At 49.8% G+C, this 109,204-nt stretch carries 145 protein-coding genes, 3 tRNA genes and 3 pseudogenes (2 of these 151 running past the window's edge); 78 read left to right on the top strand and 73 right to left on the bottom strand.

All coding sequences use genetic code 11. From position 1 onward, the window contains the following. Window positions 1-806, bottom strand: the 5' portion of a protein-coding gene (locus tag NGAR_RS11605; RefSeq protein ID WP_015019934.1) for a DNA-methyltransferase. The gene continues 256 nt to the left of window position 1, outside the view; the window shows 806 of its 1,062 coding nt (coding positions 1-806); the start codon lies at window positions 804-806; the stop codon falls past the left edge of the window. 46 nt (window positions 807-852) lie between these two features. Beyond that, window positions 853-1,020 (bottom strand): hypothetical protein, encoded by a 168-nt coding sequence (locus NGAR_RS18505; protein ID WP_015019933.1) that lies wholly within the window; start codon window positions 1,018-1,020, stop codon window positions 853-855. Window positions 1,021-1,141: 121 nt separating this feature from the next. Here NGAR_RS18505 and NGAR_RS11600 point away from each other — a divergent pair. Next, window positions 1,142-1,216 (top strand) — tRNA-Val (locus NGAR_RS11600). A gap of 7 nt (window positions 1,217-1,223) precedes the next feature. Here the strand turns inward: NGAR_RS11600 and NGAR_RS11595 are convergent. The 3 genes from NGAR_RS11595 to NGAR_RS11590 form a co-directional block, all read right to left on the bottom strand. Further along, a complete protein-coding gene (locus NGAR_RS11595) occupies window positions 1,224-1,577 on the bottom strand; it encodes a hypothetical protein (protein ID WP_015019932.1) in 354 nt (117 codons plus the stop codon). Between the two features lie 43 nt (window positions 1,578-1,620). Next, window positions 1,621-1,791 (bottom strand): hypothetical protein, encoded by a 171-nt coding sequence (locus NGAR_RS17685; protein WP_187147486.1) that lies wholly within the window; start codon window positions 1,789-1,791, stop codon window positions 1,621-1,623. Between the two features lie 71 nt (window positions 1,792-1,862). Further along, complete coding sequence (locus NGAR_RS11590) at window positions 1,863-2,534, bottom strand: PH domain-containing protein (protein WP_015019930.1); 672 nt, start codon at window positions 2,532-2,534, stop codon at window positions 1,863-1,865. Window positions 2,535-2,945: 411 nt separating this feature from the next. Here NGAR_RS11590 and NGAR_RS11585 point away from each other — a divergent pair, with 411 nt between their 5' ends. The 3 genes and pseudogenes from NGAR_RS11585 to NGAR_RS19390 all read left to right on the top strand — a co-directional run. Next, the gene (locus tag NGAR_RS11585) at window positions 2,946-3,479 is read left to right on the top strand and encodes a hypothetical protein (protein ID WP_015019929.1); all 534 of its coding nucleotides are present in this window, start codon (window positions 2,946-2,948) and stop codon (window positions 3,477-3,479) included. A 100-nt stretch (window positions 3,480-3,579) separates the two neighbouring features. Next, on the top strand, window positions 3,580-4,191 hold the full coding sequence (locus NGAR_RS11580; protein WP_187147485.1) for a DUF47 domain-containing protein: 612 nt from the start codon (window positions 3,580-3,582) through the stop codon (window positions 4,189-4,191). A 65-nt stretch (window positions 4,192-4,256) separates the two neighbouring features. Further along, a pseudogene (locus NGAR_RS19390) lies at window positions 4,257-4,869 on the top strand (anion permease); the annotation flags it as partial. Between the two features lie 9 nt (window positions 4,870-4,878). On the opposite strand, the gene NGAR_RS11570 reads toward NGAR_RS19390, so the two are convergent. Further along, on the bottom strand, window positions 4,879-5,082 hold the full coding sequence (locus NGAR_RS11570) for a hypothetical protein (protein ID WP_015019926.1): 204 nt from the start codon (window positions 5,080-5,082) through the stop codon (window positions 4,879-4,881). A gap of 283 nt (window positions 5,083-5,365) precedes the next feature. Here NGAR_RS11570 and NGAR_RS11565 point away from each other — a divergent pair, with 283 nt between their 5' ends. Continuing rightward, window positions 5,366-6,175, top strand: a complete 810-nt coding sequence (locus tag NGAR_RS11565) for a methyltransferase domain-containing protein (protein ID WP_148681372.1) — start codon at window positions 5,366-5,368, stop codon at window positions 6,173-6,175. Window positions 6,176-6,279: 104 nt separating this feature from the next. Then, a complete protein-coding gene (locus NGAR_RS11560; protein ID WP_015019924.1) occupies window positions 6,280-7,155 on the top strand; it encodes an alpha/beta hydrolase in 876 nt (291 codons plus the stop codon). Between the two features lie 7 nt (window positions 7,156-7,162). Here the strand turns inward: NGAR_RS11560 and NGAR_RS11555 are convergent, their stop codons facing one another. Then, entirely contained in the window at window positions 7,163-7,984 is an 822-nt protein-coding gene (locus tag NGAR_RS11555; protein WP_015019923.1) for a hypothetical protein, read from the bottom strand. A 464-nt stretch (window positions 7,985-8,448) separates the two neighbouring features. On the opposite strand from NGAR_RS11555, the gene NGAR_RS11550 reads away from it, so the two are divergent. Continuing rightward, the gene (locus NGAR_RS11550; protein WP_015019922.1) at window positions 8,449-9,435 is read left to right on the top strand and encodes a UbiA prenyltransferase family protein; all 987 of its coding nucleotides are present in this window, start codon (window positions 8,449-8,451) and stop codon (window positions 9,433-9,435) included. Between the two features lie 115 nt (window positions 9,436-9,550). Then, entirely contained in the window at window positions 9,551-9,952 is a 402-nt protein-coding gene (locus NGAR_RS18490) for a hypothetical protein (protein WP_228369168.1), read from the top strand. 103 nt (window positions 9,953-10,055) lie between these two features. Here NGAR_RS18490 and NGAR_RS19385 read toward each other — a convergent pair. The 4 genes and pseudogenes from NGAR_RS19385 to NGAR_RS11530 all read right to left on the bottom strand — a co-directional run. Beyond that, window positions 10,056-10,379, bottom strand: a pseudogene (locus tag NGAR_RS19385) (zinc ribbon domain-containing protein); the annotation flags it as partial. Further along, the gene (locus tag NGAR_RS17680) at window positions 10,285-10,986 is read right to left on the bottom strand and encodes a hypothetical protein (RefSeq protein ID WP_228369167.1); all 702 of its coding nucleotides are present in this window, start codon (window positions 10,984-10,986) and stop codon (window positions 10,285-10,287) included. The pseudogene NGAR_RS19385 and the gene NGAR_RS17680, both read right to left, overlap by 95 nt. A gap of 209 nt (window positions 10,987-11,195) precedes the next feature. Then, window positions 11,196-12,980: a hypothetical protein gene (locus tag NGAR_RS11535; RefSeq protein ID WP_015019920.1), complete on the bottom strand. Its 1,785-nt coding sequence runs from the start codon at window positions 12,978-12,980 to the stop codon at window positions 11,196-11,198. Window positions 12,981-12,992: 12 nt separating this feature from the next. Next, a complete protein-coding gene (locus tag NGAR_RS11530; RefSeq protein ID WP_148681369.1) occupies window positions 12,993-13,439 on the bottom strand; it encodes a hypothetical protein in 447 nt (148 codons plus the stop codon). Window positions 13,440-13,653: 214 nt separating this feature from the next. Here NGAR_RS11530 and NGAR_RS11525 point away from each other — a divergent pair, with 214 nt between their 5' ends. After that, entirely contained in the window at window positions 13,654-14,094 is a 441-nt protein-coding gene (locus NGAR_RS11525) for a hypothetical protein (RefSeq protein ID WP_015019918.1), read from the top strand. Here NGAR_RS11525 and NGAR_RS11520 read toward each other — a convergent pair whose 3' ends face one another. The 3 genes from NGAR_RS11520 to cofE all read right to left on the bottom strand — a co-directional run bounded on the left by NGAR_RS11520 (window position 14,095) and on the right by cofE (window position 16,024). After that, window positions 14,095-14,622, bottom strand: coding sequence for a hypothetical protein (locus NGAR_RS11520; protein ID WP_015019917.1), 528 nt, complete (start codon window positions 14,620-14,622; stop codon window positions 14,095-14,097). A gap of 35 nt (window positions 14,623-14,657) precedes the next feature. Further along, window positions 14,658-15,209 carry a hypothetical protein gene (locus NGAR_RS11515; RefSeq protein ID WP_015019916.1) on the bottom strand — a complete coding sequence of 184 codons (552 nt, stop codon included), beginning with the start codon at window positions 15,207-15,209 and terminating at the stop codon, window positions 14,658-14,660. Window positions 15,210-15,277: 68 nt separating this feature from the next. Then, window positions 15,278-16,024 (bottom strand): coenzyme F420-0:L-glutamate ligase, encoded by a 747-nt coding sequence (cofE, locus tag NGAR_RS11510; RefSeq protein ID WP_015019915.1) that lies wholly within the window; start codon window positions 16,022-16,024, stop codon window positions 15,278-15,280. A gap of 103 nt (window positions 16,025-16,127) precedes the next feature. On the opposite strand from cofE, the gene NGAR_RS11505 reads away from it, so the two are divergent. After that, entirely contained in the window at window positions 16,128-17,408 is a 1,281-nt protein-coding gene (locus NGAR_RS11505; protein WP_015019914.1) for a 3-isopropylmalate dehydratase large subunit, read from the top strand. Further along, entirely contained in the window at window positions 17,405-17,908 is a 504-nt protein-coding gene (locus tag NGAR_RS11500) for a 3-isopropylmalate dehydratase small subunit (RefSeq protein ID WP_015019913.1), read from the top strand. The genes NGAR_RS11505 and NGAR_RS11500 overlap by 4 nt, the downstream gene beginning before the upstream one ends. Here the strand turns inward: NGAR_RS11500 and NGAR_RS11495 are convergent. Continuing rightward, window positions 17,905-18,201 (bottom strand): ChaB family protein, encoded by a 297-nt coding sequence (locus tag NGAR_RS11495; protein ID WP_015019912.1) that lies wholly within the window; start codon window positions 18,199-18,201, stop codon window positions 17,905-17,907. The two genes, NGAR_RS11500 and NGAR_RS11495, sit on opposite strands and share 4 nt — an antisense overlap. Window positions 18,202-18,249: 48 nt before the next feature. Here NGAR_RS11495 and NGAR_RS11490 point away from each other — a divergent pair, with 48 nt between their 5' ends. Continuing rightward, entirely contained in the window at window positions 18,250-18,468 is a 219-nt protein-coding gene (locus NGAR_RS11490) for a hypothetical protein (RefSeq protein ID WP_015019911.1), read from the top strand. Here the strand turns inward: NGAR_RS11490 and NGAR_RS11485 are convergent. Together NGAR_RS11485 and NGAR_RS11480 are read right to left on the bottom strand one after the other, a co-directional pair. Beyond that, on the bottom strand, window positions 18,465-19,049 hold the full coding sequence (locus NGAR_RS11485) for a YkgJ family cysteine cluster protein (RefSeq protein WP_015019910.1): 585 nt from the start codon (window positions 19,047-19,049) through the stop codon (window positions 18,465-18,467). The two genes, NGAR_RS11490 and NGAR_RS11485, sit on opposite strands and share 4 nt — an antisense overlap. Continuing rightward, window positions 19,046-19,519 (bottom strand): hypothetical protein, encoded by a 474-nt coding sequence (locus NGAR_RS11480; RefSeq protein ID WP_015019909.1) that lies wholly within the window; start codon window positions 19,517-19,519, stop codon window positions 19,046-19,048. The genes NGAR_RS11485 and NGAR_RS11480 overlap by 4 nt, the downstream gene beginning before the upstream one ends. A 164-nt stretch (window positions 19,520-19,683) precedes the next feature. Between NGAR_RS11480 and NGAR_RS11475 the strand changes: the two genes are divergently transcribed. Together NGAR_RS11475 and NGAR_RS11470 are read left to right on the top strand one after the other, a co-directional pair. Next, on the top strand, window positions 19,684-20,397 hold the full coding sequence (locus NGAR_RS11475; RefSeq protein WP_187147484.1) for an SIMPL domain-containing protein: 714 nt from the start codon (window positions 19,684-19,686) through the stop codon (window positions 20,395-20,397). Between the two features lie 86 nt (window positions 20,398-20,483). Then, a complete protein-coding gene (locus NGAR_RS11470; protein WP_187147483.1) occupies window positions 20,484-20,768 on the top strand; it encodes a winged helix-turn-helix domain-containing protein in 285 nt (94 codons plus the stop codon). A 5-nt stretch (window positions 20,769-20,773) separates the two neighbouring features. On the opposite strand, the gene NGAR_RS17675 is transcribed toward NGAR_RS11470, so the two are convergent. From NGAR_RS17675 to NGAR_RS11460, 3 genes are all read right to left on the bottom strand, one after another. Continuing rightward, on the bottom strand, window positions 20,774-20,944 hold the full coding sequence (locus NGAR_RS17675) for a hypothetical protein (protein WP_015019906.1): 171 nt from the start codon (window positions 20,942-20,944) through the stop codon (window positions 20,774-20,776). Between the two features lie 66 nt (window positions 20,945-21,010). Further along, the gene (locus tag NGAR_RS11465; protein ID WP_015019905.1) at window positions 21,011-21,328 is read right to left on the bottom strand and encodes an HNH endonuclease; all 318 of its coding nucleotides are present in this window, start codon (window positions 21,326-21,328) and stop codon (window positions 21,011-21,013) included. A 48-nt stretch (window positions 21,329-21,376) separates the two neighbouring features. Then, window positions 21,377-21,880, bottom strand: a complete 504-nt coding sequence (locus NGAR_RS11460) for a hypothetical protein (RefSeq protein WP_015019904.1) — start codon at window positions 21,878-21,880, stop codon at window positions 21,377-21,379. Between the two features lie 1,061 nt (window positions 21,881-22,941). Between NGAR_RS11460 and NGAR_RS11455 the strand changes: the two genes are divergently transcribed. The 7 genes from NGAR_RS11455 (at window position 22,942) to leuS (ending at window position 30,486) form a co-directional block, all read left to right on the top strand. Then, window positions 22,942-23,415 carry an Lrp/AsnC family transcriptional regulator gene (locus tag NGAR_RS11455; protein WP_148681368.1) on the top strand — a complete coding sequence of 158 codons (474 nt, stop codon included), beginning with the start codon at window positions 22,942-22,944 and terminating at the stop codon, window positions 23,413-23,415. 48 nt (window positions 23,416-23,463) lie between these two features. After that, entirely contained in the window at window positions 23,464-23,655 is a 192-nt protein-coding gene (locus tag NGAR_RS11450) for a SecE/sec61-gamma family protein translocase subunit (protein ID WP_228369166.1), read from the top strand. A gap of 18 nt (window positions 23,656-23,673) precedes the next feature. Then, on the top strand, window positions 23,674-23,826 hold the full coding sequence (locus tag NGAR_RS18485) for a hypothetical protein (protein WP_228369165.1): 153 nt from the start codon (window positions 23,674-23,676) through the stop codon (window positions 23,824-23,826). A 69-nt stretch (window positions 23,827-23,895) separates the two neighbouring features. After that, the gene (locus NGAR_RS11445) at window positions 23,896-24,375 is read left to right on the top strand and encodes a hypothetical protein (protein WP_015019902.1); all 480 of its coding nucleotides are present in this window, start codon (window positions 23,896-23,898) and stop codon (window positions 24,373-24,375) included. 35 nt (window positions 24,376-24,410) lie between these two features. Then, window positions 24,411-24,758, top strand: coding sequence for a thioredoxin (trxA, locus tag NGAR_RS11440; RefSeq protein ID WP_148681367.1), 348 nt, complete (start codon window positions 24,411-24,413; stop codon window positions 24,756-24,758). 83 nt (window positions 24,759-24,841) lie between these two features. Beyond that, window positions 24,842-27,565 (top strand): alanine--tRNA ligase, encoded by a 2,724-nt coding sequence (gene alaS, locus NGAR_RS11435; RefSeq protein WP_015019900.1) that lies wholly within the window; start codon window positions 24,842-24,844, stop codon window positions 27,563-27,565. A 5-nt stretch (window positions 27,566-27,570) separates the two neighbouring features. Beyond that, complete coding sequence (gene leuS / locus NGAR_RS11430) at window positions 27,571-30,486, top strand: leucine--tRNA ligase (protein WP_015019899.1); 2,916 nt, start codon at window positions 27,571-27,573, stop codon at window positions 30,484-30,486. A gap of 10 nt (window positions 30,487-30,496) precedes the next feature. Here the strand turns inward: leuS and NGAR_RS17670 are convergent, their stop codons facing one another. The 3 genes from NGAR_RS17670 to NGAR_RS11425 are packed head-to-tail and all read right to left on the bottom strand — an operon-like array spanning window position 30,497 to window position 31,099. After that, a complete protein-coding gene (locus tag NGAR_RS17670; RefSeq protein ID WP_187147482.1) occupies window positions 30,497-30,658 on the bottom strand; it encodes a hypothetical protein in 162 nt (53 codons plus the stop codon). 38 nt (window positions 30,659-30,696) lie between these two features. After that, the gene (locus tag NGAR_RS17665) at window positions 30,697-30,861 is read right to left on the bottom strand and encodes a hypothetical protein (protein WP_015019898.1); all 165 of its coding nucleotides are present in this window, start codon (window positions 30,859-30,861) and stop codon (window positions 30,697-30,699) included. 25 nt (window positions 30,862-30,886) lie between these two features. Then, window positions 30,887-31,099 (bottom strand): hypothetical protein, encoded by a 213-nt coding sequence (locus NGAR_RS11425; protein ID WP_148681366.1) that lies wholly within the window; start codon window positions 31,097-31,099, stop codon window positions 30,887-30,889. 71 nt (window positions 31,100-31,170) lie between these two features. Here NGAR_RS11425 and NGAR_RS11420 point away from each other — a divergent pair, with 71 nt between their 5' ends. Genes NGAR_RS11420 through argF form a run of 4 tightly spaced genes read left to right on the top strand, consistent with a single transcriptional unit; the run spans window position 31,171 to window position 35,119 of the window. Then, window positions 31,171-32,193 (top strand): NAD(P)/FAD-dependent oxidoreductase, encoded by a 1,023-nt coding sequence (locus tag NGAR_RS11420; RefSeq protein WP_015019897.1) that lies wholly within the window; start codon window positions 31,171-31,173, stop codon window positions 32,191-32,193. 35 nt (window positions 32,194-32,228) lie between these two features. Further along, complete coding sequence (gene pfdA, locus NGAR_RS11415) at window positions 32,229-32,696, top strand: prefoldin subunit alpha (RefSeq protein ID WP_148681365.1); 468 nt, start codon at window positions 32,229-32,231, stop codon at window positions 32,694-32,696. A 19-nt stretch (window positions 32,697-32,715) separates the two neighbouring features. Then, window positions 32,716-34,188, top strand: a complete 1,473-nt coding sequence (gene ftsY / locus NGAR_RS11410) for a signal recognition particle-docking protein FtsY (RefSeq protein ID WP_015019895.1) — start codon at window positions 32,716-32,718, stop codon at window positions 34,186-34,188. Further along, complete coding sequence (gene argF / locus NGAR_RS11405; RefSeq protein WP_148681364.1) at window positions 34,160-35,119, top strand: ornithine carbamoyltransferase; 960 nt, start codon at window positions 34,160-34,162, stop codon at window positions 35,117-35,119. Before ftsY ends, argF begins: the two co-directional genes overlap by 29 nt. On the opposite strand, the gene NGAR_RS11400 is transcribed toward argF, so the two are convergent. Further along, window positions 35,116-35,790, bottom strand: a complete 675-nt coding sequence (locus NGAR_RS11400) for a DedA family protein (protein ID WP_015019893.1) — start codon at window positions 35,788-35,790, stop codon at window positions 35,116-35,118. The two genes, argF and NGAR_RS11400, sit on opposite strands and share 4 nt — an antisense overlap. A 113-nt stretch (window positions 35,791-35,903) precedes the next feature. Between NGAR_RS11400 and NGAR_RS11395 the strand changes: the two genes are divergently transcribed. From NGAR_RS11395 to NGAR_RS11385, 3 genes are read left to right on the top strand one after another with little or no spacing between them, the layout of a single operon-like run. Beyond that, a complete protein-coding gene (locus NGAR_RS11395; protein ID WP_148681362.1) occupies window positions 35,904-36,113 on the top strand; it encodes a hypothetical protein in 210 nt (69 codons plus the stop codon). A 1-nt stretch (window position 36,114) separates the two neighbouring features. Further along, window positions 36,115-37,242, top strand: coding sequence for a DUF763 domain-containing protein (locus tag NGAR_RS11390; protein ID WP_187147481.1), 1,128 nt, complete (start codon window positions 36,115-36,117; stop codon window positions 37,240-37,242). Between the two features lie 34 nt (window positions 37,243-37,276). Next, the gene (locus tag NGAR_RS11385; protein ID WP_015019891.1) at window positions 37,277-37,585 is read left to right on the top strand and encodes a Rieske (2Fe-2S) protein; all 309 of its coding nucleotides are present in this window, start codon (window positions 37,277-37,279) and stop codon (window positions 37,583-37,585) included. Between the two features lie 1,118 nt (window positions 37,586-38,703). Here NGAR_RS11385 and NGAR_RS11380 read toward each other — a convergent pair. Together NGAR_RS11380 and NGAR_RS11375 are read right to left on the bottom strand one after the other, a co-directional pair. Next, window positions 38,704-39,936, bottom strand: a complete 1,233-nt coding sequence (locus NGAR_RS11380) for a cation:proton antiporter (RefSeq protein ID WP_015019889.1) — start codon at window positions 39,934-39,936, stop codon at window positions 38,704-38,706. Between the two features lie 12 nt (window positions 39,937-39,948). Next, window positions 39,949-40,260: an MTH1187 family thiamine-binding protein gene (locus NGAR_RS11375; RefSeq protein ID WP_015019888.1), complete on the bottom strand. Its 312-nt coding sequence runs from the start codon at window positions 40,258-40,260 to the stop codon at window positions 39,949-39,951. 96 nt (window positions 40,261-40,356) lie between these two features. On the opposite strand from NGAR_RS11375, the gene NGAR_RS11370 reads away from it, so the two are divergent. The 5 genes from NGAR_RS11370 to pckA all read left to right on the top strand — a co-directional run bounded on the left by NGAR_RS11370 (window position 40,357) and on the right by pckA (window position 43,765). Further along, window positions 40,357-41,124 (top strand): methyltransferase domain-containing protein, encoded by a 768-nt coding sequence (locus NGAR_RS11370; RefSeq protein WP_015019887.1) that lies wholly within the window; start codon window positions 40,357-40,359, stop codon window positions 41,122-41,124. Window positions 41,125-41,150: 26 nt separating this feature from the next. Beyond that, window positions 41,151-41,510 (top strand): hypothetical protein, encoded by a 360-nt coding sequence (locus NGAR_RS11365; RefSeq protein ID WP_015019886.1) that lies wholly within the window; start codon window positions 41,151-41,153, stop codon window positions 41,508-41,510. A gap of 14 nt (window positions 41,511-41,524) precedes the next feature. Continuing rightward, a complete protein-coding gene (locus NGAR_RS11360; RefSeq protein WP_148681360.1) occupies window positions 41,525-41,824 on the top strand; it encodes a hypothetical protein in 300 nt (99 codons plus the stop codon). A gap of 116 nt (window positions 41,825-41,940) precedes the next feature. Continuing rightward, on the top strand, window positions 41,941-42,069 hold the full coding sequence (locus tag NGAR_RS18840) for a hypothetical protein (RefSeq protein WP_266190244.1): 129 nt from the start codon (window positions 41,941-41,943) through the stop codon (window positions 42,067-42,069). Window positions 42,070-42,157: 88 nt separating this feature from the next. Next, complete coding sequence (gene pckA, locus NGAR_RS11355) at window positions 42,158-43,765, top strand: phosphoenolpyruvate carboxykinase (ATP) (protein ID WP_015019883.1); 1,608 nt, start codon at window positions 42,158-42,160, stop codon at window positions 43,763-43,765. Window positions 43,766-44,042: 277 nt separating this feature from the next. On the opposite strand, the gene NGAR_RS11350 is transcribed toward pckA, so the two are convergent. Beyond that, window positions 44,043-44,333, bottom strand: a complete 291-nt coding sequence (locus NGAR_RS11350) for a hypothetical protein (protein WP_148681359.1) — start codon at window positions 44,331-44,333, stop codon at window positions 44,043-44,045. A 708-nt stretch (window positions 44,334-45,041) separates the two neighbouring features. Continuing rightward, complete coding sequence (locus NGAR_RS11345; RefSeq protein WP_015019881.1) at window positions 45,042-45,719, bottom strand: hypothetical protein; 678 nt, start codon at window positions 45,717-45,719, stop codon at window positions 45,042-45,044. A gap of 1,057 nt (window positions 45,720-46,776) precedes the next feature. Between NGAR_RS11345 and NGAR_RS11340 the strand changes: the two genes are divergently transcribed. Both NGAR_RS11340 and NGAR_RS11335 read left to right on the top strand, forming a co-directional pair. Beyond that, a complete protein-coding gene (locus tag NGAR_RS11340) occupies window positions 46,777-47,106 on the top strand; it encodes a hypothetical protein (protein ID WP_148681358.1) in 330 nt (109 codons plus the stop codon). A gap of 219 nt (window positions 47,107-47,325) precedes the next feature. Beyond that, window positions 47,326-47,559 carry a hypothetical protein gene (locus NGAR_RS11335; protein WP_015019877.1) on the top strand — a complete coding sequence of 78 codons (234 nt, stop codon included), beginning with the start codon at window positions 47,326-47,328 and terminating at the stop codon, window positions 47,557-47,559. Here the strand turns inward: NGAR_RS11335 and NGAR_RS11330 are convergent. From NGAR_RS11330 to NGAR_RS11320, 3 genes are all read right to left on the bottom strand, one after another. Beyond that, on the bottom strand, window positions 47,522-49,213 hold the full coding sequence (locus tag NGAR_RS11330) for a hypothetical protein (protein WP_015019876.1): 1,692 nt from the start codon (window positions 49,211-49,213) through the stop codon (window positions 47,522-47,524). The two genes, NGAR_RS11335 and NGAR_RS11330, sit on opposite strands and share 38 nt — an antisense overlap. Window positions 49,214-49,379: 166 nt before the next feature. Continuing rightward, window positions 49,380-49,501: transfer RNA gene (locus NGAR_RS11325), tRNA-Gln, on the bottom strand. 35 nt (window positions 49,502-49,536) lie between these two features. Beyond that, a complete protein-coding gene (locus NGAR_RS11320; RefSeq protein ID WP_228369164.1) occupies window positions 49,537-49,905 on the bottom strand; it encodes a hypothetical protein in 369 nt (122 codons plus the stop codon). 41 nt (window positions 49,906-49,946) lie between these two features. On the opposite strand from NGAR_RS11320, the gene NGAR_RS11315 reads away from it, so the two are divergent. Next, window positions 49,947-50,681 (top strand): YkgJ family cysteine cluster protein, encoded by a 735-nt coding sequence (locus NGAR_RS11315; RefSeq protein WP_015019874.1) that lies wholly within the window; start codon window positions 49,947-49,949, stop codon window positions 50,679-50,681. 154 nt (window positions 50,682-50,835) lie between these two features. Here NGAR_RS11315 and NGAR_RS11310 read toward each other — a convergent pair whose 3' ends face one another. Both NGAR_RS11310 and NGAR_RS11305 read right to left on the bottom strand, forming a co-directional pair. After that, window positions 50,836-51,462 (bottom strand): superoxide dismutase, encoded by a 627-nt coding sequence (locus tag NGAR_RS11310; RefSeq protein ID WP_015019873.1) that lies wholly within the window; start codon window positions 51,460-51,462, stop codon window positions 50,836-50,838. A 54-nt stretch (window positions 51,463-51,516) separates the two neighbouring features. Next, window positions 51,517-52,386 (bottom strand): hypothetical protein, encoded by an 870-nt coding sequence (locus NGAR_RS11305; protein WP_187147480.1) that lies wholly within the window; start codon window positions 52,384-52,386, stop codon window positions 51,517-51,519. A 94-nt stretch (window positions 52,387-52,480) separates the two neighbouring features. Between NGAR_RS11305 and NGAR_RS11300 the strand changes: the two genes are divergently transcribed. Both NGAR_RS11300 and NGAR_RS11295 read left to right on the top strand, forming a co-directional pair. After that, window positions 52,481-53,941: a hypothetical protein gene (locus NGAR_RS11300; RefSeq protein ID WP_148681357.1), complete on the top strand. Its 1,461-nt coding sequence runs from the start codon at window positions 52,481-52,483 to the stop codon at window positions 53,939-53,941. Then, window positions 53,938-54,327, top strand: coding sequence for a hypothetical protein (locus NGAR_RS11295; protein WP_148681356.1), 390 nt, complete (start codon window positions 53,938-53,940; stop codon window positions 54,325-54,327). Before NGAR_RS11300 ends, NGAR_RS11295 begins: the two co-directional genes overlap by 4 nt. 137 nt (window positions 54,328-54,464) lie before the next feature. Here the strand turns inward: NGAR_RS11295 and NGAR_RS11290 are convergent, their stop codons facing one another. Continuing rightward, window positions 54,465-54,854 carry a hypothetical protein gene (locus NGAR_RS11290; RefSeq protein WP_015019869.1) on the bottom strand — a complete coding sequence of 130 codons (390 nt, stop codon included), beginning with the start codon at window positions 54,852-54,854 and terminating at the stop codon, window positions 54,465-54,467. Window positions 54,855-55,152: 298 nt separating this feature from the next. Between NGAR_RS11290 and NGAR_RS11285 the strand changes: the two genes are divergently transcribed. Continuing rightward, window positions 55,153-56,562, top strand: coding sequence for a hydroxymethylglutaryl-CoA synthase family protein (locus NGAR_RS11285; RefSeq protein WP_015019868.1), 1,410 nt, complete (start codon window positions 55,153-55,155; stop codon window positions 56,560-56,562). A gap of 236 nt (window positions 56,563-56,798) precedes the next feature. On the opposite strand, the gene ilvA is transcribed toward NGAR_RS11285, so the two are convergent. The 3 genes from ilvA to NGAR_RS11270 form a co-directional block, all read right to left on the bottom strand. Then, window positions 56,799-58,055: a threonine ammonia-lyase gene (gene ilvA, locus NGAR_RS11280; protein ID WP_015019866.1), complete on the bottom strand. Its 1,257-nt coding sequence runs from the start codon at window positions 58,053-58,055 to the stop codon at window positions 56,799-56,801. 135 nt (window positions 58,056-58,190) lie between these two features. Continuing rightward, the gene (locus NGAR_RS11275) at window positions 58,191-58,454 is read right to left on the bottom strand and encodes a DUF2024 family protein (protein WP_015019865.1); all 264 of its coding nucleotides are present in this window, start codon (window positions 58,452-58,454) and stop codon (window positions 58,191-58,193) included. A 65-nt stretch (window positions 58,455-58,519) separates the two neighbouring features. Beyond that, window positions 58,520-59,599: a multicopper oxidase domain-containing protein gene (locus tag NGAR_RS11270; protein ID WP_015019864.1), complete on the bottom strand. Its 1,080-nt coding sequence runs from the start codon at window positions 59,597-59,599 to the stop codon at window positions 58,520-58,522. Between the two features lie 129 nt (window positions 59,600-59,728). On the opposite strand from NGAR_RS11270, the gene NGAR_RS11265 reads away from it, so the two are divergent. Then, the gene (locus NGAR_RS11265) at window positions 59,729-61,234 is read left to right on the top strand and encodes a thioredoxin-like domain-containing protein (protein ID WP_015019863.1); all 1,506 of its coding nucleotides are present in this window, start codon (window positions 59,729-59,731) and stop codon (window positions 61,232-61,234) included. On the opposite strand, the gene NGAR_RS11260 is transcribed toward NGAR_RS11265, so the two are convergent. Beyond that, on the bottom strand, window positions 61,224-61,571 hold the full coding sequence (locus NGAR_RS11260; protein WP_148681354.1) for a hypothetical protein: 348 nt from the start codon (window positions 61,569-61,571) through the stop codon (window positions 61,224-61,226). The genes NGAR_RS11265 and NGAR_RS11260 overlap by 11 nt on opposite strands. Window positions 61,572-61,623: 52 nt before the next feature. Then, the gene (locus tag NGAR_RS11255) at window positions 61,624-61,806 is read right to left on the bottom strand and encodes a hypothetical protein (RefSeq protein WP_148681353.1); all 183 of its coding nucleotides are present in this window, start codon (window positions 61,804-61,806) and stop codon (window positions 61,624-61,626) included. 123 nt (window positions 61,807-61,929) lie between these two features. On the opposite strand from NGAR_RS11255, the gene NGAR_RS11250 reads away from it, so the two are divergent. After that, window positions 61,930-62,514 carry a nitroreductase family protein gene (locus NGAR_RS11250; protein WP_407637204.1) on the top strand — a complete coding sequence of 195 codons (585 nt, stop codon included), beginning with the start codon at window positions 61,930-61,932 and terminating at the stop codon, window positions 62,512-62,514. On the opposite strand, the gene NGAR_RS11245 is transcribed toward NGAR_RS11250, so the two are convergent. Next, window positions 62,511-63,260 carry a DUF432 domain-containing protein gene (locus NGAR_RS11245; RefSeq protein WP_015019860.1) on the bottom strand — a complete coding sequence of 250 codons (750 nt, stop codon included), beginning with the start codon at window positions 63,258-63,260 and terminating at the stop codon, window positions 62,511-62,513. The genes NGAR_RS11250 and NGAR_RS11245 overlap by 4 nt on opposite strands. A 74-nt stretch (window positions 63,261-63,334) precedes the next feature. Between NGAR_RS11245 and NGAR_RS11240 the strand changes: the two genes are divergently transcribed. After that, window positions 63,335-64,279 (top strand): mechanosensitive ion channel family protein, encoded by a 945-nt coding sequence (locus NGAR_RS11240; protein WP_187147479.1) that lies wholly within the window; start codon window positions 63,335-63,337, stop codon window positions 64,277-64,279. 38 nt (window positions 64,280-64,317) lie between these two features. On the opposite strand, the gene NGAR_RS17655 is transcribed toward NGAR_RS11240, so the two are convergent. Continuing rightward, window positions 64,318-64,479, bottom strand: a complete 162-nt coding sequence (locus NGAR_RS17655) for a hypothetical protein (protein WP_187147478.1) — start codon at window positions 64,477-64,479, stop codon at window positions 64,318-64,320. Window positions 64,480-64,526: 47 nt separating this feature from the next. Beyond that, window positions 64,527-64,985 (bottom strand): hypothetical protein, encoded by a 459-nt coding sequence (locus tag NGAR_RS11235; protein WP_015019858.1) that lies wholly within the window; start codon window positions 64,983-64,985, stop codon window positions 64,527-64,529. Between the two features lie 89 nt (window positions 64,986-65,074). Here NGAR_RS11235 and NGAR_RS11230 point away from each other — a divergent pair, with 89 nt between their 5' ends. Continuing rightward, on the top strand, window positions 65,075-66,259 hold the full coding sequence (locus NGAR_RS11230) for an MFS transporter (protein ID WP_015019857.1): 1,185 nt from the start codon (window positions 65,075-65,077) through the stop codon (window positions 66,257-66,259). Here the strand turns inward: NGAR_RS11230 and NGAR_RS11225 are convergent. Next, window positions 66,246-67,121: a hypothetical protein gene (locus NGAR_RS11225; protein ID WP_015019856.1), complete on the bottom strand. Its 876-nt coding sequence runs from the start codon at window positions 67,119-67,121 to the stop codon at window positions 66,246-66,248. The genes NGAR_RS11230 and NGAR_RS11225 overlap by 14 nt on opposite strands. A gap of 61 nt (window positions 67,122-67,182) precedes the next feature. On the opposite strand from NGAR_RS11225, the gene NGAR_RS11220 reads away from it, so the two are divergent. After that, complete coding sequence (locus NGAR_RS11220) at window positions 67,183-68,001, top strand: adenylate/guanylate cyclase domain-containing protein (RefSeq protein ID WP_015019855.1); 819 nt, start codon at window positions 67,183-67,185, stop codon at window positions 67,999-68,001. On the opposite strand, the gene NGAR_RS11215 is transcribed toward NGAR_RS11220, so the two are convergent. From NGAR_RS11215 to NGAR_RS11195, 5 genes are all read right to left on the bottom strand, one after another. Then, the gene (locus NGAR_RS11215; RefSeq protein WP_015019854.1) at window positions 67,998-68,270 is read right to left on the bottom strand and encodes a winged helix-turn-helix domain-containing protein; all 273 of its coding nucleotides are present in this window, start codon (window positions 68,268-68,270) and stop codon (window positions 67,998-68,000) included. The two genes, NGAR_RS11220 and NGAR_RS11215, sit on opposite strands and share 4 nt — an antisense overlap. 78 nt (window positions 68,271-68,348) lie before the next feature. After that, window positions 68,349-68,798, bottom strand: coding sequence for a 30S ribosomal protein S9 (gene rpsI / locus NGAR_RS11210; protein WP_148681836.1), 450 nt, complete (start codon window positions 68,796-68,798; stop codon window positions 68,349-68,351). Continuing rightward, window positions 68,798-69,268, bottom strand: coding sequence for a 50S ribosomal protein L13 (locus tag NGAR_RS11205; RefSeq protein ID WP_148681351.1), 471 nt, complete (start codon window positions 69,266-69,268; stop codon window positions 68,798-68,800). Before NGAR_RS11205 ends, rpsI begins: the two co-directional genes overlap by 1 nt. Further along, on the bottom strand, window positions 69,261-69,614 hold the full coding sequence (locus NGAR_RS11200; RefSeq protein ID WP_015019851.1) for a 50S ribosomal protein L18e: 354 nt from the start codon (window positions 69,612-69,614) through the stop codon (window positions 69,261-69,263). Before NGAR_RS11200 ends, NGAR_RS11205 begins: the two co-directional genes overlap by 8 nt. A 45-nt stretch (window positions 69,615-69,659) precedes the next feature. After that, window positions 69,660-70,316, bottom strand: a complete 657-nt coding sequence (locus NGAR_RS11195; protein WP_187147476.1) for a DNA-directed RNA polymerase subunit D — start codon at window positions 70,314-70,316, stop codon at window positions 69,660-69,662. Between the two features lie 111 nt (window positions 70,317-70,427). On the opposite strand from NGAR_RS11195, the gene NGAR_RS11190 reads away from it, so the two are divergent. The 9 genes and pseudogenes from NGAR_RS11190 (at window position 70,428) to NGAR_RS11150 (ending at window position 76,076) form a co-directional block, all read left to right on the top strand. Beyond that, entirely contained in the window at window positions 70,428-71,114 is a 687-nt protein-coding gene (locus NGAR_RS11190) for a ribosome assembly factor SBDS (protein WP_015019848.1), read from the top strand. A gap of 138 nt (window positions 71,115-71,252) precedes the next feature. Further along, window positions 71,253-71,918 (top strand): annotated as a pseudogene (gene rrp4, locus NGAR_RS11185) (exosome complex RNA-binding protein Rrp4); the annotation flags it as partial. 134 nt (window positions 71,919-72,052) lie between these two features. Continuing rightward, a complete protein-coding gene (rrp41, locus tag NGAR_RS11180; RefSeq protein ID WP_015019846.1) occupies window positions 72,053-72,796 on the top strand; it encodes an exosome complex exonuclease Rrp41 in 744 nt (247 codons plus the stop codon). Continuing rightward, window positions 72,796-73,620: an exosome complex protein Rrp42 gene (gene rrp42, locus NGAR_RS11175; protein ID WP_015019845.1), complete on the top strand. Its 825-nt coding sequence runs from the start codon at window positions 72,796-72,798 to the stop codon at window positions 73,618-73,620. The genes rrp41 and rrp42 overlap by 1 nt, the downstream gene beginning before the upstream one ends. Next, window positions 73,613-73,843, top strand: coding sequence for an eL43 family ribosomal protein (locus NGAR_RS11170; protein ID WP_015019844.1), 231 nt, complete (start codon window positions 73,613-73,615; stop codon window positions 73,841-73,843). The genes rrp42 and NGAR_RS11170 overlap by 8 nt, the downstream gene beginning before the upstream one ends. Next, entirely contained in the window at window positions 73,824-74,081 is a 258-nt protein-coding gene (locus tag NGAR_RS11165) for a KEOPS complex subunit Pcc1 (RefSeq protein ID WP_015019843.1), read from the top strand. The genes NGAR_RS11170 and NGAR_RS11165 overlap by 20 nt, the downstream gene beginning before the upstream one ends. 87 nt (window positions 74,082-74,168) lie before the next feature. After that, complete coding sequence (locus tag NGAR_RS11160) at window positions 74,169-74,768, top strand: hypothetical protein (protein ID WP_015019842.1); 600 nt, start codon at window positions 74,169-74,171, stop codon at window positions 74,766-74,768. A gap of 136 nt (window positions 74,769-74,904) precedes the next feature. Then, on the top strand, window positions 74,905-75,309 hold the full coding sequence (locus NGAR_RS11155; RefSeq protein WP_015019841.1) for a prefoldin subunit beta: 405 nt from the start codon (window positions 74,905-74,907) through the stop codon (window positions 75,307-75,309). Between the two features lie 32 nt (window positions 75,310-75,341). Further along, window positions 75,342-76,076, top strand: coding sequence for an ERCC4 domain-containing protein (locus NGAR_RS11150; RefSeq protein ID WP_015019840.1), 735 nt, complete (start codon window positions 75,342-75,344; stop codon window positions 76,074-76,076). Here the strand turns inward: NGAR_RS11150 and NGAR_RS11145 are convergent. From NGAR_RS11145 to NGAR_RS11130, 4 genes are all read right to left on the bottom strand, one after another. Next, window positions 76,073-76,582, bottom strand: coding sequence for an NOB1 family endonuclease (locus tag NGAR_RS11145; protein WP_015019839.1), 510 nt, complete (start codon window positions 76,580-76,582; stop codon window positions 76,073-76,075). The two genes, NGAR_RS11150 and NGAR_RS11145, sit on opposite strands and share 4 nt — an antisense overlap. Next, on the bottom strand, window positions 76,557-77,390 hold the full coding sequence (locus NGAR_RS11140; protein WP_015019838.1) for an NAD(+)/NADH kinase: 834 nt from the start codon (window positions 77,388-77,390) through the stop codon (window positions 76,557-76,559). The genes NGAR_RS11145 and NGAR_RS11140 overlap by 26 nt, the downstream gene beginning before the upstream one ends. A 66-nt stretch (window positions 77,391-77,456) precedes the next feature. After that, a complete protein-coding gene (locus NGAR_RS11135; RefSeq protein WP_148681347.1) occupies window positions 77,457-77,738 on the bottom strand; it encodes a thioredoxin domain-containing protein in 282 nt (93 codons plus the stop codon). A 28-nt stretch (window positions 77,739-77,766) separates the two neighbouring features. Continuing rightward, window positions 77,767-78,186, bottom strand: coding sequence for a hypothetical protein (locus NGAR_RS11130; protein ID WP_015019836.1), 420 nt, complete (start codon window positions 78,184-78,186; stop codon window positions 77,767-77,769). Window positions 78,187-78,322: 136 nt separating this feature from the next. On the opposite strand from NGAR_RS11130, the gene dps reads away from it, so the two are divergent. Together dps and NGAR_RS11120 are read left to right on the top strand one after the other, a co-directional pair. Further along, window positions 78,323-78,919: a DNA protection during starvation protein gene (gene dps / locus NGAR_RS11125; RefSeq protein ID WP_148681346.1), complete on the top strand. Its 597-nt coding sequence runs from the start codon at window positions 78,323-78,325 to the stop codon at window positions 78,917-78,919. Between the two features lie 44 nt (window positions 78,920-78,963). Beyond that, window positions 78,964-79,326 (top strand): Rieske (2Fe-2S) protein, encoded by a 363-nt coding sequence (locus tag NGAR_RS11120; protein WP_015019834.1) that lies wholly within the window; start codon window positions 78,964-78,966, stop codon window positions 79,324-79,326. A 5-nt stretch (window positions 79,327-79,331) separates the two neighbouring features. Here NGAR_RS11120 and NGAR_RS11115 read toward each other — a convergent pair whose 3' ends face one another. Further along, window positions 79,332-79,532, bottom strand: a complete 201-nt coding sequence (locus tag NGAR_RS11115) for a hypothetical protein (protein ID WP_148681345.1) — start codon at window positions 79,530-79,532, stop codon at window positions 79,332-79,334. A gap of 92 nt (window positions 79,533-79,624) precedes the next feature. Continuing rightward, window positions 79,625-79,915 (bottom strand): hypothetical protein, encoded by a 291-nt coding sequence (locus tag NGAR_RS11110; protein WP_015019832.1) that lies wholly within the window; start codon window positions 79,913-79,915, stop codon window positions 79,625-79,627. Between the two features lie 273 nt (window positions 79,916-80,188). On the opposite strand from NGAR_RS11110, the gene NGAR_RS11105 reads away from it, so the two are divergent. The 7 genes from NGAR_RS11105 to NGAR_RS11075 all read left to right on the top strand — a co-directional run bounded on the left by NGAR_RS11105 (window position 80,189) and on the right by NGAR_RS11075 (window position 83,441). Further along, window positions 80,189-80,464, top strand: a complete 276-nt coding sequence (locus NGAR_RS11105; protein ID WP_015019831.1) for a hypothetical protein — start codon at window positions 80,189-80,191, stop codon at window positions 80,462-80,464. Next, window positions 80,465-80,668: a hypothetical protein gene (locus NGAR_RS11100; RefSeq protein ID WP_015019830.1), complete on the top strand. Its 204-nt coding sequence runs from the start codon at window positions 80,465-80,467 to the stop codon at window positions 80,666-80,668. An 88-nt stretch (window positions 80,669-80,756) separates the two neighbouring features. Further along, window positions 80,757-81,056, top strand: a complete 300-nt coding sequence (locus NGAR_RS11095; RefSeq protein WP_015019829.1) for a hypothetical protein — start codon at window positions 80,757-80,759, stop codon at window positions 81,054-81,056. A gap of 133 nt (window positions 81,057-81,189) precedes the next feature. Next, on the top strand, window positions 81,190-82,044 hold the full coding sequence (locus tag NGAR_RS11090; protein ID WP_015019828.1) for a sulfurtransferase: 855 nt from the start codon (window positions 81,190-81,192) through the stop codon (window positions 82,042-82,044). 50 nt (window positions 82,045-82,094) lie between these two features. After that, on the top strand, window positions 82,095-82,382 hold the full coding sequence (locus NGAR_RS11085; RefSeq protein ID WP_015019827.1) for a hypothetical protein: 288 nt from the start codon (window positions 82,095-82,097) through the stop codon (window positions 82,380-82,382). Window positions 82,383-82,690: 308 nt separating this feature from the next. Beyond that, window positions 82,691-82,981: a DUF308 domain-containing protein gene (locus NGAR_RS11080; protein ID WP_148681342.1), complete on the top strand. Its 291-nt coding sequence runs from the start codon at window positions 82,691-82,693 to the stop codon at window positions 82,979-82,981. A 262-nt stretch (window positions 82,982-83,243) separates the two neighbouring features. Beyond that, entirely contained in the window at window positions 83,244-83,441 is a 198-nt protein-coding gene (locus tag NGAR_RS11075; protein ID WP_015019824.1) for a hypothetical protein, read from the top strand. Between the two features lie 108 nt (window positions 83,442-83,549). Here the strand turns inward: NGAR_RS11075 and NGAR_RS11070 are convergent, their stop codons facing one another. Both NGAR_RS11070 and NGAR_RS17650 read right to left on the bottom strand, forming a co-directional pair. After that, entirely contained in the window at window positions 83,550-83,861 is a 312-nt protein-coding gene (locus NGAR_RS11070; protein ID WP_148681341.1) for a hypothetical protein, read from the bottom strand. A gap of 54 nt (window positions 83,862-83,915) precedes the next feature. Continuing rightward, window positions 83,916-84,080 carry a hypothetical protein gene (locus NGAR_RS17650; protein WP_228369161.1) on the bottom strand — a complete coding sequence of 55 codons (165 nt, stop codon included), beginning with the start codon at window positions 84,078-84,080 and terminating at the stop codon, window positions 83,916-83,918. Window positions 84,081-84,211: 131 nt separating this feature from the next. Between NGAR_RS17650 and NGAR_RS19380 the strand changes: the two genes are divergently transcribed. From NGAR_RS19380 to NGAR_RS11045, 5 genes are all read left to right on the top strand, one after another. Further along, complete coding sequence (locus tag NGAR_RS19380; RefSeq protein ID WP_407637177.1) at window positions 84,212-84,316, top strand: hypothetical protein; 105 nt, start codon at window positions 84,212-84,214, stop codon at window positions 84,314-84,316. Between the two features lie 1,004 nt (window positions 84,317-85,320). Further along, window positions 85,321-85,461 carry a C2H2-type zinc finger protein gene (locus NGAR_RS19375; RefSeq protein WP_015019821.1) on the top strand — a complete coding sequence of 47 codons (141 nt, stop codon included), beginning with the start codon at window positions 85,321-85,323 and terminating at the stop codon, window positions 85,459-85,461. Between the two features lie 147 nt (window positions 85,462-85,608). Beyond that, window positions 85,609-86,631 (top strand): 4Fe-4S dicluster domain-containing protein, encoded by a 1,023-nt coding sequence (locus NGAR_RS11055; protein WP_015019820.1) that lies wholly within the window; start codon window positions 85,609-85,611, stop codon window positions 86,629-86,631. 48 nt (window positions 86,632-86,679) lie between these two features. Next, entirely contained in the window at window positions 86,680-87,156 is a 477-nt protein-coding gene (locus NGAR_RS11050; protein ID WP_015019819.1) for a phosphopantetheine adenylyltransferase, read from the top strand. 44 nt (window positions 87,157-87,200) lie between these two features. Next, a complete protein-coding gene (locus NGAR_RS11045) occupies window positions 87,201-87,545 on the top strand; it encodes a hypothetical protein (protein ID WP_015019818.1) in 345 nt (114 codons plus the stop codon). Here the strand turns inward: NGAR_RS11045 and NGAR_RS11040 are convergent. Both NGAR_RS11040 and NGAR_RS11035 read right to left on the bottom strand, forming a co-directional pair. Then, a complete protein-coding gene (locus NGAR_RS11040) occupies window positions 87,542-87,829 on the bottom strand; it encodes a hypothetical protein (RefSeq protein ID WP_015019817.1) in 288 nt (95 codons plus the stop codon). The genes NGAR_RS11045 and NGAR_RS11040 overlap by 4 nt on opposite strands. After that, window positions 87,826-88,986 (bottom strand): tryptophan--tRNA ligase, encoded by a 1,161-nt coding sequence (locus NGAR_RS11035; RefSeq protein WP_148681340.1) that lies wholly within the window; start codon window positions 88,984-88,986, stop codon window positions 87,826-87,828. Before NGAR_RS11035 ends, NGAR_RS11040 begins: the two co-directional genes overlap by 4 nt. A 65-nt stretch (window positions 88,987-89,051) precedes the next feature. Here NGAR_RS11035 and pheS point away from each other — a divergent pair, with 65 nt between their 5' ends. Both pheS and pheT read left to right on the top strand, forming a co-directional pair. Next, window positions 89,052-90,536: a phenylalanine--tRNA ligase subunit alpha gene (gene pheS, locus NGAR_RS11030; RefSeq protein WP_015019815.1), complete on the top strand. Its 1,485-nt coding sequence runs from the start codon at window positions 89,052-89,054 to the stop codon at window positions 90,534-90,536. Beyond that, complete coding sequence (pheT, locus tag NGAR_RS11025) at window positions 90,524-92,176, top strand: phenylalanine--tRNA ligase subunit beta (RefSeq protein ID WP_187147474.1); 1,653 nt, start codon at window positions 90,524-90,526, stop codon at window positions 92,174-92,176. Before pheS ends, pheT begins: the two co-directional genes overlap by 13 nt. Here pheT and NGAR_RS11020 read toward each other — a convergent pair. Then, on the bottom strand, window positions 92,168-92,356 hold the full coding sequence (locus tag NGAR_RS11020) for a hypothetical protein (protein WP_148681338.1): 189 nt from the start codon (window positions 92,354-92,356) through the stop codon (window positions 92,168-92,170). The genes pheT and NGAR_RS11020 overlap by 9 nt on opposite strands. Window positions 92,357-92,448: 92 nt before the next feature. Beyond that, entirely contained in the window at window positions 92,449-92,703 is a 255-nt protein-coding gene (locus NGAR_RS11015; RefSeq protein ID WP_148681337.1) for a hypothetical protein, read from the bottom strand. A gap of 230 nt (window positions 92,704-92,933) precedes the next feature. Between NGAR_RS11015 and NGAR_RS11010 the strand changes: the two genes are divergently transcribed. Both NGAR_RS11010 and sepF read left to right on the top strand, forming a co-directional pair. Further along, window positions 92,934-93,980 (top strand): DUF814 domain-containing protein, encoded by a 1,047-nt coding sequence (locus tag NGAR_RS11010; protein ID WP_148681336.1) that lies wholly within the window; start codon window positions 92,934-92,936, stop codon window positions 93,978-93,980. A 166-nt stretch (window positions 93,981-94,146) separates the two neighbouring features. Beyond that, a complete protein-coding gene (gene sepF / locus NGAR_RS11005; RefSeq protein WP_015019811.1) occupies window positions 94,147-94,398 on the top strand; it encodes a cell division protein SepF in 252 nt (83 codons plus the stop codon). Here the strand turns inward: sepF and NGAR_RS11000 are convergent. Then, a complete protein-coding gene (locus NGAR_RS11000; protein ID WP_015019810.1) occupies window positions 94,390-96,276 on the bottom strand; it encodes a beta-CASP ribonuclease aCPSF1 in 1,887 nt (628 codons plus the stop codon). The genes sepF and NGAR_RS11000 overlap by 9 nt on opposite strands. Before the next feature lie 155 nt (window positions 96,277-96,431). Here NGAR_RS11000 and NGAR_RS10995 point away from each other — a divergent pair, with 155 nt between their 5' ends. Continuing rightward, window positions 96,432-96,845 (top strand): TRAM domain-containing protein, encoded by a 414-nt coding sequence (locus NGAR_RS10995; protein ID WP_015019809.1) that lies wholly within the window; start codon window positions 96,432-96,434, stop codon window positions 96,843-96,845. Between the two features lie 71 nt (window positions 96,846-96,916). After that, a complete protein-coding gene (locus tag NGAR_RS10990) occupies window positions 96,917-97,957 on the top strand; it encodes an NAD(P)-dependent glycerol-1-phosphate dehydrogenase (protein WP_148681835.1) in 1,041 nt (346 codons plus the stop codon). On the opposite strand, the gene NGAR_RS10985 is transcribed toward NGAR_RS10990, so the two are convergent. From NGAR_RS10985 to NGAR_RS10970, 4 genes are all read right to left on the bottom strand, one after another. Then, on the bottom strand, window positions 97,954-98,412 hold the full coding sequence (locus NGAR_RS10985; RefSeq protein ID WP_015019807.1) for an SRPBCC family protein: 459 nt from the start codon (window positions 98,410-98,412) through the stop codon (window positions 97,954-97,956). The genes NGAR_RS10990 and NGAR_RS10985 overlap by 4 nt on opposite strands. Before the next feature lie 68 nt (window positions 98,413-98,480). After that, a tRNA-Cys gene (locus tag NGAR_RS10980) sits at window positions 98,481-98,567 on the bottom strand. Between the two features lie 25 nt (window positions 98,568-98,592). After that, entirely contained in the window at window positions 98,593-99,183 is a 591-nt protein-coding gene (locus NGAR_RS10975) for an endonuclease dU (RefSeq protein WP_015019806.1), read from the bottom strand. 1 nt (window position 99,184) lies between these two features. After that, on the bottom strand, window positions 99,185-100,117 hold the full coding sequence (locus NGAR_RS10970) for an EF-Tu/IF-2/RF-3 family GTPase (RefSeq protein WP_015019805.1): 933 nt from the start codon (window positions 100,115-100,117) through the stop codon (window positions 99,185-99,187). A 166-nt stretch (window positions 100,118-100,283) separates the two neighbouring features. Here NGAR_RS10970 and NGAR_RS10965 point away from each other — a divergent pair, with 166 nt between their 5' ends. Both NGAR_RS10965 and NGAR_RS10960 read left to right on the top strand, forming a co-directional pair. Then, on the top strand, window positions 100,284-100,751 hold the full coding sequence (locus NGAR_RS10965; protein ID WP_148681334.1) for a PKD domain-containing protein: 468 nt from the start codon (window positions 100,284-100,286) through the stop codon (window positions 100,749-100,751). 156 nt (window positions 100,752-100,907) lie between these two features. Beyond that, window positions 100,908-101,171, top strand: coding sequence for a winged helix-turn-helix domain-containing protein (locus NGAR_RS10960; protein WP_015019803.1), 264 nt, complete (start codon window positions 100,908-100,910; stop codon window positions 101,169-101,171). Window positions 101,172-101,182: 11 nt separating this feature from the next. Here the strand turns inward: NGAR_RS10960 and NGAR_RS10955 are convergent, their stop codons facing one another. After that, window positions 101,183-101,482, bottom strand: coding sequence for a hypothetical protein (locus NGAR_RS10955; RefSeq protein WP_015019802.1), 300 nt, complete (start codon window positions 101,480-101,482; stop codon window positions 101,183-101,185). A gap of 176 nt (window positions 101,483-101,658) precedes the next feature. Beyond that, window positions 101,659-102,732 (bottom strand): multicopper oxidase domain-containing protein, encoded by a 1,074-nt coding sequence (locus NGAR_RS10950; RefSeq protein ID WP_015019801.1) that lies wholly within the window; start codon window positions 102,730-102,732, stop codon window positions 101,659-101,661. Window positions 102,733-102,896: 164 nt separating this feature from the next. On the opposite strand from NGAR_RS10950, the gene NGAR_RS10945 reads away from it, so the two are divergent. After that, window positions 102,897-103,127: a hypothetical protein gene (locus NGAR_RS10945; RefSeq protein WP_148681333.1), complete on the top strand. Its 231-nt coding sequence runs from the start codon at window positions 102,897-102,899 to the stop codon at window positions 103,125-103,127. Here the strand turns inward: NGAR_RS10945 and NGAR_RS10940 are convergent. The 5 genes from NGAR_RS10940 to NGAR_RS10925 are packed head-to-tail and all read right to left on the bottom strand — an operon-like array spanning window position 103,120 to window position 106,883. After that, window positions 103,120-103,356, bottom strand: a complete 237-nt coding sequence (locus tag NGAR_RS10940) for a hypothetical protein (protein ID WP_015019799.1) — start codon at window positions 103,354-103,356, stop codon at window positions 103,120-103,122. The genes NGAR_RS10945 and NGAR_RS10940 overlap by 8 nt on opposite strands. Window positions 103,357-103,373: 17 nt before the next feature. After that, window positions 103,374-104,420 (bottom strand): hypothetical protein, encoded by a 1,047-nt coding sequence (locus tag NGAR_RS10935; protein WP_015019798.1) that lies wholly within the window; start codon window positions 104,418-104,420, stop codon window positions 103,374-103,376. A gap of 26 nt (window positions 104,421-104,446) precedes the next feature. Then, window positions 104,447-104,614, bottom strand: a complete 168-nt coding sequence (locus tag NGAR_RS17640; protein WP_015019797.1) for a DUF7557 family protein — start codon at window positions 104,612-104,614, stop codon at window positions 104,447-104,449. A gap of 42 nt (window positions 104,615-104,656) precedes the next feature. After that, entirely contained in the window at window positions 104,657-105,907 is a 1,251-nt protein-coding gene (locus NGAR_RS10930) for a ZIP family metal transporter (protein WP_015019796.1), read from the bottom strand. Beyond that, entirely contained in the window at window positions 105,864-106,883 is a 1,020-nt protein-coding gene (locus NGAR_RS10925) for a multicopper oxidase domain-containing protein (protein WP_015019795.1), read from the bottom strand. The genes NGAR_RS10930 and NGAR_RS10925 overlap by 44 nt, the downstream gene beginning before the upstream one ends. 150 nt (window positions 106,884-107,033) lie before the next feature. Here NGAR_RS10925 and NGAR_RS10920 point away from each other — a divergent pair, with 150 nt between their 5' ends. Then, window positions 107,034-107,585, top strand: a complete 552-nt coding sequence (locus tag NGAR_RS10920) for a DUF309 domain-containing protein (protein ID WP_015019794.1) — start codon at window positions 107,034-107,036, stop codon at window positions 107,583-107,585. Here NGAR_RS10920 and NGAR_RS10915 read toward each other — a convergent pair. After that, window positions 107,575-108,885: a CFI-box-CTERM domain-containing protein gene (locus tag NGAR_RS10915; protein WP_015019793.1), complete on the bottom strand. Its 1,311-nt coding sequence runs from the start codon at window positions 108,883-108,885 to the stop codon at window positions 107,575-107,577. The two genes, NGAR_RS10920 and NGAR_RS10915, sit on opposite strands and share 11 nt — an antisense overlap. A gap of 76 nt (window positions 108,886-108,961) precedes the next feature. On the opposite strand from NGAR_RS10915, the gene NGAR_RS10910 reads away from it, so the two are divergent. Next, window positions 108,962-109,204, top strand: partial view of a ribose-phosphate diphosphokinase gene (locus tag NGAR_RS10910; RefSeq protein WP_015019792.1) — the beginning only. It continues 654 nt past the right edge of the window; 243 of the gene's 897 nt are visible here — the first part of the coding sequence; it begins with the start codon at window positions 108,962-108,964; its stop codon lies off the right edge, out of view.

The raw sequence follows: 109,204 nt of genomic DNA, 5'->3' as shown, positions 1-109,204 counted from the left end.
TTGCCATAGTGCGCCTTTGTTGCAATCTCCCACACGTTTGACGGGTTCTTGCCGTGTGGATTGCAGACTGCAAATATCGGGTAATGCTTGTGATCTCCTATCCTCCGGCGCGTAGCGTGACGCTTGAACTTGCGGTAGCATGTCGGGCAGAACTTTTCCGGATCGTAGCCATAGGCTCGAGCTATCTCTGAAGTCGTTGGAAGCTCTGAAAGTGGAGTCGAAGGTGACGCACCATGTATGATGTTTGCAATGCGCGTGATCTCGCTCTTGTTGGGGTTCTCTGGCGCGTACTGTACCATGTCCGGTGGTGGTACCTTGTTGCGCCCTTCGACCGCCTCGTTGCCCTGCACTCTTACCGCGTCAAGGTTTGCATACGAGCGGCGATTCTTTGAAAAGAACAAGACATATTCGTATGCTTGGGAAAAGTTGTCCTGCGAGCTGCTGCTCACGTTGTTTTTCTTGTACCAGATAATGTCTTCCCGGAAGACATAGCCTGCATGCACAAGCCTTTCTGCAAGCCTGTGAGGAATCCTCAGTTTTTCATGGCGTCGCCTGGTGTCGCCTATGACTATCCACAAGCTGCCGTCGTCTGCAAGTATGTCTCGACACGCTGAAAATACCTTGGTAAGCGAGTCAAGATACTCTTCGGCTGTATGCTCCCTGCCTATTTCGTGATCGTTGTTGCCATAGTGCCTGTGGCGATAATACGGCGGCGAAGTAATGATTGCGCGAAACTTGTTGCCGGGCAATCGTCTTACAGTCTCGTAAGCGTCGCCGTGAATTATCTTGAAGGACTCGCTGTCCAAATATTGAAATAAAAACTCCCTGGGTGACACTTAACCTTATCTGTGGTTAGTGCAGGTTGGACGTGTTGACCCCTATTCTTCTTACCCTCTCGTCGATGCTGCTGACTACAGAGTTGTGCTCTTTGAGCATGCTATTGTTCTCTTTCAGAGTTGCGAGGATCTCGCTCAATAGACGCAGCGTCTCCTCGTAATACTGAGCATCGCGCCCTTTCATCTGCTAAAATTGAATCTCTAGCGTATATCTGGCTTGTAGAACAAAGCTCAGGAGCGCCGTTCCACAGGTATGCAAAATCTACAACATATATTTGGGCAGCAAAAATTTGCAGTTAATAACGGGGCAGGTGGTCTAGCTCGGTTATGATACCTCGTTGACATCGAGGTGGTCGGGTGTTCAAATCACCCCCTGCCCACTTTTACCTACTTCATGCGTACCAAAAGCGTCAATATCTTGCCTGTCAGAGCATCATGGTCGTAAGGTTGAACTGCCCCCACAATCAGGGTATCGCGGTCGTTTAGGGGGAAAAAGAGCCCGTCGATATACTTGTAGTGGATGGTGATGAATCCAAGTTCGCCAAACTTGTCCTCGTTGGCCTTTGTTGCCCTGACTATCATCTCAATTTGTGAAATCATGTAGCGGAACTCGTCCTCGTCCGGCACAGGGCCGCCTGATTTTAGGTATGAGCCGACGATCTTGCCATTTGACAGTACCATGGCGACTTCTACGCTGCCATGCAAGCCGGCCACGGCTTTGCAGAGCTCTTGATTGTTCATGCTCGGCCGGTACAAGTGCAGCGAAGCATAAAAATTCTAGTGCTCAGGTCCTATCGCGTTTTGGGATATCCTTCTGACCTGCAAATCCACCCAAGTATTCCTTGGCTTCCTCGACTAGAGGGTTATCAACCACCTGCCTGGCGCCGCTTGCAATCCCTGAAAAGAACTTCTGCCAGCCAAGCCCTATTATCGCCAATACCAGGATGCCGATCAAAATTGCCGCTAGAATTGCACCCATGCAGTTATGCCGCAGGATTGAACTCTTAAGATTTCTGGAGCCTTTCTCTATTGGAGAAAGTTGTCCGGAAACTTTTGGTGGCACGTGCTGCAGAAAATCGCGTCATCCGAAGTGACTGCGTCGCAGCTTGGGCAAACTTTAAAGATATTTGTCTCTATCTGCACGCTCTTGCCGCATTCTGGGCAAAACTTGGATGCTGGCTGCACGGTGAAATTGCAGTAGCGACAAGAAGCTGTTGTGTTATCGGCGCTTTGCGCTGGCTTTTTTTCTTCTTTTTCGACAGGCTGTACTTCTGCTGCAGCAGCCTGCTCTACTGTCTGCACTGCACTGATGTCAGGAATTGTCAGCTGGTTCTGACCTGGCAGCTCGCCTCTTATCCCTCTCTGGATGAGCTGACTGATTCTCTGGGCAGCCTTTTTTTCGAGCGCTGGAAGCTTGACTTTGTAGTCTGTAAAATGCGGCTTGAAGTAAAGTTCTGTCGTGAAAACTCCGCGCTTGAGCATGACCGTGGATATGTCTCTGTAGCTGATATCCATTATGTCTACTTTCAACCCGAACCAGCGCGGGTCCTTGAATATGACGCGTATGTTTGTAATGTAGATACTGTTTGGCAAGAATGAGCCGCCCGGGGCAACCTTTGACTGCGAGGCTATGAATATGATCTGTTCACCCGGAAGAAGTATGCCCCGGATATCGGGGTCAATATCTTCAATTGTCAATGTGACAGAAAATGATGATTTTGTTATTAATTTTCTGTAAAAAGCTTCTACTTTAGAGGCGATAAATTATCTTATACTATCCAATCAATAAACAGAACGTAGGTATTCATGTGGACGAGCCATGCTACCTACGCCAAACTTAATTTTAGCAGTATTGATAGTCGCTACCTGGTATATATCTACACATCCAACATTAACTATTCCAAGTATAGACTGGCAAATCCGCAGTTTGTTTGGCGCGCCTATCAAAAAGATGGGGTGTTAACAGATCCCCTCTTTCTATTTTACATAATATAGAATTACGAACTAATGAGTGATAAAATGCAAAAAATCAACATTCTAATTATTTAAATACATAATATTCAACTTTCACGAAGGAAGCCTTAATAATTTGGAAAACAATAATACCCTGTGACACATGCGTTTGAGGACGAGTCGCTTGGCTTGGAGCTGAAAGGTTATAGCTTGGTAGCAAATAGCGCGCTGGAAACCAAGATCGCGATTTACACTCCAGAGATCGTCCAATCGATCCTGTCTGAGAATCCAGAGATCGTAGATCGCTGGCTGCAAAACTTGCACAACGAATACATCCGCAAGAAAAAATCATGTGACTTTGAGAACGATCCAGTTGCCTGTTTTACAGTTTCTGCCTATGAACAATTTGAGAAGCATTTCAAGAGCTGGCAAGATGGCGGGATAATAGCAATAACGCTGCCACATGACAGGGTAATCAGGATCAGCAAGGATCCATTGATTTCTGTCATCGCAGATTCTAAGAACAGCAGCTATCTTGTCTGCAACAAATGCATGACATCATTTACGGATCTAGACGAGTTTGAAAAACACTGCAGGCAGGAAACCGAGGCCAAGCCGGTAGAGAAAAAGAAGAAAAGGGAAAAACTCTATGAGGTCGCGCCAAATCCTATATGGTGGCTTGCACCTTGACACCTGCCAATCATCAATATAGATCATATGGTATATGGTAGTATGCAATATATTCACGTAGTTTAGATTTCGGTCTATGATAGCCGGCTTCCTCTCGCGAGTGCGCGCCAACGACAAGGAGATAATAGACAAACTGGAGATGCAGAACGCCAACCTGCTCAAGGCAACCAGCGCCCTTGTAGAATTGATATCAAACTTTGACAATGTCAACGAGCGCAAGGCAAAGATAAAGGACCTAGAGCACGAGGGCGACAGGATCACGCACGATCTCTATATGTTGCTGGACAGAACTTTTGTGACGCCGCTGGATCGCGAAGATATATCAAGCCTTACAGGCGTCGTAGACGGAATCCTAGATTACACCGACGAGACAGCCGAGAGATTCGTTCCGTTCAAGATAAAAGAACCGACTTCATACATGCTAGAGCTGGCCAAGATTTTACTGTCTGCATCGCAGGAGGTGCATCTGCCCATGACACGCCTCAGAGGGTTCAAGAATTCCGCTGACCTGGTGGAGCACTGCCGCAACATCAGCAAGTACGAGCACGAGGCTGACACGATTTACCGGACTGCGATTGCAGAGCTCCTTGAGACAAGCAACCCATTTGAAATCATCAAGCTAAAAGAGGTTTATGAAACTCTTGAGGTGGCGCTTGACAAATGCGCCGACGTTGCTGACGTGTTTGAAGACATTGCGCTCAAGTATGGTTGATGATCAGGCGTGGCTGAAGAGGAAATAATACTGGTTGTTTACGGGGCAATAGCAGCAGCGCTTTTTTTGACTTTGTTAACGAGTTCCACGATGCTGCAAACTCGATAGCGACAGTTGTGGGCACGAGAGTGCTGCTGCCGCTCCAGGCAGTAAGCATTGCCGCATTTGCAAATTCGCAGGACCCTTTGTATTTGGCACGGCGGTAGCGGCAACTGTGGGCAAGGGCATAATCCAGCCCGAGTTCTCGACCGTTTATGCAATTCTTGCAGGTCTGATCGGCGCCATAGTGTGGGACCTTATTACTTGGTGGTTTGGCCTGCCATCATCAAGCAGACACGCGCTTATTGGAGGGCTCATTGGCTCTGCACTTGTTGTTGGGGGCTTGCAGGCACTTTCTTTGGCGGCTGGAGGATTGTCAAGACGATGGCATTCCGGCTGACCAGCCGAAGGCCATATCAGGGGTTCTGCGCAGAGACGGGCGGCGGGGCCATCCTGACATCGATGGCTTGGCTTGGAATTCCTGTCAACACCACTCATGCGATTTCTGGCGCAATCATGGGAGCAGGAGCCACAAAAAGACTCTCCGCTATCCGCTGGAGCCTTGGCCGGCGCATAGTGTATGCATGGATAATAATGATACCGGCCAGTGCTGCGCTGGCTGCCGCAACCTGTTACTAATAAGGATGATTATTGGCTGAACGACTTGACGGACTTGTCACAGCATCTTTTGAGAACGGTTACTTCGCTGATAATGCCGTCAATAAGGACATTAAAAGACTTCCTGCCCACGTTGCTGATGTCACACGAGATCACCTGAAGGCGCTTGAACTGATCAGAAATTGGGGAAACGTTCACAACCTTAAAAGAATCTGTCGCAAATGTGGTTGTCACGAAATGCATGTACAAAACGATCTTAAGAACAATTTCTATATGTTCTGTATATGGCTATATTGACTTCGTCGAAGCCAAGGCAGCCGGTGTCACGTTCCTGTGAAGTTGCTGCGCTTGTAGGTGCCCAGCAAAGCTCGCCAATGCTTTGCCTAACTCTATATCTGCTTGTTGTCCTGAAGCAGGCACACATGGAGAGTTGAGAAAAGGTTAAGAGAACCTACGAAATATTTCCCACTGTGAGGGCAAGGCTAAAGCTTCTTGCCTAAGTGTAGGGGGGAGCGCAGTGACAGAAAGTTATATCTTGGGCGATCATGACCGCGAGATAAAAAGGCTTGAAACACAGGCAAAACTCTTCGAGCCTCTGACAAGACAGACGCTTTTGGCTGCCGGGTTGAAGAAGGGTATGAGCTGCGCTGATATTGGCTGTGGCTCGGGTTCTGTCAGCAGATTGATGGCTGAAATGGTAGGCGTGGCAGGGCGTGTGCTAGGCGTGGACATGGACGATAGATACCTTCAGTACTGCCGGACGGTCAGTCCCCAACACAACATGGAGTTTGTACATGACAATATTTGCGAAAGCAGGCTTGATGGAAAAGAGAGGTTTGATATCGTCTATTCTAGGTTTGTCTTTCACCATCTGAACGATACGAAGAAGGCGGTGCGTTCCATGATCCAGCTGGCAAAAAGAGGGGGAGCGATAATAATCCAAGAGCTGGACCACGCGCCAGGCTCCTGGTTATCGTATCCTGAGAACAAGGCCTTCAATAGTCTCAGAGAGGTCTATGTTGCGCTGATCAAAAAGACTGGTGCGGATCCTCTGGCAGGAAGAAAATTGTACAAACTTCTGATGGATGAGTCCCTTGATACAACCATAGAGTGCTATTCGCCTTGCATCTTGATGGGTTGCGAGCCGTACAGCTCCCTTGGATGGCAACTTGCAGATAGCTTGAAGCCGCGGATCTTAAAGCATGGGCTACAAAGCGAGCGAGAGTTTGCAAACATGTACAAAGGTTTGAAAGAGCTTGCAAAGAAAAAAGGAAGTTTTGTGACATACGCGAGGCTATTTAGCGCAGTTGGAAGAAAAAGAAAATAGCTGTCTGCCACTGACAATCTTGACAGTCACAGCGTGGCAGAAAAACCTCAATGCAGAAACCTATTTGAACTTCCGAGTTGTGCAAGCACTAGGGTGCATAGTTTGTGACCTTCTATGAGACGGCAAGCGGCAAGATAAACGTCATTGAAACTCTTTCAAAGGAGCCCAAAAATGATACTGTATTATGCATACACGGACTTTGCTGCGATGCCCGGATCTTTACATACATTGGCATCAAACTGTCAGAGGCCGGATACAATGTTGCCAGCATGGATCTGCCGGGTCACGGCAGGTCTGATGGCGAAAAGGGCGACCTTGATTTTGATATGTGCATAAAGTCCATAGATCAGATAGTTAGAGATCTGAAAAAAAGATCGTCAAGGGTGTTCTTGCTAGCTCACAGCATGGGCAGCACTTTTGCGCTGTGGTATGCACACCTGTTCAAGAGTTCCATCGACGGGTTGATCCTGCTCTGCCCGTACATTCGGGTCCGCAATATGAAAAGAAGATTTGACGCAGAGCCCAATACAATCCAGTCTTTGTTATTGCTCCTTGGCAGGATATTTGTCCCGAGCAAGCGTCTTGACATCACAAAGGCTTTTCCCACTTATGTCAGGATCGGCGGCGACAGGGTTGCATGGATGATGAAGGATCCGATAATAAATTTCCGATATTCATACAGATACCTTGTAGATGTAATTACCGTAAAGAACAACAAGCTGGCAGAGCTATCAGATGTCGGCGATCTGCCGGTGCTGCTTTTGCATGGAAAAGAAGATAGGAACGTGTATCTTCAGGTCTCTGAAGAATTCTTCAAACTCTTGCGCACAAAAAGAAAGAATATCGAGATATTTGACTGCGATCACTGGTTCTATGATGCAATGTTCTATATTCAATCCTCGACTTACACAGAAGAATCCAGAATGAAATTCATCTCATCACTGGTAACGTGGATGAGATCCTTGGATGGCAGAAAATAATACAATTTTATTTTTCGCGAACGCTTGCTAAAAGCTGTGGAACCTTGGCGTCTTTTGCCAGCATATGGTAGTATGATATGAAGCGCTGTGCAAGGTACGGGTCATCATAGTGCGAAACCGCAAGCGTAAACTGCTCTGGGCTGGTATAGTTAGTTGTTTCGTAGCAGACTGTGGTGCCATCGACCACCATAAAGCTGGCTGATAGGTTTGCTTTCCTCAGGTCAAACCTGTGGGACTTGATTATGTTGTTTACCATCTCTGCTGTTTCCCTGTTTGGCGGGACTCGAAGTATTGCATTAAGCCTGTTTTCAAGGCTGATCTGGTCTGGGAGACCATCTAGCAGATGCATTGTTAGGCCCTCGTTGGCAATCTTGTGGAACATTAACTTTGAGAAATGAGGATCGTAGTAGCGAGTGGCCATGAATACTTCGTTTTTTGCGCTTTCGAGCAATTTTGTTACTTCCAAGACTAGCCGGTTATAGTCTTTGACGACAGAGAACCCTGATAGGTGTGTGCCATTTACGATGCTCTTCAAGCTGCTGTTTCGGATTATTTCATCTATGACTTTTTCCTTCTGCTGCAAGGGAAAGTCCTGCCTTGACTTCAAGACGTCGATCGCTTTGAGGTTCCAATAGTTGGCCAGAATATCTTCAAGCGTCTTGACATGCCCATTGTAGATTAGGGAGCCAAACGTAGTAGTCCTATAAACTGAATCGCGTTTCTCAATCAAGCCTAAATCGCGGAGCCGCTTTAATCGTACGTAAAACTGTTTCTTGCTCAGGTTGCCTTTGTAGCTTTCTGCAGAAGCCCTGAAACCAGAATATGCCATTTTTATTATATTTAGTGAATGTCTGTCTGCTAAAATAGAAAAAATCTCTCCTATAGTAGCTGTCTCTGGCATATATCTATCCAAGAGTCGCCTCTGAGATATTTAAGTTTTAATAAGTTTCCAGTTATGGAGAATAAATTGTTTCTTAGTAAGGACATCCATTTGATATCTTTAAGGGAAAAAATAGAATAATTATGATGAAATATGTTATTTCTACAAATATTTGGCATGGGTAACTATCATAGTTCTAGGCGGAGAGCTATATGCTGACCGTAAGAATACAGCAATTGACGGCCTAGCCCTGCAATAAGCTTTAGCTGCTTAGTCGCGTTATTTCTTATGAAAACTATCTTCGTAGCTAGGAAGCCCAGCTATAATATTGTGGAAAAACAGACAATAAATGTCAGAACTTTCCTCCATAAGAAACTCTATGCAAAAAAGATGGCAAGCATCCTTGGAATGCTATGACCGCAATAATAGAAGGAGGACAACAACAACCGCAGGAAAATATCAATTCGCAAGTCAAAGCTTCTTTTGTACGTTCCCAGCTGATCCTCTTTAATTCCCGCAGAAAGTTTGGTCTCCTCTACTCCCTTGCAACTTTGGCTGGCATATTTTGCGTACCCGGTGTTATTGGTGCGATAGGTTCCGAGACAGAAATCTTGGAGGCGATTCGTGGGGTCCTCCCACTGCCTTTTATCTCACTACTTGTGGCCGTAGGAATGTATATACTGAACGATCTTGTCGATGCAGATCTTGACAGAACCAATGCAAAAAGTCGGCCAATACCTTCTGGCAAGGTTTCAAGACGCCAGGTCTGGACCTTCATAGTGCTCACAAATGGAACAGGAGTCGTGCTAGCCGCAAGTACATCCAATCTGACCAGCATTATGCTAGTAGCGCCGATGTTGCTTATTGGCATCCTATATTCTGCACCGAAAGTCGCTCTGATGAAAAGGTTTGTCATCAAGAACCTGACGATTGCCATATTCTACATGCTCTGCGTGCTCCTTGGAATCACTTCAAGCTATGGGACAGAGCTGGCATTCAGCGAGCCTATCGTGCCAATCCACGCTATGGCAATATTTGGGATCATGATATTTGTTGGCTCTATAGTCAACGATCTAGGTGATGTCAAGGGAGACAGGGCAGCAGGAAGGCGCACAATTCCTATTGTACTTGGAGGAAAAAGCACCCTTACGACATTAATAATTCTCTTGGCGTGCATGCCTGCCATATCTTGGACGCTTTATGCTCTGGCGGCTGATGGCATGAGCATGACTACCGCGATAGCTACTAGTGTCGTGGGGCTGCTTGCAGTGGCAAGGATGACAAAAATATCGCGAGTGCTACAGGACGCTGAATTGATGCGCAAACAACACAAGAAATGGTTCCCGCTGCACATGGTGTTGCAAACAAGCTTTGTAATCGGGGGGTTGCTGTTCATTTAGTATAGTGTGTTCTTGTACTCTTAGTCGTTCCCATTATTGGAGACTTTTGTCGCATATCTCCACCTGATAGAGAATAAAGCTATAATAAGCACGCAAATATCATTCGATATAGAATATGGCTAAGGCGCAGACGCCGGCGACAGTCCTTAGGACTATTGCCGATGACAAATCATTGGAACTTTTCAAGACCATTGCCCAAGGAACAATTGACAGCGAAAGCCTGAAGAGCAAGACAAAGCTCACGCGCAAGCAATACTATTCGAGGCTGTCTAGGATGACAAAGGCAGGACTTGTTAGGAAAAAGAGCGGCAAGTACCTTCTCACTGCCTTTGGCAAAGTTGTTTTTGACGCTCAAACGACCGTAGAGCATGCTCTTACCAGCTACTGGAAGCTCAGGGCAATCGACTCACTCGAAATGTCAAACGAGCTTCCAGAAGAAGAGCAACAGAAACTGATCGATGCGCTGCTCGACAATCAGGAAATAAAGGGAATCCTTGTAGGTTCTGCCAAGTCTTAGGTTGACTTGCGGAATCCAAAAAGTCGTCCTGCTCTAGCGCAGAGAATCCGATCACGCCGTTGGCAAAGACATGCTCTGCCAACCTATTTCCAAGATTGACTGCTCCGTTGTAGTCAGCGTTGCAAGAGTAGCCGCAATCATGACACACAAACAGCCCTTGATGTGGTCTGCTTGTATTGTCACTGCCGCATTTGTGACATATCTTGCTGCTGTACCATTCCTTTGTCGTAATCACTGGGATGTCTTCCCAGCTGGCCTTGTACGTGATGTACTGCGCCAGCCTATAAAATGGCATGTTTGCAACTATCCTGTTCATCCTTCTACCTCTTGACCTATCTCGTATTCCAGACAGGTCGCCAAGTAGTATCAAAGCATTGTTCTGCTTTGCGATGTTGACGAGCTCTACTGATTTTATGTAGCATGTCATTTGCCTTGCGCTTTTCAGTATCCTTTATCCGTTTGATCATGTGGAGCAGTTTCTTTTGTCCAAGCACTCTGCGAAGGTACGCATAGTGCCGTCTCAAGCCTCTAACCTTTCTGCTCATGAACATGGGTCTACCTACTTTGGTTGGAATTTTGGCAGAACGAGGATCACTGACGAGCAGCACAGCAGTCGCAATGTTCCTCTCGCCCATATCCACAGCGAGTATGGCAGAGGGATGAGCGTTAATCCCAATTTCTTTCGAGATAGAGAGATGAAGTTCGTAATGCTCATCGCGCTTGACGAGCTTGGAGTCATTAAACTTGCCATTGATGTCATGCTTGGTTCGTAGCGGGCAGTAAATCCTGACTCCCTTTGCAATCCTGATGTCCAGAAAATACTTTGCAAACTTGTTATTCGTTTTAACTATGCTGAATGCTTGTTCATTTAGATAAAGAGGGTCGTTTGGCTCTGCTCTTGATGCCATGGCAGCATACATCGAGTATATTTCTGGATGCATCTTGCGGTTCTCTGCATATGGCTTCCTCTTCTTGATCATATCCTGCCATACAGCGTACACTTCATCAAGTAATGCTAGTTTTCTTTTTGTCAACTGAAAAAGACGGCATGTTACCGTTTTCCGAACTTCCAACCATTACTTATGACGAATAGTTCTTAAAATACTCCATCAACCGACTTGGCAGACCATCCTTGTAAAAGGAACCTAAACTTTCTCTTTTGTTAATCTTAATGAATGGATGAAGTTAGTGTCATATTGTCTTTTTATCTACTTGGTGGCATGAGGTATGATGTAGACGGAAGCTAGCTGGGCGTTACCTGTAAAGGCATCTCTGCAAGGGCGCCCACTGAAAAATCATTTGGATTAGATTGACCATCAAGCAATGCATACATTATGTAAACCTTCTTAGAAGTTACTATAGGAACTTTCGCGGTGAAAGACAGCACCTTGGCTTCAACAGCGTTATTATCGTTCCCTACGTGTTCTGATAACTCTGCGACGATCTGAGTCGAACCATCATCATATGGTGTGACAATTGCTGAGCTAAAACCCGATAGCGGGGTTATAACCACGACATCTGTAAAATCTGTTGGCACATTGATAATTAGTTTTGTTCCGGATTTTATGTACTTGTCACCTGCCTTATCAAAATCAACCACCGTCATGTTTACTCTTATAGTCGATCCTGATGCAATGCCGTTTATGTGTGTGAGGATGTTGCCATCTTGATAGGCATTCGAAGCACTACCTGTTTTAGACATGAATACGTTCGCAATAGCATTGGTACTGGCGGCTGCGCCTGAAGAGTAGCCAGTCTTTGTAAATTGTCCCATATTAGTAAAGACTGTAACAGATACCATAAATGCAGGTTCTTCTGTAGGATCATCCGATTGTACCCTTGCCAGAAATGATTTAGAGCTTAACGGATCTACTATCTCGGGACTTGCAGTATTTTTCCATTGAATCATATTCTCATGCGGACAAGTCCACTGTGGAGAGTCGCCCGTACCTGGATAAATTGCGGTTTCACAATTATTGCCACTTTTTATAATGAAAGAATTAACACCTCCTTGAGCGGGCTTTGAGGTGTAGGCATTTATCACAATCCTAGAAACCGTCATGGGGACTTTTGTTGGATTTGAAACAACCACGCCCCACAATCCTTTTTCTGTGTTCTCGCCAAATGGACTTGGAAGGATCAGGAATATCTCTGGCTTTTGCACCAAGGATGTGTAAATCACTTGTGTCGTGGAAGCTGATATTTGGGATTCCTCGATCAGTTTTGAATACGCCCTTTCACGAACCCAATTGCCCTGCTTTGCATTAGCCAAGGAAGCGTTAAAGTTGATATACTTTTCATCCGGTATCTGCACTTCAAAGATCCACTTGAATAGCGCTGTACTGCCTTTTGCTATTGTTGTAATATTTGATGGCGGCTGCACATGTTTTATTACATTACAGCTTGCGCTTCCTAGAGGGCTGCAGTCAACAGTATAGGTCAGATTCAGCTTGACAGGTCCAGTCAACTGCGAATCAGTCAAGTTATTCGTCACTGTATAGAGCACCGTAACATTCTCTCCCGGTGTGAATGTTGGTGGGATGACATAGAGTGCCATCGGCAGCGCTACAGAAGAAATCGGCGTCAAGTTGGTCGTCGCAGTATTTCCTGATTCAGTGACAACTCTGATAGAATATTTGGTATTGTTCTTGATAGACAAGGGCAACTCATTGCCAATGTTAACAGATTTTCTTCCATCGACAACTTTGTTGAGGTCGTACCTGAACTGCTCCTTTGATGTTTCATTAACAATATAAATCGACTTGATCGTTGCGGCTGCGCCGCCGGTATTGGCGACTGTCATGTTCAGCTTCTTGTTGCTAGTCACCCTTACGTCGGTAATGTCGATCTCTTCGTTGAGCCTGTTAAGTTCCGAGCTTGATTTTTCAATGATCGATTGAGTGACCCTGTCCTGCTGCTGCATGGTCCACAGCACAACGTTCAGGGCCCCTAGAGTGATGAGTATCATGAATACAGCCCCAATTACCGTGCTGAGACCTCTGCATCCTTTGCAGTTTATCTTTGTCATCCAATCTCCTCTCTAAGATTTCCAGACCTGCTTTGCTTCTGAGCCTCTTTCGGTCTTGACCCATATTGACTGGAGTCTATCGGGTCCCCAACTAGTCGGGACCTTTATCTCTTCAACAGTGCCCGCGGCAATAACCTTGCCAGTATTCCAAGCTTGAGTATTGTTTATGTAAACATGAGTAACCTTGATCGCAAGATCTCCGGTGTTCCGGATAGTCACGTTGGCATAATTGCCACTTTGAATGTAGAACCATACATCCTCAATGATAAAACTTTCATTAATGAGATTTATCCTGCTGTTAGTCTGGTTGGCTATGGTTTGTTGCTGCATTGCAAAGCTGAAATTTGACCATGCCACCAAGGCGACGCCTATGATTGAAACAGCCGCGACAAGCATGACAGAGGTGACTATGGTACTGACGCCTCTACGGCTGTACCTTCTCCTATTCCTTATAGGCAATCAAGGTATTGCAACCGGGCGACCTCATATCGGTTAGTATGTAAAATGAAGCTACACTAGTTAGGTCAACAATGTCGCATGGGAGACGCCGTCAAGAGATATAAAACTAGTTTGCTGCAAGCGCACATTCACATGCGCCTCACAATACCTTGCAAAATTTGCAGACTTGGACCTAAAAAGATTATATAATCTTCACACATTGCTACATCTCTCTTTGAACCTTAAGGAGGTAAACGAAGTATTTCGCCGGGCGATAATCAAGGCTTACTTTGAGCCCGAGCTCCTGAGGATGGACTACCACCGCTCAAGCGTCAAGCACCCAAACATCCAAGAAGACGGCCTGACAGTCGAAGATGTCCTACATCTCTACTTCGATGTCTCCACCGGCAACGACTACCCAGACGGCGACGAATGGTTCAGCATCGAATACCTGTTGCCGTACAACGTCAAGCTGCCGGACGGCTTGAAGGGCCCAGACTACTTTACCACACTGTCAATATCTGAGGGCAAGCACTACTGGCGACATAGAGAGCTTGTAAGGTTCAAGTACGGCAAGTCAAAAAAGCTGACCGAGTCGCTCGAGTTCATTGACAAAAAGTACAAGGAGCTCAGCAAGGCCGTGCATAGCTCGCCGGTCATAAACCAGCTAAAGTGATCATTTCATTTTCCATTCGCCGTTCTTGAAAAAATAGTTGACGCAGTTGCTTTTTGCAACCGCGGGGCTCCACCTGAAGCTGGCCTCGTCGTACGAGTACCATATCTCCTCTGCTCTGGGCGGAATCGTCTTTAGCTGCACCGGCACAATGTCCACCATGTACTCTATCTTTTCGATGCCCATCTCAAACTGCCTGTCTCCCTTTGACAGCAACGGGAAAACGAGATCAACACTTTCGTTGCCAAAGCCGGCGAACCTGATGAACGTCTTGACACCCTTTTTGCCGCGCCTGCGCTTGACGTCCTTTATCACGCCCTTTATTTTGAACCAGCTGTCCATCGTGAACGCCTGGAAGAAAGGCTCGCCGTATGCCGCCGGAAAGCCGATCTCGATCATGCTGACGTACTGCGGGTCGTCCGGCTGCAACTGTCTCTCTTCCACTTCAAAGGAGCGCCTGAGCGTGTCAAAGATCACCTCGATCTCCCAAGGGGATATGCCGTAGTGCTGGAAGCTGGCTGTTTCTGGCACCGCGTGGAATTGGTGAAAAAGAAATAAAGTCTTTGCTAAAAGAAGCCGATGAACTTTGCCAGATAGATCAGCGACAGGGTCACAACAGAGCCGGCCATGTGCTTCCACGGGAGCGGCGGCAGCCTCGGCGCGTTCAGCGTTATCTGGTGGTTATCTATGATGGTCGTGATGTACTGCTTTAGCTTCGCATGCCAGATCTGGTATTCGATCTTGTGCTTCTTCAGGATCGACTCGATTTCATATATGACTGGCGCCCTTACGGAGCGGATGTGCTGTATGTATTTCCGTGATATCTCGACCTCTGCATGGATTGCGATCAAGCCTTGCTGCATTTCAAGCAGCCTGACATGCATCTCCCAAGGCTTGGCCAGCTTTTTAGAAAAGCCATGCCCGATCTGTGTGGGCTTTCTGTTCTCCAGCTTGACTCGCTTGAAGCCCTCAGATATCAGCGCGTTGATAATCTCGTCCTTCTTTGTCCTGACCATCAGGGAAAGGTGGTCAAGCTCGATCTCTTCCTTGCGGATAAAGTCCTGCAACCCCTTTACAATGCTTATCGTCTTTGGGTAGCTGGTAAGGAATTCGGGCATTTACTTCGTAGCTCTTGTTCCATATCATGACATATTAAAACTCTATGCAAGGGGGATATCTAACATTCTCATGCCCTGTGGATCCCTCTGAGGTAGATGTCTTGAGAGGGTGAGACTGCCATGTCCTTCCATGAGAATTTTTTCTCAGACCATATGACCTTGGCTCCCCTCACGACTGCAGCCGGTGTCGACTCGTCGCTCTCACCCATCACTGCGACTCCCATAGTTGCGAGGCCGTCGGCAACTGCCTTGAACGTGTACTTTAGTACGTTGCCAAAGAGGTCGCGCCTGCCTCGCAGGTCCTCAACCGGCTCAAAACCGGCACACGCTATTGCGACTCCCGTGGTGCCTATGCGAGTTGGCATGAGGCGGCTGTCTGCGATCACGACTCCGACCCTGATCCCTCGTTCTGTCTGGAACTTTTGTCTCAGCCTCTCTGCGGTGCCAAAAGGGTCACGTGGATACAGAATTGCATAGCCTTTTGGGACGTTTGACTTGTCGATGCCAGCGTTTGGCGCTATCATGCCGTCTCTGATTGCAAGCAGGAATCCTGGCACGCCCCTGATGACATGGTCGGACTCTCTTAGCACAAGCTCGGCCATCTTGGGCTCCATATAGCACTTGGCCGCGAGCACCCGTGCCTTCTTGCTGACCCGAACTCTGGAGAGGTTGACGACTGCGCCTTCGCTCATTGACACGAACTTGCTAGAGACTACCAGAATGTCGTCGTCCCTATAGTCAAACTCCTGCAGGCTCTCGTACAGGTCAAACCTGCCCCTCTTTACTTCTGTGCGTATCGGCAGAATCTCGACCAAGCACCATGACGTAAATCGTACTCTTTATTGTGCTTTCTGCAAAGGTTTTAATCCATCATGCAGGCACAGTTCTCATACTATAACGTGAACTGTTTTGGCAGGAATGACAATCACTGAAAAGATACTTGCCCGCGCGGCCGGCAAGCAGAGGCTGTCGCCTGGCGACGTTGTGTTCGCCAAAGTAGACAAGGTAATGATGCATGACGTTTCGGGTCCCGGCGTAATCAAGGTGTTCAGCGAATGGGAGAAGAAGGGGATAAAGCTGGATCACATCTGGGATCCCAACAAAGTGTGGGTGACTGAAGATCACTTTGTGCCTGCAGCAGACAGGGTATCTGCAGAGAACATTATTACGCTTTCCAATTTCACAAAAAAGTATGGGATTAACAAGCACTTCAAGTACGGGCTTGGCCAGTATGGGATCTGCCATACGCTTTCGCACGAGGAGGCGATGGTACTGCCCGGCGAAGTCTACGTTGGGGGCGACTCCCACACAAACACCACTGGCGCGATGGGCGCTTTTGCAGCCGGCCTTGGACACACTGACATCGCATACGTGCTCATGAACGGCCAGATCTGGTTCAGGGTGCCGGAGACGATGCTCTTCAAGATAGAGGGCACCAAGCCTGCCCACATCATGGCAAAGGACATTATCCTCCGGATAATAGGCGACATTGGGACAGACGGCGCCAACTACAAGGCGATGCAGTTTGCCGGTAGCGTGGTCAAGAAATTGGCTATGGAAGAGCGCCTTACGCTTACAAACATGACGACGGAGGCGGGAGCCAAGAATGGCATTGTCGAGCCGGACGAAACAACGTATGCTTATCTTCGCGAAAGAACCGACGCGAAATATTCGCCAGTGAACGGCGACCCTGACGCGCACTACTCTGAAGTCTTTACCTATGACATAGAAAAGCTCGAGCCGACGGTAGCCAAGCCGTTTTCGCCTGGCAACATTTCTGCCGCAAGGGAGCTGCAGGGGACAGAGCTTGACAAGGCGTACATCGGCTCGTGCACCGGAGCAAAGCTGGAGGACCTAAGAGAAGCGGCCAAGATATTGAAGGGCAAGAAAGTCAAGATCAGGACCGAAGTACTTCCGGCGGCGCAGTCCATCTACGCAAAGGCGATGAAGGAGGGGCTGATAAACATCTTTATGGAAGCCGGCGCCGTCGTAGGTCCGCCTACCTGCGGTGCATGCTGCGGCGCTCACATGGGAGTGCTTGGCAAGGGCGAAGTGTGCATCAGCACGACCAACCGCAACTTTCCAGGAAGGATGGGCCATGTCGAATCAAAGACGTACCTTGCATCGCCAATAGTGGTCGCGGCTTCTGCAGTCATGGGCAAGATAACAGACCCGAGGGATGTGAAAAATAATAATTGAACAAAACATTAAGAGGCAGGGTCCACAAGTACGACAGGGACAACATCGACACCGATGTCATAATTCCCGGACCATACTTGAAGATTCACGATCACAAAGAACTGGCAAAGCACGCGATGGAAGGCATCGACCCGAAATTCCCTGAGAAAGTGTCGCAGGGCGACTTCCTCGTAACCGGTAACAACTTTGGCTGCGGCTCTAGCAGGGAGCATGCGCCGATAGCACTTTCGCAGACAGGCATCAAGGCTATACTGTCGCCTTCCTTTGCAAGGATATTCTACAGAAACGCGGTGGACGGGGGCTATTTGCTGCCGATAGAGATCGACGAGTCGACGGTCAAGAAAATATCCGACAAGGATGAGCTAGAGATCGATCTTGAGCAAAATAGGATAACCAACATCACAAAGAACGAGCAATACCAGATGAAGCCATTCCCGGAACTGATTGCAAAAATTGTCGAGGCAGGCGGGCTAATGAACTACAAGCCATCGTCGGCCTAGTCCTTTTCCCACCTGCTTCCTTCTTTCCTGTATCCTGCCTTTCTAACGGCAGACCACGCCACCTTGTGCGCAACCTGCTCCCTGCTCTGGCGTCCGCCTCCTCGCCTCTTTGATGGGCTCTTGTACTGTTTTAGCGCGTTCTTGTGCGCTTTTCTGTAAATTTGCTGCGCATGAGTCGGGAGGGTTTCTATCGCCTTCCTTGTTCTAGGAGATAGGCCGGCGCCATTTCGGGCTCGACTGCTGCTTCTCCTCTTTGTGGTCTTCCTGCCTGTAGTAGACCTTCCTCTTGCCATGTTGCCGCTGGCTCAACATGATATATAACCAGTATACAGGATCATGCTATGGCGCGCAAGGGCCGGCTTGAAGAAATCTTTAGCAAGGCGCTATATGCGGATGACGCCGCTCTATACTCTGTCAGCTACCGAGATTTTGAAAACATTGTCGAGGTCAGTCTGCCGGAATTTGTCTCGCTATCTGAAAATTTGCAAGTCATACCGCAGAACAGGATCGTGCTTGTAAAAAAGGGCAACCAGATACTGTACCGCAAGCATGGTTATTAAGATTCGGCGACCCAGCCTTCTGGCAGCATGGCGTCTCCTCCTGCTCTGCCGGTAGCAGTCGCATAGCGCCATACCTTGCTTTTGCCGGCGGTGACGTTTGCCTTTATTCTGACCAGCGCTTCAACTTCTTGCTGCAGGCAGCTGTTCTCTGCCCTTGTCGTAGAGAACTTTTTGCAGAATTGGCAGTGGCCGTCAAGCGTTGCAACAGTAGCAGTGCTGCCTGCATCGATGACAGGATAGGCCCTACATGCAAGCGGACGTTCTGGATAGATCCTGCAATTGAAGCCGCCGTGAGGCGATCTTTCGCCGCTCTCAACATCCAGAAACGGGCAGAGGTCGCCATCGTCGTTCTTGCCCATCATCTGGTACGCGATTACCTTCTCTGGGAATTCTTTTCCAACGGCAAGCCGCGGGATTATCTTCACTTGCACACTCATTTTCTTGGCCAGCTTCTTAATTGCTGTTTTTTCTTCAGGCAGTAAGAGCACCCCGATCTTGCCATACTCGATAGAAGGGTAGTATTCCCTGTAGATGCAGCAGTCCGAGCACCCTTGAACACAGCTGAACTTTTTTATCATCATTTGTTTTCCTGTATGCATTGCCACTCTATGCTATCTTGGGCAAGCTCGTCGTATTTCATAAAAGCAATGTCGTAGACTGACTTTGACTTTTTTAGAACTTCAAGGTCGAACTTGCTCCCGTCCTTTTTTTTCTTGACGTTTTCTTTGTAAATACCAAACCGCAAAATCGCCTTCTTTTCATAGCCTACCTTGAACCGCTCATAATTTTCAGACACTGGCACCTTCTTCACAAAGCCGGTGTTGTCACCGGTGTAATTGGAGCCGCCATAAAGTATGAACCAGTAGCTGTCATCCTGCTCCACAAAGCGGAGCTTTATCGCGTCATCGGGCCACCACTCGATCGTCTTTTTCCAGAGCCGGAAAGCAGCTATCTTATCCTCAAAGAGTGGAAAGACATTCATGTAGACGTCGTGATAGCGGTAGCCCACTCCAACAAAGTCTTTGAACCAATATGATGGCTTGCTGCTCAATAGCAAATAAGTTGTGGGTGCTACTATAATAAAAAAGTGAAGATGATAAAGAAGATAAATCATCTATTTGATAGTATGACATCGCCTAAAAGTGCAATCAGCGACTCTGCTTCATGAACTCCAAGTTCTTAATACTACCATTAGTCGCACTCACTGTCATTGCAATGATGGCAAGCGCTGTTTCTGCTCAAGTGTCGCCCTCTTATGATCCCGCACAATCCACCTCCGCGATACCTGATGCGAACAACACCATAGTTGTGACTGGCACGGCGACAGAAAGAGTCAAGCCTGACAGGGTTACAGCCGCTTTTGCGGTAGAGACGGTCGACGAAACTGCCGGCGCCGCTCTGAAGAAAAACTCTGAGAAAATGGACTCAGTGATCGCTGCTCTGGAGAATGCCGGCGTACAGGAAAACGAGACGCGCACTGCATACTTTAGCATATCTCCAAACTACAACTATACCGAATTTGGCGCACAAGAGCTGACTGGATACACAGTTACCAATTCAATAATGGTAGAGAGCTCGAACCTGTCAAACGTATCTGAATGGATTGACGCAGCGGTTAGAGCCAGCGCAAACAGGGTGGACAGCCTGTCATTTACAATATCTGAAGAAAAGCTGGACAATATACGGGCAGACCTGACACAGCAGGCAGTTGATAACGCAAGGGACAAGGCAGAAGCTCTGGCTCGGGCGCTGGACGTGGAAATAACAGGGGTCAAGGCAGCTAGCCTCTTTGATCTTGGCAATCCTCCAGTGACACCGCTTTCGCTATCGCTTGCAACAGATGCTGCTGCAAAGAGCGTGGCAACCCCTATAATACCTGGCGAGCAAACAGTAACTGCAACTGTAGCAGTAGTCTATGAGATTGGATAAAAAAGTCCAATCCATCTCTATATTTTCTGTCTGTATTGCTACCTACGTAATGCTTATTACAAACTGCCTGCTTGCTAGAGATTGGAATGGGCGATGTATACCGCAATAGCGTCAAGATTGTAGGGGACGTACTGCGGATAGCAGACGAGTCAGGGACGGGAGGCGTCAACCTGACAGCTCTATTGAGGAAGGCTAACCTGTCGTACAGCAGGCTTGCAAATGTGGCGCTAAAGCTGATGGAGGCAGGCCTGATAGACGAGCAGGTACAGGAAGGGCAGCGCATCTATACCATTACTTCCCGTGGCAGGGACTATTTGCGCAGGTACCAGCAATTCGCAGAAATTGCAGATTCTTTTGGTCTAAAACTCTAGGTCAGTCACTGGTCTTTTTCTACTGCCTCGATGTGGCATTCGTGCCCTCTGTGATCCTTGTCCAGCTGCTGGGCTTCTTCGCTTGTTATCGGGAACCTTTCCTCGCTCACACCAGGCTTTTCCAGAAGCACCTTACCGCATGTGTCGCAGACAAGCTGCATCACAACTTTGCCCATTTCAGGATCAGTAATTCTAGATGATGATATTTATAGACTATTCTGCCAGCCGGCCGGCCAGCTCGCCTATTTGTCCAGATCGACAGGTATCCGCCTGAGGACGCTCCGCATACCGCCAAACATGCCCTTGTTTTTCCTTTCCTTTTCTTCGACCTCCTTGAAGCATTCCGGGCACAATGCGCGCAGGTTTATCGGCCGATTATCCTTTTTCGAGCCGTTAATGTGCTCAAACTGAGGCTGGACGCTCGGTGTGAATTTTACTCCGCACTTTTGGCAGCGGTTGCGCGCACGCTCTAGCACAGTTTGCTTGATGGCAAGCGTCAGGTGCTCGTACTTTTTCTTGTCAAAGCTGGGGCCGCCACTTGAAGAACCGAAAAACGACACAAGTACAGTTGGAGCCAGCTCAAACTTATGTCTTGCGATCTCGTATTATCACAGTATCTTGGCGCTTCTTGCAACGGCGTAAACGTGATCCTTTAGGTCACGCTCGTAAAGCGAGTTCATCTTTTCAATGAGCGTCTGGCGCGCCTGAGCCCTTGCCTCGGCAGTCTCGGCTGAGAGCGCGGCTGCAAAAATTTCTGGAAAATTCTCCTTTATCCAGCCATCCAGCACAAGGTACCTGTTCTCGTTTATCCATATGACCCGGGAGGTGGCCTGATCCACTTCTTCGTTGAACCTGCCAGTCTCTACCCTGTCAATGAGCATAAAGATACAGTTGTTGGGGTCGGGGTTGTTGATTATCTCCATAGGTCGCCCGCCAGCCCTTCCTGCCTGTATCCGTTCAATGAGACCGATGGGCCTGACATGCGTGCCGACGACGTGTACCCTGCTGCCGTTCACCGACTGAATGCGGCCTATAATTATTCTGCTAAAGTTCCCCTCCTTTTGCACTACGAAAACATACTCGCCGGGCTTGATTCCTCCCCTGCTGAACATCTCTATACACAAGAAACCCGGCTTGCAAATTATATAATGTTATCGAGTACGACGAGCTCTAATCGATTTTTTCATGATGAATATGTCATGTTGTCTGGAACATTATATTCTGGTATCCAAATATTTCATGAAGATAACCTGAGATAGACAAGCATTGAACTTTCACAAACTATTAGTGCTTGTTCCTCCTATGTATGCATGTACCGCCTGTGACGGTCTTCTCCTGCAGAGCGGCATAGCAGACAACCTATTGTTATTATGATTATTGGACTATGGATGGTTTTCTCCAAAGGTAGGGAGTTATTTTCCTCTAACCGTCAAAATTTAGTAGAAGCTACAAAGCTAACTCAATGGCTTACTGCCACGTATTATCCTATGCTGTGAACTTGTGCTATTTTTTCATGACGATGAGTTAGTCGCTCTCCATTTCTCTTACTTTGGTTTCTCCCATTCCGGCAGAGCGGGCAATTACGTAAAATATTGCCCCTAATGATGTCCAAAATAGCACACTGATCGGGATCAATATAGCTGCGGTATATGGCTGGAAACTGACTTGCCCTTGGACAATTAATCCTTCTAAAATCTTGTGTGCAAAGATATTGATGAACAGCCTATAACAGAATCCTCACCCGGACCTATTACAATCACATAATCGGCAATTCCAATAACAAGGACAAATGCCGCCAGTATGCAAACTATTCTCCCGATAGAAGCTATACACTTGATGTGTCCTTATCAAGCAAATTTTTCCGGCGTATAGTGGTTAGATGCAGCTGTTTGATATTTAAAGCATCTCGCATCAGATTCTGTGGCACGATAAGTCCTACAATTGGGAATACAATGTGGCAATGATTTCAATAAAAAATGGGGCCTTAATAGCTGCTGCCGTCTTGCGTTTTATGCCTAGACCGAACATGTTGAGTGGATCTTTGCACATGTTGTTGCTCGCTGCATCATAAGTTTTTCAGGATTCGCCGCGTTGCAACCTAAGGAATTGCTTTTTAGACATGGAATCAGTTAGAATTACATTTATTAACACAGGCTCGCTACGTTAGACGGATATGCACAAGTTTGACGAGCTTGATATGCGGATATTGTCTGAACTCACCCGTGACGCGAGCATCTCTGTGCCAAGGCTGAGCAAGAAACTAAATGTTAATGCTTCCGTCCTTTACAGTAGGATAAAGCGCTTGACAAAACGCAGCCTGGTCAAGAAATTCACGGTTGTTGTTAATGAAAACATGCTCGGCATAAACGTCAAGGCTACAGTCGGAATCAACCGCGACCCCAAGCTGAAGGAGCCCATCCATTCTGAGCTGATGAAGATACCGGAGGTCAGGTCGCTCTCAGAAGTCACCGGCAGGTTCGACATGATAGTGAGCGTAAGCGCACATACGCTGGAAGAGCTCCACAATGTCGTCATAGAGCGCATCGGCAAGATAGAAGGAATACAGAATACTGAGACGTTCGTCGAGATGCAGAGGACCGAGAAAGAGCCTCTCTACACGGTCCAGCAGTCGTCGCTTTCAAGGTAAGAAAGCGACAGATGTTTTATATAACGCAGGCGCCCCTCCAACCATGACTTGTCACTCATCGAGCGCAAGATTTCAGAAATGATCCAGACCCTCAGGCTGGCAAAAAAGACCAGCAGGGAGGACTATTCACAGCATCTGCGGCTCGTTGTTCTGGGCATGCTCACGGTAGGCGGCGTCGCCTTTGTAATCAAGCTCATAGCCGAGTTTGTCGCAGTCGGCACCAGCGGCCGGTTCGGCTAATCGAATAAAACAGCGATAATGATAATAGCTACAGCTGCTGCTACTGCAGCAGCAACTGCAACCATTACAGGTTTTGCAATCTATGATAGCAGAGGCCCCCTGGAAGTTGCTTTTCCGTACAATGGGACCACCTCTGGGAAATTTGGACTGCCCAAATTCATTCCGGTTTAAGGCTTTAGTGTCGAATATGTTAGGGAAATTGCAAGGCAGGTTTGCGGCGGAGTCGGAAGAGAGGGCTGGGTGCCACTTGAGGTGGTCTTTGCATACCTTGAACCAAAAGAGACAGTGTATCGGATCCCTTGTGGCCAAGGGCCGCCAGGCTACTTTTACCGATCATTTTATTTCTCTGGCGCAGGGTCGACGATAATAGACGAATACCACCCAAACGCGCAGTCGCTGTTTGATATTGCATCGCCCACGCAGGCGGCAGAATATGTGATGTACTTTGACATAGTGCTATCAGGCGAGCAGGGCAACAAGCAGTTTGTTATCACCAAGGACCAGTATGATAGGTGGGCGGAGCAATGCATCAAAGAAGAAGACAACAACAAAACGTCTGCGGTAAAGGAGCTGACCGTGACCAGCTTGGGCGATAGTTATGATGTCCAGCTGAACTTTGTCAGCGGCTCGTTTGAGTACCGCCACTATGTGGTTAACAGGAACGGCACGATCGAGCGTTTGGCAGAGGAAGCGCTGGGGCACTGCGGCTTTGCCATTTGACAAAATATAAAATACCATTCTGCACAATTCTGCCTATGGAAAGCAAGACAGACAGCAACAGCGTCACCCACGTTACTACAAAGACTTGGGACGCCGAAGTGCTTAGGTCGGACCTGCCCGTTTTCGTGGACTTTTGGGCAGAGTGGTGCGGACCCTGCAGGATGGTAGGGCCAGCAGTAGAGCAGATCGGCAAGATCTTGGCCGGCAAGGTCAAGGTAGCCAAGCTGAACGTGGATGAGAACCAGCAGATCGCAATGAAGTATGGAGTCCAGTCGATCCCATCGCTTATCCTGTTCAAAGGCGGCAAAGAGGTTGCAAGGACGATAGGCGCGGCCCCAAAAGAGGCGTACCTAAAGTTCATCGAAAACTCGCTCAAAGCCTGACCGACCTTTTTTCCTTCTTTTATCTGTCTCTTGTTGACGAAAGCATTAATACCGTATCTCAAGACAAGATAGCAGCAAAAAAATTGGGCAAGAAGGAACTGGCAGCGCTATTTTCATCGAATCCGGATAGGTACTACAAAGTATCACTATTTGACAAGATGGGCTTTGCGCGCAGGAAGTGCGGCAAGTGCGAAAAATTCTTCTGGACGCTTAACGACGGGAGGCAGTTCTGCCCAGATCACGAGAATTACAGCTTTATCAGCAAGCCGCCGACAAGCAAGCGGCTCGACTATGTCAGCGCGTGGAAAGAAGTGGACAAGTTCTTCCGCGCAAACGACCACACCATAGTCCGGCGCTACCCTGTCGTGTGCCGGTGGCGCGAAGACCTCTACTTTACGATAGCATCGATAGTTGATTTCCAGCGTGTTGTCGGCAATCAGGTTGTGTTTGAGCTGCCTGCAAACCCTCTCGTGGTTCCGCAGATGTGCCTCCGGTTCAATGACATTGAAAACGTCGGTCTGTCTGGTAGGCACTACACCGGCTTTTGCATGATAGGCCAGACCTGCAACGCCGATGCGCCTGGCGGCTACTGGAAGGACAAGTGCATCGACCTTGACTATGGCATGCTTACAAAAGGGCTTGGGATAAAGCCGGAGGAAATAACATTTGTCGAAGACGTGTGGATGGGGGCTGGAGCCTTTGGCTACTCGCTTGAATATTTCGTACGCGGTCTAGAGCTTGGTAATGCAGTGTTCACCGAATTTGAGGGCAACGAGAACGACTACCGCGTCATGCCAAACAAGATAATAGACATGGGAGCTGGCCTTGAGCGCTTTTCGTGGATAACAATGGGGACGCCAACAAGCTATGACTGCTGCTTTGGGCCAGTAGTGGACAAATTAAGGGACATCACAGGCACAGACAATGGCGGCGACGTATTGTCAAGGTATTTCGAAGCAGTGTCTTCCAAGCTTGATCACACGACAAGCGTCCGGGAGCTACGATCGCTCATTGCAAGGGAAATGAAGATCGATGAAGAAAAACTTGCAAGGCTGGTCGCGCCGCATGAAGCGATCTACACAGTAGCCGACCATGTTAGGACGCTGCTGTTTGCAATCTCTGACGGCGCGCTCCCGTCAAACGTGGGAGGCGGCTACAACCTCCGCGTGATCCTGCGCAGAGCGCTGTCGATGCTTGAGAGGCTTGGATGGAAGAACGTCAGGGTAGAAGACATTGCCGACATGCACGTCGACTACCTGAAACAAATGTACCCTGAGCTTGAAGAGTATCGGCAGGACGTCAGGACAATCCTGCAATTAGAGGCAGGCAGGTACACCAGCTCCCGTGAGCGCATGAACTCTGTAGCCATGTTGCTCAAGACAAGCAAAAAGGGCGAGCTGTCAGTGGACGACCTTATCAGGCTTTACGATTCAGATGGCATAACCCCTGACTTTTTGGTAGAGCAGGGGGTAATACAGGGCGTCCCATCGACGTTCTATACAAAGCTAGCCGAGCTCCATACCAACCTGGCAGCAGGCCAGACAGCAAAGCCCATCCGCGGCCTTGAAGGACTGCCGCCTACAAAGCTGCTCTACTATGAAGACGAAACAATGAGGGAATTCCACGCCAAGGTCATCAAGGTCGTGGACAGCAAGTATGTCATCCTTGACCAGACGGCGTTCTACCCAAGGGGCGGAGGGCAGGAGCCGGACACCGGCGAAATCGAGGACACCAAGGTGGTCGAAGTGACCAAGCAGGCAGACATTGTTATTCACAGGATAGAGGGCAATAACAACAAGCTTGCAGAGGGCCAGAGCGTGCACGCAAAGGTGAATGCACGCCGACGCGACCTTATCACAAAGCACCATACCGCGACGCACGTGCTCAACTCTGCGTCAAGGAACACACTTGGGTCTTGGGTGTGGCAGAACTCTGCCTTCAAGGAGGAGGGCTATGGCAGGCTTGACATCACGCACCATTCCGCGCTTGCCAAGGAGGAAGTACAAAAGATCGAGCATGCGGCAAACCGCGTCATCAGGGAAAACCATCCAGTCATAATCAAGACCTACGACCGGGGAGAGGCCGAGCAAGAGTTCACCTTCAGAATATACCAAGGCGGCGTCGTCCCGACAAGCAATGTGAGAATAGTCAACATCGAGGGATGGGATATCGAAGCCTGCGGGGGCACGCACGTAAAAAGCACGGGCGAGATCGGGCTGGTCAAGATTGTCAAGTCAGAGAGGATCCAGGACGGAGTCGTCAGGCTGGAATTTGTCGCCGGCGAGGCGGCGGTCAATTATATGCAGCAGCTGGACAGCCAGCTGGCATCCATAGCGCAGAAGCTGGGCTCCAGCAGAGAAAAAGTGGTCGAGTCGTTCAACAAGTCGATGGAGGAAGCCGAAGCGGCAAAGAAGAAGGTGAGGACGATGCTGAGGGTAGTTGCAGGCCCAATAGCAAAGGACATTTCGGACAAAGCAAAGAAGCTTGGCTCTGGCGTCCACCTGCATAGCACCTACGACGAAGAGCTTGACGAGGATTATCACATTGCTGTTGGCGAAAAGGCGATCGAGCTTGACAAGCAGTTGTTGTACGTCGCGCTCGTGTCAAAGGGGCAGGGCATCAGGGTCATTGTGTTTGCCGGCGAAGCCGCGCGCAAGAAGGTCAAGGCCGGCGCGGTTGCAAAGCAGGTCTCTGCCAAGCTCGGCGGCTCTGGCGGCGGTGACGACCGCTTTGGGCAGGGCGGCGGCAGGTCAAAGGACAGAATAAAGGAAGCGTTATTGCTGGCTGAAGAAGAGGCTGCAAAATAAGAGAAATGACATTCTTGATTGACTGGGGATTCATAGAAGAAAAATGGATCAAGAGGTGGGAGGCGCAAAAGCTCTTTGAGGCCGACCCAAAAGATGGCAGAAAAAAGTATTTCGTCACCGTGGCCTACCCGTACCCAAACTCTCCCCAGCACATAGGCCACGGCAGGACATACACGCTTGCCGACGCGCACGCCCGCTACATGAGGATGAAGGGCTACAACGTCCTATTCCCGATGGGATTCCACTACACCGGGACACCGATCCTTGGGATGTCGCGCAGGGTGGCCGCCGGCGATGCCGAACTGATGGACACGTTCCACAGAATCTACAAGCTGTCTGACGATGTCATCTCCACGTTTGTCGAGCCGGTCAAGATAGCAAGCTACTTCCACAATGAGATCAAGGCCGGCATGAAGGAGATGGGATACTCGATCGACTGGCGGCGCGAGTTCACTACCATTGACAGGATGTATTCCAAGTTCATCTCCTGGCAGTTCCACACGCTGCGCAAAAAGGGGCTGATTGTGCAGGGGTCGCACCCGGTCGGCTGGTGTCCTCGTGACCAGAACCCTGTGAGTCAGCACGACACCATGGGCGACGTCGAGCCGGATTTCAACGAATATACCGTCGTCAAATTCAGATCAGGTGACGGCAACAACAACATCATCCTGCCGGCAGCGACGCTCCGGCCGGAGACGCTCTTTGGAGTCACCAACATGTGGGTCAACCCTGACATCGATTACGTTCAAGCAAGAGTAGATGGCGAAGAGTGGATTGTGAGCAGGCAGGCGGCAAGAAAACTGGAATTCCTCAACCACAATGTCGAAATTATGAAGATGGTTAGGGGAAAAGAGCTCATAGGCCAGAGCGCCATCAACCCTGTCAACAATGCAACGGTTCCAGTATACCCTGCGTCGTTTGTTGAGGCTGACAGTGGCACCGGCATTGTCATGTCAGTCCCGGCACACGCGCCGTACGACTATCAGGCGCTTGAAGACTTGAAAAAGGACAAAAAGACACAGCAAGAGTTTGGCATTTCCATAAATGTCGATCCAATAATAATAATCGAGTCAGAAGGATACACCGGCGTGCCAGCAGGGCAAGCGATCGAGCAGGTGGGCGCGACCGGCCAGAATGACGCCAAGCTCGAAAAGGCGACAAGCGACCTCTACTCCCATGAGTTCTACAAGGGCAAAATGCTGGAAAACACAGGCAGGTTTGCGGGCATGGCAGTCGCCGTGGCAAAGAACGAGGTCAAGCAGGACATCGTGCAGTCCGGTGCTGCAGACACGATGTATGAACTTGTTAACAAGCCTGTCAGGTGCAGATGCGGCGCGGAATGCGTAGTCAAGCTGCTAAGCGACCAGTGGTTCCTGAATTATAGCGACAAGGAATGGAAGAGGCTGGCGCACGAATGCGCGTCCAAGATGGATATTGTGCCGCAGGACATACGGCAGGAATTCGACTATGTAATAGACTGGCTGCGCGAGCGGGCGTGCGCAAGAAAGTCCGGCCTTGGCACCAAGCTGCCGTGGGACCAAGAGTGGATAATCGAGAGCCTTTCAGACTCGGTCATTTACATGGCATACTATGTCATTGCCAAATACGTTAACAATAAAATGCTGAGTGATAATGACAACAGCATCACTGACGCGTTCTTTGACTATGTCCTGCTTGGCATCGGCAACGCCGATCAGGTCGCCAAAGAATGCAAGGTGCCCGCTTCGACGGTAGAGCAGATAAGGAAAGAGTTCAGCTACTTTTATCCTGTAGACTCGCGCCACTCTGGGCGCGACCTTGTGCCAAACCACCTTACGTTCTTTATCTTCAACCACGTCGCGATATTTGAAAAAGAAAAGTGGCCGCAGCAAATAGTGGTCAATGGTTCTGTGCTGATGGAGGGCAAAAAGATGAGCAAGTCACTTGGCAACATCATCCCGCTTCGAGCCGCCATAAGGGAGCACGGCGCAGACACCATCCGGCTTGCAATGCTGGTGTCGGCCGAGATACTGCAGGATGCCGACTTTTCATTTGATACTGTCAGGGGCATACGGTCAAAACTGCTCGGCATCTTTGAAATGGCTGAGAAATGCAAAAATCAACAGGCAGCCGCCGGCGCAGAGCTGGAAGACAGGTGGCTTGCCAGCCGGCTCCAGCGCGCAATAGCTGAGACAGCGGCGTCGATGGACAGGCTGAGGGTGAGGGAAGCAATACATAACATCCTGTACTCGCTAGAGCAGGACCTCCAGTGGTATTTGAAAAGAACTGCTGCCAAGGGCCGCGAAAACGTCACCGGCACTCTTGCAGAGTTCCTTGATGTTCAGGTCAGGATGCTTGCGCCGTTTGCTCCTTTTACTGCAGAAGAAGTGTGGGAGCGCATGGGTAACCACAATGATCAGTCAATAACTGCTGCAGGCTGGCCAGCAATCAATGAGGACAAGATAGACCCGGTCGCAGAAGAGTCAGAGTTTTTGATTTCAAGCCTGCTTACTGATCTTCAGAACATTGTAAAGGTGACAAAGATAACGCCCTCCAAGGTCGCAATATATACTTCAGCTGGGTGGAAGGCGCAGGTCTACCGGGCGATACTTGCAAACATCTTGGCCGGCAAGACCAACTTTGGGGAAATAATGAAGCAGCTGATCGCAAACCCTGAAACTGCAAAGGCAAAAACTGACCCCAAGATGGTGCAGAAAATGATGGAAGACATCCTGTCAACACCACTTGAGGCACGTAACAGGAGGCTCAACTTGACAGCGTTTGACGAAGCAGCTGCCATAAAGGACGCTGCGTCGCTGCTGTCCGCTGACATCAACAAGGCGCAGATCGTGGTCTACTCTGAAGAGGATGCTTCAAAATATGACCCTAAGTCAAAAGCGAGATCTGCAAGGCCGTTCAAGCCAGCAGTGTATATGGAATAGATAGAAGAAATCACAGCGCCTTTTTCAGTTCCTTTGCAACGGCTTCCTTGTCGTCAACTTCTACAACCACCTTGGAGTATTCATGATCCTTCGGGTGCAGGGTGATGCACTTTGAAAAATCCCTGACGTAGTAGAACGCCTTGCCTTTTCTGGTCCAGAACGTCCCTGCCATGAACCTTTTGGAACATGCGTGCCCGTCTTGAATGAAAGCTACGACGGCTTTGCCCTTTCAGTTGAAGGGGAAACAATACTTTCCTTGGGTATCGCCACTTTGCGCTTTACAGCCAAGAGCTTTTCCTTGGTGTCAAGCGTTATTATCACGTCATCCTCGCCAACGGCGATCTTGACCATGACGCCAACAACACTAAAGGCCATATCAAGATAAATGTGTTGTACTACTTTACACGTGGGCCCTCCTCTTTGCAACAATAGACGCGGCCATGTATAGTACAAAACCACAGGCCACCATCACCACGCCAAAGATCGCAACTGCCTCCCTTCCGTTATACTGGCCAAACGCGGCCAGCAGCGCGCCAATTATCAAAAGGCTGATGCCTATGCGGGCAAAGCCGGACATCTGCATTGCCTTCTTTTTCTTTGACGACGACAACATCAGAACTAGGCTCAGCCGTTAGATAATGTTATGTTTTTATGGCATCCCTTGGCAGGATATAACCAAAGAAGATGAAGATCGCAGTTGTCGGGATCGGAGTTGCCGGCGCGTACCTCATGAACAGGCTGAGCGACGATCACGACAACCAAGTGGTGGGCTTTGAGCGGATGCCGCAGGACCAACACGATGCAGTATGCGCCTGGGCGACGTGCGAAAATGTGATGGCCGGACTTGCGAAAAACTGCGGCCTCAATTTCGACGACTATGTCCTGCATGACGGCCAGCACATGATAGTAGACCTCGGAAGCAAAGACAGCGTAGACATCAAGCTCCGCGGCATGGTAAGCTACGACAAGCTGCGGCTGATACAGGACATGATAAAGGGGACGGAAATTAAGTTTGGCAGGGCTCCCAGAAAAGACGAGCTTGAGCCGGACTTTGACATCATTATCGATTCGACCGGCTTTCATCGCAACTACCTGCCAAGGGTGGGCAACGAGATGTGGATACCCTGCGTGCAATACAAGGTCCGCTACCAACCGGGCAAAGAGCCCTTTGACGACTTTTACCTAAAGTCATTTCCTTCAATGTCCGGGTATTTCTGGTACTTTCCGCTTGGCAACGGCTATGCCCACATTGGAGCCGGCGACTTTATGAAGAATCATAACCACTTTGTAGATGAATTCTTGAACAAGTACGACTGCGAAGTGATAAAAAAAGTCGGCCGGCCTGTAAGGCTCACACCACCGGCAAGCTGCGAGCCATTCACTGACGGCAAAAAGTCAGTAGGCGTAGGCGAGTCGATAGGCACAGTCTACCCGCTCTTGGGCGAAGGCATAATCCCGTCAACTTGGTGCGCCGAGCTGTTCATCAGGAACATGCACGACATGCGGGCCTATAGGGAGGCGGTGCTTGAAAAATTCAAGATTTATTCGCTTGTCTTCAAGTTCATCCAGCTAAAGATAGCAGGCAAGTTCCGCATGGTCAGGCATGGGATGGACATGCTCAAGATATACCAGCACATGAAGAGCGAGGAAGAGCGCTACGGCATGGAGGTCAGGATGGCCGACATGCTGAAGGTGTCCAGAATCTAAAGCTTTAAAAATCTAACAGACGCAGTGAGGCTGATATGAGTTCAGCCAGCGATCCTTCCAGGCAGTATGAATTGGCTGCAGTGGAGCAGAGGATCAACGAGATGGTTCAGCAGTCAAGGATCCTTGAAGCGTACATGAACGATATCATGACGCGCCAAGTGACGGTAAGCAGGTTAATGGAGGAAGCCCGCTTGGCTTCGACTACCATTCAGAACATCACTTCCGAGTCTGAAATCGAGTCGCTGATGCCAGTTGGAGTTGGGGTCTACGTCAAGACCACAGTGCCGCCGATAAAGAAGGTGGTTGTGAACCTTGGTGCCGGCGTTGCACTTGAAAAGAGCCGCGAAGACGCCCTCAATTACGTTGAATCCAGAATAAAGGAGTACGAGGTGGCGGCAAGGCAGCTAGATGCGCAGAGGCAAGAGATAGCCATGCGCATGGAACAGATGCAGGCGCAGATCAACCAGATGATACGGGCCGCCCAACAGCAGCAACCCGGCTAAAGCTTTTGGTTGAAAGCCAATGTTTGACAAGCTGAAAAAGGCATTTTCAAGTGCGGCAAAAGGGATCGGCCAAAAAGAGCTCACGGAGCAGGTCCTTGACGACGCGCTGCTGGACCTCCAGATCGCGCTTTTGGAAAGCGACGTGGCGCAGGAAGTGGTCGACGACCTGTCTAAAAAGCTGAAAAATGAGCTTCTCGGGCTAAAGCTCGAAAAAAATCAGGATGCGACCCAAGTAGTCCAATCAAAGCTGCAGGCCGCAGTCGCCGAGATATTTGCACGAGCAGGCAGGCTCGACCTGACTGAAAAGATAAAGGCGAAAAAGGACGCCAAGGCGGGGCCGTTTGTCATTGTTTTCCTTGGCATCAACGGAACAGGCAAGACCACTACGGTGGCCAAGGTTGCAAACCTGCTGCGCAAGGCCGGCTTTACAGTGGTCGTGGCTGCAGGCGACACACACAGGGCGGGTGCGATAGAGCAGTTGGAGCAGCACACGAACAGGTTGTCGCTAAAGATAGTCAAGCAGAGGTATGGGGCCGACCCATCGTCCGTAGGGCGCGACGCATACGAGCACGCCAAGAAGAACTTTATTGATGTGGTCCTGATGGACACGGCAGGGAGGATGCAGACCTCAAAGAATCTGATGGACGAGATGGGCAAGATCGTCAGGGTGGTCAAGCCGGATGTAAAGCTATTCATAGGCGACTCGCTTGCCGGCAACGACACCATAAACCAGGCAAGGGAGTTTTTCCAGTATACTAATTTTGATGGCGCGATATTGACCAAGATAGACGCGGACGCAAAGGGGGGAGCCGCGATTTCGATCGCGCACATTACTTCAAAGCCGATCGCCTATATTGGCGTCGGGCAGGGCTATGATGACATTATCCCATTTGACCCAGACAAGTTCATCGAGTCTCTGTTTGGAAGCGTCGGCGAGGTAAGCGTTGAAAACCTGATGTCGATGCCGAGAGCGCCAGAGCCGGCCAAAGCTCCAGAAGCGCCGGTGGTTGAGGAAAAGGAAGAAGAACTCCCGCCGCCAAAGCCCGTGGAAAAGCCGCGCCCTGCCATTGTTGCCCCACCGGTGCAGCCACCGGTTCAAGAAAAGTCTGCTCCCAAGCCAGTAATCCGCGAGGAACCAAAGCCCGCACCAAAGATAGTAGAATACACTCTGCCTCCGCCCCAGTCTGAAAGAGAAAAAGAACAAGAGGAGCCTCCACTGTCACCAAAGATCGAAGAACCACCAAAGGAAAAGAAGAGCAGGTTCAGCCTCTTTGGCGGCAAGAAAAAGACCGACGATGATCGCAAGAAGAAAGAGGAGGAAGAAAAGCGCTGTCGGGAAGAAGAAGAGCGGGCAAGAGAAGAGGAGGAGAGGGCAAGGCTGGAGGAAGAAGAGGAAGAGAAAAAGAAGCGCAAAGAAGATAAAGGCACTGGTGAGCAAGAAGACAAGGTAATATACCTAACAGATGAAGACATTGAAGACCTCCTTAAGTAAAAAGGACGTACTCAGCATCGCCGACCTGAGCACGCAGGAAATCAATTCGATTCTGACACTTGCAGCCAAGCTCAAGCGCGAGCAAAAGAGAGGCAAGGCGCGGCCTCTTTTGCGCGGAAAAACGCTTGGCATGATATTCCAAAAGCCCTCTACACGCACGAGGGTGAGCTTTGAAGTTGGTACATACCAACTCGGCGGGGACGCCGTGTATCTCAGCGCAAGCGACATCCAGCTCTCACGGGGCGAGACCATTCAGGACACGGCCAAAACATTGTCGCTATATTTGGACTGCATAATGGCGCGCGTATACGACCACAAGGATGTCCAGACGCTTGCCGAGTATGCCTCTATTCCAGTCATTAACGGTCTCTCTGACGAGTTCCACCCATGCCAGATTCTTGCAGACCTTCTGACGATACAGGAGCACAAGAAAAAGATGAAGGGGCTGAGCCTTGCGTGGCTCGGGGACGGGGACAACGTGTGCAACGACCTTTTGCTTGGCTGTGCCAAGACCGGCATCAGCATGACTGCCGCCTGCCCAAAGGGCTACGAGCCGCTTGAAGAAGTGGTGAAGCTGGCCAAGTCAGAGGGCATAAAGACTGGCGCCGACATTGCGATAACCGAAGACCCGGCTGCGGCTGCAAAGGACGCCGACATTGTGGTGACAGACACTTTTGTGTCGATAGGCAAGGAGGGCGAGCGCGCAACTAGGGAGGCGACCTTTCTGCCAAAGTACCAGGTCAGCTCTGACATCATGAAGCTTGCGAAAAAGGACGCGATATTCATGCACTGCCTGCCTGCAAAGCGAGGCATGGAAGTGACGGCCGACGTGATCGACAGTAGATCGTCGGTGGTGTGGCAGGAAGCCGAAAACAGGCTGCACGTGCAAAAGGCACTGCTCTGCCTTCTTATGAAAGTCGCTGCCGTCTAGTCGCTGCTCTTTGCAGGCGCCTTCTTGCGCCTGTCGTACCATACAGCGATGCCGGCGACAATGCCTGCAATAACAATGACGCTGACGATTGTAAACGTGGATGAGATCTGCTCTGAAAACCTGCTCCACGCCTCGCCAAGATAATAGCCTACAAGCGTCAGGACAACACACCACACAAGCGAGCCGGCAAACGTGTAGGTGACGAACTTTACGAAGTTCATCCGGCCGATGCCCGCTGGGATTGAGATTATTTCCCGGACGCCGGGCACCATCCTCCCTGTAAACACTGCGATAGGCCCATACCTTGCAAACCATCTCTCTGCTTTTTCGATCTCGCGCTCGCTAACCCTGACGCGCCTGCCAAACCGCACGATGGCTGCGCGCCCGACTTTCATGGACACGAAATAGATCAATATTGCGCCAGCCGTCGAGCCAAGTGCCCCTGTCGCCGCCATGCCAATTGCGTTACCAAGCCCAAACCCGCTGCTCTGCGCGACAAAGCCTACAAGCGGAAAGATTACCTCGCTTGGGATCGGTGGGAACATCACCTCGATGAACGCTGCCGCAAAGACTGCAGGGTAGCCGTATTCCACTATCATGCCTGTTATGGCATCTAGCACGCTGCCCAAAAGCCCGGCTGATGCTAGCACTACAATAACGACAGCGCGCATTTTACTGCCTCCTATGGGGGCACAGGGCATATTATGTATATACCCATACCCTCCCTCCCCCCACCGTGCTGGTCTAGTTATAAGCGCCCTTGCGCCGCCTCTGCATAGTTAAATTGACCTGCAAGAACATATGCATAAGGCTGGTCCCCGGCGGAGGCAGGATTCAGAACCCATACCAGCAGGGGTTGAGGTACTGCCGCAGGTGCGAAGTCTACCTAAGGTGCAGCAACACCCATTGCCCGTGCTGCGGCCTCCACCTTAGGTTCACTCCTGTAGACCCGCTTGCAAAAGAAAAGTTGCGGCTTTTTCTCAAGGGCGAGTGAGTTGCAAAGGGCTCCGTTCATCAACCTGCCACTCCACACTGGCCGTGCGCCGGCGTACCTCGTCCGGCGGATGATCCGCATGTCGCATGCAATGTCCAAGGTGATAATTGACGAGTACGGGCAGGTGGAGTTCCTGAGGCGGCTGTCCGATCCGCTGTGGTTTCAAGCATTTGGATGCGTGCTTGGCTTTGATTGGCATTCGTCCGGTGTCACCACCGTCGTTTCAGGCGTGCTAAAGCAGGCGCTCAAGCTGGACGTCCACGGCATATCGATTGCAGGCGGCAAGGGCAAGAAATCAACATCAGCCAAGACCGACATACTGCTGCTAGCAGAAAATTTCGGGCTTTCCTCTGCAAAAATAGACTCGCTCCTATACGCGAACAGAATGGCTGCCAAGGTGGATACCGCGGCCGTGCAGGACGGATACTCGCTTTACCACCACGTCATACTCTTTGACAAGTGTGGCAACTGGGCGGTGGTGCAGCAGGGCATGAACGCTGAGAACGGGATGGCGCGACGTTACCACTGGTTCTCTGACAATGTCCAAAACTTTGTGCGTGAGCCGCACACTGGGATAATCAGCGAAAAAAAGAATCCCTGCGCGCTTGATATGACGGCTGCTCAATCGCAGGAAAACCAGAAGGTGTGCGTCGATCTTGCCAAGAGCGACACGAACAACCTGAAATCATCTGTCTATAGGCTGGCTGCCAGAGATACGCTTGACCGATGGCTTGGCGGCGATATGGTTGTTGATGTCGTCAACACTTCTGGCTATGAAATGCCAAGGAGGCTCGACTGGGCCCTGTTCAAGCGAATCTATGACGTCCAGCCGGGCAGCTATGAAGAGCTCCTTTCAATCCCGGGCGTAGGCGGTGCGACTGTCAGGGCGCTGTCGCTCATTGCAGAGCTGATATACGGAGCCAAGGCTTCCTGGAGCGACCCCGTGAAATACAGCTTTGCCCACGGCGGCAAAGACGGGGTGCCATACCCTATTGCAAGGAAGGTCTATGATGAATCGATCCGCTACCTTTATGGTGCGATTGAAGGCGCCGAGATAGAAAGGGAGGAGCGCACGGACGCGCTGAAAAAGCTCGCAAGTTTCACAACAAGAATGTTCCCCGGGCAGTGAAATTAAAATACCGCTGCCTCAAAAAATGTGGCGTATGGCAAAGGTACTGGTCGGCAAGGCTTCTGAAATTGGCGAGGGCAAGATGACTCATGTGACTGCAGGCGGCAAGGAGATACTGGTAGCAAACATTGGGGGCAACTACTATGCCACTGGCAACATCTGCAACCACGCCGGTGCCGAGCTGCACGAAGGCGAGCTGAATGGAAAAGAGCTGACCTGCCCTTGGCATGGCGCCAAGTGGGACGTCACCACAGGCAGTATGATCTGGTTCCCGCAAAAGCTGAAGGACCTTGGCAAGTACAAGGTGACAGTTGAAAATGGCACTGTATATGTAGAAGTGTGAGCATGATGTAGCTGCTGCACCTTCCAAGCGTTAATTTAAGACACTTGGAGCAAGTTTCTGATAGATTCTCGTTTTACTGATATAGGTATTTTATTCCCAAACCAGTACTTTAGAGGCTCTTTGTTGTTTATCGCTTCAATGCTTATTTTATGATATTCCAGAAGGTGTTGTTGATGCTCCTTAGCTGGAATCTTGTCATAGCATAATTGGCAAATATCCGGACGGGCTGATTTCTTGAACACTGATTATTCCTTAACACAATGTGGAGATATGAGCTTTCAGTGTAAAATGTTGCGGCACATTCTATGGGTACATGATACACTCTTTTCCTGTGGTGCTAACTACGCCATATCAGGCTCCACTGTATTTGACTACAAGGGCCGATCTTTGACTTTCTCAGCTCTCAAAATAATTCTCTAATTCATATTTTCGTTTTTTAACTTTCAAATGTAACAATGCAGAGAACTGCATAACTGGATGGTTGACAAATTTCTAAGCATCGATACCCAAGCCCGAAAGCCGGGTTCTGTATCAGCTCTCATGCACACCTCCTGGCGAGTAGGGCTTGTATATTTGTCAAACTAAAGGTCCTATAGCACTAATTAATAAAACTGAACTTTGATTTTAGTCGCATAAATTGTTATTATTATTGCGACTGTTTCAAAAAGTGCTAAAAATATACTCTCTCTACAAGAGAACAAAAATCCATAAGCTCACTCGTCCAATCTATCGAACATCCCACAGTAAAGTTAGTGATGGGATACTTCAAGTTAGAAGACTATGATTGTTTTGTGAGTTTTGCCAAAAGAACAAAAGAAGTAGTGGATAAAGATAGCTAAGGGTATCAGAATTCTACACTAGCTAGCCTATACAGCAAAAGCATCAATCATCCTGATTAACCATGTTCTCTTGATTAAAGAAGTAATAAAAATCCATGAATATAATTGAGCGCCTAAGAAGGAAACAGATCTATCATAATGTGCAACGCAACGTGTTGACCATCTTGTTGATATGTGCCGCCATGACTGGCGCCACGGTCAGTATTTTCATCCTGCTAGACATCCTGCTTGGCTTTGAAATCTAGAGTTGTTTTGTTGTCTATAAGCTTGGATGTAAAATCAATGTTGTTTTTCTACTACTGCCGCCGGCTCTGGAGGGTCTTTTCGATAGGCCATCTTGAGCCATATCGGGGTGATTATAGTAGTCGCGGCAACCATTATGATGACTGCTGTGTAAATGTCGGCAGAGAGCACACCGGCTGACACGCCCACGCCTGCCACTATCAATCCGACCTCTCCTCTTGAAACCATGCCTATGCCCACCTTCATGGATTTGTTCTTGTTCCTGAGGAAAATCATCGCAGGCAGCCCGCAGCCAACAAGCTTTGTCACTACGGCCACTGCTACTATTATGCCTGTGATATAGAGGACGCCAAGGTTTACTCCGCGCAGGTCTACCTGCGCGCCAATAATCGCAAAGAACAGCGGCGCAAAAATGATCTCAAGCTTGCCCACGTATTCCTCTATCTGCTTTATGACCCGTGTGCTTGCAACAGCCATGCCCACTGCAAATGCGCCCACTATAGGCGACAGGCCCGCAAACGCGGCAATGCCGGCGGCTGCGAAAAATACTGCTGTCACCATGCCTTCTATGCTGCCCTTTGACTTCCATAACCGCTCCACGTGCAGTATCCTTGGGACAAGGAACACCGCGCCGACAAGCAGCGCGGCGAATATGCCAAGAATGTAGAGGATGAGCATGGTGATCTCTATGACGTCAGGGGCAACGTTTCCAGTCTGCACCATGGTGGTTACCACGGAAAGCGCGGCTATGGCCAGAATGTCGTCAACTATGGCGGCTCCAAGAATGAGCCGGGCTTCTTTTGACTGCATCCTGCCAAGCTCTGTCAACACCTGTATGGAGATGGCGATGCTGGTGGCAGTGAGGGCCGTCGCGACCAACATCGACTGCAATGCTTCAAGCCCAAAGGCGGTGAACACATAATGGCCTACAAAAAACGGCACTACGACGCCCAGAGAGCCTACGGTGAACGAGGCCGCCCCTCCCCTCATGAATTCTCTTGGGGTAATGTGCAGCCCGGCCACGAACAGTATGACCACTGCTGCTATCTCGCCAATATGACGTACTGTCTCGTCGAGGATTACCAGCGGCTCACCGTTAAAGAGCGGCAGGGCGCCTATGGCAAAGGGGCCGACTATGATGCCTGCCAAGAGCTCGCCAAGCACCACCGGCAGCCTGATCCTGTGGAACAGCTCTGCCATCAGCTTAGCGGCAAAAAGCAGTATGCCAAGTGAAATCATTACATGCAGGAATGTCGATTCTACAGCCATGATCTTGGTCCATTATTTTTTCAGCTTGCGCTTTACGGATTTTACTTTGTCCTGCAGCGTCTGGGCCTTATCTAGGCGCTCGTCTATCCTGACTGTGGATATTACGCGCTTGGCGCCGGCAGACTTGGCGGCCTCGTGAGCAGCCTCTACCGCCTGAAGCACGCTGTCAAGGTTCTTGGCCTCGACTTGGGTCCCAAGCGCCGTAAGTTTAGTTTTGAGATTTTTTATTTTGTGAATAGCATCAAATGCAGCGGCCACTTCCTTGCTCATGCTAGTGTCGTGTCTTCCAAGCGGCACGATGCTGATCTCCGCGTGAACGGTCATAATGTCATTATGTAGAGCAAGGGGTTATAATAATTGGTACGGCGTCGCGGCCAAACTTTACTTTTTATTATCGGACGGGAATCAAGCAGGTAGTAGTTGGAACTGGAAGAATTCCTATCCTCATTGCCGCAAGCGATAATCTCAGGTGAAGCCGTCTCGCTGCCTGACAATGTTATAAGAAGGATATTCAAGTTTGCAAAGCTGAAAAAGAGCGACGTATTCTACCACCTTGGATGCGGCGAAGGCAACGCGATCAAGATTGCGGCCGAAGAATTTGGCGTAAAGAGGTCTGTCGGGATCGAGCTCAACGAGGCGACGGCTGCCAAGGCGCGAGAACGGGTCGCTGGCATCAAGAACGCCGAAATAGTCAACGCCGACATCAGAAAGGCCGACATTTCAGACGCTACTGTGCTGTTCTTTTGGTTCAACGACCCGGAAATGGTTGATGCAATGACTAGGCGTTTCAAGAAGCTGAGGGACGACACGCGGGTGATAACGATATGGGCGCCGCTTGGCATGACGCTGCCTGATAGGGTGGATTTCCCGTTTTTTGTCAGCAAAAAGCCGTTCAAGCGCGCAAAGTCTATTCGGCAGCAGATAAAGGCGATCTACAGAACTGACTGCATAGACTTTACCGCCGCGTGGCTTCTTGCAGAGCGGTACATTGACGCGCTCGAAGTAGTGCCAAGCGACTACCGGCGGTTTGTCAACATGCTGCAGGGCATGGTGATATGGATAAACGCATGGAATATGGGCGTCGCGTGCGAAGATAAGATCCCTCCGCCTGTCCAGACCTATGTCGGGATACTAAGGACATTTTTTAACATCGACCTGACAAGCATGATAAAAAAAGAGCAAAAATAGCCTCTGTATGCTCTATATACACTGCGTTGGAGTTCGACCCTGAGCTCATAGTCATGCAGGCTGCCTCAACAGAGCCGGACACTAAGGCGATCGAGGATCTGATGGGCGAGGTCCTGATGATGGCTCATGCCGAGGAATCTGCCATTCACATAAGCTCGGCAGAGCAGACCTTTGGATGGAACTTTTACATCATGTCTGTCGACAAGGAGGTCGCAAGGCAGCTTGCGCAGCTGCCGGAAAGCGGCCTGTTGGCCGTCAGGGGAGATTCGCTTGAGCAAAAGTTTGTCGGCTGGCTCAACCGGCGGGCAAAAGCCAAGGGCGCCGATGGCAAGGTCCACTTTAACCTACTGTCAGATCTCAACTCGTCTCGCTACGGATTATTTTAATAGAGAGCATAAGCATGAACCTACATCGGGGACCGATGGACGCCAGAGTAAAGAAGGCGGTGCTTAGCAAGATAGACGAGACAGTGTCAAATATCGACGAGATTTCAAAGATCAGGCACAGCCTTGCCCACATCCCTGTCGGCAGCCAAGACGACTTTGCGTTTGGCATAGCCATTGGGCGCATATACAACTCGTTCCACTACCAGACAAGGCGCGCGCTCAAGCGCAATGCCACCGAGGAAGAGTTTGCCGAGTTTCTTGAAATTCTGTCAAAACAGGCCGGCAACATAAGGAAGGTGCTAAAGCAGCAATAGCTGCGCCCGCCCACGTTTTCTGGCAGCTGACAGCTAAAACCTTGCCTGAGAAGCTCAAATGGAGCGTGATTAGCCTGAAAATCTTTTTAAGCTACCAGCTTTCACTCACACAAAGCTTGTCTCCTGATGTAGAAATGGTGCTGCTGACGCCTGACGAAATCAACCGCTTTATTTCGACGCTCAAGTCTCGCTACACCACCGGTCCTGTAGCCAAGAAAAAAACTGCCCGCGCCCGGTCTGCATAGGAAAAAGAAAGAGTAGTTCGAAGTATAGAACTTGCTTCTATGGCTATTTCACTAAATCGATTAAATCTGCAGTTAATGTTAAAGTTATATGCTTCTAGAAGATAACCCAAAGATTATAACTACAAAGTCTATGATACAGCTCGCAGAGATGGATATCAAGCTCGGCAGGGTTCATCACAACCTGTCAGTTCCGTTATTAGTCGAATTAATTATCAATCGAAAGGAAGGTATCCTTTCTTCCACCGGGGCGCTCTCTGTCAAGACCGGCAGGTTCACCGGCAGATCGCCTGATGACAAATACATTGTCGACGACGAAGTCACGCACGACACAGTCGACTGGGGCAAGATCAACCACCCGATCTCTGAGGAGAACTTTGACAAGATATTCAACAGGATGAAGAGCCACATAGAAGACAAAGAGCTCTTTATCTTTGACGGCTTTGTAGGAGCAGACCCCGAGAACAGGCTGCCGATAAGGGTTATCAACAACAGAGCGTGGCACAACCTCTTTGCCCGACAGCTGTTCATAAGGCCGACCCTAGAAGAGCTGGAGAACTTCAAGCCTGAATTTACCCTGCTCTCATGCGACGACTTTGCAGCCATCCCAGAGGAGGTCGGCACCAGAACCGAGACTTTTATCATTATCAACTTCAAGAAAAAGCTGGTGCTCATTGGATCGACGTCGTACGCCGGCGAGATCAAAAAGGCCATGTTCTCCATCATGAACTTTATCCTGCCAAGAAAGGGCGTATTTCCAATGCACTGCTCCGCCAATGTCGGCAAGGCTGGAGACACGGCGCTGTTCTTTGGGCTGTCTGGCACGGGCAAGACCACGCTGTCGGCAGACCCGGATCGCCAGCTGGTAGGGGACGACGAGCACGGCTGGTCTGACGCCGGCATCTTTAATTTTGAAGGCGGCTGCTACGCCAAGTGCATCAACCTGAAAAAGGAAAAAGAGCCCCAGATCTGGAACGCGATCCGCTTTGGCTCTGTAATGGAAAACGTCGTGATGCGTGATGGCACTAGGGAGCCGGACTTTGACGATGGAAGTCTGACTGAAAACACGCGCGTTGCCTACCCGCTTGACTATATCGATGGCGCAGTGATCCCAAGCGTCGCCGGCCACCCAAAGGTGATAATATTTCTGACCGCTGACGCATTTGGCGTAATGCCACCTATTGCAAAACTGACAAAAGAGGGCGCGATGTATCACTTTATGTCTGGCTACACCAGCAAGCTTGCAGGCACAGAGCGCGGCATTACAGAGCCAAAAGAGACGTTCTCTCAATGCTTTGGCGCCCCATTCATGCCACTGCATGCGTCAAAATACGCCGCAATGCTTGGCAAAAAAATGACAGAGCACGGCACACGCGTCTACCTGATCAACACTGGTTGGACAGGCGGGCCATATGGCGTTGGCAAGAGGATGAACCTTGCTTACACAAGGGCAATGGTGACTGCCGCCCTTAATGGCGAGATCGACCGTGTCCCGGTAAAGCACCACGCCATATTCAACCTTGACATGCCAACATCGTGCCCTGGAGTGCCTGATGAAGTCCTTGACCCGCGCAACACGTGGTCAGACAAGGACAGTTATGATGCGGCAGCCAAGCGGCTGGCGGCACTCTTTGTCAAGAACTTTGAAAAGTTCGGCAACGTGTCAAAAGAGATAATCGAGGCAGGCCCAAAAATATAAGAAGAAAAAAGGAATGATAGCCCGCTATAGCTCGACACTGTAGTTCACACTACACTAACAGAAATTTGCTTATAAACTTGACGTGGAGTACAATGGTGTTTACAACACAAAGGTACCAAGTCTAACCATCTTAAAAGCCCTAAAAAATACATCTTTTGTGGAATCGGCTGCAAAAGCAGAAAGGAGAAGTAGTGAAGCAAGAAAGGTATCAACACTTCTACTGATAAATGTAAAGGTAGTGCAACAGCATCTGCGAGACTCAAGTTATCGCGGATGTTCACTCACTGACGTGTATATTCTCTACAGTCCTCTCTGACAGTGGTGTCGGAGCGATGATGAATATGCCGTCCCAGATGAATATCTTGATTCTGTACAACCCCTGTTCTGTTGGGGTGATCCACTGTCTTGTATGCTGTGTCGTTTGGCCGTATGCCAACTTGCCTTCAACCCAATCAATATGCGTTACGATGCCGTTCGAGTCTTCGACCTGTATGATCAATGCATAGTTTTGCTCGACCTGTTGGTAGTTCTTGAACGTGACGACTATGTTGATCTGCTGTCCTGACATTATGTCCAATAAGTCAAGGCCGTGTGCGTTGGTAAATCTCGTGCTCAGAACCTGCACCTTGGACAGCGGATTGGCGCTGAAGTAGTCTTCAGAGTATGTTGTAAGGTCAACGACAGGACCTCTACCACTGCGTCTTTCTTGCTCGCCTCTAGGTTCAGCCTGCGCAAGAGTGGCTCTTGCTTCGTCGGCCAGAGAGGCCGCGTCTGTAATGTTGATGTTTACTGTACGAACCGGCGTGATGCTGTCACTTATGGCGACAGTGTCGGTTGGAGTGACAGTATAAGATGTGGCTGATTGTACTGCGACGCTGTCTGACAGGGCTATGGTATCTCTGGCAGAGCTAAAAGGAGACGCGCGGTCACTTATGGCGACAGTGTCGGTTGGAGTGACAGTATAAGATGTGGCTGATTGTACTGCGACGCTGTCTGACAGGGCTATGGTATCTCTGGCAGAGCTAAAAGGAGACGCGCGGTCACTTATGGCGACAGTGTCGGTTGGAGTGACAGTATAAGATGTGGCTGATTGTACTGCGACGCTGTCTGACAGGGCTATGGTATCTCTGGCAGAGCTAAAAGGAGACGCGCGGTCACTTATGGCGACAGTGTCGGTTGGAGTGACAGTATTGGAAACGGCATATGCAAAGGAGCTGGTAAGAATCAGCGAAAAAATTATCGATGCCGCCAGCGCTACTTTTCTTGTTCCAATATTCTATGTCACTATTGTCCACGAGACGCTGATGGTATCGTTGGGATTAAGAGTCACAGCAGTTATGGCGGATTCTGCAATTATCAGCGGACCTGCAGCCGTGTTAGAACCATCGCCGCTTGCAAGGGCAAGGCCATTGATCGTTATTGTGCCGCCACTCATGTTCGTAAGCACTGGCGTCGAATCTGTAAACTGGCATGTGCCGGACGAGGGTGCAGTTCCGTCGTTTACAATTGAGCAGACAGTAGCTGGCGTTAACTGCACAAAATTATTTGTGGTATCGAATGTTCCTGTGCCCCTCAACTGCCCACTTCCGGTGGTAGCACTGACAGTGATTATCGATCCTCCTGCCTGATACTGGGCTGGCGGGGCACCAAAACTGGTAATACATCTGCCAGCAGACACTACACCGGATAGCGCACCACCGCCTGACGGCGCCGTGCAATCTGCCGCAGTTGGCTCGTTGGAGTTTGGAGTGCCGCTTATGAATTGGACCCACCACGTGGGATTTGCGACGCTTACTACATTAGGGGTCTCGCCTGTAATGTGGCTCTCGCACCTGTTCATCTGCACGCAAAAGTAAATGGCACCGGCGCTCGTGATTATGTTGTGGGCTTTTTGCTCGGATTTTATGTTGCCTGCGCTATCATGAACTCTAATAACGACTTCGTCGTTTTTCAAAGCACTGCTGATAGAGTCGGTCAGCTTGGCGTCGCTAACGCTCGGGGGGGGGGAGAATTATTAGCAGCGAGAAAGTAACCGAAGGAGCCAGCCGACAACAATGCAAACGCTATGATTGAAGGCAGCAATACTCGCTTGATTTGTAACATCTGCACTATCGGTCATTATAGGGTGTATAAGAAAGTTCTGTCAGATTTTTCACAAAAAATGCCAAAGAGTGGAAAACAGTAACAAATTATCCGATAATATGCCCAGGAGTCACTTTTTTTATCCTGGAGGTCATTTGTCCAACAAGGAGACAGAGTCGGTAACATTTATGGAATAGTTCCGTGGTTTTTGCATGATATTAAGAGAAGTTGAATTGGTTTCGATAGGCGTTGTATGATCTCTGATGCTGGTCATCCAAGCCACTGCTATGGCAAGTGAAGCCAGTACTACGATTGCCAGCGAAAATATCCTAACTTTGTTCACAATTTTCCAGATATGGCACTTGCACTTTTACTTTTTGGTGATATTGGAGGTCATGTTGTGTGTAGAGCTAAAGACATGATGTGTCACCACTTATGCACGACGAACAAAGTGAGAGTTGTAGAATGGCACACATTAGGACATAAATTTAGCAACCAACATCAGCGGAGCACACCTGTGGCAAGACCTCTGGTTCAGGCAAATTGTAGTGCGCGATGATTGCTTGAATGATAAAGTACTACAACCTTACTTACAGGCGTGTGCAAAGAGCAGAAAATGTATGATAAGGTAAAAGAGAATTGGACATGAAAATGGAGAATGCGGGGAGAATATCTCTCTGGCACCGGCAGTAACCAAAACCTTTTGGAGTCACAAGTCAAGTCCGCACAACATCATTGCCATTCTGCCGCATATCTGCAGCAAGCGCCAAAAGCACAAGGCCGGTGCTTTTTGGCAGCAACGTTCTTTTTTTCAATTCAATTCAAGCATATCTTGACAGGGCCAGGCGGCTCTTGCATGTATCAGACAGGGCTCGCGTATGGTTCCCATGTCCGATCTAATTAATTGGCACCAGTGGTGCCACTCAGCTATGCCTGGTGCCAAATCTGATATGTCCATCGTCCTGCAAGTTGGCACCATGGTGCCATTTTTTGATACCAGAGCTTGTTCTGGTACCAAACACGACGCTGGTATCACCCATTTTGGCACCAGTGGTGCCAGATCATATGCTCAAAGTGGTACCACTAGTACCAAAATTCCTTTTCTGGTGCCAGATTTGGTACCACTGGTATCAAGCAAACTGCACAGATTAACTGAAAATAAATCGATTCGTCTAAAGATGGGTTTGGTGCTACTGCACCGCCTGTTCTGGTACCGACATGGTACCAACGTATGGGAAGCAGGCATTGCCTGCAATTAGAATTACGTTCGGTAGTTCTGATGTTATTATTTTGCAATATCATTATCGATATTAGAATTAATAAACATTCTTGTAAGTAAAAACACAAGATTCTTGCTAGCTAATAGCAAAATTCACACATGAATCATGCCAATCTATAGCTCTAGAACAGATATGGTAATTCACAAACCCGGCGCAATTTTCCTGCCTTAAATTCGTACAGTGCTGTAGTATTTGGAGGTGAATGATGCAACCACAGAAGAAACGCAAATTGCAGACAACCCGCGGACCCGAGTCAGAATCAACACAGAGATAGAAGGCGAACCGGCAAAGATTTTGCTTGAGCTGAAGCAGCGCGGCCTTGTTTCGGACAACACCGATGCCGTCAACCAAGGCCTGCTTGTGCTGTATGACAGAACGCTAAGGCGGGACCTGGCTAGACTTCAGCTGCGGCAGTTGAAGGAAGTTCAGTAGGAAGGACTTCTCTTTTTTCTTTCCCCTTGCCTTCTTCAAGTTCTTCTTCAAATCTGTACACGTCGCTGTTAGCCGTTATTGCGTCGCTCAACACCTTGACCGCATTTTCAGGTTTATCCCATATCGCATCTAGCATCCTTCTGACATCATTTTCGTTCCTTGCCGCCCTGCATATCTTCTGGACGGTGACTTCTTTTGGCACCTGCCTGTCGTGCAGCTTCTGGTTAAAGTCGGAGGCCCTCAGCAGCTGAACATTCAATCTTGATGCATATTGTGCGAGAGTGATCTTTTCTCCTTCTGTTCCATCTTTGCCATTTACTTTTATGTGGATATCTTCAAAGGCTCCTGCGGCAAATACACCGATTACTCCATTTTTTACCTGCCTTCCTTCCGGCGTGTCTACGCCAAAGTCAGTGCTCCACTTGAGCACGTTAAAAAAGTCGTCAAGGTCCTTCCTTCTCACAATGCCCCACTTGCATTCCAGCACGTATGTGATGGGCTTGGCAAACACCGACGGTGTCACCGTCCACACCCTGTCTACCTCTGCATTCTGCCTTCTATCACCCACGCTTTTGATCAAATGGAGAGTAATGCGCCTTGGGTCCATCCTGCCGTCGTTGCCATTATTCCTGTGATTCTGCATTCTGAATTCGGCTCCAACAGTGAATTTATCAATGAACCATTCAACACAAGCTTCCCAGTTGTGGCCAATGCGGTTTGCCCTTCCCTTGCTCATTCTGATGTAGTTCTTTGCCATCTCCAAAGCTGCATTTAGAACCTCGCCATTCATTGAAGACTCGTGGTAATAGTACCTGAAATTGCCAAACAGCTTGACCTCTTTGATACCGGGATAGAGCTGCATAGCTCTTGCAACTGCCGTGTTGGCCTCGTTTTCGGTTGTTCCAAGCTTGTCTCTTATCAGGTTAAAGCTCACCAGCCTCCCAAGCTCGCTTTCGGCTATCGTGGTGTTTCTTATTGCAAGCACCCTTTCTACCACCGGATTTGTGGACGCCTTGTTGCTAAGTGCCTGGTTTGTCTTTGCCACCGCGTCTTTCAATGCGCTTGTTTCATCTTTGTTGCTGCTGTCGATCCAAGTTACAAGATAGCCTTCTGCAAAAGGGGAGCAAGAATCATGCGTCTGGTATCCTCTGATGTACAGCAAACCTTTTCTTTCGTACCTTCTTGCTGCAGTCATTACGTCCGGCATCTTTACTCCCCTGTCTTTCAGCGCGTTGTATATCTCGGTAGAATAAAACGCCCTATCTGAGTTATCTTTGAGGAAGTTCAAGATCAACCGTGCCTTGCTCTTCTCCCCCTTGCTGCCCCTCTTGTCTGAATACTCGCTGCTGAATCGCACAAACCTACGGCCATCAATGCTGTAATCTTGAGGCTCAGTACTATCTCCGTTCAATACGTACAGGTGGTACAGTCTGGTGTTGCTTGTTGCCCCGTGCCTGCCTCTGAACTTTTTGCAGTTTTCTGATACCGGTCTATCAGTACGGAGAACAAGACCCGCTCTCCACAGTTTAGATAGTGCAGTCCAGACTTTGCTTCTTTCAAGGCTGGTAGCATTGACGATATCTTGAGCTGACTTTGGCTTGCCGTCTGCCATTGCCGATATTATCAGCCTTGCATAGTCTCTACTACCCAACATAATATACCAGCTCCAAAGTATAAAAGGCGGAAAAACTGCAAAGGCACGACGAGAGGCAGTTCGAACCGGAACTGTGATCTCGTACAGCAGCAAAAATGGAACAAGGTTTATTCTTGCTTATTTGCTCAAAAGGAGCAAGAATATTGCTTCTTTTCATGTAAGGAAATGGTAGCCCGGAGCAGATTCGAACTGCTGTCTCCAGGTTTCTTTTCTTCTTTTTCTAGTAAGATCCAGAGCCTGGAATCCCTAGCCCTCAACCTTGGAGATTGGCCACTAGACGACCGGGCTAACCAAAAACCCGACTGCATACCCTATATTTGACTCTAACGTTTTGTATTGACTTCCCTGATAACAAGACCGTATTCAAGAGGAGCCTTTTTCCTCATATAAGGAATGAGGCGGTAGTGGATAGAGTAGATATTCTTGTCTCTGGTGATGATGTTTTTTATCAAAAGTGAAACAAAGCCGCCAGCAACCTTTGAAGGCGCGACGCCGCTCTCCTTGCAAAAAGCGTCCCTTTTTACGTGGTATTCTTTTAGCGTGAAATATGACCTGTTGACTTCTAGAACCAGCGGCCACACCACGTTTTCCCATACCATCCTGCGGTTCTCCGTGGACGATGCATGTTTGCCCTTTCTTCTAACAACCGGCTGCTGCTCTTCCACGGGTCGCTCGTGTTGCGGGCTGAGCAAAGTGGAGTACGTTTAAACCTCCGGGTTTATAATTTATCACAGTGCAGGCAGACACCTCGGTCAAGGACGCACTCGACCTCCTAGCCCAAAAATGGAAGATTGATCCAAAACTGTACGACCTCCAGACGGGCAGGCGCGACGACGTAGTCGACAATCCTGTGAATGTTGGAGGTGTGGTATTCCATATTCCGGTGCTGTCAAAGGACAACCTTTATGTCCTCTGGAAGTGCCTCTGGCCCGACTGCCACAACTGCTGCGAGCGTCAGGGCAGGCTGCCATTGACAAAGGACGACATCAAGATGATCTCTAGAAAGATAGGCTATGCTTCAGAGCCGGAATTTTTGAAAAATGAAACTCTGGTTTCAACTTGGCAGGAGCAGGGAATGCTTGGAAACATAATCACCACGCTTACAATGATCTCCCTCAAGCGCAAAGTGGACGAGCGGCCGGACCAAGACGGAACGCCGCTGCGCTGTAGGTTCCTGGATGACAAGGGCTACTGCGGCATCCACCCTGACAAGCCCGGTGTCTGCTGGCTATATCCATTCGCCTCGTGGCTTGAAGCCGACGCGAGGGGGCAGCCTGTAGTGCACGCAACGTTCCAGTTCACAGGCGACTGCCCTGGCTTTTATCTTGACAAGTCAATGGACAGTATGATGCCGGTTCTGCAGGAATATTCTGCCAAGATCTACAGCTACAACATGGCGGTGAGCAGGACGACACGGGAGAACTATGGCACAGTCAATTTCGTGGATGTGCGGAAGAAGAAAAACTAGTCGCGCACAATTCTGGCTTTCATGCGGAGCGCCGGTTCATTAGCGTGATCTTTGAAGACATGATCGATATATCTTTCATAGCTTGGAAAAGAACTGTTGCAGGCTGGGCAGACCACGCGGTATAACATAAATGAAGAAAAGGAAAGAGGGTTTTTTACTGCCTGAACCTCTTGGCGACTTCGTCCCAGTTGACCACATTCCACCAGGCCGTGACATAGTCGGCACGCTTGTTCTGGTACTTCAGGTAATATGCGTGCTCCCATACGTCAAGTCCTAGCAACGGGGTAAGCTTTTCCTTGTTCCACCTTGTCCACGGGCTTGTCTGGTTTGGCATGGTGATAAACTGCACTCCGCCGGATGCGTTCTTGACAAGCCATCCCCAGCCGCTTCCCTGAATTGCGACAGTGTCTGTCTGGAATTTCGTCTTAAAGTCGTTAAAGCTGCCAAACGCCTTCTTGATCGCGTCTGCCAGCTCGCCGCTTGGCTCTCCGCCACCGCCTTTTTTCATGTTGTTCCAGAAAAGGGTGTGGTTGTTGTAGCCTCCGCCGTGGAAGTTGACGGCACCTCTTGCACTTTCCGGGACGGAATCAATGTTCTTCAAAATGTCTACAACGTCGTTCTTGTTCTGCCATTCCGGACCTAAGCTGCTAAGCGCCTTGTTCAGGCCGTCGGTGTACGCTTGGTGGTGTTTTGTGTGATGGATTTCCATGGTTCTTGCATCAATATGTGGCTCCAGTGCATCATACGAGTAAGGCAATGGAGGAAGGGTAAAGTTAGCCATGCATGAGAGAAGCCAAGGGAAGAATATATTGTTTTTTTGCGAACAAGCTTGCTGCTATCCGCTTGCCTGCGGCGTGATTTTTGAAAGCGAGATCGCATGGTCGTCTATCATTGTGCCCACGCCGATACCTATATCCCGTACCTCTATCTGCAAGCCGACAAGCTCTTGTTCCGAGAGAGCATATTTTTCAGCCAGCACGTTCCTGACCTTTGCTTCTGGATCGGATATTTCATTCATTTCTGAAGGCACAGTAATGTCCAAAGTTTTTCCAATCATATCGGCCGGGATCTTGCCGCTTGTATCATTTGTTATTGCAAACGTTATCTTGTCGACTAACACCGGGTGAGGAAGCTCGGCTAGTGCGTTTGCAGTATAGAACGCCTGAACTTCAAGAATATTGATGTCGTCAGAAGAGCGGCCAAGCACGGTGCTGCCGCCAGACAGCGACCCGAGCAACCCCTGCTCTACAGGCACATTAATTATGACATACCCTTCGACAAAGCTCTGGTTATTTCCAAGGATCTGGCGCAGATCCTTGCACACTATTCCAGTCACGCTCTGCGGCTGCAATGTCCTCAGGATCGAGTTTGTGTTCCTGCTGTCGTTTGCTGTAGCGCTCCACTGGACTTTTACTGCAAAGTCCTGCTTGTTAAAGATGCCAATGTCGGTGTCATAGTGGCCCGGCCTCAGCGGCCCCTCGTCTCCGGATATTGTGCCACACTCGAATTTCACGTTGTAAATGATGTTTCTTATCTGCTCGGTGCTGTTATTGTTGTCGTCGTCCTGCTGTTGGCCTGCGGCAGAGCTGTTGTTTGTGGCCACTGTCGTGTCACCCCGATCTGGCAGGGTTGCTGCTACAAATATTGCCAAGACGATTGCTGCAGCAGCTATCGATGCTGCTGCAACGACTTTTTGCCTAGACACCTCTCTGCCTATCATATAGATGCCACGTGATATTAAATCATTGACGTGTGGTGCTGGATTAAGAATTAAATATGTAGAAAGGCAAGTAATCTATGTGCAGGCAGGCAGACAAAAGATCTTAGCTTTTGGTTTCGCCTCGGTCCTTGTTTTTTCTATCATTGCAATTGGGCTCCCACGCCAAGAGGCGTTTGCAGACGGCCTAACGCAGGAAATGTTCAGTGCATCGCTTGGTGATAGGCAAGCCGAACTGCTCGTAAGAGTGAATCCGCCAATTTTGACTGATGCGAGCAGGGATGAGGCATACATGCTGCTAAGGTTGTACGACGCAAACAACAACCAGACCATCAGGTTCACAACATTTATCATCAGCGTGGAGAAAGGAATAGGCGAAAACGCAGAAGAGATCTTTACAGACACGTTTCATACCGAGAGTGGCCTCCTCCAGCTAAAAGTGCAGCCTGCAGAGGGGCCGGTCCAGATTTTTGGAACGCGGGAGCAGTTCTTGAATGCGTGGGTTGCGGATCCTGGAGGAACAGTCAACATCCGCGGCCCCATGTTCCTTGAAGGCGGGATATACCATCTCCGAATAGACATCCTTGGCATCGACAACATCCGCAACCTCTTTCCACCTGACCAGATTCCCCGGTTCGATTCATGGCTCAGCGTAGGCGACATTTTTACTCAAAGTGTAGAATACCAAGGGCAGTCGTATGATACTACAATAATCTCTTACTACGATCAAGTACAGGATTTCAACTTTGACGCTCAAAGGCAGCAGTTCTCTTGGTCTATGCCTTTTGACTGGGACACGTCGAGACTCCGGCAAACAAACATCTTTGTGCACGAGGAGATCAAGATCCCCAAGTCGCTTGCAGGAATAGGCGACGCCACTTCATTCGCCGCCACAGTCAACGGCAACCCAATATCTGGCAGGATGCTTGCAGTCGACCCGTATTCTTCAGAGAACGAGCTCATACTGCACTATCTTGTGAACAAGAACGACATTCTCAACATGGCTGGGAAGGTGCCTGATGGCAGTTCGGAAATGACGTTTACGCTTGCGCCGGCAACTGGTGAAAACGCACAGACGACAGGCGAGATGCTCACGGACAGCGGGAATGTCAACGTCTTGGTCGAATGGACCCCAAGCCAGCTGAGCGCCGGCACCGACTCTACCCTTACATTGGCCTTTGCTGACGGCTTTTCAGGACAAAGGATAACAGACGACGTGAACTATAATCTCAAGATACTGGACAGCAACGGCACTGATGTCTACAGTAGGTCGGGTCTTGTGGCCGAGGGTGGAACAGGCACGCAGACAATAGACTTTCCAAGCAACGAGAACTACCGCATGGAAGTGCAGATAACTGGCATAGTGAGGGATGGTCAGCCAGTCGACCAGACTAGGAACGGCATTGCCAGAGGCATAGTGGTCGTCCCAGAATTCCCTGCTGGCGCTCTGGTGGCAGCTGCGGGAGTCATTGGTGCGGTACTTATGATGCAGAGGTTTGCAAGTAAAAAATGCCGGGCTTGCGATGAAAAAAGCCTTTTATGACAAGCTATCTGAAACCCGTACCGGGAGATACCCGATACCTCGTCGGCATCCAACAAGGTAAGCTGCATATCGAACAGTTCGACGTGGGGCAGAGCTACGTCACGGCCAAAGTGGAAAACAAGTATGGCGACATTGTCAAGATAAACATCGAAGGCGGGCGGCTTGACATCGAGCTGCAGGAAACGCTGTTCAAGATCAAGGGCAAGCAACTGCAGCTACCGCGACTTGCCTACATAATGACTACCATAAACGATACTGGCAAGATACTCGTGCGCAAGCTTCATGTCATTGGCGTCAAAGATTGGTTGCTGATCTATGAAGACGACCTGTTTTTGCTTGCGGTAAAGGACACGTATGACGAACTGGACATCAGGGTAATTGACTGAACTAGAATAATGATATAATAGTCTGGCGAAGCGCAGTTTTTCTCACCTGCGCTCCAACCAGACCGTTTGTTCCCCATCGGTTTGGTCGATGTAAGAATAATCTAGCACATTGACAATTTAAATGTGATGGTGATTCATCAACCTATGATATCTAGAATCTTTGGGATGACTCTTTCGTGGTACGTCGGCGCGTCGACAGAGATGCAGAGGAACCTGTCGTTTGTAGCAGTCAGCGGGACAGACACAAGAGTCACCTTGTCAAATTCTGTCATCTGGAAACGTATCTGCCCAAGGTCCGGCTCGAATTTTTTGTTGATGGCAAGCGCCTGGTATGCGCTGTAAAACGAGGTGGCCTTTGTGTCGCCTTCGGTGTTTGCCTTGATAAGGGGCACTGGAATGTCGGCCCGGTACCTGCCGATCAAAAGCTTGCCCTCATTGTTTATCACACCGGCAAATCTGACGGCCTTGTCAGAGTTCAGGATAGAATCGCACAGCTTTTGAAGAAAGTCCCTCTCCTCTTGGCCCATCCTTATTACCTCTAAGTAATGTCATGCAAATATAAAATATACTGCATAATCTGCATCTTTTGACAGAAATACACATTATTGAGCTGACCGCATGCAGTGTGTATTATTTATAATTCGAGACTGCCAGAGATGCAGGACTACTTAATAATCTGGTGGCCAATTGAGGCGCCGGCCGGGCCATGATGGACGTTCCTTGCAGCCGCCTCAAGAAGAGGCTCACGGTATCTTGCTCAAATAAATTGATATGTATGGGTCAATTTTCACTAGAAATACCTTTAAATGACTAACCGCTCTACGAATGTCAGTAATGCCAGTAGTAGGTATCGACGATCTGGCTATCTACGTCCCTAAACTCTACCTCGACTACAAGGATTTTGCGGAAGCGAGAGGCATTGATCCGCAAAAACTCGAGTACGGTATAGGAATCAAAAAGATGGCTATAGCCGACACTAATCAGGATTCTGCCTGCATGGCTGCCAACGCATGCCTGAAGCTGATGCAGAAGAACCATCTGCACCCCGAAGACATTGGGCGGGTGTATGTCGCCACCGAGTCGTCCTTGGACGAATCAAAGGCGATGAACTCTTTTGTCATTGGAATGCTGGAGCAGATCTATGGCGAAGGCTCGTTTGAGCACGCAGGCGGCATCGAGTGCAAGTTTGCCTGCGTGAGCGGCTCATATGCGCTCTATGACAACGCAAACTGGATCAGGGCTGAAGAGAACAATGGCAAGGCCGCAATTGTAATTGTAAGTGACATTGCAAAGTACGACATGGGTTCCACCGGAGAATACACACAGGGAGCCGGCGCAGTGGCGCTGCTCATCCGAGAAAACCCACGCCTGATGGCCTATGACCCTAAGGTTCCTTCTACGACTATCAAGAATGAATATGACTTTTATAGGCCGTTTGGAAAAGAGACTCCGCTTGTAAACGGCAGCTACTCTAACTTGCTTTACCTGATATCTGTCAGAAAAGCTTTTGATCTCTACAAAGAAAAGGCGATCAAGACAGGACTTATCAAGCTCAAAGATGGCGAATCCATAACGGATCACATCGACTATTTTGCAGTCCACCTTCCGTACAGGAAGATGGGCGAGAAGGCCCTTGCATACCTGCTAAGACACGAGTGGCGCCACCTTCCGCGCTGGAAACATGTCATAAAAGAGATCGGGATGCAAGAGCCGCAGCCCAAGGACCCGCGCGGAACCATCGAGTCCATCCTAGCTGATACTGAATTCATGAAAGCAGACGAGCAGTTCAGGCGCGCCTTCATGCAGACATCATTCTACAACGAGGTGTACGAGAAAAAGATGGCCAGCTCTCTTGAAGCGTCGGCCATTATTGGCAACCTCTACACAGCGTCAATGTATATGGGCCTGCGAAGCCTGCTTGAATTCGAGTTTAAGAAAGGAATAGATCTTGAAGGCAAGAGGATCGGCTTCGGCTCGTATGGCAGCGGAAGCAGCGCGATGGTATTCAGCGGCATAATACAGCCACAGTACAAGGAAGTCGTGAGCAAGATGAACCTTGACGAAGACATTGGCCCGAGGCAAAAACTCTCTATGGAAGAGTACGAGAGGCTTCATAGAAACGAGCGTACATTCAAAGACTCTGTCATCCGCGCTCACAAAGAGTTCGTGCTGGTCAGACTGGGCGGCAACACTGCAGACAAGGCAGGGTTCAGAGAATATAATTACGTCAGCTGAGGGTGTTTCATCATCCCATCGGCAGCTCGGACATCCTTTTATGACCAAACATCTCTGCGTGAGATGCCGCATCATGCACAAATAGGAATTTAGTCTTACACTGTTGACAGAAATAGATCGTCTCTGCCTTGATCCGAAATTCTACATCGTCCAACAAAGCCATGCTGGTTAACAGGTCATGATGGTATAATTACTACAAGGTACTATTTTCTGTAGATTGTAAACATAGTGACAAATCAGCTGACTACCTTGAACTCTATTTCCTTCTGCTTCAGGAATTCTACCAGACGCTGCGCGTGCTTTTCATCCTCCATTTCAAGACTCAGATAGACGCCTGCAGTGCCTGCAGGTATGTGGGAGCTGAGCCTGTCGTGCTCGACCTCGACAATGTTGATGCTAAGTTCTGCGATGCTGTCCACGACGCCCTTGAGCGCGCCGGGCTTGTCTGGGAGCAGGATAAAGATCTTGAGCATCCTGCCCATCTGCATCAGCCCCTTTGCCACCACCTGCCCAAGCAGGTACATATCGACGTTGCCCCCTGATAGGACAGTGACTACCTTGTCCTTCCTTCCTCCTGCGTGGCCGCCATTTGAGATCAGGTATGCGAGGCTTGCAGCACCGGCAGGCTCGACTACCAACTTGGCGCGCTCCATCAGAAGGAACATGGTCTTGACTATGGACACATCGTCAACGAGCACAATGTCGTCTACATACTTGCTTACGATCTCGTAAGTCAACTTGCCTGGCTGTTTTACGGCAATGCCGTCTGCAATGCTGTAGCCGCGCTTCGTAGATTGAAGCGAGCCCTTTGCAACAGACTCTTTCATTGCCGGAAACGCTTTTGATTCTACGCCGATTATCTTGACGTTTGGCTTTTTCGACTTGACTGCGATTGCAACCCCTGCGGCGAGGCCGCCTCCGCCCACCGGCAGATATATCCTATCAACATCCTGCAGGTCTTCTAGGATTTCGAGACCTATCGTTCCTTGGCCGGCGATGATATCGGGATCGTCAAAAGCGTGAATTATCGTCCTGCCCTCTGTCCTGGCAATCTCTTGTGTGGCCTCCCACGCCTCGTCATAGTTCGCCCCGCGCCTTACCACCTGAGCGCCGTACGATCTAGTCGCAGCCACTTTGGCCGGCGACGCGTTCTGCGGCATGACGATTGTACACGGGATCTTTTTTATCGCGGCGGCGTAGGCCACCCCCTGCGCGTGGTTCCCTGCAGACGCCGCAATCACGCCATAGCCTGCCTGCTTGTCCGATAACCTGCTCACTTTGGCAAACGCCCCGCGCACCTTGAAAGAACCGGTCACCTGCAGGCATTCCAGCTTCATAAACAGGTTTGTGCCGGCAAGCCCCGAGAATGTCCTGGTACTCTGGAGCGGCGTCTTTCTGATAGTCTCTGACAACAGGTCTCTGGCCTTGAGGATGTCCTCGATCTTGGGCATCTTTTGCCTCTTGTCAGGATCCCACACGCTGTCGTTGTTCATTGCACTATGCAATGCAACAGCAGTCCTATGCCTTAATTATAATTTGTGCCGGTCGGCTGTCATGCCAAGTAGTTTCAAAAAGAATCTCGCATCTGCAATTAATTACAAATTGAGAATTAAAAATAGGAAAAACCCCTATGGAGGGCAGCCTTCCATCTTTTGTATCCAGTAGCCGTTCTGCCTGATTGCCTTCTCTACAAAAGGAGGCGCTTCTTGTATGTGGCAGAACTGGCATTCTTCTGACGTCATCTTTTGTCCAGCCTGACCGGCGGTGACAAGGTACTGCTTGCCGTATTCGATCGCCTTTTCGTGCGGGGTGCTTGCCTCCACCACGACGTCAAAGTGCATTATCCTGCCATCTTTCTTTGTAACATATGTATCATAGACTGCGCATTCCATGTTGCCATAAAATCAGATTCTACGATATTTATTCTATTTCCTTTCTCTATGTATATGCCTTGCATCTAGCCAGTCACGTTAAAGAACCCCATCCAGCCCAGGTCGGTAAACTCGCTCACGTGCGCGTGGAACATGTATTTGCCTGGGTACTTGTATGACATCTCCATTATTCCCCTGTCGCCTTGGCCAAGGACAATGATGTCATTTGTAAACGCAGGTTTATCTGATGTCCCAGAAGGATAGTACTCGAACAGCGCGCCATGTACATGGAAAGAGTTGACAAGGTCAAACTCTACCATGTTCACGACGTATATCCTGTAGTCCTTGCCAACCTCGAGCTCTATTGGGTAGTGCATGTAATCAAACGCCTTTCCATTAACAGTGTAGATCTCGTTGCCGCGCTCCTCCTCTTCAGTCCTGTTGCCCGATTCTAGCTCCTGTACTGTCGGTATCGTCACTGGTCCTTCCAAATCGTAATCAAGGTCATAGCTATTCATCATCATGGCAAGCTCTGTCATCTGCGGCCTCGGCTCCTTGGGGTCTATGATGAGTATGCCGTACAGCCCCCTATTGATGTGGTCTGCAATTGGGTCAATGTGGCAGTGGTATGGATACACACCATAAGGCTGCGCAATAAATTCATATGTGAAACTGTCGCCCGGCGCTATAGGATCTGACTGCACCCCGTCCATAGCCGCCTCGTGTATCGAGTGCATGTGCAGCGAATGTGGGTGCACGCTGTCCTCACTGTTTATGACCGTTATCCTCACCAAGTCTCCCTCAGTCATCCTCATGGTCGGGCCCGGCACAGTGCCATTAAAAGTCCATGCATTCAGAGTGTGACCTTCGTGTGATACCGGAACCGTCTGGTTTTCCTCAACAATGAGAGTGAACTCTCTGATCGTCTGGCCGTCCTCTGTAGTAGACACCCTGCCGCAGTTGAAGTGCGTCAGGTATTCTATTGACGTGGGGCGCTTGTCAAGGTCTGTCGTGCAATTTTTCATCTTGTCATACTCTTCGATAGAAATGTTGTTGTCTGTCATTTTGGAAGCGCTAACGTGGGCTTGCATTAGCGGCAGAGCCGCCAGTGATGCCCCCAGCATGCCGGCAATGAACAGAACAGACAACAGACTCTTTTCTGGCATTTCCTTGCAGAGTCTGAATTCATAACATAAAACACGTTCTACATAATTTTCTGACCCGTTATCGGAGAAGCATCTTGAGGATAGCGCGTTAATGGTTTAAATTCCGTAAAGGAGATAAACCAGCTATATATGTTCCGCAGGCCCTCGCTCGTTAATTCAAAGGCAAAGGATTTCCAAAAGGGCTTTGTCTGGCTCAACACCGACAGACCGCTCTCGCTTGACGACCTGAAAGGGCATGTAGTAGTTCTTGATTTCTGGACCTATTGCTGCATCAACTGTATGCACACACTGCCAGACTTGGAGTGGATAGAGAAAAAGTATCGTGGCAGGCCAGTGGTTGTCATTGGTGTGCACTCTGCAAAATTCTATAACGAGCAAGAAGCAGAAAATATCAGAGAAGCCATTGGCCGGTACGAGATAAGCCATCCTGTAATAGTCGACAGGGGCATGGAGATCTGGCAGTCGTACGGCGTAAGCGGCTGGCCGACGCTTGTAGTAATTGATCCAAAGGGCAACGTCGTATACCAGCAATCCGGCGAGGGTCAGCGTGAGTACCTTGACGATGTCATCAGCGTGTTGCTTAAAAGGCACAAGGAACAGGGAACGCTTGCGCCAGAGCCCATTGAAATAAAGCGGCCCGAGGCAGCGCATTCGCGGGTGCTGTCGTACCCTGGCAAGCTGTCGCTTTCGCCCGACGGCAGAATGCTTGCAATAAGCGATTCGAACCATAATCGAATTCTTGTCGTCGATGCAGACAGCGGCAAGATAATCCACAAGGTGGGAGGCGGCTCAAAAGACCTGCGCGACGGCAGCTTTGAGCAGGCCCGGTTCTTCCGGCCGCAGGGAGTACTGTGGGTGGGGTATGACAAGATCTATGTCGCCGATACCGAGAACCACGCGCTGAGAGAGATAGATCTCCAGTCAAGGATGGTCAAGACTCTCGCAGGCAACGGCAAACAAGGCTACTGGATCCAGTCGCCACAGGACGGCAAGGTTACGCAGCTGAGCTCGCCTTGGGACCTTACGCACGACAGCGGCTTTATCCTTATTGCGATGGCCGGCCTGCACCAGATCTGGGCCTACCATATACAGACAGGCAGGATAGGACCGTTTGCAGGCAGCGGCTATGAAAACATTGTCGACGGCTCGCTTGAAGAATCCCAGTTTGCGCAGCCAAGCGGCCTTGCAGTTTTCGGCAACTACCTATTTGTGGCAGACAGCGAAGTTTCTGCGGTCAGGAGGATAGACCTTGGCCGCAAGGTGGTCCAGACGGCGGTGGGCGAAGGGCTGTTCGTGTTTGGCCACAAGGACGGGCCCCTCGAAGAAGCGAGGCTGCAGCACCCGCTTGGGGTCGCCTGCGAGAGCAGCAACAAGATCTATGTGGCAGACACGTACAATCACGCTGTACGGCTCATAGACCTTGCAGAGCAGAGGATATCGACGCTGGTAGGCAGGCCAGAGATGAAAACAATGTGCAACATTGATGACCCATCGTGTGACACGCTTGGATTGTATGAGCCTAGCGATGTAGAAGTGCGCGGCAGCCTGCTCTACATCACCGACACCAACAACCACCTTGTCAGAATATTCGACCTTGAAAAGAAGGTGCTCAGGACACTGGCTGTCAAAGAATAGGTTCGGTGTTCCTGTACCACTTTATGTAGATCATTGAAAAGCCGGCCCCCATGCAAAACAGGGCGACCCCTATCCCAGCATTGAGGATCATGTCCTGCAGGCTTTCCTGCATCTTGCCTCGCAGGGATTCGACGTACGCGTCCATTATCTTCTGGTTGTTGTCAAGGCAGCTGCCGCATGCGGCAAACTCTTGGCTTATGATGACGTCGTCCTGTGCTGCGTCAGAGTAGTGCATCCCGGCCCTTGCAAGGTATCCGCTTCCTACCGTGAGAAGCACGATAGAAGCTATCAGGAATATGTTCGTAAAATCGGGGCATGAGGCGCAATATTTAACCACTTGAGTGTAGCTTGTGGTCTCTCATGAACCTATAATGCCAACTATGCCTCTCTCATTTGATCTTGGAGCTCATCTTCTTTATATAGAACGAGACCCCCTGATCATAGAGGCCCTTTGAAATACTGCGACCAAGACCGTCCTCGACAGCCTTTATTCTGCTCTTGTCCTGAACAATATCCACCGGGACGTCAATTTCTATCTCCACCTCAAGGACCATCTTTTTTGTCTGAACCATTGATGATTACAGCCATGATATGATCGGCCAAGACACTATTTCAGTCTTGTCAGGACAGAAAATCTTTATTGCGAGATCATCCCGATGGTATACTGGATGTACCCAAGCGACATTTTTTCAAGGATGTATGCCGGCGAACAGAGCACCAACCTGTACCCAAAGAAGGAGGAGGCCCCGTCAGAGATAGACGACGCGCTCCAGACCAACCTCTTTAACGTGATGCTAAACCGCAGATCACAGCGCAAGTTTGAGGACAGGCAGGTGGAGGACTGGAAGCTGGAAATGATATTTGCCGCGGCCGACACCGCTCCAACAGCAGGCGGCTTTCAGGGGTTTGAGATCTATCATGTCAAGAATCCTGACGTCAAGGCAAAGCTTGTACAGGCTGCCAACAACCAGCCGTACGTGGACGCGCCGGTGCTGCTCGTGTTTTGCATGGATCCGTCAAGGGTCAAGATGAATTTTCCGCCGCACATTATCAAAAAGTTCTCTGTGCAGGATGCCACGCTGGCGGCCGCGTACGCTCAGCTGGCGGCCCATGCGCTGGGCCTGAGCTCGGTATGGATTGGCATGATTGACGAGCAGAAGGTGATGCAGGCGCTTGGCACCGACCTTGTGCCATCGTGCATGCTCTGCATTGGATACCCACAAAAGATGCTGCATGCCAAGCCAAAGAGGAACCTGTCAGAACTTATACACGAAATCTAGTATCCTGCGTCCATAAGGAAGACCAGCGTCTCTTCTTTCTTTGCCTTGATGCTTGTCTTGTCGGAGCGCTTTACCTTGGTGTTAGCAAGGCGCACGTGCACGATATCCTTTCCGAAGGACGTGCTGAGATCCATCTCCACGGTTCCTGGCAGCCAGGAATCGTCATGCGCATGATCCAGTATAACGCTATCCATGGGAATTATCAGCTTGCTAACCTTGATGACATTGTCTATGTCATTTTTGATTCCGATCCGCACCAGCGCCTCCTCATATTTTGCAGGCCTGATGTCGTCAATGTTTGTGCTGACTTCGGTCTCCATGTACCGGCACACAACCCCGCTTTCAGGCGAGCCATAAAGTGCATATTGCTGGCGCCCCCGCGAAAAAGAGTCGATGAGCATCTCCTCGTCCTTTGACTGCCGGTACACGCCTATCTCTATTGGCATTTTTGCATAGATAACCACCCGGCTCCTTTGGTCGACTACCACGGGCGTCTTGAACTTTAGGTATACATTCTTGGCAACAGCTGCAGGCGTGAAAAGCGGCGTGTTTGGAAAGACCCCAATTATCACCGGGTCCTCGTTTGAAACTATCATCGCCTCAGTCGCAAGCTCGTTCCCCGCGTAGCGCCTGTAAGAAAGCGAGGAGCCGACACTGCTTATCTCGATCCTGTTCTCTCCAAACACAAGCTGGTAGTCCTTTGTAGCTTTGGACTGCAGTCTGTGCTGCCCAAAGAGCTCTTCCATGGTGCAGAATTATGACCATCATTTGTAAACTTTCTGCTAAAACCAATATACTACGTCATTGTATACTTGGCCGTTTGTCGGCAGAAAACGCAACAGTATCCTCTTCGTGGTTCGGGATACCCGGAACCATAGATGTGTTTGGGATACCTGTTGAGCTGCTTACCATTCTGCTGACGATCGTGATAATCGTAGCCGGCTTTGTGATAGCACATTCCGTCCGGATCGTTACAACAAGATACCTTGGCTCACATCTTCCTCCAGATACTCGCAAGACTATCGGCAGGATAAGCTACTATGTGATAATAGCAATCGCGCTCTTCTCCGCACTAGGCGTCTCTGGCATCGACCTATCCGGTGTATTCTTGGCAGGAGGGATAGCGGGCATCGTCATCGGCTTTGCGACACAGTCGCTCTTCTCAAACCTGATCTCGGGCATCTTTCTGCAGGTAGACAAGCCAATGAAGATAGGCGACCCAGTCCTCATAACAGGCAAGCTGCCGGATGTCGCCGGCATAGTGGTAGAGATAACGACGCTTTCTTCGCGGCTCCGCATGTTCGACGGCACGTATGTCAGGCTCCCAAACTCAGATGTGTTCCTCTCTGAGATCCGGAACTTTTCTGGTGCAGCGGCAAGGCGGGTCGAAATAAGCGTGCGTATTGCGTACAGAGAAGACACCACAAAGGTAGTTGAGATGATCAGAAAGAGTCTGAGAGAAACGCCACTTGTGCTGATCGAGCCGGAGCCGGACATCTACGTGGACAGCCTCGGAGACTCGGCGGTCAACATCAATGTGTGGTGCTGGGTCCCGTTCTCTGTTTGGTTTAACATGAGGAAGCAGCTGGTGGAACAAGTAAAGAAGGAGCTTGATGCCAACAGGATCGAGATACCTTTGCCGCAGCGGATTGTCTACCTTGCCGACCGGAGCCACAGCCGTAAGGGCGGCTCTTCTCTTGGCGTATCTTCTGGAGAAATACATGAAGGGTTAAACATCGACGAGTATATGCATCAAAACGATTAGCGATAACTAACAAAAAGCCGCAGCTAGAACGATTTTAACTAACTTAGCCGCGTCAATCTTTTGCCCATGTACATGATGTATGCTGCAGCTGCTATTACAAGAACCACGATAAGCGGCCGCAGCATGTAAATTATGATGGCAGCCAGAATGACGAGGGCTGCGATCACAAGCCAGTCTAGCGCTTTCAATGGTCTTGCCATATGTTTAATGACCCAACATGATTATTGAATATTTATCCCTAGGAAGCCTACCGGACTCTTTTGATGAAGTGGATTCTTGAATCAATCACGTTGATCTGTTCTTCAAGCAGTTTTTTGTAGCCCGTCAGTAATCGAACCTGTTCGTCATATGGGTGGTTCCGGATCATGGTAATTGTATTCTCAAACGTGGCCGCGAGGTCTGTCACCATCGGGCCAAGCCGCCCTATATCTGCCGAGTCCTTTCTACCCACCGCGTAGCCCGGCTCCAGTGCCCCTGACTTACTGAGCTCGCTTGCTTTGGTTTTTATTGTCTTTGTCGCCTTGTCCAGCGCAGAATCGACAAGATCGGCCACAGCGTTTTCGGCACGCAATGCTTTAGTTTTCAAATTTTCATTATCATTTGTCATTATGTGGGTAGAGCCATCTTTGCTCTTCTCTACAGCTGTCTCCCTGTAGGTTGCCGTAGAGCCATCCTTCGTTATTTTTACTACTTTCTCATCAGACACAGTATATCAATAGCACAATCGACCTTATAGCACTGTCAGAAGTTATTGTTATAAGGCGACAGATGGACCAATCGAGGGTGGGCTGATCCTTGGAACCCAAAAAGGATAGTGACTTCAGTAATGTCAAGCATCTTGGGCTTGTCAGCTTCTTTACCGACCTATCATCAGAGATGGTCTTTGGGCTCCTGCCGCTGTTCTTGACAGGGCCGCTCGGCGCTTCAAGGACGCTCCTTGGGCTCGTGGAAGGCGTGGCAGAAATGCTGGGCTACACCGTCAGGATGGCGTCAGGGGTCACCTCTGACAGGGTACAAAAGAGGAAGCCACTCGTGCTAATTGGATACTCACTATCGGCTGCGAGCAAGCCGTTCTTTGCGCTGGCAGGCGGCTGGGCAGACGCATTTGCCGTACGATCGGCAGACAGGGTGGGCAAGGGGATAAGAACTGCGCCAAGGGACGCGCTGATAAGTGAGTCTGTGCCTGAGGCAAAGGTCGCCCGCGCCTTTGGTCTCCATCGGTCTCTGGATCAGGCGGGCGCGATAATAGGGCCGCTTGTTGCCTTTGCGCTCTTTCCGTTTGTAGGGTTCGCCGGCGTGTTCTACTTTTCGCTCGTTCCCGGATCAATCGCAGTAGTTATCCTGATATTTTTTGTAAAGGAAAAGTTTGTGCCATCATCAGAGGTCAAGCGCTCAATCGCCGGCAATATACGACACGTCCTGGCAGAAAAAAAGTTAGTCGCGCTTTTGGTCATAATGGGAATGTTCAGCGTTGGTGCGTTCAACTTTTCATTCGTGCTCATAAGGGCTTCGGATCTTGGGGTTGCGGATAGCATGGTTGTCTTGGTCTATGCCGTGATAAACACCGCACATACCCTGATCGGATACCCTGCGGGGATGCTGGCAGACAGGGTTGGAAAGGAGAAGGTGTTATCCATCTCTTACGGCATTTTTCTTGCAAGCACGGTGCTTATGCTCCTGTCCACAAGTTCGGCTCACGCATACCTGCTTGCAGTGGTCTATGGCCTTTACATCGGGATAGCCGAAACTGTCCAGAGGGCAGTAGTGCCAAAGTATGTCGCAAGCCACATGCGCGGCACTGCCTATGGGCTGTACAACATGGTCATCGGGTCTTCGTTTCTGGTTGCAAACCTTGTTTTTGGGTTCCTGCTTGATTTGTCCGGCATGCCGGCTGCAGCCTTATACAGCATTGTGACTTCTACAGTTGCCATAGCTGGACTGGTCGGTTTTCAGACTCTGACGCGGTCTAGGGGATCTTAGCCTTTTTCAGGGCGTCTGCAACCTTGTCAAGCTCGCCTGCAATCAGGTCTGCATAGTCTTTTTTTATCTTGGGAGTGTCAAGGTGTGCTTCCCTTGTCTTTTTATTCTTGATCACCTCGATGTCAAAATAATTGGTGACGCCTTCCTCTCCATGCATGAGCCTATTGTAATCTATCAGAACCGGCGATGTCTGGTACAGCTCAATTAGCAGGTCGTTCAGCTCTGCAAAGAGCTCTGTCTTTCTCTTGCCCATCTTCTCGAACTCAGGGAACTGTTTTTCAACGGCCGCCGCCTTTTCATCAAGCTCCTGCACCAACTTTTCGTCATCGAATATTTTCGTAAACAGCTCTTGAAACTCTAGGTTGCCATAGCCGCGCTTTTCAAGCTCGGCCGCAAGCGCCTTATCGGCCGCCCCTGTCATATCCTTGAAAAGAGAGGTCGCGTCATCTGCTATCTTGGCAAGCTCCTTCTGTACTTCTATGACGCGCCTGTCAACCCTGTAGTACGGCAGAACGTGGAATTGGACGCCAAAGTAGCCGCTGATATAGTACTTGCCGGCCTCCTTTGTGAACTGGCAGTAAAGCCTGTGTAGGTCCTCGTTTGCCGATTTTAAGATGCCTGTGAACGCCCAGCCCTTCAGTGAGTTTGCCAGTCGCTGGTAGAACACCTGTACGTTCTGCGGGTCAAAGGTGTCTGCCTGCGTCACGGTGCCATCGCCCAGCATAGCGTTGGTCTGGCGCATGGCTATCGCCGGCCCGATCGCTTCGAGATATGTCTGTTCCACCTTTTGGGCGGCAGCGTTTACCCGCCTGCAAAAATAGTCCTCACCCTTGAACGGCGCCCTCACAGCCAGAAGTGGCATAGCCCTGCCTAATATATCCATGTTTAAATGCAACAATTGACTACATAGGCACGAGACAGGTTTGGCCGAGGCAAAGAAGGAGCAGGGTGAAGAGCAGGACAAGACCAACAAGACGTTGTTCGATATGATGATGAGCAGCAGCGGAGCCAGCGCACAAGAGCCCAAGACAGTCGATTCTGAAACCCTTGTCTCGCAGACGCAGGACAGGCTTTGGAAGGCGCTCAAGCGGCGTTACCAGTACGATGTGTCGCTGGAGCTAGGGCAAAAGTACCTGCTCAACCACGTAAGCAGCAAGATCCCGCTTGTGATAATGTACGCCGACCTTGTGGGGTCGACTAATATGAGCATGACCCTGCCGGCCGACAAGCTGACGACAATCATACGCGCGTTTACCTACGAGATGTCGCAGGTGGTTGACAGCCACGAAGGCTACGTGCTCAAATACGTGGGCGATGCGGTCATTGCATTTTTCCCTGCAAGCTATAACAAGCTGCTTGCGTGCGACAGAGCTGTCCAGTGCGCCAAGTCGATGATGGCGGTGGTAAAGAATGGCATCAATCCGATCCTGAACCAGTACGACTATCCCGAATTGAACGTCAAGATAGGAATGGACGAAGGCGAAAACGTGATCGTGCAGTATGGACACGACCGGAGCTCGCTGATAGACATACTTGGCTACTGTATGAACATCGCGGCCAAGATAACCTTGCTGACAGGCCCGAACAGGATCTCGATCGGCGAAGATGTCTACAAGATGCTTCATCCCTCGATAAAGGCGAAGTTCAAGGAAATGAAGCTCAACCCTGACGAGTGGAAGTACACCGACAGGCAGACTGGCAAGCTCTACAGGGTGTACACGACGCAGGACGGCAAGGCTTAGCCTTTTTCGGAACCCGTCTGCTGCTTTCTGTCAAACATCTGGTCTATGCGTTCATACATTTTGATAAAGTTGTGTCCCGTCTCGGTAGTCCTGTACTGCATGGTCTTTTCGTCAAAGGATAGCATCCCGTTGTCAAGGAGCAACTTTAGATACTCCCTGAGTTGCGTGAAGGAGAGATATGCGCCGTACATTATCTTTGTCTTTGAAGTGCCCCTATCTGCAATTTTTAGGATCTCGGTGCAGATATCCGCCCTGCTTCTGTATTTCAAACAAGGCAGAGCAATAGAGATTTTTATAAAAATAAGGTGACGTACTACTACAGTACATTCTTCTAGAGGCCCGCTTGCTTAACGGTACGACTTTTGCTTTCTACGCCTAGCACCGGGGCCGCCGAATTTCTTGGATTCTGTCTGCCTGCTGTCGCCTGACAAGAGGTGCCTGTCGTACTCGGTTATCTTTTTCCTTATCTCTTCGCGCACGCTCTTTGTGAAAGGGTGCTCCTTCGGGTCTTTGCCGCCCTTCTCTTGGCCTGTCAGCGCCCTAGAGATCGCGACCGCACTTGCAAACGCCCTGCCCATAAAGCCGCCGCCGTGCACCTGCACGTCAATGTCGACCTTGTTGCGGTAGTCGCCTACAAGCGTGAGCGGAGTCAGCACCATCTCCTTTGCAATATCGGGAGTTATCAATTCAGCCGGGGTGTTGTTTATCCTTACCTTGCCGGAGCCTTTTGCAATCGTGGCAACTGCCCTGCTTGATTTGCGCTGCCCCGGATAGAGCTCTACCTTGTTTGTCATTATTATTGCTCTCCCTTCCACCCTATCTGCTTGGCAATTTCGCCAATCGAAATATAGTACGACTCGGGCTTTGTGATCTTGGAATCAGAAAATGACTCCATCTTGGCACCTTTCATTTCTTCAGGCACCCCGATATATACCCTCAGGCGCTTGAACGCAGTCATGCCACTTGACTTTCTCTTGGGCACCATCCCTCTCACCATCTTGGACAGGATCGTATCGGGCCTCCTTGGGTGAAACGGGCCGTGAATCGGGTTCGTGACCGAGTTGATCTCCAGATGCTCCTTGTAAAGCTCGATGGTCTTGTAGTGGTTGCCTGATAGCATCGCCTTTTCTGCGTTTACGATCACGACCCTGTTGCCCTGAAGCAACAGCTTTGAAACGTGCGAACACATCCTGCCTGCTATGCAGTTTGTCGCGTCGACGACTACTGCTGTTTTTTGTTGCTTTTGCACTGTTTTTTGCTCAGCCAATTATACGCACTCCCTTTCCGTCTGGATGCTTCTTTATCAGATCTTCAAACGTCACGACCTTGCCGCCTGATTCGACTACTTTCTTGGCGGCAGTTTCAGATATTGAAAAAGCGCAAATCGTCAGCTTGTGACCTAGGCTGCCAGTTCCCAGAATCTTGCCGGGAATTACTACCACCTCGCCGGCCTTGGTGATCTCGGCGAGCCTTCTTACGTTTATCTCGCGCCTATTCGCCCTTGGGCCTGCGAGCTCCTCCTCCAGAGCCCGCCAGATCGGCGCCTTGTTTTTCTTGAAGGCGGAGCGAAGAGTCCAGATAGTGTTATCGACCATTGTATTGGCAAACATCATATGCGTTATGTCAACTCGTAATAAAAGCTCCCCAAATAAATGTACCTAGGCATTCTTTGGTACCTTGAGCGACGATACCACCTGCTTAAAGTTCTTGACCTTTGCCGCAAGCCGCTCTGCCGCGCCGGTCAGTATCTCTTCTGCCGTCAGCGCGCCATTCGACTCTATCACCAGAATTATCTCGCTTTCGTCCTTGCCGTCCTTGACGATCGCTGCCGAGGTCGGCTGCCATTTGGCATGGTCCTTGCCTGTGCCAAGCCTTGCATACGCTTCGAACTTTAGTTTCTGGTTTGGTGCCAGAACGATTATCGGGATGTCCTTGCTTACCGGCTTGACCATCTCGTCCTCAGACACCAGCTCGCCAGATGTCACTACAAGCGTCTTTTCGCTTGCCTCCGCGTCGAGCACAAGGAGCACCCTGCACTTGCTGCAACCAAGAGTGCTCTTGCAGTCGCATTCGTGTGGCATGACGAACCTGCCGGGGTCGGTGCGGAGGGGGATGAGCCCAAGCCTGTGGGCCACTGCCTCATCGTGCATAACGGACGAGTTTTCAAGTATTACAACGTCGTCAATAGCCAGTGTGGGGACTTCGCTTATCGCCAGCCTGCGGAGCGAATTTACATACTGCCTTGGAATATTGTTAAACCTGACAACGATCCTCTCATCGGATTTCTCAACAACTTCAACGGACGGAGAAGCCAATACTTGTGAAAGCAGGCCAAAACGTCCTTAAAAATCTACCGAAAGTTGCAAATTTTTGCAGTCTAGCTTGACACGCATATATACTCCGGAAATGATCCGGTCAATAATAAAATGACGGACAAGTTTACAGTCGCCCGCCTCACTCTGGACGGCGACAAGTTCGAGCTATTGGTCAAGCCCGACCCCGCTCTGGAATACAAGCTGGGCAAGAGGGCAGACATTTCAAGCGTGCTTGTGTCAGATGAGATCTACTCTGACGCAAACAAGGGCTCAAGGGCGTCTAGCGAAAAAATGATGAAACACTTCAAGACAACCGACGCGGCAGAAGTGGCCAAGCAGATACTTGCAAGGGGCGAGCTTAACCTTACGACTGACCAGCGTAGAAAGATGGTGGAGGAAAAGAAAAAGCAGATCGTCCAGTTCATCAACAAGAGCTTTGTGGACCCCAAGACGCACCTGCCACACCCCATCATTAGGATAGAGGCGGCGATGGACGAGGCAAGGGTGATTATCGACCCGTTCAAAAAGGCAGACGATCAGGCCAAGACGGTCGTGGACGCACTACGCAAGATACTGCCGCTCAAGTCAGAGACTGCAAAACTGACAGTCACTGTGCCGCCCCAGTTTGCTGCCCAGTCATACAGCGTGTTAAAGTCAACAGGCGACCTCAGGAGCGAAGAGTGGCTATCTGACGGCTCGCTCAGAGCGGTGCTTGAAATGAACGCCAGCCTCAAGGGACAGTTCCTCGACAGGTTGGGCTCGGTCACAAAGGGCTCGGCTCAGGTAAAGGAAGGCTAGGCTAGATAGCGGTATCATATATCTACACTTAAAATATAAGTCAGCTATAACTAACCCAAAAGGAGAGAGAAGAGAAAAATGAAAAACGATGATATATTTTCAGAAGGGCTTGTTGCCCCGGTGGTGAGTCTTTGAGGTATGCACGATGTGAGGAGAAGGTATGTCATACCCGGAGACAAGATTGCCGAGGGAAATTTTAGGCCGCTAATGAATGTGATTAAAGCTGGCAACGCTCTCATTGCAACGAGAATTGGAATTGCAGAGACAGGGCGGGATGGAGTCAAGGTCATTCCACTATCAGGTGTCTATATTCCACGGGTCAATGACTTGGTGATCGGCAAGGTTATCGATCACTCGTCGCTGTCGTGGGAGGTGGACATCAACTCGTGCTTCTCGGCGCATCTGCCGGCGCAGGACGTGTTTGGGAGGGACTTTTCGCCGGCAAGGGATGACATGAGCAGGCACTTTGCGATAGGGGACATGATAACTGCCCGCATCATGGCTTTTGACAGGACGCGCGACCCGATGCTCACTGTGCAAGATCGCGATCTTGGCAAGATCCCGCGGGGCGAAGTGCTAAAGATATCTGCAACGCGAGTTCCGCGCCTGATAGGCAAGCGCGGCTCTATGATCCAGACGATAGAGCAGGCTACCCAGACGCGAGTGCTGATAGGGCAGAACGGTATAGTAGTCGTGACTGGCAGAACTCCGGAAGGAATAAAACTGGCAGTCAGGGCGATCAAGATGGTAGAAGAGGAAGCGCACACGGCAAACCTGACGCAGCGCATCAAGGTGCTCCTGAATGTGCCGGACACTCCGCCACAACAACAGCAGGAAACATCATTGCGCTCTCCGGTCGGCGGCGCTTCCCAGCCGGAACAGATCGAATCCACTATAGACGAGGTGGAAGAAGAATTGGAGGTTGAAGGTGAAAAATAATGACTCAAACAAGAAATTTGATAGACGAAAATGGAAAAAGAACTGACGGGCGGGGCATTGACGAGCTCCGTGAAGTAAAGATAACTGTCGGCACCGTGAAAAATGCCGACGGCTCGGCGTTCATTGAATTTGGAAAGAACAAGATACTGGCGGCCGTGTATGGCCCACGCGAAGTGCATCCAAAGCACATGGCGCAGTCCGATAGGTGCGTGCTCCGCTGCAGGTACCACATGTCGCCGTTCTCGACAGACACACGCAAGAACCCCGCCCCCTCGAGGAGGGAGGTAGAGATTTCAAAGGTCATGCGCGAGGCACTCGAGCCTGCACTGATGCTGGAGGACTACCCAAGGGCCGCAATCGATGTCTTTGTCGAAGTGCTCCAGTCTGACGGGGGATCGCGCTGCGCAGGCATTACAGCGGCAGCGGTGGCCCTGGCAGATGCCGGCATTAATATGCGCGACCTTGTGGCCGCGTGCGCCGCAGGCAAGGTCGACGATAAGATAGTGCTTGATATCAACGACACGGAAGATAAGGAGGGCAGCGCAGATATGCCCGTTGCATACATGCCGCGCCTAGAGCAGATCACCCTTTTGCAGCTGGACGGCAAGCTGACGCCAGATCAGTTCAACGAATGCCTCGACAAGGCGATTGGCGGCTGCAAGATGGTCTATGAAATCCAAAAACAGGCGTTGATGCAAAAGTATTTTGGCAATGAAACTGAGCTAAAGGAGGAAGCACAATAATGAGCTCGTCAAGGAGATCTACGATAATAGTAGAACACCTGCGCAGGCAGCAGATGTGGGACTCGCTTGCCCGTGGCAAGAGGCTTGATGGCAGGGACTTTAACGAGCAGAGGCCGCTTGAAATCGAGGTTGATGTGATAAAGAAGGCCAACGGCTCTGCAAGGGTTAAGCTTGGCGACTCGGAAGTTATTGCAGGCATCAAGGTAGAGACAGGCGAGCCGTTTGAAGGGCTCGAAGAAAAAGGCGCTCTCATTGTGACAGCCGAAGTGCTGCCGACCGCGTCTCCATACATCGAGCCGGGACCGCCAGATGAAGAGGTGGTCGAGCTGGCAAGAGTAGTCGACAGGGGTGTCAGAGAATCAGAAATGATAGACCTTGACCAGCTGGTGCTAGTGCCAGGTAAGATTGTCTACACGATATTCGTAGACTGTAGTGTGATAAACGCTGACGGGAACCTGTTCGACGCGACATCATATGCTGTCGTGGCATCGCTCCTGACTGCCAAACTGCCGATACTTGAAATGAAGGACGATAAGGTGGTCGACACGGGCCAGACGAGGCCGATGCCGGTGACTACCATACCGGTTTCGATAACCGCGGCAAGGATCGGCGACTATGTGGTGATAGACCCCACGGCGGAAGAAGAGGGCTGCATGGACGCAAGGATAACGATAACTACCAACGACGAAGGCTTTTGTGCGATCCAGAAGGGGCACACTGGCGCATTCACAGTCGACCAGCTAAAGAAGGCAGCAGAGACAGCAAGAATTAAAGGAGAGGAAGTACGGGCAAGACTAAAGGAGCTGGCAAAGAATAATGGTTAAGAAAGGCTCGACAAACCTGAAGGGTCTTGGGATAAAGTTCGGGGCAACCGTGCGCAAGCGCTACGGTAAGGTCCACCGCACGCTCCACAAAAAGCGTAGATGCCCGTCATGCGGCTCGCTCAGGTTCGGCCGGCTGGCGGTAGGCATCTGGCAGTGCCCCAAGTGCAACTTTAAGATCGCGTCAGGGGCGTACGACATCGACCTTGAAAAGCTACAGAGCTAAGATCAGGGTTTCTGCAAAGTCAAGCCGCGTCGCAGCTTCTATTCATGACGCACTTGCCCCCGACCTCAAGCGTCTGCCCAAGACAGAGGGCAGGGCAGCAATTTCTCTGAAAAACTCAGACATTATTTTCGATATTGAGACACCAGACATTGCGTCGCTCCGCGCAAGCATCAACTCGTACATCCGGTTGGCAGATGCCTCCTACAAGTGCATAGTGACAGCAGCTAGTAATAATTAATGAATCTACCACTATAACAAAATCGTAGAATGTGTTAGACGCAGCATCTGGCGGAACCCGCATAATCTTGGTCTTTTTCCGTTGCTCATGAATAAACCGATAATAACTCTTGTAGTGTTGTTCGTAACTGCCAGTCTGGCAGCGGCTGCTGACGTGCTGGCGGCTATTGGAGCTGCTACTATTTTTGCGCAGTCCGCGCTGGCACAGACAACGACAACAACTACTAGTACCACTCAGGAAAACAATACGACTTCGCTTGCAATACACATCCAGATAACCAAGGATGCGACAAGTTCATACGCGATCTCTGAAGGCTCCGCCCAAATCGGCAGTTTTGATACCGTGTACGTGATAACTGGACTCATTGACGACATCAGCGGAAACAACAACTTGATCACATCAACCATACAGGATGACTTTAACGCTTCGTCTACTGCAGGCTATGTCATGGCGCAAGAAACAACAGCCAGCAGCAACAACAGCACGCAGACGACAACGACGACGACCCTTCCTAACCAATTTGCGAGCAGTGAAGAGATCCGCCAGAGAATCGCAGACGAGATTCAGAAAGGGATCGAGGCAGCTGAACGATCAGAGGAGAGGTATGCCGAAATAAGGTGTAATTTTGGCATGGATTTGCCCAGGTTTGAGTGCATGTCCATACCTTTGCTGGGCCAAGTTCAATAGAAGAAGGGAGGAAGAAGAAGCGGGGCGTATAATAATGCGGTAGTGTAGCATAGCATATGGACTGTCAGAGGTTCGCTGGCACTTTTTTGCCAACGCTATGATTTTATAGTCTGTCATACGAATAACTGCAGAGTTTATGAGCGAACAGGAACTTCCTCCGTGGCTGAGAGAACAGGTATCGCGATTACAGCAGCTCCAGCAGAACCTGCAGGCAATAATGATGCAAAAGCAGCAGCTGGAGGTTGAAACGGTAGAGACCGACAGGGCCCTTGAAGAGCTGAAAAAGGCAGGCCCTGACGATGCTGTATACAAGAACGCCGGCTCAGTGCTTGTCAAGGCAAAGAAAGAGGATGTCATCAAGGAACTGGAAGAAAAGAAGGAGCTGTCAAATACCCGCGTGATGGTTCTTGGCAAGCAGGAGGCAAGGGTAAAGGAAAACCTGAAGGAAGTCGAGAACAAGATAAACGAAATGATACGCGGCATGCAGGGTGGTGCACCCGGTCCATCTGCCGGTGCAGGTCCAAAACCAAAGGCTGAATAAAAATTATAGGGTAGCGGGCCACGATTTCTGTTGTGCCTGCCACCCGAATAGTTGTTGACGAGAGGGAGAAGAACAGCGGCATCCCTGAACTACTAAAGAACGCCGGCGCGGTTATTGACTTTGCGCAACTAAAGGTAGGCGACTATATCGTTTCGCCAGAAACAGCCGTCGAGCGGAAAACAGTCCGCGACCTGATAAGCTCGATCTATGACGGCAGGCTCTTTGTGCAGTGCTCCGACCTTGTCAAGCATTACCAAAAGCCGTTATTAGTGGTGCAGGGCAACATTGCCGAGCTTACAGAAATCCCTGAAGACGCAGAGGATATGGATGTAAAGAAACTTGCAGAGCGCATGCCGCTTGCCTACGACGCGCTTGCGACTGTCGCGACAGAGTTCCGAATCCCCATAATACACACGCCTTCTGCAGACCAGACCGCGCAGCTGCTCGTGACGCTTGTAAACAAGAGCCTCCAGGAGGGCAAGGCCACCGGACCGTTGCTCAGAAAGATCAAGAAAGAAAATCCTGTTTACATACAACAGCTGTCAGTGCTCTCGTCAGTGCCGGGAGTAGGGGAGAAGCTTGCGGCAAGGATGCTTGAAAAGTTCCACACGCCCAAGAGGGCCCTCAACGCTTCCGTGGCCGAGCTTGCAACCATACCAGGCTTTGGGCTTGCAAGGGCAGAGCGCGTACGCAAAGTCCTCGACTCTCCCAATAATGTCAAGCAGATAGTGCAAAGGACGCTCTTTGAGCAGGACAGCGAAAACTAAGAAGTGACCCTGTATTTCCGACGCAGCTTGTTGCCGCATAGCGGGCATTCTTTTGCCTCTGGCCCAAACGCCCTGCCGCATGCGCTGCAGTAGGATATCCACTTTCTGGTCTCCTTTATGCCCTTGCCAGAGCTGGACTTGACAGGGATTTTCAGCGCCGAAGCTACGTTTGCGACTGCATAGTCGTCCGTCAGGAGTGTTGTTTCCAGCTGGAGCGCAAGGGCGATTATCGAAACGTCTGCCTGCGAAAGTTTTCTATAGTCGCCGGTTTTCTTTGCCGCAGCCTTGACCTTTTCAATGCTGCTCTTGCCAGGGTCTATTATCTCCAAATTGCCGGCGGCAGAGAGTGCCTCGATAGCACCGTGCGACTTTTTGATATGTTTTACCTCGTCAAGGATTGCCTGAGTTGTGCAGTAGTAACTGACAGCAGAGGATAGGAATGGTGTGCCTGCATAGAACGCGCTTGCGTCGAGGGCATACCTAGAACTCGAATTTTGAGAATCCAAGCTTGGCCAGCTGCCTCATTCCTTTTTTCTGGAGGCGCAAAAACGTCGCGTCGTCAGGGAACCGGAATATCTTGATTGGCTTGTCGGCATCGACCCTGAATGTCTCCTGCCCGTCTATTATGATGTGTGATTCGTAGGTGCTCTGGACGACAATGTCCTCCACCGGGATCACCAGCTGCGGCATCCTGTTGACAGACGCAATTGGGCTCAGGATGAGGCAGCTCATGCCTTCGTGGAGCACCGGGCCGCCGATCGAGAACGAGTGGCCTGTCGAGCCAGTGGGAGTAGAAACCACAATGCCGTCCATCCTCTGCTTTATTTCGTCACCCATTAACTTAATCGAGACCAGAGGCGTCCTTGTCAGGCTTACCCTTGTAATCAGTATGTCGTTTAGGGCAGGCGGCAGGACCTTGCCATTGATAGTCGCCTGTATCCTTGTGCGCGAATCGTAAAAGTACTTGCCACCAAGTATGGCGTGGACGGCCTGCTCGATGGAATCAGCGCCGATTTCAGACAGTATGCCCCTATGGCCGCCACTGTTTATGCTAAAGAGGGGGACCTTGCTAGGTATTGTACGAAAGGCTCTGAGTGTGGTCCCGTCGCCGCCTATAGCAAACACAAGGTCAAGTTCCGTATCTTTCAGCTTTTCTTGGCTGACAGGCGCCGCGCCGGTGACTTCCAGCGGGAGCACGCTGTAGACCTTGACCTTGGACTCGCCGAGCAGCCTGGCGACCTTGCTAGCTGCAGCGCTTGCTTCGCTGCTGTCCATCTTTGTTATTATGGCTGCTCTGCGGATATTTGACACCATTTGACCGCACCGCTATAGTGCAAGCCAGTTCTTAAATGCCTTTGGTCTTGGGCAGGCTGCATATTTCTACCAGTAGACGCTTTCCGACTCTTCAAGCGGCAGATCGCCTTTTCTTTCAGAAGATGCATATTGCACGACCCATTCAAGCCCTTTGAAAAAGCCTTCTGGAGCAAACACGGAAGGCGCGATAGTAATGGACAGTTCGCCGCAGCAGCTCGTCTCAAACTTGCTAATGTCATACTCTACAAATTCAATGCTCTTGCCGCGGAGGATCTCGATAGCCTTTTGCGAATCAGGTGAATTGTAATCGACAATGGGAACCGGCCTGCGCAAATCGGATCTATGCACATCATCAGCATCAAAAAATAAATGGGTTTTATTGCAGGGTGCGTATGTAGCCATCGGACCTCACAAAGCTGTCAAACCACCTGAGGCAGCGCCTATTATTCTCGACGTCCCTGTGCTTCTCGTTCCAGTGACCAACAAAGCGCTGGACGTCGCGTTCTAGTTCCTTGTAAGAGAGGGCTTTGTAGTGCCTGGGAAACTGCCTGCTAAATGTCCTGCATTCTGCACACTCGTTCCAGTATGCCGATGATTGCCCAAAAGCCTCTCCAACGATGCAGGTCTCACGCGAGGCAATGTCAAAATACCATTTCAGCCATTTGAGCGACCATTTGCTGACTGGCAGTTGCTTTAGCCGCTCGTCCCAAGAAGGAGCGATGTCGCCCAGCGTCAACAGCTGCTGCTCTTTTGCAGCAACATATCTGCGCCTGCTGATGACCGATCGATTTTGCACTGCTGTTACCGACACCTGTAACGATATTAAGAGTTGCAGAGAATTTTACATTGCTACCGAGTATGTCTTTTCATTACAAACAACCGGGAGGAAATTCGGAAACTCTTTTATCCGATATTTCAAGGCTGTTAGTAGTATGTCTAAACCTACAACCAAGGGTGACGTGCCAAACATCGTGGCGCTTGAAGTCATCAGGAAGAACGGTGTTGACGTTGACAAGCTGATCAAGCTGATTACTGCAGGAGTTGGTGCAGAGTTCACGACCTATTACTACTATACCATCTTGAGGATGCACTGCACTGGGCTTGAAGGTGAGGGCATAAAAGAAATAGTGGAAGATGCCAGGATAGAGGACAGGAACCACTTTGAAGCTATGGTCCCACGCCTGTACGAGCTTGGAGGCGCACTTCCACGCGATATAAGGAAGTTTGCTGACCAGGCAGGGTGCCCAGATGCATACCTGCCAGAAAACTGGGAGGACATCAATTCAATATTAAAAGTGCTCTTGGCAGCAGAGCAGTGTGCCATCCGCTCATGGGGCGAAGTATGTGACATGACAGCAGGCAAGGACCCAAGGACATACGATATTGCCCAGAGGATAATGCAAGAAGAGGTCGAGCATGAAGCATGGTTTATAGAACTTTTGTCAAAGAGGCCATCTGGGCACTTTAGGAGAAAGTTTGCTGGCCAGTCGCCGCACACAGGCGCACAGGGGAGCCTAATTCACCTCTAAAAAAGGGAATTTGATTTTTATATCTTCAGTCTCCTTTTTAGTTCGTGAACGATGGCTACTACCGACCAGTCTGCAGGAGCGATGAACTGAAAGACGATTCGATGCGGGTATTCAGAGTAGACAGCACTGACGTGCTGGTCGGAAGGCGAAACGGCAAGCTCTTTGCATGCAACAATTCGTGCCCGCACAGGGGAGCATCGCTTTCAAAAGGGGAATTCAAAGACGACAACATCGTCTGCTACATGCATGGGTACGAGTACAACGTCTTCACCGGCAAGCTGGAAAACATGAAGTCATGGAAAAAGGAGGAGACATGGGTAGAACAGAACCCTGAATGGAGAAAGTCCGGCGACTTGGTTCTGTACGAAATAAAGGAGCACGGCGGAACCGTATATGTGCGCCTGTGATCTCATCAACGCTTTTGTTCCAGCTTTTCAATAACGTCCAAGACCCAGTGCAACGTGTTGATCCTGATCATATCGTTCCTGTCTGCAATCCTTGACATCAACCGCTCACTCATTTCGCCTTTTTGGTAATGGTTGCTTTCCAGATTGACTTTGAGGTCGTGGATTTCTTTTTCAATAATGGATTTCAAATCATCCAGTATTGCCACTTGCAATAATGCGCTGTCCATGTTTTTATTTTTGCCGCATTGCTGTGTCTGGCTGCTAACGCCAGCAACTTAATGATGATATAGAATTATTGTTATTGTCCCTGTTGCCTGCCGGCATTTCTTAGAAATGGAAGTATCTTTGTAGTAATAATCTCTTCATGGTTGGCATCTTTTTCAAAAGAGACCATAAGATATGTAGTCGCGTCGTTCTCTCCTCCATTTGCAAATAATAATGATATCGTGACTCTTTTCACGTTTTCATAGACAGTGGTGGAATAAAGCGTCCGCCCCAGCTTGGCTTCAAGGGTCCTCCTTGTACTCATTCTTATCAGCGCTTGCATTATGGACAGCTCTGATTCTTCCCTTGTCAGCAATGGCCTCACGCCTTCCTTGTATGCCGTTGCAAAGATCCTTCATCTAGGTTAGATGTCTGCAAATCTTATATGATCATCAAAATGCAAGATTTCAGAGCATAAATTACAGTGGTTCATGCTTGATGCTACCCTTAAAGATTTTTAATAAGTCTCCAATGCCAAGAAAACAAAATACTATTTGAATGATCATCATAAAAATGGGAAATTATGATTTACAACCTTTTAATTTCTAATTGACGTACAACGACATTGGACTGCCTTCATTCTATATGCATCCTGAAAGTGAGAGATAGCTCTGACAACCTTTACACTATGGTAGGCAAGTTTCTTTCAGAAGGTAACGCTGTTGTCTATGCAGTAGGAGGAAGTGGTGGTAGAGGAGGCATCCGCATTCCAAGGAATCAGCTCGTTAACCGCATGTACTCAAAGATAAGGCAGTCGGGATTGATTGGAGACGTGGAAGATTACATACGGACGGGAGCGTTAAAAATTATGGATGTCCGTGAGATATATTCGTCGGACCTTGTCGGCAACACTGCGACAATGCTGGGTAAATGAATGGCTATTATCAAGGAGTTCAGAAAGAAAAAGTTCAAAAATATCGTGATAATATCTGGAGGGATTACGGCGTTCTCGGACAGAGATACCCAGAACAACCTTGTCGCTTACGAGCAGGCAATTTTAGAGACAGTCAAAAAAAATAGGGTCGGTTCAGGTAATTTGCTGCTATTCGCAGGAATCGTTAGACAAGATGCAATTTGATTAGCTTGCTTCCATAACCAATGCGCACCATTGTAATGTTATTCCTGTCCCAGCAGGGATAGAATCTAGGAGGATCGATTCATCCATCATGCTCGACGCTATTGTGGACGGGATTGAGGACGTGATGGGCAAGGATAGTGGAAGATTGATCATGCAAACAATGAAAACAGTTTACAAGATCAATGAAGAGGCAATCCTATCGAACCCTTCGCTATTCCAAGAAAAGATGCAAAAGATGCTTGGCAGCACGTCCAAGATGGTCCTTGATTCTGCCAGCAAGAAGATCAAAGAAATCGTGCTTCTGGCTGGCATTATTGCGGTAATACATCCTTGCATTTTCTTCAATAATGCTATTCCAGAGACTGGAATAATATCTCCAGTTCTATAGCAATCTGTGAGATGCTTAGCCGCTGGCACCGTGACAGCAGGAAAGGTTCTCTGCCTGCCCTTTGCTGGCATTCAGCAATAATAATCGTCATTTGGCAAAGCTCTTAAGTATGAGATTAAAGTAGCGGGCTGGTATGACTAGTGGATACGCTCACCCTGAGGTCCTTTGCGAGACCGATTGGGTTGCAAGCAACCTAAAGAATGGAAGCATCAGAATTTTGGAAGTCGACTATGATCCTGAAAATGCATACAGGCAGGGGCACGTGCCCGGCGCGCACCTTGTATGGTGGAAGCGCGACATAAACGACCCTGTCAGGCGCGACATCATCAACAAGCAGCAATTCGAGGCACTGATGAGCAGAGTCGGCGCAACGCCAGACACCGAGCTGGTACTGTATGGCGACTTTAACAACTGGTTTGCAGCCTTTGCGTTCTGGGTATTCCAGTACTACGGTCACAAAAAGCTCAAGATAATGAACGGCGGACGCAAGAAATGGGAGCTGGAAAAGAGGGAATACACAAAGGACGAGCCAACAGTACAGCCGACAAAATACGTGGCAAGGCCGCCAGACGAGGGAGTCCGCGCCTACATGCCAGATGTTAGAAGAGCGATTGAAAGAGCAGAGCAGACGGTGCTGGTTGATGTGCGATCGCCAAAAGAGTTCACGGGCGAGATAACAGCTCCGCCAGAGTATCCGATGGAGCATGCGCAGCGTGGAGGCCATATACCAGGAGCAAAGAACATCCCGTGGGCCCAGGCCGTGAACGATGCAAACGGCACGTTCAAGAGTGCCGATGAGCTGAAAGCGCTGTACGAAGGCAAGGGGGTCACCCCGGACAAGCATGTGATAGCGTATTGCAGGATTGGTGAACGCTCGTCACACACTTGGTTCGTGCTGAAATACCTGCTTGGATACCCATCAGTTCGCAACTACGACGGCTCGTGGACAGAATGGGGCAACATGATAGGGAATCCGATAGAGAAATAAGACCTTCTCTTCCCTCTATTTTTTGAATGCAACAGCAGGGTAACAATCTTGTGAAGAAGGGTCAGTTCTACTTTATCTATGACATGAGCCCGCATCTTGTGCTTGAGGACAAGACCAAGAGGGGTCTTGAGGTACGCGAGCATGTGATAGATGAAAAGTACGGGGTGGAGGCCGACAGAGGCATGATACACGACATGGACGGCATCGGGCACAAGGTTGGGATCAGGTGGTATTTCCCTCAGTCGAAATACACGCTCGATCAAGTCGTAAAAATAGCGGAGGAAATAGAGGCAAGGTACAAGGCTATCAGAGATATAACCTGCCCCGACGACGAATAATCCGGTTCTATCAGGAATAAAATTGACAACAAGATCTCTGCCATATACAATCAATCATTAATTGAGCAGAGGAGACATCTCATACAAGCTGTCTGAAGTGAATAGGATGGTCTTTTTGGAATGATCGTAATAAAACCCTGTAAAAAACTCGAAAGGCAAATGAATTGTGAATTATCCTACTTATCCCTTAAATGCGTGCGACTTGATGGGCTAACATGGAGAAGACCGCACGCTCTGTCGGGTCGTCTCCCGTATGAATGCGTGTGCTGCAGATCGGCGTAGGTGCTGTTTCTATTGCGCTCTAGTTAGTGGCCATAGCATTTCCGGGACTAGCAATTGAGACAGTAATGGTGGTTATTTCCGTAATACTTCTTATGTTCGGTGTTGAGCAAATTGCAGGAGGAATATTTCACTATAGGAACCAGCGTGCAGCCCATGCAGGAATCGGGGTACTCGTTATTGCTCTTGCGATTGCTACAATAGTGTTTCCAATATTTGCTGCTCCAGTTGTAATAACGCTAGCAGCTGTAGCCTTGTTATTCAGCGGCATTTCCAGCATTTTGGCCGGAATAGGAAATAGAAGAGACCCAACTTGTTAAGAGCAGCAAATATTGGCGTGGGCGCGCTACTGTAGTCATCGCAGGCATAGCCTTGATCTCGCCTTTCTTTGGTGTCTTGCTTGTGGCCTTGATGATGGCTATAGCACCCTTGGTATATGGAATGAGGCTCATTGCATTGGGAGTATAAGGAGAAAGACGAACAATGACGCCAGCAGCATCTCTCACCGACACTACAGCAGCGGCTTGATCAAATCATTTAAGAATTTTGTAAGTATAAGGATAGAAAAGGAAGATGTGTTATATGCCTAAATCTAATGATTTCAGGAAAGGTGGCGGCAGTAGTAGTAGCGACGGCATTCCTCACACAGCCGCAGATTTCCAATGCTTTGTGTGCGGCGCAGTATTTACCACAGATGAAGACAGAAAGCATCATCTAGAAAAAGAGGCTCATGGCGACCTGCGCGATGACACCACGGAGGGAGAAATGAGAATTGCCTGAGATAAGAAGAATTGAACGAAGGTCATACACATCATATATAATGTGAGTGTAAAGTTGTTGAGGTAATAATTCCATTACTTCAGGTCTCCATGTAAGTTAATCTGTGGTCTATTCTGGAGGAACTTGTAAGGGGATGTTTATTACATCGCCAGGATGTTTGGTTTGTACGTTGTGGATTCTCAAGGTATAGTTGCCCGCTTCGTTGAATGTGTACTCTTGCTCAAGCGACGTTTGTGATTCCCGGAGGGTACCAGGCACCATCTGGTTATCCCGCAACAGCTCAACGTCATATGCCGGCGTAACAGGCTGCCCGTCGCCGTCCCTGAAATTGAAGGAGAAATTGTTTGGCTGTCCAATGTCAGCCGGTATCCACTCTACATTTGCAGTGAAGGTGCCTTGAGTGCTTATAACTTCCATCATGATCGGTTTTTGTTGGGCAGTAGTAGCATTATTAGTCGCGTTTGTTGTTGGTTGCTACTGTGTGGTTATTGTGTCTTCTCCACCGTTGAAAGGCACCAAAATGTTGGAAGTGGCGTTGGCAGAGGGCAGCAAAAAGTTGTCAGAGGGCGGCAATGGTTGATTCATGTCGTCTATAGCAACTATTGAGACTGTGATCATGTAATCGTCGTTGTCTATCAACACAGGACCTTGGAGGAGAATTGATATTGTTTTTCGGATTTTAAAGGCAGCAAATGGCAGAGCTACGAGAACTAATATATTAGAGGCGAACATTTCTTTCACACGTACAGCTAAAGGAATATCTCTCCCTGTTGGTAGATAATGGCCTTTTGGATTATGATGTAGAGGAAGAACTTTTCAAGACTACTAAAAGCGGACATAGATTTCTGCAAATGTGTGGCAAGGGTAAGGTATAGCTATTTTGTTCTAAGATTAACAAGGTTACACTTGGCTTAAGTATGATTGTTGGCTTGTGTTATGGTAGAGGCGAGACATCGGGATATGGATAGAACACGACTTGCATTAACAAACTGGATTCCACTTAGCGCTATTGGTGCGGCGATAACATTTGTCATTGGATTTGTGCTACGCTTGCCACAAATGCAACTAACTATCTCAACCACGGTTGCAGCATTTCTAGTCTTTTTCTGGTCTTGTTATGAACTCTTATCGCAGGGAAGAACAAGAAGAAGAACAACAAAGAGCAACAGAGTCACTTCAAGGTTAGAGTGAGATCTGGTTTTATTTTTTCAAATGCGGCATCTTATTGTTGGTTATATTTCCAGAGTCTATTGTACACACAATTTGCATTAGGAATCTTTTAAGAGGTTAGCAAAAAATCGGTGGCGGAAGAATACTTTATTCAATCAAATGACGTTCATGTGTCGGACCATTGGATGCCCAACTACCTGTGTATTCCCCTGTTACTTCTAACACATCGTCACTATCTGATATTTCTTTGAGCTTCTCAAGTGTGAGCTTTTGATCTGTAACAAAATGAGTGCCTTGGTTGTATATGGTTGGCATCATGCCTGTTTTGTCAAAAATGTACTATCTGGCAACTTCAGCGTCTATCCCGTCTCTTGTAAAGACCTCAACTGTATATACATTGGTTCAGTATCTGGATCTTCATGTAGGTGCGAAAGCAAGTCGTCAACAAGATCTGGGTCACAACCTTTGGAAGGATTCTTTGATAGTCTTCTTGTAACCTATCGTATCGTATGCGCAATTGCTGTAATTCCGATATGTCTTCTGCTAATTCTGAAGACATGGTGTATCATGATGGCTTGTTAATAAAACGGATTGCTTAACCTAGTTAATTGACAATGTTATCTGCCTTGTACAGGCTAGCTGCTGCGATGGCTTCTGTCTTTTATGCGATGCCTGCACATCTATATACTATGTTACGCAGAAATAACTTATGGGCGCAAGTCAAGCCGAACCACGCCATGAATGCAGAGTATGTGGCCGAATGTTCAAGACGCTTGAAGACCTTATGATGCATAATCGAGAGGCTCACGTAGGAGGCACAACAGCCACAACGACAGGGCAGGCAATGTAGTAATCTTCTGAATTAGAATTGGCGTTCTCTTCGATAAAACCTCTGCTAGAATAGATTGTTACCTGGGGTTTTCGGCCTCTATATATGGTACTTCGCTAATGAAGTAGACCGTAATGCTTTTAGGACATGTAAATTTTAGGTTATTCGATGTCTGCCTTACTGAAAGACAGAGTCTGGACGATGCTATCTGAAGTTGCAAAGAGGGGAGTTTACCCGCTGCACGGCAACAAGCTGGGCATATACAGGATCCCGATCGAGATCACGGAAAAGTCCGACATATCGAGCATAATGAACGACCTCCGCAGTTCCGGCTTCAAGATGGACACCCACGCCGACAGGATCTACATCACCTACAAGTGGACTGAAAAGGGCAACGACCCGATCACCGGCGAAGACCTATCTGCAGACCTAAACGTCACGGTTGAAATCGTGACCGGCGAGGTCGTCGATCTCATTTACCAGATAAGGCAGCTGGAATACTTTGGCGACCCGTACTGGATCAAGAATTACCGCCAAAAGGCAGACCAGAACGCCAAGATGGTCATTGACACTATTATCCGAAATACCAGAATAGGCGACAAACTGCTCGCCCACTGGCAAAAGGTGGAAAAGCTGACGATGGAGCAGGCGCTCAAAAAGCTGGAGGAGCTGACGCCGCTTGCAAAGAATCCAAAGGCTCGCAGCGCGACAGCCCCGCCACCGGCAGGACCGTCGGCAGCGCCCAGGCCCGCAGCCGCCGCGCCGCAGATGCCTCCGCCACCTGCGATTCCGGCAGCTCCAAGCGCGCCAGCGGCAGGCGGTCCTACCACAATTTCGCTATCAGGCACCGGCACAAACTATGGCAAGGTTGAAGGCCCGATTGATCCCAAGTTTAAAGAGAAAAGACAACAGGTTGGCACATATCAGGGAATCAAGGTTTGGGGCCCATATGATGCTCCCGGACAGCTTGGCATTTGGGGCGACTATGTTTGCATCGACTTTGATATATGTGTGGCAGACGGCGCGTGTATTGAAGCATGCCCAGTCAACGTGTATGAATGGCTCCAGACTCCAGGGCACCCAGCCTCTGACAAGAAGGCATTTATGATAAGAGAAAAGGACTGCATATTCTGCATGGCGTGCGAAAACGTGTGTCCTCCGCAGGCAGTCAAGATATTCAAGAAGAGCTAGAGACAGCCTAACTACGAATTAATATTGCACATTGCCTGATCACTAGCGTTGGCCGAAAAATTCGCAGTTGTCGCCACTGGCGGCACGTTTGACGAAATACACGTTGGCCACATCGCCCTGCTGTCCAGAGCATTCCAGGCAGGCAGGAAGGTGATAATCGGGGTTTCAAGCGACGAGTTTGCGAAAAAGAGGGGCAAGAGGCTCAACCACAATTTCGACCAGAGGGTCAAAAACCTGAAGGAGATGATCAAGAAAGAGTTTGGCGACGCCAGCTATGAAATCGCCAAGCTGGACGGTGACTTTGGGCCAGCGGTGACTACAGGCGACGTTGGGGCGCTCGTGGCAAGCAGCGAGACGCAGTCCAAAGGAGATCTCCTCAATGAGATGCGCGCCAAGGGAGGATTAAAGCCGGTAGAGGTAATCGCAGTCGAGCTGGTCAAGGCTGAGGACGGCTCGCCAATATCATCGACGCGTATCAGGGCTGGTGAAATAGACAGCCGCGGCAAGTTGTTAAAACGCAGGTAAACAATCTTTGATTATCTGGATTTTATCCTGACTTTGCACAGCAGATGGTCGTGTATCCGGAAACACCCATCGATTATGCATCAGGCAAGATAATATCGGGCGTCAAGAACCTGCGAGAGGGTCTCGACCCTGATATCCTTGCATACTGGTACAAGCGCGTTGAGGACAGGTCTAGGGAGGTGGTGCCGCCGCACCTTAAGGACAAGATCCACTTCCAGCAGGACAGGATACTCTGGATGAAGTTCAAGATGGACGTTTCAAAGAGGGCGGTACCGTACGTCATGCAGGTTATCGAAGAATACATCCCCATGATGCCCTACTCTACAGGGCTGTACTTCAGAAAAGTGCAGGAGATACTGACCGACGAGATGAACAAGGAGCTGCGCTAGCCCACCAGAGTTATTTCCGCAACCGACCCGGTAAAGTTGCTTGACCGGATCTTTATTTTCCCCTTTACAACGTCGAGCAGAAGCGACTGTAGCCGAGCCACGTTTTCCCTGTCCTTCAGTACGACCGCGTGGGAGGACTTGTCCTTTAGCTTTATCACGATCTCGTTGCCAACTACTGCAGCGACGCTGTCGATATACACAGTATCGTCCTTTTGCACCGACACGAGGCTAGCCAGCTTCCCAGCCTCGTAGTGGTCGTCGCACTCGAATTTCACGGTCTTCATTTCGAAAACGGCTTCTCGTCGTACATGAATCTGTCTACTACATCCTTGGCCTTTTCGCGGCGCTTCTTGAACTCTACCACGAATGGCTTGGCCCCCTTCGTGAGGTCGGCCTTGCATTCACCGCAGAGCAGGTTGCCGCTTCTGCATTTGAGCATGCGCTCGTCTGATTGTTTTTCGGTATCGAAAAAGTAGCGCAAGTACCAAAAGACTGGGCAGCCAAGGGCGTTTGCGCCAAGCTGCCTCTGCAATGCAACTGTAGGCTGGCCGCCGGTGAACGCTGTCGAGACCTTCCTGTCAACAACTTCGGGATCGTCTGTCGTAAAGATTGCAGTCTCGGGCTTGGATGACGACATCTTGCCTAGCATGCCAAGGCCGGGCAGGAACTTGCTGTGTATCTGGGCAGGCTTGTAGTAGCCCATCCTGTCGGCAACATCCCTTGTCATGCGCCAGTACGGATCCTGATCGATTGCGGCGGGTATCAGAACTGGCGTCGGCTTGCCTTCTATGACTGAAGGCAGGAAGCATGGTGCTGCCTGCACCGGCGGAAAGCCTATCATGCCAATGTTGGTCGAATTTGAAAATCCAAAGACCGCCCTTGCGGTGGAAAATGTGATCCTCTTGGCGACTTCGGTCGCAATCGGGTAGAGGTGCTGGATATGCTTTGTATCCACAATGATCTTGGTCTTTTTTGGGTTAAAGCCGATTGCAATGATATCAAGGATGTTTTCATAGGTATAGCGCGCGATTTCTTCCCTTGTTCTGTCCTGCCCGTAGAGGAACTTTTCGTCGTCTGTCAGCTGGAACAGCAGCTTGGAGTCAAATTTGTCCTGCAGGTATTTTGTAAACATCCACGGCATGAGGTGCCCCATGTGGACCATGCCTGATGGACCCCTGCCTGTGTAGAGGTAAAAGTTTTCGCCCTTGATCTTTTTGTCAAGGATCCAGTCAAAGTCGCGATGGGAGAAAAAGTAGCCCAGCTTTAGCATCGGGTGCACCTCGCCTGTCATGCCCTTGACCTTTTGCAGCAGTTCAGGCGTTATTGGCTGCGTGCCAAACTTTTCGATCAGCTTGCCATAGTCAACTTCACCCTCGACCTCCCAAGGCGTAACCTTAAAGTCGTCGTTGCTGCTGGCAATGCTCTGATCTTCTGGATCCATGCTCTGCTTGCAGCAACTTGACGTTAAACGTTTAAAAAGTCTTCTTCCACTGACAACTTTGACCAATGAGTAGCGCGCCGACACTGCACCCAATCGAGCGATCAATACTCAAGGCTCTGGCCAATAATGATTCCGATGCCGGCTCACTTGCAGCAAGCACTGGCCTTTCCATCGATCAGGTAAGGCGCGGCATTGAGTGGCTCAAGTTCAAGAATCTCATCTCGATTAGCGAGTCATCAATACTCAAAGTACAGCTCGGCTCTGAAGGGGCGGCGGCAATTGCAAACGGGCTGCCTGAAAGAAGGCTGGTTAATGCGGTAAAGCAAGGCAAGGCCACTATAGGGGAGATTCTTACCAGCGGCACGGTAAAGAACGAAGAAGTGAATGCAGCAATTGCTGGCGCGCGGCGCAACCAGTGGATCCAGTTTGTCGAAGGCAGGATGGAGGCGACCGCGCTGGCTGAAAAGCAATCTGCGGAAGAGACTTTCCTTGCGAACCTGAAGAACGGGACAGCAGCAGAAGTTGGCAAGATGACTGAGAGCGAAAAGAAAATCCTTGAGCAGCTGAAAAAGCGGCCCAACTATGTCGAAATCAAGGAAGAAAAAGAGTCGAGAATTTCGCTTACCGGTGCCGGGAGGGCGCTCATTCCTACCCTTGATGAAGGACAGGGAGAGCGCCGCCTCACCTCTGAAATGATTACATCAGGCAGATGGAAGCAGACAAAGTTCAGCGCGCTGGATGTCGAGGCGCCTGCGCCGGCGGTCTACCCGGGAAGACGCCACCCACTAATTGACATCATTGAAGAGGTCAAGGAGATCTTTGTCGGGCTCGGGTTTAGTGAAATAGATGGTCCGATGGTGCAGTCGGGATTCTGGAACTTTGACGCGCTGTTTACGCCACAAGACCACCCTGCAAGGGAGATGCAGGACACATTCTACATTTCAGGCCAAAGACAGCACATACCAGCGAGCGATGAGCAGAAAAAAAGGATTGCCAAAGTTCACGAGAAAGGATGGGGCAGCAAGTGGGACATCAAGGAAGCCGAGCGCGTGGTTCTGCGCACTCACACCACTCCTGTCACGCTACGACACCTTGCGACGATCAAGCCAGAAGTCGGCCGGTACTTTTCTGTCGGCCGGGTTTTCAGGAACGAAAAAGTATCGTACAAACATCTCGTAGAATTCCACCAAGTCGAAGGCGTTGCCACTGCGCCGCGTGCATCGCTGCGCGACCTGATGGGCCTGCAAAAAGAGTTCTACGCAAAGATGGGAATAAAGAAGGTCAAGTTCTGGCCCACGTTCTTTCCGTACACAGAGCCGTCGCTGCAGAGCATGGTCTACAATGAAAGGCTGGAAAAGTGGGTCGAGCTATTTGGCATGGGAATTTTCAGGCCTGAAGTGACAGAGCCGCTTGGCATCAAAAACCCGGTGCTTGCATGGGGAGGAGGACTTGAGAGGATTGCCATGCTTCGCTTTGGACTGGACGACGTTCGCGAGCTTTACGGCAACAGGCTTGCATGGCTCAGGAGCGTGCCAAGATGCCAGTTGTAAATATGTCAGTCGAACGGCTGAAAAAGTTCATCCCCGGTGTCAAGGTGGACAAGGTGCTAGATATGTTGCCCTTTGTCGCGCTGGACATCGAAGGCATTGACGACAATAATAATGTAATCAGGGTAGAGTACAACCCAAACAGACCAGACTTTTCTTCAGACTATGGCATAGCAAGGGCTCTCCGCGGCCTGCTTGAAATCGAGACCGGCCTTCCAAAATTCAGGATAGCCGGAAAAAGCGGGGCGGCGGTAAAGGTGGATCCTACTGTCAAGAAGATAAGGCCCCACATCGTGGCGCTTGTGGCAAGGAACAGCAAGCTGGACGACGAGACGATCAAGCAGTTGATCGCGATGCAGGAGGACCTTCACAACGGGATCGGCAGGAGGCGCAAGAAAGCGTCGATCGGGATCCACAACCTTGATGCTATCAAGTTCCCAGTGACATACAAGGCAGTCGACGGCGACTATTCGTTTGAGCCGCTTGGCGAGTCTTCGTCCCGCTCAATAGATCAGATCTTGAAAGAATCTGAAGCAGGCAGGCAGTACGGCCATATCTTGGAAGGGTCTGGCAGGCATTATTATCCTGTCATTATCGACAGTGACGGCATGACACTTTCGTTTCCCCCTATAATCAACGGCAACGCGACAAAGGTGGACGAGAGCTGCCGCAACCTCTTTGTCGAAGTTACTGCGACAGACCAAAAGGCAGCCGAAGACGTGCTTGCGATCATTGCAGTCACGCTCTATGATGCCGGCTTTGAGATAAGGACTGTGGCTGTTGGCGCTGGCAAAAGAGCTGAAACGCCCCAGATGAAGCCAAAGGTCATCTCTGCCGACATTGACTACATCAACAGCATACTTGGCCTGACGCTTGATGCTAGGCAGGTGGTCAAGTGCCTGAAGAAGAGCAGGCTGGACGCAAGAGCAGCTGGCAAGAGAATTGCCTGCACCGTGCCGCGCTACCGCACAGACATCAGCCACCCGATAGATATCGCAGAAGAGGTGGCCATAGGCTATGGCATATTCAACATCGAACCGGTGTTCCCAGCTTCGCCGACAGCGGGCCAGAAAAATTCGCTTTCCACATACTTTGAAGCGATAAGGGAAACCTTGACAGGGCTTGGCATGCTCGAATCGCTCAGTTTTTCGCTGACAAGCAAAGAGGTGCAGTACGAAGCGTTTGGCATTACTACTGGCAGGGACGCGCTGTCAGTCGACGGCTCCAAGAGCATCGAACATGAGATCCTGCGCGATTCGCTCATTCCATCGCTTCTCCAGTCGCTTTCGCGCAACGTGCATGAAGAATATCCGCAGCGACTGTTCGAGATAGGTAAGACCTTCCGCAAAGATGACTCGATAACAGAGAGTTGGAATGTCGGCGCGGTCATAGCCCATGCCGACGCGGGCTACACCGAGATAAGGTCTGCAATGCAGGCTCTGATCAGGTCATGCTTTGACAAGGACACCACCACGAAGACATCTTCAAGCCCGATGTTCATGGAAGGCAGGTGTGCCGAAATAGTCATCGATGGTGCAGTGGCGGGCACGATAGGCGAGGTCACACCGCTGGCACTTGAGAATTTCAAGCTGAGGGTGCCTGCTGCTGCGTTTGAGATAGACCTATCAAAACTTTTACCGTAGCTTCTTTTTACTCAGATAATAGACAGTGACGCTTACTGCTGTGGCCGCCCCTCCGATTGTGGCAATGATGATACCTACTGTGGCAAGTGCATGCAAATAGGGCGAAACAGGAGTCATAATCGATATCGTCGATGCCTCTTCAGGTGTTTGTATGATTGTCCCTATTCCCAGCGCCGCCAAGTCATTCTGCGCTTCAGAAATCGGTTTTGTGCCAGTGCAGATATTTGCGGTCAGAGTACCGGGTCCATATGCGTATACAAGGTATCTTTCTCCTATTTCAAAGCTATATAACTGCAGTCGCCCGGACCTGAAAGCAGGGTGACTACCTCTTCAGATACTCCTTTCCACGCATTTTCTATGCTAAAAGTAGCGTCAGCATTGCTCGCGGCTATTACAAACCCGGAGAAAACGGCGTCGGATTCTTGCATCATCTGAGCAGGCGGCCTCGGCCCTACATATGAGCAGGCAAATGCCTGTGTATCGATAGCAAAGATTAGTGATGACTTAAGAATTGCGGTAATAATCAATGTGAAGAGCAACCTGCCATTCCGAATCATAGACTTTCGTTTATAGCTGCTTCCTTTGAGGTTTTATCCAAACAAAAAGCCACAAATACCTATGCCGCCATTGTACATAGTACCCCGTATATAGAGCGCGCAGAGGACACAGCTTGTGGCTAACCCGTGACAGCGTGTGAGTCAGAGGCGGGGCACATATCATTTTTATAACCAATGGCGCACAAAAACGCTATATAACAATGTCGCAGCAAAACGGCGATAACAAACCGGTCGCAAAGAAAAAGCCCAAGGCTATTGCCCTGCTGTCTGGCGGCCTTGACAGCAGCCTGGCTGTAAGGATGATGCTAGAGCAAGGAGTCGATGTTGAGGCTGTTGCTATAAAGACGCCGTTTTGCGACTTTGACTGCGGCAAGGGCTGCGGCCACCGTGTAAAAGAAGTAGCCGACGAACTGGGCATTAAGTTAAAGACCGTGTATTTTGGCGAAGAATACCTCCGCATGCTAAAGAACCCAAAGCACGGCTACGGCTCTGGCATGAACCCATGCATAGACTGCAGGGGCATGATGTACAACGCCGCAAAGGAGCACATGGAAAAGACAGGTGCGGACTTCGTCATCACTGGCGAAGTGCTGTTCCAGCGGCCGATGAGCCAGAACAACCGTGCGCTGCACATCATTGAAAGTGAAACTGGCATGGAGGGCAAGGTGCTGCGCCCGCTGTCTGCAAAGCACCTGCCGCCAACAGACGCTGAAAAATCCGGATTGATAAAACGTGAAAACATGGGTGATATCAAAGGCAGGTCGAGAAAAGGTCAGCTGGAGCTGGCAAAACGCTTTGGCATGGCCGAGCCACCAAATGCTGCTGGCGGATGCTTGCTGACAGACCCGGCGTTTTCAAAGCGCATCGAGGACATTATGGATCATTGCAGCGATATCCCATCGCTCAACGATATCGAGCTTTTGAAGGTTGGCAGGCACTTTCGGCTCACGCCCGATGCAAAGCTGGTAGTCGGCAGGAACAAGGACGAAAACGAAGTGATAAGAGCGCTTGTCACAGAAGGTGATGTTGTCATAGAGGCCAAGGATCACGTCGGGCCGACATGCATACTGCGTGGCAAGCATGACAATAAGATCTTGGCAAAATGCGCCGCCATTGTCTTACGATACTCTGATGCTCCCAAGGACGTTGAGTCAAAGGTCAGGATAATAATAACCGCGGATGACCGCGAGATGGAGACAACAGCAGTGCCAGCCGAAAGTTCTGCTGTTGATGCCCTACGCATCTAGATGGATAGAGTATCCATTACAGGATACAAAATCCAGTGTTTATTTTATCGTCCAGCTAAAATCAACTATTCAGTGAATGAGATTTGACCACCACAACTATTGACTACGCGTGACACAACCTCAGTTGCAATCCTGACAGATGCAGACACAAAAAACACCTGTTTATTTGAAGGCTCTTACGCTGCGCGATATCAGCGACATTGCTGCAATAAAGGAAGACATCAAAAAGCACATGATCGTGATCTTGAAGGTAACGCCCTTGGCCCAGAAAGATGTCGAAGAATTGCGCAAGGTCGTTGAAGAGCTGTACTCTTATTCCCAGTCAGTAGGCGGCGACATTGCAAGGCTGGGCGAAGAGCGCGTCGTCATCACGCCGCCCGGCGTCAAGATATGGCGCGGCGCTTACGACCTAAAGTAGCTTTATCGCTTCTTGCACAAGCGGATGCTGCGTCTGGATTTTGAAGAACTTATTTATCGAGCTTGCAAGGTTCTGCGCCTTTTGCCGCTCGCCGTGGTTGACAAGGACGCGCCGGAGTTTTGGCCTGAGCCTCTTGACGTATTCCATCGCCTGGTTGTAGTCGCTATGGCTGCCAAAGCCGTCTATCCTTTCGACCTGACACTGCAGGTTTATCATTTCGCCCTTGATCGTGACCTGGCGTGCCCCGTCCTGAATGATCCTGCCCGGCGTATCGACTGCCTGGTACGACAGCATGATCAGCCTGTTGTGCGGGTCGCCGGCTATTTGCTTCAAATATCCAACCGACGGCCCTCCAATAAGCATCGATGAAGGAGCAAGTATCACTGCGGGCTCGCTGCTGCCGTTCTTGAGCGACTCGGATTCTACAATTGAAAACTGCGAGCCAAACTGGCTTGTCTCTGACTCGAGCACCCGCTGGCGCACCTCTTTTGACAGGAACTCTGGGTACGCTTCATAGACGGCAGTTGCTTCTGAAATGGATTTTTCTACAAGCACTCGGGCCTGCACCCCTTTCATGAACCTGTCAAGCACAAGTAGGATTTCCTGTGAAATACCTATCACCGGCACGGGCAGCAGCACGTGGCCTCCCGCCGAAACGGTCTTGCTTATCGCGCTGGCAAGGCGGGCCTCGGCCTCTTCCCTTGGGCACATGATGTCTTCCTTGCCCCCATACGTGCTTTCAATTATCATGGTCTCGACGCGTGGAAAGTTCCAAGAAGCGTTTTCAAGCGCAAGTGTCCTGCCAAATTTCATGTCGCCTGTGTAGACAAGGTTGTGGTCGCCGTTTCCAATATGCAGGTGGACAGAAGTCGAGCCCAAGATGTGGCCCGAGTTTGAGAGCACCAGCTTGACGTCAGGTGAAATGTCTGTCACAATCCCATGTGTCAACGTTATGGTGTGTATGACAGCGCTGTCGATGTCCTTTTCCGAGTAAAGTGCAGCATTGCCTGAGCGCCTAACATAGTCCCGCTGGAGCATGCTCATCAGCAGCAAAGTGGGCTCGGTGCAGTAAACAGGTCCGCTGTAGCCGTACTTGAAGAGCGCGGGCAAAAAGCCGGTGTGATCCATGTGCGCGTGGCTAAGCACCACTGCATCAATCTCTTCCATCCCAATGCCTGCGGCATCAAACCGGGGCATAGCGGCAAGCGAGTCCTTGGCATATATGTTCAGGCCGCAGTCAAGCAGGACCTTGCTTTCAGAAGTGGTGAGCAGCATGCAGGACCTGCCAACTTCGGCAAACCCTCCAAGCGTCATCAGGCTGGCCTCTGCTGATTCGCTAAGCTTGTCCCGGAATATCTTGTCGCCAACCTCGCGGTAAAATTTGGTGCGCTCACCCACTGCCTCGCCCAGAGTCCGGTAGAGCGCTTCAATCAGGCCCATATTCTGTGGCGCCTTTCTGATCCGCACCTTCCACCCGGTCTTTTCTGCAAGCTCGATGTTGTCAAAATCCTCTCCCACCTGCGCCAGCATCCAGGGTTTTTTTGCAAACACCACCGCTTCGCCCAGAACAGCGTCAAACAACGTGCCGGCGACGCCGGCCTCTTTTGGAATGTTTTCTGAAATTATCTTGGCCGACTCGTCCTGAGGCTTTCTTATCGACTCGTCCGTGCGTATGACGATCCTCTTTTTTATCGTGTTGACCATGTTTGAGACAAGCTGGCTGTTCTGCATCAGGTAGCTCGGGTTCTTTGAGTAGAGCGCGATGCGCGGGCCTTCGTACTCTATCTTTGTCAGGCCCGATTCCTGTGGCAGACTCTGCAGTATCACTGCCATGATGTTCTGGCTTGCAGATTCTTGGTAAGGCGATTTACGCTGCATGAATGTAATCACTTAGTGGCCATCAAAGTAACGGCGCAAGCGTGGGTTATAACGTTCCTTGATCTGATGCCTGTATTAAATATTTGGCTTGGCCTCTCAATGAGAAATAAAAAGTTGAAATACTTACCCGTTTTTATATTACGGAGCGATCTAATTTGGAAGACAGCTCTAGTTACGGTGGTAGCGACAGCGGCGGCTACCGCGGAGGCTCTGGCGGCAGTAGAAGGTTTGGCGGAAACAGATTTGGCGGCCCAAGGCCATTCAGGCCGTCGCCTGTGCGGGTAGGAGAAGAATACGATGTCAAGATCGAGTCGATGAGCAAGAGAGGCGATAGCGGAGTTGCAAGAGTCCAAGGTCTGGTGATTTTTGTCGCCGGCACAAAGGTAGGAGATAGCGTCAAGATCAGGATAACAAAAGTAGGGCGCGGGTACGCTACCGCCGAAGTGGCCGGTCAGGCTGCTCTGGCTGGCGAGGCCGCATCAGAGGCACCGGCAGCGGCAGAAGAGCCCGAAGGCGGCGTGGAATCAGAGACTGAAGAGGAAGCGGAAGAGGAAAAGACCAAAGAATAATAGTAGTTGTACAAGCTTTATTATTTGCCCTGTGCAGGTCTTTTCAATTGAATTCGCCGCCCACTCACCTCATGGAGTTGCCAAGAAAAATACTCATAGGCGGCGGCGTTGTTTCAGAAGTTGGATCGCTTGTCAGGTCGCTTGATGCAAGCGCGACCGAGGTGGCAATCATTACAGGCGCGGTCGTCAAGGCGAGGGCCGGTCGCGAGTGCGATTCGTCACTTGAAAAAGCATTGCTCAAGAGCTCGTGGTACGTTGTAAGCGACGCGTCCATGGATACGGTCACAAGGCTGCAGAACAAAATAGCCGACAAGGAGCTCGATTTCGTAATAGGGTTTGGTGGCGGTCGGTCGGTCGATGTCGCAAAAATGACTGCCTTCAAGATAGGCAAGCCCTTTCTGAGCGTGCCCACATCGGCGTCCCATGACGGCATATCAAGCCCCTTCGTCTCTGTCAGGGGGACCGACAAGCCCCATTCTGTAAAGGCAAACACGCCTATTGGCGTGGTCGCAGACACCCGCCTGATGTCTCGGGCGCCGCCGCGGCTGCTTGCAGGTGGCTGCGGCGACCTGGTTGCCAAGATAACTGCGGTCAAGGACTGGGAGCTCGGGCGCGACGAGAAGGGGGAGTACTTTGGCAGCTACGCGGCCAACCTTGCCTACATGAGCGCCAAGATAATCCTTGACGAATCTGAAAAGTTGAAACACAAGAGCCAGTTCAGCATACGCACCATCGTCGAGGCGCTGATAAGCGCTGGCGTTGCGGCATGCATTGCTGGCAGCAGCAGGCCATGCTCCGGGGCAGAGCACCTCTTCAGCCACGCCGTTGAATACGTGGCAGGACCGAGCTACGGGCTGCACGGCGAGCGTGTTGGCCTTGGCACGATAATGATGGCAAAACTGCACGGTCTTGATTGGGAAAAGATTGCGGCGACTCTAGAAAAAGTCGGCGCGCCCACCAAGGCAAAACAGATTGGCCTGACGGACGAGCACGTGGTAAAAGCGCTCACTTCGGCGCAATCCCTACGGCCCGACAGGTACACGATCCTGAGCAAGATAAAGCTGGACGAGAAATCGGCTCATCGGCTGGCCAAATCGACCAGAGTGATCTAGATGTTTTTTTCCAGCGCCTTTATCGTGGCCTGCTTTCTATATGCAAATATCTTTTCCAGCTGCGAGTAGACATAGCCTTCAAAGATCCTGCCAAGCATGCCGTAGTGGAGCTCAAAGTCTATCTCATCTATCACTTCTGTAGCAGTATTATTGTTGCCGTCGACTTTGCGAAAACCATGCACATGCTTCCATACATGGAACCGGCCAGAGAGCATTTCATCGACATACCGGTATGGCGCAAGCGACGTGATCTTTGAGTGCCAACTGCTCCTTGTCAACAATATGCCAGTCAACCACACCTCAGACCCCTCTATCAGTTTTTGGTGTGTAGTCTTGACCAGCCTTATCTGCATGCCCGGCGGAGAGATGACCTGCAAGTGGTTGATGTCAGTGTAAAAATCCCAGACTTTGTCGATGCCTGCGTTCACTGTAAATGTGTGGCGGAACGTGCGCACATTGTAATGGCAGTGCGGGGGTGAATATGTGTGTGTCTTCTGCCTGCGACAATAATAATATAGTTGAGAGGTGGGGAGGGGATTCGAACCCCTATAAATTCGCTAACCGCTGACGCGATCTGCAGGCGAACGCATGGCCGCTCTGCCACCCCACCGCCGGAGTTATTTCTTTTCCAAGTTCTAATTTAAAGCATTGGCATGCGACCGCGCCGCCAGCTTGGCCACCTTGATTGGCTCCGGCACGGACCCTTGCAGGGTGAAGGAGTTCAGGATTGCAACGGCTCTCTTTTGGCTCAGGCCCCAGTACCTGATGAAGAGGCTCTTGCCGGTCTTTAGCATAATCCGCTCCCGCCTGCCCAGCTTCCGGTACTGTTCCAGCTTGCTCTGCCACTTGTCGTCGTCGAAGTGGTGCTTTATGCTACCCTCAAGTCCATCTGAGTCTTCAAACGTTATCGCTATTATGGGAAGTCCTGTCTCGGTGGCGACCCTTTCTCCGTCGATAATGTTGTACATGCTGATCACGAGGCCATCAAGCAGCATGCAGTTGATGTCGTCCCTTTCAAGTGACCTGTGCATAGAAATGATGCTGTCGGTCGCGTCGTCCCCCTCTATAGTTGCGCTGCCAAACGCCATGCCATCTATTATCAGGTCGCGCCGCATGACAACGCCAGCAAGGGTCGATTTTTCGCCAGATTTCTTGAAACTTTCTGCAATGCCAAGGACCCTGATCCCTTTTTTCTCCGGGTGGACCCTGTGGGCTGGCGGCCGCAAATTACCGTATCGACCCTTTTCCTGCTATCCTTGTCCCCTGGCTGTCCGGCTTGAGCAGCACGAGCGTCTGGCCCTGCTTGTATACGATCGGCTTTTCCGGCGTCACCTGTAGTGTCTCGCCCTCAAATTTCACCTTTGCAGCCTTGACCTGCATTCCTACAGAGACCATGTATGTGTGGTTTTCCGGCAGGTCTCCTTTGAAGAACGGGCTCTTGGCAAACTTGACTGCAATCGCGCCTGACGAGACCTTGACTGCATCATCGGGTGCGCATATCACGTCGCCCCGGGAAATGTCGTCAACGCTCACTCCCTTGATCGCAAGCCCGACCCTTGCAGGGCTTGATGAGCTTTCGACAGGATCATCGTGCATCTGTATCGACTTGACAAAGACGTTCTTTTTGCCCGGAAGCAGAACAAGCTCGTCATAGACCTTGATGGTGCCCTGCTTGACAACCCCCAGCGCGACAGTCCCAACTCCTTTTACGTCAAATGCATGGTCGATCGGGATTGTGAGGGGACCATCAGCATTCTTCTTGGGCTTGAGCTTTGCCATTTCCTGCTTTAGCTGGTCAACCGAATCGACAAACTGGTAGTTGGCAAGTGTCGTGCCTTTCAGGAGCATTTTCAGTTTTTCCCTGTCCACTTCGTACGAGTGGAACACGAACCCGTCGGCAAGGCCGACTGAATCAAGCGCCATTATCTGCTCGCCGAGGAACTTGTCCAGCTTGGCGACATTCAGTATAGCATACTCGGCGATGTTGACTGCCTGCATGAGCGACTGTATCTTGTCAGGGAATGTGGTGGGTGCAGTCCACGTATAGACCGTGTCCGCGGTCTTGCGATCATAGATTACAATGTCTGTTGCAGTCCCCTTTTTCCCAAGCTGCACGGCGATACTAGAGTCGCCCAGTACGACAAAGTTGATGCTGTTCAACGTGCTCTAGTGGCGGCAGTGCCGATAAAATCTTTTGTATAGGTCCTTTTTGCCGGTCGACCCATTAGCTGCAATCAGAGATATTCCAATAATGGTTCTTACTCTCTAGGAGCAATAGCTTTGTATATAAGAAAAAAGATCATCGACCACCGTTGCTATGGCTGCAATGCCAAAGAGCATAAAACTGGCAATAATATTTGGCACCGTTGGAATAGCAATCGGCATAGGAGCCACCTTCCTCATAATGAACAATCAAACAGAAGGTCAGGTATTCCAACAGGTAGTAGAGTTTGGCGATGATAATCCTTGGACCGATCCATCATTTCTGAAAAGCTATAACGAAAACATTAGGACAGGTGCGCATTACAAGACGAGGCTGGCGGTTGGAGAAGAAGGATTCTTTATGTCGGGTGCAAAGGGTGGAAAGGAGCCGTATACGTATGAATGGAAATTCAGCGACGGAGTCACCCTAAATGCTGCAAATGTTACACGCAGCTTTGACTCAGCCGGCAGATACTACTTTGATCTTATCATTACTGATGCCGACGGAAAGCAAGGCAAGAGCACAGCCATGTATGTCGATGTTTTGGGACAACTGCCAGAAGAAGAGGCAACCAATTCCACCCTGACATAAGGACAATAATAATTTCAGAGGCTGCATCGCAATCTGCATGATGCGTATGTGCTCAGGATGTTGACAAAAATCGCAAGATTCCTTGAGCATTAGAACAATTTTATATAAAATCACTGCTTGCAATTTTTATAATGGTTATTCTCTTAATATACGAACATGAAATATAGAAGCAGAACTGACATTGTTTCGCAGATACTTGAAGCTGCGAACGGTGGCGCGACAAAGACCAAGATAATGTACAAAGCGTACCTATCATATGCGCAGCTAAAGGAGTATCTTGCAGTCCTTGTAGAGAATGGTCTGCTGGAATTTGAGAAGGGAACGCAGACTTACAAGACCACTTCAAAGGGCCTGCAGTTCCTGAAGACATACAGCCAGATCGGAGGCCTCATCATCCCTGATACCGGGGCTGAAAAGTAACTACTACTACCCTATTTCTTTGTAGTCTTTTCGCCGAGATCGTCCAGAGTGAATACAAAGCGCGAGCCTTCGTAGTCCTGCGTTCCTACCCGTTCCCAGTTTACCTTGTACTCGCGGGTCAACTGCTTGCCTATTATCTTGATCTTTTTCGGCAGCTCTGTCCAGAGCTTCTCGACCTTTTCAGGGTTTTTGGTCATCAGAAGAGACCTGCGCCTCTTCATCAGGTACTTGACTGCGACATTCCTGTGCACTTGGCCTTCAACTGGTATCTGCTCCTTTCCCGTGTCTATTGTAAACTGACGTTTAGCCAATACAATTAATGCGAAATGATATATAGAAAAGCTTTGTGGTTAAAAAGGCTTTGTGTAAAAAGTAATAACTCATAAAAACAAAGTCATGCAATCAAACAACAGCTATCCAAGCATGGATTGTCGACTCTTTAAACAAAACTTCTTAAAAAGAAAAAGGAAAAAGGATGAGGGGGCCTTTAATGCTCCATCATTGTTTCTTCCATCGACATGACATACGTTCCTTCTGGGTGGTCATTGTCAGTTGATGCATCGTCTGCAACTACTGCAAATGCTCCGCCCTTGAGAACATGGCTCATGTTATGGTCGACACCAACGTAGACGCCTTCTTCTGGGAAGACTGCTTCAATGACGGTTGCCGAGCCCGGTGGGATAGTCCATGTCTCGTCGTTCTTCAGCTGTGTTCCATATCTGTTCTTTATCGAGCCATCTCTTACATCCATCTGGCCTGCAATAAAGTGGAATGCAACATAGTCGTTTGGACCCGGGTTGACAATGTACCATCTTGTCAGCTCGCCTGGCTTGACCATGAACACCTCTGCATCAGGGTTCAGTGGTATTTTTGAAGCTGCGCCAATTTCTGGCACGTACTTGTGAGCCATGCCGTTGGTCAGGATCAGGTCAGGGCTATCATTCCAGAGCTTTACCAGGTCGAATGAGCCAACTGTACCATTGGTACCAACGAATGGGCCCTTGTCAGCACTGTTGTAGATTTCACCAAATGATACATAGAATTCCTTTGCTGGCTTTTCATTGTGCGGGTGGATTACAACGCCACCGTACATGCCGTTTGCAATGTGCTCCCATACGCCATTGAGGCCGTCGGCGCCACAGTGGTAGAGAAATGCACCGGCATTAACTGCATCAAAGGTCCATGTTTTGCTCTCGCCAGCTGCTACGTTGCCAGATAGAGCTTTGCTTGGACCAATGCCTGCGTGGAAGTCGAGGCTGTGTATAACGTTGCCTTCATTCCTCAGAGTGATTTCTACCGTGTCGCCTTGGTGCACTGAAATTACGGGTCCAGGGATTGTGCCGTTAAAGACCATTGCCTTGTACATGATTCCGCCTGGATGCAACGGGTTGCTTGGAGCTACTTGAAGCTCCATCTCGTCTGCAATCAAGGTGAAGTGCTTTGTATTGCCAGTACCTTGCGCCTGTGCTGTTGATAGCGGGAATCCCGTGAACAGAGGACTGAAAATAAGTCCTACTACCAGAACACCGGCAGCCAAGCCTGCAACGATTGCCTTGTTCATTAGCTAAAGGCATAGAAGAGTGACATATATAAGACTTCTTAGTGGCTTATTTAAGTAGCATTTTTCCATATTATATGTGAGAAAGAGCCCTATAGAACTCATCTTTTACAAATATAAAGATATAATCACAATATCTTTAACCGGGCAAAGACGACACAGGACTGGTGCCATTTTTAAGCTCTAAAGGAAGAAAACCGCGGTCCGCGCGCCGCGCCAGAAAGCCAATGCAGGACAACTGGCAAAAGATCCCTAGGGGCAGGTGGCTCAAGTGTACTTATGAAAAATGCGGCCATGAATGGCAGTACTTTGGCGGCCGCAAGTGGGCGGAATGCCCGGCCTGTCACTCCATTGTAAAGGTGGCAGTCGCGCAGAGGAACTACTACAGATCTAGCTGACAAAGAACGAATTTTCATCCAGTGTGATCGATAGGTTGACAGCGTTCCTGTCCTTGTCATGCACCACCAGCAGTCCCTTTTCGATCCTATGCTTTTTTGCAAGGGTCTGCAGGTGGAAGTTCAGCGTGTACAGATCGTCAAATGACTCTGACTCTATCGGTGCAAGGGTTTCGCTGTAAAGGTTCAGCTTTAGCCCTTTAGATGACTTCTCTATTAGCGCGATGTTCACGTGAATCTGTGAAAGCCCTAGGAGATTTTAAATGCTGCCTTGAACTTTGCCGCCGCGATGGCTCCGGCTGTCACGGCCGCCAGCGCAAGCATTGCAAATGGGAACTCAGGGACATTTCTTACCCCCTGAATCTTCACTTGATGGTCGCCCTGCGGCACGAAAAAGTCGATGTACAGCGTCTTGCCGTCGCCCCAGATCGATGCGTCTTCATGTAGCTCGCCATCCAGCATCACAGTAATGGTCTGGTTCTGCGAATACTGCGGCAGCTGTAGGTTCACGGTTGTTCCGTTTGGAGGGTAGGGCCTGACCCCAAATGCTATGCTGTCTGTCAAGTTCTCGTACCTGAGGTTATTTACCTGCGCAACTGCGTTCAGATTGTAAGCAACAAACCCGCCATCACCTGTTTTTATAGTGGTTATTGGATTGTCGTAGTCAAGGCCGGCGCAGCTGTAATAGAGCACATCTGACCTTATTGCAGGATCAGGTAAGGCTGTAAACTCTACCTGTTCGCCGGGCTTGATAACTGGAATGATATTGCTCCTGACCGTATCGAGCTGTGACATGTGATCGGGGCTGTGCACTGCTGCAAACACGCTTACATTGTACATTTCAAACGGCGCGATGTTCTTTACTGTGCCCACAAACGCCTTTTCTTCTCCAACCGCCATGCCGTTGTAGCTGAGGATCAGCATGCTGTCATAATTTGAAACCTTGGCCTCTTGTACGTCCATTATGAAAGGCTCGCCAGCGTTGACGACGCCATCATCAAGCACAAACTTGAATGGCGAGTCGGTGAGCGGCCAGATCACCTTGCCGTATGTTTGTTTCTGCAATGTGCTGCCATCGTCAGTCTCTACTCCTACCGTAACTTGCACTGGCGTTGACGCAAAGTTCCTGACAGTGCCGACGACATTGACCCTGCCTTCAGAATCCACAAATGACGATTTCAAAATCATCTCTGGACTGTCAAAAGCGTAAACTGACGTAAATAAGGGTGGAAATGCAAGAACCACCAGCACAAGTGCACATACAGCAATAGCCAGTATACGCATATTGGCCATCATCCGTATGCACAGGACTGCAATTTAAATTAGCCTCCGGCGTTTTCGCCGCTGAACCTGAGGCTATCCTGGTACACGTCTATCAATTCATTTATTACATCGTCGTAATTGATGTCATGCTTTTTCGTGTGCATCATGTCGTTCATTATAGAGGCCAGCCGCCTGTACGTCTGGTCGTCGATGTTCAGTGTCTTCATTGACCTAGTAGATGCAACTCTTGTAGATAATTAATTAATTTTTCAAATCAAGAGCGCAGTGAGGTACATTACCAGTATGCCGACTGCAAAGCCGGCGGCAGTAGGCCCAGTCAGGAGCTTGCCGCCGCTTGACCGACTGACAAACCTGCCTATCGCTACCACCACTTGAAACACGGCTCCGGCCCCTATTGCAAGGAAGACTATGGATGCAACAGGCGATGCAACAAACCCGCCTATCCAAGTGCCCAGTATTGCTGGAGCTCCGGCAATGATCCCAAGCGCCACCAAGTACGAAATCCTTGGCTTTTCTTTTGCCATCGGTGCCACTATGGCCAGCCCTTCTGTCGTGTTGTGCAGTGTAAAGCCCACTATCAGGAATGTGCTGAGGGCCACTTCTCCCACCAGCATCGCCCCACCTATGGCAAGGCCCTCACCCAAGTTATGCAGGCCGATACCTATTGCAACCATCAGTGCGATCGCAAACGACCCCTGAACGATCCGCCCCTTGGCATTGCCTACTACTACCAGCCTGTCAGAAACATACATGAGCGCAAGGAAGGACACTATGGCGACCGTCGCTATCAGCAGCTGGCCGCGGAACACGCCAGCGACGTTCTCAACGGATATCTCATTGGCCTCCACGAGCGCGTCAATTCCAAGGAACAGCAAGAGCCCGGCTGTGAGGCTGAGGAAAAAGCTGTATTTTGGCATGGAGAGTCTCTTGATGAATGGGTACCAGAGCAGTCCTATCAGCACAGGGATCACTCCGACGTATGTTCCTAGGAGCGCAAAGAGCGAGATCCGCCCTGCATCAGGCTGCGGCGTAGGAGCTGCTGCCGCCACCGCCTTTGCAAATCTAGTACCATCCGATGTCGTTATCCCTATTTCGTAGGGCTGACCCTCTATCCAGTTGAATGGGATGACCACCTTGGCCTCTGCAAACCTCTCCAGCGACTTCGAAGGCTCGATTGCGGCGGGCATTATCCTGTCGTTGACATCAGCCTGAGCTATCTCTATGGCCTGCGGGCCGGTGTTTCTGATGTGCGTGGCTATCCTGCCGTCCAGAAACTCAATCCTTTCAATTGCGACATCGGGCAGTGGGATTCCAAAGTTGAGCAGCCCATTGCCGGGCCATAGCAGAAATGTGACCATCGCGCCCAGCACTACTAGCGGGATTATTGCGCTTGCGACCAGTTTTGCCGACAACTGTTGCTGCCGCCGTTCTTTTGTGGGCTCCAAGCTACCAATTTCACTCCTTGACAAGGAACATGCCGGTCCAGCCCTTCTCTGCAAACTCGGTCTTGTGCGCGTGGAACATGTATTGGCCGGGGTACTTGTAGCTGAACTCTAGTATTGCGCGCTCGCCTTGGCTCATCGTCACCATGTCGGTCAATTCATCAGGCGTCAGGCTGGTTCCGCTGCGGTACAGGTTATAGAGGTTTCCATGGAGGTGGAAGTTGTTTATCTGGTCAAACTCGAGCATGTTGACAAGGTATACCCTGACGAGCCTGTCCTTCTCAATCTCTATTGGGTGGTGCATGTAGTAGTAGGGAACGCCGTTTACAGTGTAAAAGTTATTTTCAGTGTCAAAGTCAGTGTCGTAGCCATTCATGATCATTATCATTTCATCGGCCTCTGGCCTTGGCGTCTTGGGGTCTACAATATATGCACCGTACAATCCGTGCGAAATGTGCTCTTCAAGAGGCATCACGTGGCAGTGGTACGGATACACCCCGAACTGCTCGGCGTAGAATTCATAGACAAATCTCCCGCCAGGGTTTATAATTTCAAAGACGCCGTCCATCTCCGCCCTATGTATGCCGTGAGTATGTATCGTATGGGGCTTGGTGCCGTTGTTGATAAAGTTGATTCTGATCAGGTCGCCTTCTGTGGCTCTCAGGGTGGGCCCGGGCACAGTGCCGTTAAAAGTCCATATGTTGTAGTAAACTCCCGGCGATATTTCGGCTATCTGTCTGTCGTCTGCAACAAGCGTAAACTCGCGCACAACCGTTCCATTTTCGGTTGTCGATACCCGCCCGTAGTTAAAATCGCGTAGGTATTCCATCGGGTCAATTCCCGTGCTTGCAGAACCATCCGATCCCGTAGGATCAATCACATCACCAGTCGTCTGGTAATAGCCGATCCCATGGCCGTTTACGATCTTTTCCCCATTATCTGACGTGCTTGCGTAGAGCGAAGAAAAGGCCAGCATGCTGCCTACGAGGGCAACTGCTATGGCGGATATTAGCAATAGTTTTGGGTTGAACAAGCAACACGACCCAAGTACTGATATGTTAGCCTATGTAATAAATGTTAGTATAGGTTAACATTATTAGCCTACTCTAATTCAGAGTGAGACGTTTATTTTGAGAATGATGTTGTTATTATTGCAACAGAGAGAGAGCATATGCAGAGATACATGGTGCATCTCCAGAATAGATCGTCGTATACCCCAAAGGACGCCGCTGCCCTTCTGTACAGTGCAAAGGAGCTTGTCGAGCCCGAAGTAACCATCCGTGATGTCAGAGTGTCCAAAAAATACATTGAGTTTGATACCAGTCTTCCTGACCATATGAATGTGGACTACTTGATAGGCAGGCTTGTGGCAATATCTCCATTGGCAACCTACGAGCACATCGTAGAGCGCCACATGAGCAAGGACGAAGCAATAGAACGCGCGGTAAACCTGTTCAATGATGAGAAATACTGGGGAGCCCATGAGGCCCTTGAGTCTGTATGGAAGAGCGCGGATGGAACCGAAAAAAGCATCCTGAATGGCATCATACTTGTAGCCGCTGCATTTGTGCATGACGAAAAAAACGAGCCGGACATTTGCTTGTCCATTTTGCAGAGGGCTAGAAAAAAGCTGGAAGGAACAGGCGGAATGTATCACGGGATAGACATTGACAGGATTGCAGATAGGGTCTCGGAAATAATCAATTCAGGCAGGATAGAGCGCTTTACAATTTGACGGCGCGGGCAATTGCAATGACTGCCGTGCTTATTGTCGATAGCACAAGGAGCGAGGTGCCAAACATCATGACTGGCCCCATTATTCCTCCTGCAAGCTCAGCAAGCGCGATTGCGACGATGCTTGCAGCCCACGAGCATGCCAAAACAGTTTTTGCCTTTGACATGTTCCATCTTTTTCTTCTGCCGGCTATGCCAAGTGCAATGCCAAGCGGGGCAAAGTATACCAAACCTATTAGCGAGCTGGCGGTTATCCCAGATGCCACTATGCCAAGCTCGTTGTTGAAGAAAAATGCCAGCGAGTCATAGATAGAAGTACTCAAGGTAAGTATTCCAAGCAGCGGATGGATCAGAGTTCTGACCGTATTTTGAAACCACGGCGCATGCCTTTCGTAACTGGCGACAGAGGGGCTGAACGAGTAGTACCATGCGTTGAACACATTCATGAAGCTGCTTCCTGCAGATGTCTTGAGCGCAATGCCATCCCTGAATGAGCGCAGCTGCTGTACCTGTGGTGCCAGTTCGCTGCCAAATGCGGCCGTTGCGATGAGGCAGCCGCTCTGCGTCTGGTTATTATTACCGCTTGATAGGCCGTGACCTGATGTCTGCAAGACCACCGTGTCAGATATGTACTGATCAGAGTATGCCACAAGCGAGTAGCTGACAGCACGATAAGTCTGTGTTCTTTCCGTAATTGCGATGCCAAAAGGCGCTTGGGAGCCGGCTGTGATGTTCGAGCTTCCCGGGCCAGCTTCGGCCAGAGCCTTGCTGACAGCTATCACTCTGTCGTCCCTGTCGTACAATGTCGCTACCATGATAGCATTGGTAGCCGTCTCTTCTCCCTCATTTCTTGCTGCCGCATTGATGTAATAGGTGCCCAGCAGGTCTAGCCGCGAGTTTGCCGATATGATTTTCAACTGCTTTTCCTTTGATTCGGTTGTTGTCTGCCCCGTAGCTGACAGCGTAAAGTTTTCCACCCTGTCAACTGCACCCTGATCCAGGTACAATATTTCAAACGGCGATGATTCGCCGGCGTTTATCGCCTCCAGCGCAGGGACTCTTGAGAATTCATTAAGAAGGTTGCCCTCGCTATCATAAAATGAAACGGTGATGAGCACATTCTCCATCGCGGTGTCAGAATCGTTCCTGATCACTCCAAGGATGTGAAGGATTCCGTTGTCGTCTACATGGGAAAACTGGTTATGGAATGAGAACTCGGCATACGCCTGCTGCGTAATCGACGCAATCAGAATAACAATAGCGACGACTGCTGGCAGGAGCCGCACGTGTTTTTTGGACATCAATGGTTATTTAAAAACACCTAAAGCGCGCAGAGTAGATATTATAGGATATTGTACCTCCTACCTGTCAGAAACATTGTCAGAAATATCGATAATAACAGGGCCGGCTTCGTCTGATCTTGCGGACAAGATTGCAAAGAAGCTCGATGCTCAGATGGTGGCTGCAGAGCTGAGGATATTTTCAGACGGCGAGAGCAAGATCAAGATGGCAGGCAGAGCAGACAAGAAGAACTGTGTTATCGTCCAGTCAACCTATCCACCCACCGACACACACCTCATGCAGACGCTCATGCTGGCAAAAAAATGCTCTGACGACGGA

Origin of the sequence: Candidatus Nitrososphaera gargensis Ga9.2 (assembly GCF_000303155.1) — an archaeon.
Lineage (GTDB): Archaea > Thermoproteota > Nitrososphaeria > Nitrososphaerales > Nitrososphaeraceae > Nitrososphaera > Nitrososphaera gargensis.
The sequence above is the reverse complement of the archived record's forward strand: the minus strand, read 5'-3'. Positions and strand labels throughout refer to the sequence as shown.

What these genes read in the sequence shown, in the direction of transcription:
- NGAR_RS18505 (WP_015019933.1), bottom strand. Translation starts at nt 1,020, where the DNA reads ATGAAAGGGCGCGATGCTCAGTATTACGAGGAGACGCTGCGTCTATTG.
- NGAR_RS11595 (WP_015019932.1), bottom strand. Translation starts at nt 1,577, where the DNA reads ATGAACAATCAAGAGCTCTGCAAAGCCGTGGCCGGCTTGCATGGCAGC.
- NGAR_RS11555 (WP_015019923.1), bottom strand. Translation starts at nt 7,984, where the DNA reads ATGGCATATTCTGGTTTCAGGGCTTCTGCAGAAAGCTACAAAGGCAAC.
- NGAR_RS11550 (WP_015019922.1), top strand. Translation starts at nt 8,449, where the DNA reads ATGACCGCAATAATAGAAGGAGGACAACAACAACCGCAGGAAAATATC.
- NGAR_RS18490 (WP_228369168.1), top strand. Translation starts at nt 9,551, where the DNA reads ATGGCTAAGGCGCAGACGCCGGCGACAGTCCTTAGGACTATTGCCGAT.
- NGAR_RS11535 (WP_015019920.1), bottom strand. Translation starts at nt 12,980, where the DNA reads ATGACAAAGATAAACTGCAAAGGATGCAGAGGTCTCAGCACGGTAATT.
- NGAR_RS11515 (WP_015019916.1), bottom strand. Translation starts at nt 15,209, where the DNA reads ATGCCCGAATTCCTTACCAGCTACCCAAAGACGATAAGCATTGTAAAG.
- NGAR_RS11505 (WP_015019914.1), top strand. Translation starts at nt 16,128, where the DNA reads ATGACAATCACTGAAAAGATACTTGCCCGCGCGGCCGGCAAGCAGAGG.
- NGAR_RS11495 (WP_015019912.1), bottom strand. Translation starts at nt 18,201, where the DNA reads ATGGCAAGAGGAAGGTCTACTACAGGCAGGAAGACCACAAAGAGGAGA.
- NGAR_RS11490 (WP_015019911.1), top strand. Translation starts at nt 18,250, where the DNA reads ATGGCGCGCAAGGGCCGGCTTGAAGAAATCTTTAGCAAGGCGCTATAT.
- NGAR_RS11485 (WP_015019910.1), bottom strand. Translation starts at nt 19,049, where the DNA reads ATGATGATAAAAAAGTTCAGCTGTGTTCAAGGGTGCTCGGACTGCTGC.
- NGAR_RS11475 (WP_187147484.1), top strand. Translation starts at nt 19,684, where the DNA reads ATGATGGCAAGCGCTGTTTCTGCTCAAGTGTCGCCCTCTTATGATCCC.
- NGAR_RS11470 (WP_187147483.1), top strand. Translation starts at nt 20,484, where the DNA reads ATGGGCGATGTATACCGCAATAGCGTCAAGATTGTAGGGGACGTACTG.
- NGAR_RS17675 (WP_015019906.1), bottom strand. Translation starts at nt 20,944, where the DNA reads ATGGGCAAAGTTGTGATGCAGCTTGTCTGCGACACATGCGGTAAGGTG.
- NGAR_RS11460 (WP_015019904.1), bottom strand. Translation starts at nt 21,880, where the DNA reads ATGTTCAGCAGGGGAGGAATCAAGCCCGGCGAGTATGTTTTCGTAGTG.
- NGAR_RS11455 (WP_148681368.1), top strand. Translation starts at nt 22,942, where the DNA reads ATGCACAAGTTTGACGAGCTTGATATGCGGATATTGTCTGAACTCACC.
- NGAR_RS18485 (WP_228369165.1), top strand. Translation starts at nt 23,674, where the DNA reads ATGATAATAGCTACAGCTGCTGCTACTGCAGCAGCAACTGCAACCATT.
- trxA (WP_148681367.1), top strand. Translation starts at nt 24,411, where the DNA reads ATGGAAAGCAAGACAGACAGCAACAGCGTCACCCACGTTACTACAAAG.
- leuS (WP_015019899.1), top strand. Translation starts at nt 27,571, where the DNA reads ATGACATTCTTGATTGACTGGGGATTCATAGAAGAAAAATGGATCAAG.
- NGAR_RS17670 (WP_187147482.1), bottom strand. Translation starts at nt 30,658, where the DNA reads ATGGCAGGGACGTTCTGGACCAGAAAAGGCAAGGCGTTCTACTACGTC.
- NGAR_RS17665 (WP_015019898.1), bottom strand. Translation starts at nt 30,861, where the DNA reads ATGGCCTTTAGTGTTGTTGGCGTCATGGTCAAGATCGCCGTTGGCGAG.
- NGAR_RS11425 (WP_148681366.1), bottom strand. Translation starts at nt 31,099, where the DNA reads ATGTTGTCGTCGTCAAAGAAAAAGAAGGCAATGCAGATGTCCGGCTTT.
- NGAR_RS11420 (WP_015019897.1), top strand. Translation starts at nt 31,171, where the DNA reads ATGAAGATCGCAGTTGTCGGGATCGGAGTTGCCGGCGCGTACCTCATG.
- pfdA (WP_148681365.1), top strand. Translation starts at nt 32,229, where the DNA reads ATGAGTTCAGCCAGCGATCCTTCCAGGCAGTATGAATTGGCTGCAGTG.
- ftsY (WP_015019895.1), top strand. Translation starts at nt 32,716, where the DNA reads ATGTTTGACAAGCTGAAAAAGGCATTTTCAAGTGCGGCAAAAGGGATC.
- argF (WP_148681364.1), top strand. Translation starts at nt 34,160, where the DNA reads ATGAAGACATTGAAGACCTCCTTAAGTAAAAAGGACGTACTCAGCATC.
- NGAR_RS11400 (WP_015019893.1), bottom strand. Translation starts at nt 35,790, where the DNA reads ATGCGCGCTGTCGTTATTGTAGTGCTAGCATCAGCCGGGCTTTTGGGC.
- NGAR_RS11385 (WP_015019891.1), top strand. Translation starts at nt 37,277, where the DNA reads ATGGCAAAGGTACTGGTCGGCAAGGCTTCTGAAATTGGCGAGGGCAAG.
- NGAR_RS11380 (WP_015019889.1), bottom strand. Translation starts at nt 39,936, where the DNA reads ATGGCTGTAGAATCGACATTCCTGCATGTAATGATTTCACTTGGCATA.
- NGAR_RS11375 (WP_015019888.1), bottom strand. Translation starts at nt 40,260, where the DNA reads ATGACCGTTCACGCGGAGATCAGCATCGTGCCGCTTGGAAGACACGAC.
- NGAR_RS11360 (WP_148681360.1), top strand. Translation starts at nt 41,525, where the DNA reads ATGAACCTACATCGGGGACCGATGGACGCCAGAGTAAAGAAGGCGGTG.
- pckA (WP_015019883.1), top strand. Translation starts at nt 42,158, where the DNA reads ATGCTTCTAGAAGATAACCCAAAGATTATAACTACAAAGTCTATGATA.
- NGAR_RS11350 (WP_148681359.1), bottom strand. Translation starts at nt 44,333, where the DNA reads ATGTCAGGACAGCAGATCAACATAGTCGTCACGTTCAAGAACTACCAA.
- NGAR_RS11340 (WP_148681358.1), top strand. Translation starts at nt 46,777, where the DNA reads ATGCCTGGTGCCAAATCTGATATGTCCATCGTCCTGCAAGTTGGCACC.
- NGAR_RS11330 (WP_015019876.1), bottom strand. Translation starts at nt 49,213, where the DNA reads ATGTTGGGTAGTAGAGACTATGCAAGGCTGATAATATCGGCAATGGCA.
- NGAR_RS11310 (WP_015019873.1), bottom strand. Translation starts at nt 51,462, where the DNA reads ATGGCTAACTTTACCCTTCCTCCATTGCCTTACTCGTATGATGCACTG.
- NGAR_RS11295 (WP_148681356.1), top strand. Translation starts at nt 53,938, where the DNA reads ATGACAAGCTATCTGAAACCCGTACCGGGAGATACCCGATACCTCGTC.
- NGAR_RS11290 (WP_015019869.1), bottom strand. Translation starts at nt 54,854, where the DNA reads ATGGGCCAAGAGGAGAGGGACTTTCTTCAAAAGCTGTGCGATTCTATC.
- NGAR_RS11285 (WP_015019868.1), top strand. Translation starts at nt 55,153, where the DNA reads ATGTCAGTAATGCCAGTAGTAGGTATCGACGATCTGGCTATCTACGTC.
- ilvA (WP_015019866.1), bottom strand. Translation starts at nt 58,055, where the DNA reads ATGAACAACGACAGCGTGTGGGATCCTGACAAGAGGCAAAAGATGCCC.
- NGAR_RS11275 (WP_015019865.1), bottom strand. Translation starts at nt 58,454, where the DNA reads ATGGAATGCGCAGTCTATGATACATATGTTACAAAGAAAGATGGCAGG.
- NGAR_RS11270 (WP_015019864.1), bottom strand. Translation starts at nt 59,599, where the DNA reads ATGCCAGAAAAGAGTCTGTTGTCTGTTCTGTTCATTGCCGGCATGCTG.
- NGAR_RS11265 (WP_015019863.1), top strand. Translation starts at nt 59,729, where the DNA reads ATGTTCCGCAGGCCCTCGCTCGTTAATTCAAAGGCAAAGGATTTCCAA.
- NGAR_RS11255 (WP_148681353.1), bottom strand. Translation starts at nt 61,806, where the DNA reads ATGGTTCAGACAAAAAAGATGGTCCTTGAGGTGGAGATAGAAATTGAC.
- NGAR_RS11250 (WP_407637204.1), top strand. Translation starts at nt 61,930, where the DNA reads ATGTATGCCGGCGAACAGAGCACCAACCTGTACCCAAAGAAGGAGGAG.
- NGAR_RS11245 (WP_015019860.1), bottom strand. Translation starts at nt 63,260, where the DNA reads ATGGAAGAGCTCTTTGGGCAGCACAGACTGCAGTCCAAAGCTACAAAG.
- NGAR_RS17655 (WP_187147478.1), bottom strand. Translation starts at nt 64,479, where the DNA reads ATGGCAAGACCATTGAAAGCGCTAGACTGGCTTGTGATCGCAGCCCTC.
- NGAR_RS11225 (WP_015019856.1), bottom strand. Translation starts at nt 67,121, where the DNA reads ATGCCACTTCTGGCTGTGAGGGCGCCGTTCAAGGGTGAGGACTATTTT.
- NGAR_RS11200 (WP_015019851.1), bottom strand. Translation starts at nt 69,614, where the DNA reads ATGATGTTTGCCAATACAATGGTCGATAACACTATCTGGACTCTTCGC.
- NGAR_RS11190 (WP_015019848.1), top strand. Translation starts at nt 70,428, where the DNA reads ATGACGGACAAGTTTACAGTCGCCCGCCTCACTCTGGACGGCGACAAG.
- rrp41 (WP_015019846.1), top strand. Translation starts at nt 72,053, where the DNA reads ATGACTCAAACAAGAAATTTGATAGACGAAAATGGAAAAAGAACTGAC.
- rrp42 (WP_015019845.1), top strand. Translation starts at nt 72,796, where the DNA reads ATGAGCTCGTCAAGGAGATCTACGATAATAGTAGAACACCTGCGCAGG.
- NGAR_RS11170 (WP_015019844.1), top strand. Translation starts at nt 73,613, where the DNA reads ATGGTTAAGAAAGGCTCGACAAACCTGAAGGGTCTTGGGATAAAGTTC.
- NGAR_RS11160 (WP_015019842.1), top strand. Translation starts at nt 74,169, where the DNA reads ATGAATAAACCGATAATAACTCTTGTAGTGTTGTTCGTAACTGCCAGT.
- NGAR_RS11155 (WP_015019841.1), top strand. Translation starts at nt 74,905, where the DNA reads ATGAGCGAACAGGAACTTCCTCCGTGGCTGAGAGAACAGGTATCGCGA.
- NGAR_RS11140 (WP_015019838.1), bottom strand. Translation starts at nt 77,390, where the DNA reads ATGGTGTCAAATATCCGCAGAGCAGCCATAATAACAAAGATGGACAGC.
- dps (WP_148681346.1), top strand. Translation starts at nt 78,323, where the DNA reads ATGTCTAAACCTACAACCAAGGGTGACGTGCCAAACATCGTGGCGCTT.
- NGAR_RS11100 (WP_015019830.1), top strand. Translation starts at nt 80,465, where the DNA reads ATGGCTATTATCAAGGAGTTCAGAAAGAAAAAGTTCAAAAATATCGTG.
- NGAR_RS11095 (WP_015019829.1), top strand. Translation starts at nt 80,757, where the DNA reads ATGCTCGACGCTATTGTGGACGGGATTGAGGACGTGATGGGCAAGGAT.
- NGAR_RS11090 (WP_015019828.1), top strand. Translation starts at nt 81,190, where the DNA reads ATGACTAGTGGATACGCTCACCCTGAGGTCCTTTGCGAGACCGATTGG.
- NGAR_RS11075 (WP_015019824.1), top strand. Translation starts at nt 83,244, where the DNA reads ATGCCTAAATCTAATGATTTCAGGAAAGGTGGCGGCAGTAGTAGTAGC.
- NGAR_RS11070 (WP_148681341.1), bottom strand. Translation starts at nt 83,861, where the DNA reads ATGATGGAAGTTATAAGCACTCAAGGCACCTTCACTGCAAATGTAGAG.
- NGAR_RS19375 (WP_015019821.1), top strand. Translation starts at nt 85,321, where the DNA reads ATGGGCGCAAGTCAAGCCGAACCACGCCATGAATGCAGAGTATGTGGC.
- NGAR_RS11055 (WP_015019820.1), top strand. Translation starts at nt 85,609, where the DNA reads ATGTCTGCCTTACTGAAAGACAGAGTCTGGACGATGCTATCTGAAGTT.
- NGAR_RS11045 (WP_015019818.1), top strand. Translation starts at nt 87,201, where the DNA reads ATGGTCGTGTATCCGGAAACACCCATCGATTATGCATCAGGCAAGATA.
- NGAR_RS11040 (WP_015019817.1), bottom strand. Translation starts at nt 87,829, where the DNA reads ATGAAGACCGTGAAATTCGAGTGCGACGACCACTACGAGGCTGGGAAG.
- NGAR_RS11035 (WP_148681340.1), bottom strand. Translation starts at nt 88,986, where the DNA reads ATGGATCCAGAAGATCAGAGCATTGCCAGCAGCAACGACGACTTTAAG.
- pheS (WP_015019815.1), top strand. Translation starts at nt 89,052, where the DNA reads ATGAGTAGCGCGCCGACACTGCACCCAATCGAGCGATCAATACTCAAG.
- pheT (WP_187147474.1), top strand. Translation starts at nt 90,524, where the DNA reads ATGCCAGTTGTAAATATGTCAGTCGAACGGCTGAAAAAGTTCATCCCC.
- NGAR_RS11010 (WP_148681336.1), top strand. Translation starts at nt 92,934, where the DNA reads ATGTCGCAGCAAAACGGCGATAACAAACCGGTCGCAAAGAAAAAGCCC.
- NGAR_RS11000 (WP_015019810.1), bottom strand. Translation starts at nt 96,276, where the DNA reads ATGCAGCGTAAATCGCCTTACCAAGAATCTGCAAGCCAGAACATCATG.
- NGAR_RS10990 (WP_148681835.1), top strand. Translation starts at nt 96,917, where the DNA reads ATGGAGTTGCCAAGAAAAATACTCATAGGCGGCGGCGTTGTTTCAGAA.
- NGAR_RS10965 (WP_148681334.1), top strand. Translation starts at nt 100,284, where the DNA reads ATGCCAAAGAGCATAAAACTGGCAATAATATTTGGCACCGTTGGAATA.
- NGAR_RS10960 (WP_015019803.1), top strand. Translation starts at nt 100,908, where the DNA reads ATGAAATATAGAAGCAGAACTGACATTGTTTCGCAGATACTTGAAGCT.
- NGAR_RS10950 (WP_015019801.1), bottom strand. Translation starts at nt 102,732, where the DNA reads ATGAACAAGGCAATCGTTGCAGGCTTGGCTGCCGGTGTTCTGGTAGTA.
- NGAR_RS10935 (WP_015019798.1), bottom strand. Translation starts at nt 104,420, where the DNA reads ATGATGGCCAATATGCGTATACTGGCTATTGCTGTATGTGCACTTGTG.
- NGAR_RS17640 (WP_015019797.1), bottom strand. Translation starts at nt 104,614, where the DNA reads ATGAAGACACTGAACATCGACGACCAGACGTACAGGCGGCTGGCCTCT.
- NGAR_RS10920 (WP_015019794.1), top strand. Translation starts at nt 107,034, where the DNA reads ATGGTGCATCTCCAGAATAGATCGTCGTATACCCCAAAGGACGCCGCT.
- NGAR_RS10915 (WP_015019793.1), bottom strand. Translation starts at nt 108,885, where the DNA reads ATGTCCAAAAAACACGTGCGGCTCCTGCCAGCAGTCGTCGCTATTGTT.